Raw genomic sequence first — 115343 nt, forward strand, 5'->3', positions numbered from 1 at the left:
GTACGCACGGTGGCGCGGTATTTAACCGTAACCGTGAGCAATACGAATCTCCTGCCGTACAGCGGGAAACGAAAAATATCGAAGAAAAGAAGGCGATTGTAGAGCACGCGCTGTCTTTAATTCAGCCGGGCGATGTGATTGCACTCGATGCTAGCACGACCTGTTTGCATCTCGTTAAGCAATTGCCGAATCGGCCGTTAACTGTGCTTACTTATTCTCTAGCGATTGCCAATGAGCTTGTACCGAAGACCGAGATTGATGTTATTTTGATCGGTGGTTATTTGGATCGTGACTCGATGGCGAATACTGGCATTCATGCGGAAAAGATGGTGGAAAGTTATCATGTGGACAAATTTTTGTTCTCGTGTCATGGCTTTGATCTGTCACGCGGATTAACCGAACCGTCCGAAGCGCATGTGCAATTGAAAAAGAAAATTATCGAGATTTCTGATGAACTGATTTTGCTGACTGACAGCTCTAAATTCCGCCGTAAATCGCTAGTGCGTTTTCTCGGTATGGAAGACCTAAACCGTTTTATTACCGATGATCAATTGCCAGAAGAAGCGATTCATGAACTGGAAGAAATGGGTGTTGAGGTCATTGTTGTCGATTAATGAGTTCACGCATCACTAGCCGTCCTGGAACAACAGGGCGGCTTTTTGGTCGTGATATGTATGCCGTGCGTTATGTTTATGTTATGCTGCTGTGGTCGTGATTACAGCAGAGGGGAACGCTCTTTTTGGTCGTGATGTATACAATTTGCGGCAATAGGCTTGAAAATCGTGGCGGTTGGCGGTACGGTAGAACAATAGCATCATGCGAGCAAGCAGCGATACCCGTTCGGGTGGAAACTACGTGCTGAATCGGCGCCTAGCCAGTTGATTCCATAGCAGGATCAATGACAGCTTACGCCTCGATTTGGCAGCATACAAAGATGCTGAACCAAAACGAATAATGACGGGATGGGCGTCTGGAGTGAGGAGAAAAGCAATGAAAGCAACGGAGGACAACAATTCGCAAACAGTCAGTATGGAGGATATCGTACGCGCGCATCATGTGTTGCGTGACGTTATTGTACGTACACCACTGCAACGGGATGCTACCCTGTCGGACAAGTATGAGTGCGAGGTGTATCTAAAGCGGGAGGACATGCAGGTTGTGCGCTCGTTCAAAATTCGTGGTGCCTATAACCGGATTCGTCATTTGTCGGACGAGGAGCGGTCACGCGGTATCGTATGTGCCAGTGCAGGCAACCATGCACAAGGCTTTGCCTTTTCATGTCGACACTTGAATATTCAGGGGAAAGTATACATGCCAAGCACAACCCCAAACCAAAAAGTCAAAATGGTGAAAAAGTTTGGTGGTGCCAATGTTGAAGTGATTCTCGTAGGTGATACGTTTGATGATGCCTATGCTGAAGCGATCCAAACGTGTACAGAGCATGGCATGAGTTTTATTCATCCGTTTGATGATCCTTATATTATTGCCGGTAATGGTACGGTCGGGATGGAAATTATGGAAAGCCTGGATCGTCCGGCGGATTATGTGTTTATTACGATTGGCGGTGGCGGTCTTGCTGCCGGTGTCGGTCAATATATGCGTACAATTAGTCCTTCCACGCGCTTGATTGGCGTAGAGCCACTCGGAGCGGCATCGATGAGCGAGGCGATTAGCCGTAATGAAGTCGTGACGCTTGATGAAATCGACAAATTTATCGACGGTGCAGCCGTCAAACGTGTCGGACAGATGACGTATGCGATTTGCCGCGAAGTGCTGGATGATGTGATTCGTGTACCAGAAGGGAAAGCATGTTCCGCTATTCTGGATTTGTACAATGAAAATGCGATCGTAGCTGAACCGGCAGGAGCATTGCCGATTGCGGCGCTAGATATGTATCGTGATCAGATCAAAGGCAAAACGATCGTTTGCATTATTAGCGGCGGCAACAATGATATCGATCGCATGCAAGAGATTAAGGAGCGCTCGCTCATTTATGAAGGGCTGAAATACTATTTTACGATTAATTTCCCGCAACGTGCAGGCGCCCTGCGCGAATTTTTGCAAAAAGTGCTCGGCCCGAATGATGATATCGCCCGTTTTGAATATACGAAAAAGCATAACAAAGAGAATGGCCCGGCATTGGTCGGGATTGAGCTAAGTTCGCCGGATGATTATGGCGCACTCATTGAGCGGATGGATGATCATAATATCCAGTACGTGGAGCTAAATCGCAATCCGAACCTATTTAATCTGTTAATTTAATTGACCCGAGCGAGTCGTTCGTGATCCTGCGTGATCCATAGACGGACTAGCATATACCCGGCATTTCTTATCCGAAGAAAGCCGGGTATTGCTTTGTCTGCAAACGGAAGTAATCGATACAGCGGCATGGAAGTGTGCTTTGTTTGCTAACGATTTGGTTTTTCGCTCAAAATGGTCTATACTATTAAAGTAAGTTTATTACAGTTGATAACTACTAAGGAGGATATATAATTATGCTTATTATTCATGCTAATATGTTGATCAAACCTGAACAGGTTGATAAATTTTTGCAAGAAATCGATGCACTGGTGACCGCTTCCCAAGCGGAGGAAGGCAATATCTCCTACGTGCTAAAACGCGATGTCAAGCAACATAATCTGTTCACGATGGTCGAAGAATGGAAGGATGCGGAAGCGATGAAGCTGCACAATGCGACTCCGCATTTCCAAAAGTTTGTGCAGGATATGCAGCAATTTGCGGCTGCTCCACTGGATGCCAAAGTATTTGAAGCGACAGAACTGAAGCGCGGCTAATAACGTACATTAAACATTGATGACAAGCGATATGATCATCGTGTAGGCATGCTCCGAATCTCCCTTTGAAATATAAGGGGGATTTTTTATTTAAACTATACATAATTACGGATAGTACTCCGATATATCTCACTAAGTTAGCCTGTCGAATATTCCCGAAACAATGCGGAATTTACCTATAAATATACAGATTATACAGAGCAGCATTGCAGCAGACCGGATTTCTTTGTGGAGCAAAGACATGTCGACCATCATTTAGAACGGTGAGAAGCATAACGCTTGAACGCCGAAGTCGGAGGGAATGACTAGCATGAAAAAGACAGCAACGATATGGATCGCTTCTCTGTTTACGGTGTCCAGCCTGTTTGGCGTGGCTTCGACATATGGGTATGATCAGGCATTTGCCGCAGGTGCGGAGCAGGATGTAATCGTCGTTTACAAAAACGAGGATGGCAAAGAAGCTGTGCTTAATCAAAGTGTTGACGTTCAGCATGAATTTAAAACGGTGCCTGCGGTTTCAGCAACCGTTACACAGGCAGATTTGAGCAGTCTGGTGCAAAATCCGGATATCGCTTATATCGAGCGCAATGTTCCGTTTCAGCTGACAGACAATGATGCAGTAACACCGCTCGGCAATACAGCTCCGGTGAATGCACATGAGCAAGCGCAGTGGAACTACCAAGCAGAGCAGCCTAATTTGGAATGGGCAAAAGGTTACAACGGCTCAGGCATTAAAGTGGCTGTGATCGATTCCGGTATTGCTGCCCACCCTGAATTAACGATTGCGGGCGGCGTATCCACCGTAAGTTATACAACATCCTATACCGATGATAACGGTCATGGCACACATGTAGCAGGCATTATCGCCGCGCATAACAATGACGGCGAAGTGACCGGTATGGCGCCAGGTGTCCAGCTTTATGCGGTCAAAGCGATGGGCGCAGACGGCAAAGGCGATTTGCAAGATGTGTTGGAAGGTGTCGACTGGTCGATCCAGAACCATATGAATGTCATTAATCTATCGCTCGGTACAGAGTATGATTCACAGCTATTGCACAATATGCTGGATCAAGCGTACCAGGCTGGCATCGTTGTCGTTGCTTCTGCTGGCAATAGCGGCGCAGGCACTGATACGGTAAACTATCCTGCCAAATACAGCAGTGTGATCGCGGTAGCGGCTGTCGATAAAGATTTAAAACGTGGAAGTTTCTCGTCGACCGGTCCAAAGGTAGAACTGGCGGCGCCGGGTGTAGAGATCGTGTCCACGTATTTGAAAAATGGCTATGCAATCGCCAGTGGTACATCGCAGGCAGCACCACATGTAGCGGCGATGGCAGCGATTTTGAAACAGGAAAACCCATCCTTGTCAGCTCCCGAGCTGCGCAGCAAATTGCAAAACTATGCGCTTGATCTCGGTACAGCCGGACGGGATTCCGAATACGGCTATGGCTTTGTTACATTTAAAGATATTACCGCTCCCGGCGAAGTGAGTCAGCTGCAAACGAGCCAGATCGGTACAGATACGATCACATTAAACTGGCAAAACCCGTCTGATTCCGACTTTGCCGGTGTGCATCTGTCTAGCGACTACAGTCAAGCCGTGCAAACAGTACAAAGCAATGTGTATACTGCACAAGGATTGTTGCCAGATACAACGTATAACTTTACGCTCAAAACGTATGATCAGATGGGGAATGAATCGCTCGGCAAAAGTGTAAGCGCCAAAACGGCTGCACTACCGTCTTCAACCTCACCGAGCAATGAATCATCAAGCCCGTCCAGTGAAGTTCAGCCTGTACTTTCCATCACGCCAACACCGACGAGCACCATTGTACCGAGCGTTACGCCAACGCCTGCGGTAACGGTGCCAGTCGTGACGACACCAGCACCGACCAATGAGGTCGCGCTTATCCCGGCATTTGGTGGCGGAGGAGGCGGAGGAGGCGGCGGTGGTGGCGGTGGTGGCGGAGGCGGTGGCGGTGGCGGAGCGCCATCACGTTCTGTCGTAACGCCAACGACTCCAGCACCAGCCGTATCGCTTACGCCGACTCAACAGGCACAGCAACAATTGAGCGCTGCCAAAACATCAGGCAAAGCGTCCGATTATATGAAAGCAAGCTTTAGCGGTTTAGGATTGAACAATGCCAGCTTTAGCAAACAATTGGCTGAACTTAAACAAAATTTGGGCATTCAAGATGTGCCGATGCGTACTAGCCTGCCAAGCACTATACCTGTACGGATCAGCTTGCAAGTCGTCACCAAAAATAGCCAATACAAATACATTGATCCGGCTACCATCAATACCGACAATGTGACTGTGTTGGATGGAAACGGTAAGATCGCAGGCAATGTACAGGTCGCGGTCAAATTTAACCGTATTTTCATTACACCGACAACAGGCAGCTTTGACTCCGGTCAAACGTATACAGTCGTACTGGAAAGAGGAATCAAAGGTCAAGCCGCCGCTCGTTCCGACCAAGCGACAGAGCTGACCAACCCGCTTGTGCTGCAATTTACGACTCGATAATCATATGCGATGAATCCAATAGATTGATAGATGGAAAGGTGAACAGCGATGAATAAACGGATAGTAGTACGTTGGCTATTGGCTTTAAGCTTGCTGCTGACGACGATTGCCGCTAGCATGCCACAGCAGGCACAGGCGGCGGATGGAAAGCTCTTTTCCGATGTGTCCGCTAGTTATTGGGCACGCGATACGATTGCATGGGGAGTTCAAACTGGACTCGTAAAAGGATATGCAGATGGAAGTTTTAAACCGAATAAAACGGTCACGGAAGCCGAGTTTGTAGCGATGTTGATTCGCTCCTATGAGCCGGAAGTAAAGGCAACCGGCAAAGCAGGCTGGGCAACCCCTTATTATGTACGTGCCAAAGCGTTGAATTATCCGGTGCAAAGTTATACCGTTCTGGCTACTCGCAACCAGACGATTAACCGTGCTAGTGTGGCGCAACTGATCGCGGCGGCGGACGGTGTAAATTTTAGCGGTGACAATGCGATTCGGTATTTGCTCGCTTTTGGGTTGGCAAACGGTAGCAATGCCGGTCAGTCCACCGTCGCTTCATTCAAAGGTAAACAATCGCTAACTCGTGCCGAAGCGCTGCAATTTATTAAAAATTTCGTCGATTACGGTGCAGGTGGTCTGCTGGATCGTCCGCAAGACGCTTCGAATGCGGCTGATCTGCCGCCAGTAGCTGATCGTTAAGCCGGTAGTTGGCTAACAAAACAAGGCGAGCGATCAGCACTTCCACCCGTTCGTCTTGTATGATCGTTAATCCGGTAATTGGCAAATAAGAACACGGATGACGATGAGCGTACCGATGACCAAAGGTACAGTTACTGTGGGAAGCTGATCGTTTGATGTGTATATGTAAGTAAGGAGTAGAGCCGGGTTATCCGTTCATAGTTGTGAACAGGATGCCCGGTTTTGCTTTGTGGAGCTTTGTGTAAGGCAATACGAAGTGAACGATAAAGTGCAGGAATAGGTTAGTGTGTAGCAGTTAACGGTTAGCAGTTAGCAGTTATAGGCTCTTGCGTTATCTCCATCCGCAATCAGATTTGAACGCACTTAAACATATTTATGATCAAGCGATCATGAAATAAGCATGCCTTTGAATGAAAGTAAACGAGACGATCCCATGTAATGCAAATAGGCTGCATGCCAAAAATCCCCTTTCCGCTCTAACTTGATCATCATCGTATCGATGAGATTCCGGTCAAACAGCAGAAAAGGGATTTTTATATGGTTAACATTATTTATTATCGATAAAGTAGGATTGTCAAATGCTATAACGTGTAGCGATCAAAACAAGTCTACTTGCATAATCGCAACCTATTAGCGATAACGTCAGTACAATCCGATTCGTGCTAGCTGTTGCCTATCGGTCTTAAAACGCTACCGGTGCCGAGCCGTCTGGATCATGATCCATATGCAGCAGCTCGCCCAAATTGGTCGTCGAAATGACGGTTAGACGTTTCAATTGATACGGATCATCACCTGGGCGTACAAAGCCCTGATGGACTGTAAATGCCATGCGGAAGCCGCATTGTTTGAGCGCATAGATCATTTGCATCCGGAAATCGCCATATGGATACGCAAAGTATGGTGTGTTAATACCGGCTTCGGTACGCATAATATGGTCATCTGCGACAAAGCGATTCGGGTCCATTCCTGCCGCATACTCGTCCCCACAATGCAGTGGTTCTTTGAAATGCAAATTGTACGTATGACTGTTAAATTCAAACACATCGCTCGTCGCTTGCATTTCTTCGCGCGATACATAGCTTGTTTTGTGCGGATCAAACGCTTCTGTTTTCGGCTGGATTTTGGAGCCGATTACAAACATCGTGGCATGGAAGCCGTATTTTTTCATAATCGGGTAAGCATAGATCATATTGTTCTGGTAGCCGTCATCAAAGCTGAGTACGACTGTATTTTCCGGTAATGACGCTTGTCCATTGACGAACTTTTCCAGCTCTTGCAATGTAGCGGTATGATAATGGTTATCATGTAAGTATTTCATATCTTTTTCAAATGCTTCAAGGTCGATAATCGAGTTGTTTTTCGGTTCGGTATTGTCTTTGGCTGGTACGATATAGTGATACATAAGCACAGCGACTTTCGAGGCTGTTCCTTTTGGAGCGACATAGCTTGAGGCGAGCGCCACATTTGCATGATCCATTTCATTACGATGCTGTAAATAAAATACTTCATTTTGCGCAGCGACCCAGGAACTGCACATTTTATGGGCCAAAATGGAGGACTTCGGGAAATTCACCCCGAGAACATAGACGACGAGCAACACCGCCAGCAGGGCGAACGTATACTTTTTCCAAGACTTACGCATGCTTTTAGGGATGTCTCCTTTAACGTGAAAATAGACGGAACTGTACAGATATGCGCTAATACCGCTGTAGACAGTGCCAGACGCGTTCTGTAAATGAATAGACGGTACGATCGCATTAGCAGATGATAGCGATTCAGCAAACAACGTCAGTTAAGGCAATACTTTACTTATCTTAAACGAAAGTTGTCGACAAAAAGTTACATTTCGGCTGAAGAATAGTAACAGTCCCGTAGTTGACTTTTGCATATGAAGCCGATTGTTCATGCCATTTGATAACCGTAATCTATGCATGTTCCGTTATTAAGATTATATCGGCTAAATGTATGAAAACTGTGTGAGTACAGATTTTAAAAGTGTATATATGTGTAGTTGTCAGAAGTGTGAACACAGTGGACACAATAATAAGAAATCCGAATAAGTAGTGTATTGGTGGAGCTGCGCATACATTTGACGAGCTGATGGCTGTTCCAATCTTACATTTCGCTTGTATGATCCGAGATATGTATACGGTTGGAAGGTGAATGATTGAGCTAGCATTTTGTCGAATGATGGTTGATCTAATACATACATATAGATAACAAATGACCTGCTACTTCCCTCTCATGTATGGAAAGCAGCAGGCATTCGTTATGTTCATCCCGATCGATCAATACCGGTCAGCTGACGAGTACATTGACCCGCTTACATTCAATGTGCGGTGGATTCGATCTTATGAAAGATATACTGAATCGTAGCAGCGTAGTAGGAGAACATCGCTGCTCTGTACGATCAAACGGCTTATTTAACACGGTCTAGGCTATGCACTTGTCTTTTAGTGAGCAAGAATGGATTACAGTGCAATTTCAAACGTTTTGATCTCATATGGTTCCAGTACAAATGCAATCGTATCGCCAGCGGCATGTTCACTTTCCGACTTCTCCATCAGATTGCATTCGCGATAGCTCGTAATGCCCAGTTCACTCGTCAATGTTAGACGCTGACGGCTACCGGAGAAGTCATGCACACGTACGATAATGCAATCGCTATCTTCGGCTTTTTTGACGGCATCGATCATCGCTGTGCCGCCGGACAGTGTGAACAGCGAGCGTTCCGGTATGTCCGAGCTGCCGGTCGTTACGCGCAACGGGCTATTGAGTGCCCATGCGGCTGGAACGGTGCCGCCTTGCAGCCAGTCGCCTGCGTGTGGCAGCAGTGAATAGGTGAACTCATGATGTCCTTGATCCGCTTCAAAGTCCGGATGGATCGCGCATTTGATCAATGACAGACGCAGTACATTGTCTTTAATATCATAGCCGTATTTGCAATCATTTAGCAGGCTGACGCCATAGCCGCGATCGGACAAGTCTGCCCATTGGTGACCGACCGATTCAAAGCGTGCGCTATCCCAGCTCGTATTCCAATGTGTCGGACGCTTCACATTGCCGTACTGAATATCGTAGGTCGCTTCGGTCGAACGCACATCAACCGGGAAGGCGACTTTGAGCAATTGTTGCCGCTCATGCCAATCCGCTTCAGTAATAAAGTCGATCCGGCGCTCGTCTGCGTACAGCACCATATGCTGCTGGATCGTCGATTCGCCCACTTTCCATTCAAAATGAACGACCGTGCGCAATAGACCGGTTTCGATCACTTCGGATGCGACCAGTTCCTGCACTTCTTTCATTTTTTCCTGATAATAAATATCGATATCCCATGCATCAAAATTCAGCGGTTTGTCCTCAAACAATTGCAGCACATTGCCACGCGCACCAGCAGGCAGCACTTCGCGATCTGCCGTACGATCATACAGACGGGTCAATTGTCCTTGCTCATTCCATTCCAGTTCATAAAATGGTGTCGTCAGGCTCCGACCATTCACGCTAAACGGTGAATCCGCTGTCTGTGCAGCGGCGGATCGATCAAATGTAATCGTCGTATAACCTAGTGCTGGCACCTGTGGCACCTGCACGATCCATTGTCTATCATGCAGCTCGGCTTGCAGTGCGGTGCCATCTGCGGCTGTCCACACCCCATTTTGCAGCGCATCGTCCGCAGCGATCGTTAGCACGCCACCACTTGCCCACGGCGCGGAGTTCCAGACGGTACGGGAAAGGCTGTCCGTTTGTGCGGCAACAAGCTGACCCGCTTGTTCCCATGCCTCGGCACCGATCTGCCATGCTTCCGCATATTCCTCACGGCTGTCTTCATATACTTCACGAATCGAAGAACCGGGAATAATATCATGGAACTGGTTACGCAAAATAATTTTCCAGCCTTCATTCAGTTGTTGCTGCGGATACGCACTCCAGTTGCCGCCGAGTGCGCTCTGCCATGCATTTAGCCATTCGGCTTCACGATACAGCAGCTCTAGCTTGCGGTTCATACGTTTGTTGTACGCCTGGCTTGTATACGTACCACGATGGTATTCCAAGTACAGCTCGCCATCCCATGTATGCACATAGCTGTCGGTATTCGCTACCGTTTCTTGCAGGCGACGGAAATAATCTCCTGCCAGCCCAGTGCGCAGATGCGGCAAGCCTGGCATACGATCGATCCGGCGGCGCATTTCCAGCATCGTACGGTTTACACCACCGCCGCCATCGCCATAGCCGTACGAGACGAGCAGTTCACGATTCATTTCTTTGTCCCGATACGCTTCCCAGCTACCTTGAGCCGTTTTGGGCACAAGCTGCCCATTATACGTATAAAACCATGAACCCGGCTCGGAATCCGGTTCCGTCGTCGTAATAAAATGCGTCAGCACCTCCGTGCCGTCGATACCGCGCCAGTGGAAAGTATCATGTGGCATCCGGTTAAACTGGTTCCAACTGATCTTGGTCGTCATAAAGGTATCGATACCCGACTTTTTCAAAATTTGCGGCAACGCCCAGCTATAGCCGAATACATCGGGTAGCCATAAGTAATCCGATTCCACGCCAAACTCATCTTTGAAAAAGCGTGTGCCAATGAGCAGCTGACGTGTCAGCGATTCCCCGCTCGTCAGATTGCAGTCCGCTTCCAGCCACATCGCACCGCCAGCTTCCCAGCGTCCTTCAGCAATCCGCGCTTTGATCTGCTCATACAGCTCAGGTGCATCTTGTTTCACATATTCATATAGTTGCGGTTGTGTTTGCAAAAACACATAATCCGGGAATTTTTCCATTAATCGCATTACCGTTGAGAACGAACGAATCGCTTTTTCGCGTGTATGCTTGAGACGCCATAGCCATGCCACATCGATATGCGTATGCCCGATGGCGGTTAATTGCACGGAGGAATGCTTGCCGATCTCACCAACCAGCTCATCGAGCAGCTGTTCCGCTTGTTGTACGCTGGCATAGAAAATATCCGAGCCAGGCACCGCCCAGTCGATCAAACGGAAAGCACGGTCGATCGCACGCAACAGATCAGCACGTTCAGGTGAATGCTCGCTCAGCACTTGCACCGTTTCCAGTACGGTCACGCCAGTATAGTACAGATTGTCGGTCGGCTCATCAAGCCAGCACAGCTCTGCCGTTTGCAGCTCATGCTTTTGCAAGATGCGTTTGCCGCCGCCTTCCAAACCTGTCCACAGACGGAACGTCAATTGTTGCTGCTGTCCAGCCGCACCAGCGGGCAGAAACACTTCCATATGGTTGGAGTCTACACCTTGATACGGTTGTCCGTTCAAATAAAGCAGCGATTCAAAACCGGAGTTTGTGCCGCCGCCTGTTTTACCGAAATCGAATCTGCCCAGAATCGTTTTGCCGCTCCATGTTGCAGGCACTTCTGCGCTAACATTTAGCCACAGATAACGATCACGTCCAGTCCAAGTGTCACCCAACTTCATTTCGGTCCAAGTGTCATCCGGTTGTAACGGGTCGGAATGAATACGCTTACCATCATCTTCATGCGTTTGAAACGAAGACAGTACAATGGCGTCACGGTAACGATAGCTATCCAGTTCATCGAGTCGGGATTTTAGCTTCTGCTCTGTTAAAAACATACCTTCACTCCTTGATCGTTGGTGAGTTTCCGCAGGTCAACCGGTGAGCAAGCCTGTACGTCGGACGAGATCGACGATTACAGGCAAACGGTGTCTGGTCATGATGTTGCCATTCGGGGGACAAGCGAACTTCCACTTCCCATGTTGGCACATCCTGCACGCAAATACAATATGTTATCTCTGAATTTAAAATGATAAAACAAATACGACATATCGCAGCTGGGAAATGGTGACATGAAAAGCTGAAAATGTGAGTATACCGCTGTTAAAAGACCCAATATTAAGCAAATTATACATATTAAATTAGGTGGATCGCCATTCGCTGCCACCGTTAACAATAGTGGTATGTAGCAGATTGAACGCTGCAATCGCATCATCTCACACTTATATTTATATAATGTATTCGATACTTCGATGAGCGCTGAAACGAATCTGTTATACAATCGCTTTAACCCGGATAACGATGCCGTTCTCAGCATATAAAATGGGTAATACATACAACATATACGAATCAAAATGCACCGATGCCCAACGATAGGGGAGATAGGTTACATTTGGATGAGTCGATGTAGAGGAGCGAAATGATGAATCGAATTTCAATGTTGTTGCTGATCGGATTGACTACTTTTCTAATGGGCTCGTCGTTTGCGATCGGCAAAATGGGCTTGGCGTATGCATCGCCTTTATGGCTCGCCGGATTGCGCTTTTTGCTTGCCGGTATGATCATGGCGGTGCTCGTTCGCCTGCTGCGCCAGCCTCATCCGGTACGACTGCAAGATTGGGGCAAAATGATGCTGATTGGCGCCTTTCAGACGGCAGGGGTAATGGGCTGTGTTTTTATTAGTTTGCGTACGATTACGGCGGGTGAATCATCGATTTTAACCTTTACGAATCCGCTGCTGGTAGTCGTATTTGGCACATGGTTTGCCGGTATGCGCTACCGTTGGTATCAATGGATGGGTGTGCTGCTCGGACTGATTGGTGTGGGCATTACCGTCGGTGCGCAGCTGCAATGGAAGATCGGGCTCGTGTTCGGACTGGCTTCGGCGGTGTCATGGGCGATTGCGACGCTGCTCGTCCGGCAATGGGGAAGTGGGTTGAATACATGGGTGTTGTCGGCGTATCAGATGCTGACAGGCGGCATAGTACTGCTGCTGTGTAGCTTGTTGCTGGAGCGATCGTTTTTTGTATGGAATGGCGCTTCGATTGTGATTTTGCTCTGGTTAAGTTTGTTATCGTCGATCGTACAATTTGCGGGCTGGTACTATGTGTTGCAAAATAGCGATCCAGGCAAAACGAGCGCCTTTTTGTTCCTCGCCCCATTTTTCGGTGTGCTGACCGGCTGGTTGTTATTAGGTGAACCGCTATATCCATCGCTGATCGCGGGTGGATTGTGTATTTTGGCAGGCATCTATTTGGTGAATCGGCAGTTTCGGGCGAAGCATGTGTAACATGGGAGGGTGAAATGGAGTGGACGGATCGATATCGCGCGAATTTGGCAGTTGTGTACAAGCGAATAGAACGATATCATTTGCGACGAACGATGAACGATGAACGATGAACGATGAACGATGAACGATGAACGATGAACGATGAACGATGAACGATGAACGATGAACGATGAACGATGAACGATGAACGATGAACGATGAACGATGAACGATGAACGACGAACGACGAACGACGAACGACGAACGACGAACGACGAACGACGAAGTGAGCCCTGTGTATGCAGCGGCTCGCTTGTCGGTGTCGATATTGTTGTCCGGATGTAAGACAGATCAATAGCAAGCGCTGGCAACTCTGACCAGCGCTTATTTTATAGCAAATTGTACGCCAAAATGCTTCTGTAAGGCATGCTGCCCATCCGCTGTCACTGCGATAGCCCGCATGCCTGGCATACGCTCAATCCAAGCGCGTTCCAGACACAAATGTAGCAAACCATGACCAAGCGCACCGCCAACATGATGCTTGCGCTCGCTCCAATCGAGACAAGCATGAGCAAATGTGCGTCGTTTGCGGCGAAGCTGGGGCAGATCAAGACCGAGTGCAGTGAAAAAGTCTGCTCCTGCCACACTCATTTCAAACGCTCCATCTTGTGCCAGTAAATATCCGCTCTCCACAAGCGCTTCAGTTAACGTAACGCCGACCTGTCCAGCCAGGTGATCATAACAAGTCCGTCCATATCGCAAACGATCCATCTGCCGAGATTGTGTGAATGAGCGCACTTCTGGCAGCGGGCAAATGGCAAGAAATTGCTCTAAGCGCTGCGCCGTTTCGCTGTCAGCCAGTCGATAATACCGATACCGACCATGCTTTTCAGTGCGAATCCAACCGTGTTCGGTTAGGCGTGCCAGATGAAAGCTGGCGGTTTGTGGTGTGATAGAAGCGGCATGAGCCAGCTCGCCTGCCGTATGAAAACGTCCATCCAGCAATGCGGTCAGCATATTGGCGCGCGACGGTTCGCCTAGTAATGAGGCGACATTGGCTAGGTTGGAATGCAGAGTCATGAATATCGCTCCTTTGCGAGAAAATAGTAAGACATAGTTCGATCTGCATTTAACTATAGTATACAATGCGCTTGTCTGCATCCGATCATGGACATGGAATAAGCACATCTGAAGACGAGCATATTGTGTTGACGATGGAAACTAGTACTCTGACCGTTTTAAATATATAGTTTGATGTTGCACAGATTCCCTTTATAAATAAGGATATGCAGCGGATTGAAATCAAATATTGAAAACAGTCAAGGTAATAGTCTATACGTGCAAACTCCCGTCTATATAAGTACACTTATGTGCACGGCAACTGTTGCTGCGATAAAATCAGCAGAGGGCATATGTGAATTGAGCGAGCCGCTCTGTTATTTTATTGCCAAAGTGTAGCACGTATGCTACTGTACCTATTCATGTCCACGCTCCAAAGCAAAAAATGCTTTCTGCCAACTCGGTCATATTCATGTCCACACTTCCACTTGCACAACATGGTAAAATAAACATATAACTGCGCTGCGAAGAAATTGGGAGCGTGTATCCAGCAGCTGTATGCTGCTTGTACGTTGGCGCGAGATCATTTTTGTATTAAGGGCAGCTCGTGCACTTTAAGGTGAGCATGTTCTCCCCATAACGAGCCGGCAACGGTTTGCCAACGAAGCGCGGTGGGTATGTTGTTCATGGAGGTTTGTATCATTAGCGTTTGTATAACTAGCACGTTAATCGGCTACAATCGAAAGGGGATGGGCATGGAGCATTTTATCGCTGTACTTGTGATTTTGTTTTTTATCGGGATTTCTAATGTACTGAATCGGCTAGTTCCCTTTGTTCCGGTGCCGTTGTTTCAGATTGTGCTCGGGATCGGGGTTGCTCTGTTTGGATTAAAAGTAGAGCTTGATCCAGAGCTGTTTTTGGTGTTGTTTATCGCACCGCTGCTATATAATGATGCCCGGCAGACACCGCGTGGTGAGCTATGGAATTTGCGGGTGCCGATTATTTTGCTTGCCTTTGGGCTTGTGTTTGTAACGGTAATTGTTGCCGGGTATGCAATTAATTATTTGATCCCGAGCATTCCGCTTCCGGCTGCGTTTGCGCTGGCAGCGATTTTGTCGCCTACCGATGCGGTAGCGGTCGGCTCGCTCGCCAAACGAATTCATTTGCCCGGTTCGATTCATCGGTTGCTGGAAGGCGAATCACTATTGAACGATGCCTCCGGACTAGTGGCGTTTAAGTTCGCTGTCGCTGCGATGGTGACCGGCACATTTTCACTTTGGCAAGCTTCGTTTAATTTCTTGCTGGTGGCGCTTGGTGGACTGGCGATCGGTACGTTAGCTTCGTTTGTGCTCATTCGCTGTCAAGTGCTTGTACGCAAATGGGGCATGGAAGACATTACCGTTCATGTGCTCTGGCAAATTTTAACGCCGTTTGTCATTTATTTGCTAGCAGAGGAAGTAGGCGTGTCCGGTATCCTGGCTGTTGTGGCAGGCGGGATCGTGTATGCGATGGAAAAAGATCGCGCCGAATCGGTACAGCTCAAAATGCAGATTGTGTCAACAAGCACATGGTCGGTGATCGTGTACACGCTTAATGGTCTCGTATTTATGATGCTCGGCTTGCAAATTCCGGAGGTGATGGGCAGCATTTTCACCAATCCGGAGTTTAATAACGGGCTTGTGCTCGGCTATGTGGCGCTCATTACGCTGTTGCTGTATGTGCTGCGGTTTATTTGGATTTATTGTTACTGGAAAGTGCGCTATGTGATGAGTCGACAGATGGACGATAAGCGCCCAGATGTGCGCGGCATTTTGCTCACTTCGTTATCTGGTGTACGTGGGGCATTGACGCTGGCGGCGGCATTTTCGATTCCGTATGTGTTAAACGATGGCTCCGGTTTCCCGCAGCGAGAGCTGATTTTGTTTATTGCGGCAGGGGTCATTTTACTAACGCTTATACTGGCAAGTTTGTTGTTGCCGGTATTGTCGCCCAAACCGCAGGCGGAGGTCGCTAGTGCATCCGAAGCTGGACGGGGGGCGTTACAGCGCCAATTTGCCGAAGACCGGATTCGTATGAAAGTGTTGTCGGCGGCGGTGCAGTCGGTGGAATCGAGCACTAATGATGCGAACCGGGAAGCGGCGCAGACGCTCATTGCCGATATTACACAGTATATGTTTCGCAAAAACGGCTTGCAGCCAGCGATTTTGCATGATCCGAACCCGGATCAGCAGGAGGTCGAACTGTATTTGACCGCGATCCAGGCAGAGCGCAAAGTGGCGCGGAAGCTGCGCGATACAGGCGAGATTACGCCTGAGCTGGCGATGGAGTTTGAGTATCGGCTCGATCGGATTGAAAATGTGCTGACCGACCGCATCGACACCGGTATTGCCGAATGTGTGGACAAATGGAAAGGCATGCTGCCGATGCATATACCGGCTCCGATTAGTCATGCCGAAGCAACGCAGTCGGGCGCTGAAGAAACGGACGAATCCGAACCGGTTAGCAAGCTGGACAAACTCCGGATGCTCAAACATTTAAAACTGCAATCGTGCCCGGCAGCGATCGCAGCGATTCGCAGTCATATGACCGATCATAACGAGGAAGCTGCCGAAAAAGTCATTTCCCGTTACCGCAAAATTATGAAATCGATCCAATATTTTAACGAGCAAATCGCACCGGACATTACGCTCGATGAAAACAAGCTTAATCTGATCACTAGTGCGGTCCAAAATCAACGGGATACCGTACAGGAGCTATATGAAAGCGGCGAAATCGACCGTCAATATGCACGCAAAATGCGCAGCTTTGTGCAAGATTTGGAAAAGTGGATTTTGATGGAGACGTAAACACGGATTAGCTGTTTGGAACGATCAAAAGGGACAGGGCTACTTATCGCCTTGTCCTTTTTGATCGTTCCCTATTCCTAGCTGAGCAAATCGCCTATATTGTCGATTATCCGCTCGGCTGCCTAACTTGGCTGAAGCGTTTATTTACAGTAAAGTAACATTCCGCAGTGAAGCGCTAAGCTGAATATCCGATTTAGCTGAACCGTGTCTCCAAACTGCTCTACAGACTATTCGATCCAGTTTGTGCATTAAATTATGCTGTACGGGCGGCTCATTTCATTTGAAACATTATCTTTTCGCTTCATCAAATGACAAAGTTGACGGTTTGAAGACGCTGCCTAAACGGTATCATCCGCTCAATTTTTATTATTTAAATTTAAGCTAATGTAACTGCATTATCGTATTTGTACACGATCCGATCATTCATCCCTCATGTTGTCGAAGCGGAACTATTACCTTGTTCGATTATATGTCGCACCAAATCAAGCGGATGCTCTGTTTTGTCGAGGTTCGCATCAGGCACATACGGCGCATTTTCCGGCAACGGGATTTGTCTGCGATTAATCCAGACACAGTGCCAGCCGGCTCGTTTGGCGCCGACGACATCATTAGCGTAAGCATCGCCAAAATACCATGTGTCCGCAGGAACGATCTGCATCTGTTGTTCGACATAGCGGAAGATGGCAGTATGCGGTTTGGCGATGCCGATTTTGCCTGAAATAAAAATGTCTTCCGGCGCAATCCAACGTTCCATACCGAGCTGCTTGACTTTGGCTGCCTGGTGCTCTGCCGGGCCGTTCGTAATGATACCCATCCGCAAGCCGTGCTGTTGACCGTAATCGAGCAGTTCTTTCATAAACGGATGCACTTCAAGATACTGCTGATGAAAAGCATAACGTTCCTGAAATGCCAGCGCCTGTTCCACCGAAATCGCAATCCCAAAATCAGCAAAAGCATGTGTAATCCGGTACACATGCATCTCATCATCGCTCATCAGACCGTTTTGCACCTGATCAAACACGACATCGCTATGCAATCTGCTTTTTACAAACAGACGCTCTACCGGCACTTCATACTGTGCTTGTGCACCGAACACATCATTGTATGCATGACCAAACGGCTCCATCTGATCGTACAATGTATCATCCATATCAAAAATAAGGTTCATTTCCATCTCCTCCTACCTTGCCGGACTGCCATCCTAATCGCCGTTACAGTATGATCAATATGACAGTGTTGAAGTGAATATTTCTATAGTTCTAGCTTACTGCAAAGTCAGCTATCATTTCAAATCAAGCCTGCTCTGCGGATGATCCTAACATAAATTGTTGGCATTGTCCGATGTAAGGGATGCTGATTGCTGCTCAATTAAGGTATAATTGGAACAGTGAATTTCCGGTCATCGGACTGGTGAGTGTGATCAGTAAAGACAGGAGGCTATTATGGGACACAAAACAGAGCTTAGCCGCGTAGGCATTATGGATATCGGGTCAAACTCCATCCGGCTGGTCATTTATGAAAACGGGGGCGGCATGGGTTACAAAGTGCTCAAGGAATGCCGTGAATCGGCACGCCTGAGTGCGATCGTAACGCCGGAAGGCGAGCTGCCGCTGGAAGCGCTGCGTTTTATCGTACCGGTGCTGCGCCAGTTTGCCGATGTCAGTCGCGCGTATGAAGTGAGCGAGATTCGGGCGGTAGCGACAGCGGCGATTCGTAATGCAGTCAATGGAGAAGAAGTCATTCGCTACTTAAATGAGCAGACCGGGCTTGAAATTGAGCTGTTGCCTGGCGAGATGGAAGGTCATTACGGTTTTATCGGCGTCGTAAACCGGATCGATATTCGAGATGGCTATATTATCGATATCGGCGGCGGCAGTACCGAAATTACATTATTCCGCGAGCGGACGCGCATTTCGAGTGTGTCGTTTCCGTTTGGTGCGGTGAATATGAATGTGCGTTTTGGCAATCATGAGCATGGACGCTGGGATGAGAAGTCCGTTGCCGAGCTGGAGCAGCTTGTATTAAAAGCAGCTGAGGCGCACACATGGATTAGCAGTAATCCAGGTTTGACGCTCGTTGGACTAGGCGGTACAATTCGGGCGATTGGCAAAATGCACCAGCGCAAACGCAAATATTCGATGGAGCAAATTCATCAATATCCACTTCAGGCAGAAGACGCGGATTATTACTACCAGCAACTGCCGTCGATGACGAACGAACAGCGTAAACGCATCGCCGGGCTGAGTAAAAACCGTACCGATATTATCGTGCCAGGCATGATTATTTTGCGTACATTGTTCGCTTATATGGAGTGTGACCATTATTTGATCAGCGGCACCGGATTGCGGGACGGTCTGTTTTTTGAATGGGAGCGCGGACGTGAGCATGCCGTGCTGGACGATGTGCTGGAATATGAGCTGGAATCGGTGCTTGCGCTTGAACCATTGCCGCGCCAACGTCATCTGCGGCAAGTTGCCAAAGTAGCTGTGCAGCTGTACGAAGGTTTGGGCGAAGGCATGGACGATCGCTGGAATGTAAAGCTGCTGCGTACGGCGGCATTGCTGCATCAGATCGGAATGAAGATCGGTTACCATGAGTATGAAGAACATACCCGCTATTTGCTCACAACACGTGCATTGGCTGGGCTTGATCATCGAGAGACGGTATTGGTTGCGTTTATCGCTATTTTTGGCAGCAAAGGGAAAATTAAAAAGAGACGCATTTCGGTGGAATATGCGGATATTTTGCATCCTAAAGACGAGGAGCGCATTCGTCGCCTCGGGGCGGTGCTTGAGCTGGCTGCCGCGATGGATACAAGCGAGACACAGCCGGTGGAATCGCTGCTCGCTGTACGCAAAGGTAGAGACTTCGAGCTGACGATTCATTGTCGCACCGAAGCCTCTATGGAAGTTGAAGAAATTACGGAAGCTGTTAAAGATTTGGAGAAGGAGTGGGATGTCCGAGTGCGGCTGGTGGTACATACGGTTTCCACGAGCTAATATCCCATGCTTTGAACTGGCTGCGCAGCGGCGGTTCTCCATTTTTGAACAATTCATAATTACCGCTTGGCAACAATATTCTGGCTTTTACATTGTCCGCAAGGATGAGGTTCAGAATGTTCAGCACAGCGGTTTTTGTGTTTTTGTCAAATAACGGGCACATTAGTTCGACCCGACGCGTCAAATTGCGTGTCATCCAATCCGCGCTCGCCAGCCATACTTCCTGTTCACCGCCATTATCAAAAGCAAAAATACGGGAGTGCTCCAAATAACGGTCAACGATGCTGCGCACGCGCACATTTTCGCTCAATCCGGCTACACCTGGGCGCAAACAGCATACACCACGTACGATCAGATCGATGCTGACGCCAGCTTGCGACGCGGCATACAGTTCATCGATAATTTGCTGGTTGGAGAGCGAGTTCATTTTGGCGATAATGCGCGCTGGTTTGCCATTGCGGGCATGGTCAGCTTCGCGTCGGATGAGCGACACGAATTTGTTCATCATCGTACTCGGTGCGACCGCGACCGCTTGCCATTCATGGCTTTCGGTATACCCGGTAATATGGTTGAACACCTCGGACGCATCTTCACCGATTTGCGGATTGACGGTCAACAAGCCCACATCCGTATATAGCTTGGCAGTGGAAGCATTGTAGTTACCTGTTCCCATATGGATATAACGGCGTAGCATATTGCCTTCACGACGCACGACGAGAATGACTTTGGCATGCGTTTTCAGCCCGACGAGTCCATACACAACATGACAACCTGCTTTTTCTAACATTTTCGCCCATACGATATTTCGTTCTTCGTCAAAGCGTGCTTTCAGTTCGACGACAACGGTCACTTGTTTGCCGGATTCGGCAGCACGGGCAAGCGAGTGGATGAGCGATGATTTGCCGCTCACACGATACAGCGTCATTTTGATCGCCATCACATCGGGATCATCTGCCGCCTGTTCGATAAAGTCGCTAATCGCATCAAACGATTCATACGGATGATACAGCAACACATCACGTTCACGGATGACGCTAAAAAAGTCCGTTTCGCTACCATCTGGAAACTCCGGTGCATAGCGCTGAATTTCCGGTGTGTAGCGGAGTGAATCGCGCCCGACGACCGAATCGGAAAAGCCGAGTAAAAAACCTAGATCAAGCGGGCCCTCAATTTCGTACACCGCTTCGCTCACATCGAATTCTTCCAGCAACTGGGCGAGTGCATAAGGATGAAAATCCTTCTGAATTTCCAGTCGTACCGGGGCGCTGCGTCTACGTTTGCGCAGTTGGTTTTCGATTTCTTCCATCAAGTCTTCCGCATCTTCTTCATTAATGTCCAGATCGGCGTTACGGGTCAGGCGGAAAGCATTGACCGCGATCGGTGTATAGCCGCCAAACAGCGTCTGAATATGCTGGCAAATCAAATCTTCGATTAAAATATACTGCTGTTTTTTGCTGTTTTGACGATGTGGAAGCGCTACAGCACGCGGCAAATTCGACGGAATTTGCACGATCGCAAAATAATACGCTTCACCATCCTCTTGTTCGATCGCTTTCAGATTCGGATGTTCCAGCACGACCGACAAATAAATGCTCAGACCGTGTACGAGCGGGAACGGACGGCTCTGATCTACAGCCATCGGTGTCAGTACCGGATAGATGACGTCGTGATAATACGCATCTGCGGCTTTTTGCTGGGTAACGCTCAGGTCACCATAATGGGTAAGGGTGATCCCCTGCTTACCGAGCAAACGGGATAGCTCCCGATATGTACGGTATTGATGTGACACCATTTTTTCCACACGTTTAGTCAGGCGCTTGTATAATCCGGCAGGGGTATAGCCGGTAAAATCTTTTTTGTTGTAGCCTGCTTTGATCTGATTACGGATACCTGCAACCCGTACACTCATAAACTCGTCGAGGTTGCGGGAAACGATACCGAGAAACTTGATTCGTTCCAGCAGTGGCGTATCTGATGCTTGCGCTTCCTCTAGAACTCGGGTATTGAACTCGATCCAGCTTAAATCCCGGTTAATATACGTTGCTTGAGCTTGGTGGTGTCCATGTTTAGTTTCCATAATGCCTCCGGTTCATGGTTTTGTTCCAGATTTGGTGTGACGGATGATGCTATTTGCTAATTCCCGCCAGCAACCGTGTCGAATAATGCAAAAATGTAGCGTATATAGACAGTATAGATAACTTTTGTTAACGCCGTGTAAAAAAATGCGTTAACTTTCGTTCCATAATTGGGTTCCATCCATTTTAGCAATCGAGCGCTTTTGCGTTCTGCCAAAGTTAAAGCTGCGGGTGCGCAACTCGTATCCTTCGTCTTCCAAAGGCAGCAGCGTTTTCCATTTTTTCACGGTATAGGCTGGATATCCGGGGCGGTTCATAGCGATTAAGATCATATCATTGTGCAACATATTCAGGCATTCACCAAGTTTCATAGTTAAGCCCCCTTCCATGTAAAGGATCGCTACTTTGTGCGGCAAAATGGACAGCCCGCCACAATAACGGCTGCAAACACGACTGCTGCACGCAAGCTGAATGGAAGTAGCGTGTAACTCATCATTACCCGCCTGCTTATATTTTGAGTGAATCGCTTTAAAATTGCAAAGCAAAATCGTCGGCACTATACTGTTCGGCAAGACTAGCCGCTAAACCAAACAACGTATTGAACAGATTGCCATACAGTCATCTATACATAGCAAGCTACATTACATAGTCAATAAAGGATCGTGAATAAAGAATTGTGAATAAAGGAACCGCATGGAGTAAACGTAGTCCTACGCACAAAAGATTACAAAACGTATCGGTGCACATCATTGCTGTCGCTTGTTTGTTTAATAGAAAATATTAGATATAGATGCAGATAGAATGCGTATAAAAGTGCTGTTGGACATTGTACATCGATAGCAGCCACAAATCGCAAAAGAGGCAATATGCACAAAAACCCCTGCCGCAAACCTGTGACAGGCAGACAGCAGAGGTGATTTCACATGCGATTTATTCGATTTTGCTCCATTTTGCATGAACATTTATACGCTATCTTCCGGCAAATGCCTATGCGGATATACAACTTATTCATCCGGCAAATGTAGCAAATGCTTGATCGTCGTAGTCGAAGTAACGTTCAGGCGTGGCAAATACATCGGATCATCGCCCGGATGCACAAAGCCAGGACGTACAGTAAATGCCATCCGGTAGCCGTTGCGTTTTAGATCATACACCATCTGTGGATCGTATTCGCCATATGGATACGCAAAATAAGGGGTATTAATGCCGGTTTTACTTTTCATCAGCCCGATATCGTGTATGAATCTTGTACTGTCTTTACCAGCGGCGTAATATTCAGCGCATTGCACAAGCCGTTTGTAATGCAAATTGTACGTATGGCTATTGTACGTAAACACATCGCTTGTCGCTTTCATTTCCGGGCGTGAAATGGTCGTTTTGGCAGTCGGAATGAATTTCTGCTTCTGCTCGCTTAGCTTGGTGCCGACGATAAAAATGTTCGCTTTAAAGCCATACTTTTTCAGCACCGGATAAGCGTAGATGACATTGTTCTGGTACCCGTCGTCAAATGTGAGCACGACCGTCTTTTCCGGCAACTGAATTTCGCCTCTTACATATTGCTCCAGCTCTTTTAATGTGGCGGTATGATAGCCTTCATCGTGCAAATATTTCATGCCTGCTTCAAACGCTTCCAGATTGATGCGCGCATTGTTTGGCTCGATATTGTATTTTTGCGGTACGACATAATGATACATTAGCACAGCGATATGATTCGCTTTGCCAGCAGGAGCTGTTTTTAAATGGACAGATTTGGAAGCGGCAGCGACATTGGCAGCATCTTCCGGCACTTCGCCATTTAATGTTTTGAACAGATCATCGGTCATATTATAGGTTGCTCGGCACGTTTCGTATGAAAAGGCAGAGGCATGCGGATATTTCATGCTCAGTACATAAAAGGTAATGACAAAAGCGATCGCAACATAGAGCATGACGATAATCATATTACGGATGCGTCTGAACGACATATCTTCATAGGCTCCTTTACAAACAAGATAAGATGTAAGCTGCTGACATGTACAATAGACACGAACGAAAGCAGCTTGATTGCCAGGCAACGGTAAGCAGATTGGCGTTGTTTCATGACGGGCGAAGCGGTATGTATCGCAAACAAGCTTGGTGTGTACCCTTCGGCAGCATTGCAACACCATACGGTGAAACGATGGACTTATGTATAACATCGGACAGATTTAAATGAAATATTATGTTACTAAAGAATCATATGCGTATAGTAGAGCAGGAATATTGGCTTATGTGACATTTGGAATGGTATAAAAAGAGACGCCTGCGCAGGCGTCTCATGAGCGTGGAACAGCTATTCAAGCGAGCATAGAGCGCACATAGGTTACGATCGTTTTATAAAAAATACAATGTTCATCTATTTTCCCAATTACTTGGGCATTGCGATGATTGAGATCAAGCGATTTGACCTGATCTGTATACACATAGCCTGTTAATTCAGAATCATGATGACGTTTAATCGTTATGCCAGGTGGTACTTGGACATGAAACGGATAATGACGTCCGGTATTGCTGATCGGTACAATAATGGCAAAAAAACTGTTAGTTGGATCGATAAGACCATCGGAGAGAACGATACCGGGTCTTCTCCCGGCTTGTTCATTGCCAGATTGAGGAGAGAAATCAAGCAGTACAATGCTTCCGCGTTCAATAGCACCTTGAATAGCCATTATAAATGTTCATCTCCTACACAATCGGCAAACAGCTCTTGCATCGTTTCTGAACCCGGCTTAGTTCCGCTTCGCAATCGTAAAAATAGCGCTCGCAACGCTTCCTGATCATCGGCTTCTGGAAAAACAGGTGTGATCACAATCTGATTATCTTTATGTTCAATCCGTACTTCAGTTCCGTCTACAAATTCCAGACTTTTGGCGATATCGGTTGGAATGCGTACAGCTAGGCTATTGCCCCATTTTTTTATCGTTGATGTGACCATTATCTATACCTCCTATTCAAGCGTGCTTTGTACAGAAAACGTAGAAATTGAAGTGAGAAAATAAAATAAGATGTGTGCATAGGTAGACCTATATTGCGAATGATGGATATGCATCATAGTATACTATATTCCTTCATATTAGTATATACAAAGTATATACATTAAATTTTGTACATATAACCGATACACCTGATGAATACGAGCCGGTTAGCATGCTATAGTGATGCAGCAAAAAAACGACAACTCCCCCTATACTATAGGGAATTGTCGTTAGCGAAAGCTTGTCTGGATCGTATGAATTTGAAGTGCGATCATCGAATCTAACTACCCAAGCAGGCGTTTAAATTTGTGCAAATCGGAAGAATGTTATAGCCTCATAGCAACGATGACATAACCGATGCAGTTGTTACACAGATAGCGCCCCATCTGTCCAGGCAACGACATTAAAACATCGTATTATTGTTTGCTGGCTGTTCCGGTACCGGTTGGCTCAGTGTCCATAGCGCCGCAATTTGACCATTTTTTATTTGGAAAAGCTGAATGACCGCCTGTCCGCGCTCGGTGGCGTTGGCTTGCATATGGCTATATACGAGCACTAGATCACCTTCAGCGATCGTATGGACAGCGGTTGCTTTGCTGTCCGGATTGGCGCGGAAATCGGTCAAATAGTGGCTGACGAGCGCTTTACGTCCATTTGGAATGTCTAAGCCGTATTGCTCCACATTGTCACTGACCGCATCATTGGCAATATCGGTATTATGCTGCACGAAAAATGTAGCAAAGAAATTGTCGACAAAGCTGGCATTGGCGGCAACGGTCGCACGAGCGGTCGCTGCCAGCTCTGCTTTGGCGGATAGAGCAGGCAGTTTGTCCGGTGTTAATGCGTTTGTGGTATTTGGTTCGATTTCCCAATGCTCTACAATCTGGTTGTTGCTAATCCGATACAGCTCGACAAACATAGCGGTATTGGCTGCCGAATTGCTGCCAGAGTTGCCAGCAGTTGTCGTTGTTTCGCTGCTGCTTGTTGCTGTACTGGATGATGAGTTTGTCGCAGCCCCGTGTTCAATCCCGCCGTTACCAAACACAGCGACCAGATCGCCTTGTCCGATCATACCGAGCAGATTGACTTTGAAATCAGGATAACGTTTGAAAATGGACGTATAGAGCGAAGTGAAGTTGTCCCGTCCATTTTCCATATACGGATTATGTTCGATATAACTCTGTCCAATGTATTGATTCACCTTATCGATCTGATGACCGTTAAAAACATCCTGATACAAACCGAGCACAATCTGCTTATTGGCAATAATATGCGCTTCTTCAGCGGATGGCGTGCTTGCCGTTGTAGTCGTTTCGGTTCCACTAGGTGCAGTATTGCCAGAATTTTCGCTCGTTTCCGGCGTTGTTGTTGGTGTGGTAGTTGAAGTGGGATTGCCTGTGCAGGCAGACAGAATTGCGATCAGCATCAAACTTACTACTAAAAGACAGTATTTTTTCATCATAAGCATGCTCCTTTAAATTCGATAAGTAGTGTACGCGCGCATTTGTTATGAGCCTGTCCGTGGTAGGATGTCACCTTCTTTCGTTTATATAACTATATTGTACAAGTGTGAATGAACATCGTATAGCGAAGGTCGATCGTTGATAGCTCTGACAGGAATTGTCAAGTGATGCTCGCTGCTTTCTGTAATGAAGCGATAGCGGACATCGTTGTACATAGACGAATCGCTATTGGAATAGGGGAAGCGCTCTTATGTATAAAGACGATTAGGTGACGATAGAGGTTGCAACGTGAAAAGGATAAGATGACACGTAAATTAAGCTGGCTATCCTATTATGTGCAACGCCAACGCGCACGAATAAGTATGACAGTGTAACAGGAACAATGGTAAGCGGTATGCCAAAAACAGCCACCCCAATCTGTGCCAGGCGGCACATCTGCAAGTGGCTGTTTTAGTTTGCTTATGCAAATATAGATAGTCAAACAGAAGATGATCACTAGCGAACGCGCACATAGCTTTAGTTATGCTCAAATTGCTGCGAGCGATCCGTTTATATCACACGCTCAACGGCGCATAAAAATAAACTTTTGCCCCAACACACCGATCACACACAAACCGAGACTCAGCCAGGGCGAGATGACAACGACCGGCATAATACGGCGCAAATAAGTACCGACCACAATAATGGCGACCAAAATGATTAAATAGGTCGCGACAGAACGCATATTAATCTGCATACGCGGACGATCAAGCTCGCTTTTCTCAGCAGGTTGATTGGCGACACGCATCACCAGTTCAACTAGCACAATCGCACCAGCAGCTACGAGTATGAGCGTGGACAGACTCATTTCGCCCACAACGCCTGTGCCGCTAATATTGATTTTGAAAAAGCCTGCTAGCGCTTGCAACAAAAACACCCATGTGAGCGCTACCCAGACAATCATCACATAATACATCGGTTTGCTAAGTTGTCTGCGCTCCGGCAAGTTCTCGATCAGTTGCCCAGCGTACATATCGGAATCTTTGGCAAATAATTGTTCGGCGGATTGACCGCGCTTTTGCGCTTCCAGCAGGTGTTGGCCCATTTCAAACAATAATTCTTCCCCGGACTGGCGCTCAATGCGTGCATCGCGCACATGCACGATCACATCATCGTAATAGTTAAGATTTTCCTGGTTAAGCTGGTCACGAATACTGTTAATATCTCGTACCAGATGACGTACGGTGCTCATCGCCATATTCCCCTTTCATATTGGTATCGGTAGTATGAGTATCAATGAATGGCATGGACATCAAGCGACATGCCTGTACTCCGGTCGACACTATGTTTATATTCGCTATTACCCAGCTCTGAATGACTTCGATAACCGTCTAACTAATAACGGATTATAGGTGCTGGAAGACAAGCAGATCGTGCTGCTGCACATCGATCGGAAATCTCTATTTTGACACACTTTGAGCACATTGACAATTGATCTGGCGCAGTGATAATATAAGATCATTATAATACTTACTAATCTTATCGGAATTATTTAATTTTAAAATAGGCGTTACAAATAAAGTATACATTGCACAGAAATATCGCTTTTTAAGGAGGAGTTCACGATGGAACGCAATATTACAATTCGTCATCATGAGGTCGATCTGGCTGCCAGCATTCATTATCCGGTTGCCGACCATAAGCCGGAAGGCAAAGGGAAAGGACGAACTCCGTTGATCGTGATCTGTCACGGCTTCATCGGCAACCGGATCGGTACGGATCGTTTATTCGTCCAAAGCGCTCGCAAGCTGGCTGGCGAAGGTTATATGGTTGTTCGTTTCGATTATACAGGCTGTGGCGAAAGTACAGGCGAATACGGACAGCAAGGGCTGGAATCGATGGTGGAACAGACGCGGACTATTTTGGATTATGTGATGAACTGCAATGATATCGATCCGACACGGGTAACTTTGCTTGGGCATAGTCTGGGCGGGGCGGTAGCGATTTTGACCGCAGTTCGTGATCGCCGTGTAAATCATCTCGTGTTATGGTCGCCGGTCGGTCATCCGTTTAATGATATCGTCAAAATCGTCGGTAGAGAAACGTACGATCAGGCGGTGCTGGAAGGGGAAGCGGATTATCTTGGCTATAGCTTTGCGCCGGAATATTTTGAGTCACTCGGTCATTTTCAGCCGTTTCAGGAGGCGCGCCGTTTTCAGGGAGATGTGCTAGTGATTCACGGTACGGGCGATGATGTCATTCCGGTCGATTATGCCTTTTTGTATCAAAAGGAGTTTTGGACGCGTACGGAAGGGCGTTGCGATAAAGAAATTATTTTCCAAGCGGATCATACGTATTCCTCCGGTCCACATCGCCATGAACTGTTAGAGCATACATCCGAGTGGCTGTCGGAGCGTAAAGCAGCGCAAACGCAATGGCAGCACTGGATGATCTGATCGCTGACTCGCTGTAATCCTATCTTTATAAAAGTCGGCTTTGAATATGTGTAAACCTGTTCATGCATAAGCGATCAGCACATACACGTACCTGAATTTATGTTATTATTGCTTGCGCACAAACGTGTTTACGTACATGCAAACGTAATTTTTATTTGAGATATTTGAGACAGCTTACTAGCTTAGGGTATAATGTGCATCATCGATCGAGTATATTTTGCCAAACTGTAGTGTGCGTGGTATGGTAATGAAACAGATGTGCAATAATGTTGGATGATGCTATGTCTACATGCGTACGATTAAGCTTTAGCAGACAACGGCTATTGTATACGTTCATCAATGTATAGTTTGGATTGATGAAGTAACGATTCATAATGACCCGGCAATACGGCAAAGGCTGTATAGCGCGGTAGCAATTTCACTAGGGGAGCCTTAACGGCTGAGACGGAAGTGTATTCCGGACCCTTGGAACCTGATCTGGATCATACCAGCGGAGGGAAGTGGAAGACAACTATTCATTCAAGCTTATGTGGCAGTCGATCGTACTGTCGCAGCGATAGCGAACGGATACGACCCACTTTTCTCTTGTTTACGGGAGATCGGTGGGTTTTTTTGTTGTACTGGGCGCGTTTGCGTATGAATTGAGGGAGGGAATGGAGATGTCATTTTTGCAGCATGTACGTAGCATCAATCCGCTCGTGCACAATATTACGAATGTGGTCGTGACTAATTTTACCGCCAATGGGTTACTTGCATTGGGCGCGTCGCCTTTTATGGCGTATGCGCACGAAGAAGTGGCGGACGTGGCGGCGATGGCAGGTGCAGTCATGCTCAATATGGGCACACTTGATCCATATACGGTGCAATCGATCAAGCTGGCAGGGCAAGCCGCCAATGCGGCAGGGGTGCCGGTCGTGTTTGATCCGGTCGGTGCGGGGGCAACGGTGTATCGTACCACATCCGCGCACGAGATTATCGCAGCAGTAAACGTGGATATATTGCGCGGCAATGTAGCTGAAGTGGCGCATGTGATCGGTGAACAGTGGCAAATTAAAGGCGTCGATGCAGGTGGAGGAGCTGGCGATCGTACAGAGCTGGCAGTGCGTGCAGCCCAAAAGCTTGGCTGTATCGTCGTCATTACCGGGCAGCAAGATATCATTACCGATGGTGTGCAGGTGAATACGGTCGGTAATGGACATGCGCTGTTAACCCAAGTAACTGGAGCAGGCTGTCTGCTCAGCTCGGTCGTGGCTGCTTTTGCAGCGGTAACGCCACGGGCACAACAGCGCTTAGAAGCGGTGACCGAAGCGGTAGCTTATTATGGTCTAGCTGCCGAGCTGGCGGCGATCGATGCAGGCGGGCAAGGGACAGGTAGCTTTCAAAACGCCTTTTTGAATCGCTTATCGACGATTACGCCAGAACAGGTGGACGGCAACAGCCGCATTCAGCATCATCTGTATCCGGCTCACGAAACGAAGTAAAGAGCGGAACTGCGCGAAGATGATCTGCTCGAAGCGAAAGTTTACAACGATCCATTTATGACGCAAACGATCCATTAGCTGCACGGTCAATCCCATTCATCAGCGGATGTGTTCAAATTGTTTTACAGGCAATTCAATGCGGTTGCTTTTCATGACAGTCGGTTATACATGTCGCTCATTATACTTAAAACACGATCATTTCCGCCGATGAAAAGATGAGCATAACGAGATTGGAAAACATTACCGAGCACAGTCGGCACAACATTAGAGCAAAGGAGTGAACGATAATGAACATCTCGCAAGCGTTAACGATTGCCGGTTCGGATAGTGGAGGCGGTGCTGGCATACAAGCTGATTTGAAAACATTTCAAGAGTTGGGCGTATACGGTATGTCTGTAATTACAGCAGTCACCGCGCAAAATACGGCAGGTGTGCAAGGCGTCTATCCGGTAGAGCTAGCAGGCATTGGGCAGCAGTTGCATTCTATCGGTAACGATCTTAACCCGGTAGCCGTCAAAACGGGCATGTTATTTAGCGCCGACATTATTCGTGAAGTTGCCGCAGCGGTGCGCACGTATAAATGGCACACACTCGTCATCGATCCGGTTATGGTCGCTAAAGGTGGTTCGGTATTGCTGCAACAGCAGGCGGTGCAGGCGCTTATTGCCGAGCTGTTACCGCTGGCGGCGGTAGTTACGCCCAATGTGCCGGAAGCGGAGCTGCTAATCGGTAGCCGTATCCGTACGCTAGCTGAACGCGAGCAGGCAGCTGTTCAACTGGTCGATATGGGCGCACGGGCGGTCGTAGTCAAAGGTGGTCATGATCTGACAACGGCGCAAGCGATCGATGTGCTGTATGACGGACAACATGTTCATTATGTGGAAGGACGGCGCATCGATACACCGCATACACATGGAACAGGCTGTACATATTCGGCAGCCATTACCGCTGAGCTGGCGAAAGGCAGCGATGTGTTGACAGCGGTGCAAACGGCTAAAGCATTTGTGCATGCTGCGATTGAGGATGGGCTTGGAATCGGCTCGGTGCATGGGCCAACGAATCATTTTGCCTATCGATTGCGGGGGGCGATCAGATCATGAATAAACATAATGGAGCAGACGTGCATGACGATACGAGTTTAGCGAGTATGCCGACAGCAGGTACAGCAGCACGTCACTACTGGATGCGTCAGCAGCTAAAATTGTATTTGGTGATGGGCAGCATCAACTGTACAGCAGCACCGGAACAGGTGTTACGGCAGGCGATCGCTGGCGGAATTACGATGTTTCAATATCGGGAAAAAGGCGACGGCGCACGCACCGGTCAAGCGGCAGCGGAACTCGCCCGGCGTTTGCAAAACATTTGCCGTCAACATAGCATTCCGTTTATCGTGAATGATGATCTGGAACTGGCGTTATCGCTGCAAGCCGACGGTATCCATGTCGGGCAAAGTGATCTGCCTGCCTCACTCATTCGTGAGCAGCTTGGAACCGATAAAATTGTCGGCGTTTCCGCGCATTCTCTGACCGAAGCGAGCTGTGCGATTGCGGCGGGAGCCGATTATTTGGGCATCGGGCCGATTTATCCGACTCGCTCCAAAGCGGATGCGGAACCAGTGCGTGGCACGGCGGTTATCGAACAGCTGCGCCATGCTGGAATGACGCTGCCGCTTGTCGGCATTGGCGGAATTGATACGTCCAATGCCGCCGCTGTTGTGGAGTCAGGTGCGGATGGAGTTGCGGTCATCTCCTCCATCGCTGGACAGAGCGACCCAGCGGCGGCAGCTACAGCGCTGGCAAGGCTCGTATAATGGATGGGTACAAGGATTATTTTTAGCATATAGTGCAGCAAATGAAAGCTAGACAGGGAAAAGTTTATGTTTGAAGTGACACCGTTGAGCTGTCTATCCCTATCCCAAAGAGCGAATGTACAGTGGGAAAATGCCTCTGTACATTCGCTCTTTTGTTTACTGATTTTGTCTGGATTTCGTATATTTGAAGCGCAGTAAGCGCAACGTTTTGCCCGGTACGTAGCATTCGCCCTTATTTCATCGGCATTGGGGATACGTTGCATGCGCTGCTTGTGCACGCTGGCGGCAGTACGGATGCATATGCGATTTTACAACGTGGTGGACGCGAGCATCTGGACGAGATTACGAATGCAAGTGCTCCATTTTGGCGCGATGCCAGCCGCAAAGCTCCGCATAATTTGTATACGAACGAGATCAAGCTCCGCCAGGCTGCTGCGAAAAAAGGCTATGCTGAAACGGTGAACATCCCGACGTTTCCGTTTCTGCCAGCAACATCGAATCAAGCTCACACGCCCGATGTGTCTAGACGCACAACCGGTCAATCCGCAACAGAGAATAGTAGTACTACGGCAATAACAGGAGCTGGTACAACAACAAAGTCAGCGACCGCTATCGAATCAAACCATCCAATGGTAGCGACTAGCCAACAACCGGTTCAGCAAACGAATGAGCTGTCTACCAAACCGTCTACTCCCTCTGGCACTAATGATGTACCAATGACACCAACTACCGACACCGCCAACCAGATCGAACTGCGTTTTCTGCTGCAAAGCTACAAAGTCGGCTATGTATATAACGGGATGACAAGATTGTACACACGCCAAATTAACGGCAAAGATCATATCGATCGGAACGATAACAAGCCATTAACCGCTGCCAATGTGATCGTGCTTGCTGGCAGCTATAAAGTGCTGGATCATATCGGACGGCTGAGCTTGAATATTGATGCTGGCGGGAAAGCGCTATTGTTCCAACAGGGCAAGATCGTGCGCGACGAATGGAAACATGCGGCAGGCGATGCGATACGCTTTTACAGTGGCGGCAAAGAAATGCCGCTCGTAATCGGAACGACCTATTATACTATCGTGCCTGACACAGTATCGTTTTACAGTCATCTAACAATAGACGGAGAAAAATGGGACTAAATTGGGTATAAAAACCATTTTCTGGTGTAATAGGTAGCAGGTAGCCCTATTTTGTATGAATTTTGTGTGAGAATTGTGAATCATTTCATAAGCTATTCTTTACAAAATGGTACACGGATTGATAAGATAACAAAGGTTGTGATCAACGCCAGATTTGTGTTTAAAATGCATTTTGTCGACAAAGTTCGGCACAATTGTGAAAAGGGGTTAGAGAAATGCGTATTAAAAAGAAGGATATCTTTTTTGAGACGCTGGAGAATATGGCGGATACGATCGTACAGGCCGCAGATTACTTCGCTGAACAAATTGCGAGCCTGCAAGATATTCCACAATTCACCAAAACGATGAAAGACTATGAAAACAAGTGCGATTCGTATACCCATACGATTATTACTGAGTTGAATAAAACATTCATCACACCGCTAGATCGTGATGATATTATGGATTTGACGACAACGATGGACGATGTGATGGACGGTATGGAGGCATGTGCTTCCCGTTTTGATATGTATCATATGAGTACACCGGACAAGCACATTATTCGTTTTGCTGCTATTTTGCGCGAATGTGCATTTGAAATTCATAAAGCGATTCACCTGCTCTCCCAGAAAAAGCTGCTGGCGATTCGTGAACATACGATTCGTCTGAACGATCTGGAAAATCAAGGCGATGATTTGATGCGCGATTGCATTAGAGAACTGTTCGCTACGATCAAAGACCCGATCGAGCTAATCAAACGCAAAGAAATCTACGAACGTCTGGAGTCGACGACCGACGCCTGCGAAGACGTAGCCAATATGCTGGAATCGATCATCATGAGTAACTCCTGATGACGGACAGGAAACCGAACCGACATGTGCAAGGCAGGTTCGTTTTTCTTTTGCCGCCAGAACGTTATGAAACGAGCTATATGTACAGTATAAACAGGTGCCAATAGCGTAATTTGACGCAAACGAACCGCAGCGAACGATTTGGAAAGACGTTTGAAGACACGCCTTAGTGCGCTACACTAACTATGCGATTTTATATTGCAGTATGCAGTATATAGTATAGCTCGGTACGTCCCAATCCATCATTACAGAAGCTGATGATTTTGCGGCATGCAAAATCACACGATATTAAGGAGGTAGTGTCGTCCGGCCCCGCAGGAGTGGGGGAACAACCGGATGACGAATGATTATGGTAGAAACCTCATTACTGGTGCTCGGTATCGTTGTATTTCTAGCGCTTGCCTTTGACTTTATTAATGGTTTCCATGATACAGCCAATGCGATCGCCACTTCGGTATCCACACGAGCATTGCCACCGCGTACCGCAGTTCTGATGGCAGCCATCATGAACTTTATCGGTGCGCTCACATTTACCGGTGTTGCCAAGACGATCGGGGGAAGCGTTGCCGATCCAGCCAAGCTGGACAACGGGATCGAGATCGTAATTGCGACGCTAATTGCAGCGATTATCTGGAATTTGGCAACATGGTGGTTCGGCATTCCGTCCTCGTCTTCGCACGCATTGATCGGTGCACTTGCCGGTGCGGTATTTGTCGGCGCAGGTTCCAGTTCGGTAAATTGGAGCGGCTTTATCAAAATCGTAGAAGGTTTGCTGTTGTCGCCGCTAATTGCATTTGTAGTCGGTTTTATCGTAATGAACATTTTAAAATGGATTTTTGCCAAACGCAGCCCGCATAGCGTGAACAAAGGTTTTCGTTCATTACAGGTGTTGACAGCAGCATTGCAGTCATTTTCGCACGGAACGAACGATGCGCAAAAAGCGATGGGAATTATTACATTTGCGCTCGTCGCCGCTGGTGTGCAGGATCATTTGGAAGTACCGCTATGGGTGAAAATTTCTGCGGCGACCGCGATGGCACTCGGTACATCGGTCGGTGGTTGGAAAATCATCAAAACGATGGGCACCAAAATTTTCAAAATTGAGCCGATTAACGGTTTTGCGGCAGATGCAACGTCAGCTACCGTTATTTTCACTGCCACATTAACACATTTACCAGTCAGTACGACCCATGCTGTAACGTCCGCCATTCTCGGTGTCGGCGCCGCCAAACGTTTCCGTGAAGTTAAATGGGGACTTGCCGGTCGGATCGTGATGGCTTGGATTATTACAATTCCAATCGCAGCAGTGCTGGCAGGACTTTTATACAAATTGTTGTTCGATCTGTTTTAATGAGCAAGCGGTCAGTAGCATCGTACACATCAGTGTGATCAAACCGGATAGGATTGGAACGAATACGTAAACTTCACTTCTCCGCCGTTGCACGATAACGGCGGTTTTTTTATATGTTTTATGTTTTGGGCTACAAGTTCATACTTGCCTAGTAACCGATCGTTGTGCGGATTGTGTATCCAGTTCAAGCTCTGATTCAAGTGCAATGCGATATATAGCTCATCATCGTTGACAGAGACGTTGCGATTGAACATAGCAACTACCCTGTTGCAATTCGATCCGAGCGGTTTATTTATGATATACTCGCGACAGATTCATACGTTGGAATGATGAATTTACGGAAAAGAGGGCGAAACTGTTGATACGTATACTCGGCATTACAGCAGAACACCAAATTGTAGAAAATGTTCCAGTAGAGGATGTTCATTCCGACGACTATGTATGGTGCTGGGTCGATTTTAACGAGCCGACGACCGAAGAAGCCGAACTGTTGAGCAGCTTCTTTCATTTTCATCCGCTGGCGATTGAAGATTGTATGCATTTATTGCAGCGTCCCAAAATGGATTATTATGGAGAAACCCAGTTTCTCGTTTTGCATACCGTCCAGCGCGATACATTAAATGCGGACGAAGTCGATCTGTTTATTAGCGAGCGTTTGATCGTCTCGTTTCATAAACAATATCAACGTGAAGTGGAGATGGCATGGGAACGTGTGCTAAGCTATCGCACAACGAAACGCCCGGTTTGGATGCGCGGCCCGATTGCGGTCGCCTACCTAATTATCGACAAAATTGTCGATGAATACTTTCCATGTGTGTTTGATATTGAAGATGAGCTGGACACGCTGGAAAATATCGGGCCGAACGAAGCGGTCGATGAGCTGCTGACTCAGGTGTTCGCTTTGCGTTCCAGACTGCTTAAATTGCGGCGGACGATAATACCGATGCGCGATTTGATGTACCGGATCATTAATTCCCAGCATATTCAGCAGGTGGATGAGCATCATTCGTATTTTGGCGATATTTATGATCATCTGCTCAAGCTGTCCGATATGATCGAGTCGGATCGTGAGATGACATCGGATTTGCGGGACAGTTATATTTCGCTCAATTCCAACCGGATGAATAGCATTATGAAAACATTAACCGTCATCACGACCGTATTTATGCCGCTCACCTTAATCGTAGGCATTTACGGAATGAACTTTGAAAATATGCCGGAGCTGCACTGGAAATATGGCTATTTTGCGGTGCTGATCTTTATGGCGCTATTGAGTGCAGGCATGATGATCGCCTTTAAAAAACGCGGCTGGTTTAAGTGAAATGGTGGATGAAGATAGCTTATACATGGATAGTGAATGTAGCGGCATCACGATGAATAGGGATAGAACACCGTTTTCCCTAGCACCCAAACGATTATTTGCTTACCGCCGATTGCCTGCAAATCGCTGTAAACGAGCATACAACCAAGCAGGCTTTACCGCTAAACGATCGGCTAATTATAAATAATAGTGCAAACTTTTCACTATCATTTCCACTAGGTTATGTTGTGCCAGCATATAAGCTCTTACACAATCATGTCCATATGAGGCACAATACCATTGGTAATCGGTTGATTAACGAATTAGCCGTTAGCTCGTTAATAGCTGAATATATAGTCATATATCTATTTCCAGTCATTGTCCACGCCTCAAACACATCGCTTGAAAATGAACGATCGTCCATTTTCATTTTCAGCGCAGCTTTAACGCTGTGACACCGGATCGTCAGAACGTTGTCATTCTGCAATACTGTACATCGTTAACGCTTGAAAAAACAAATGGTAATCTATACAATGAAGGTACATTAACCGTAGTAGGGGATGATCTAATCGTGCAACTTAAAAAACTTGATGATAAAAGCGTTGACCAATTATTTGAAGCGATTCTGACACTGAAGAATCTGGAAGAATGTTATATATTTTTCGATGATCTGTGCACTGTCAATGAAATTCAATCACTGTCTCAGCGTCTGGAAGTGGCACGCATGCTTGGTAAAGGAGCGACATACAATCAGATTGAAGCGGAGACTGGTGCGAGTACGGCAACGATCTCGCGCGTCAAACGCTGCCTGAACTATGGCAATGACGGCTACAAAATGACGCTGGAGCGTCTGGGGCGATAAATGATGAGCAAACCGGGGATATTGATCATTAGTCATGGATCGCCGGAATCGGAATGGATGCATTGGATCGATGAAGCGGTCGCAGGCACATCTTTTCCGGCACAACTGCCTGTATACAGCAGCTATCTGGACAATGTACCAGGCAGATTAATACAGGACGGAATTGATGAGCTGGAACGACAAGGGGTAACCGATCTGCTGGTTATCCCCCTGTTTGTATCTTCCGGCAGTACACATATCGACGAAATATCGTATGCGTTAGGCGTCAAACCAGCGCCGGACAAAGAAACGGAACTGGCACCTTTTCGTATTACCGCAAACGTTCATTTTGGCGATCCGGTCGATGATGATGAAGATATCGCATTTATGCTGTGGGATAAAATAAAGCATTTGTCAAAACAACCAACGCGTGAAGTCGTGCTCATCGTCGGTCATGGCAGCATTCATGCTGGCTTTTTGCAGCGCTGGGTCAAAGGCATCGCTTCGTTATCAAGACGGGTCGGAGCGATTAGTGGCACCGCCTATGCAGACTATGCACTGCTGAATCCGGACAGCCTGACACTAAAGACGAGAAAGTGGACGCAGCGTGGCTATCGGGTGTTGGTGGCACCGCTCTTTTTGAGTCGTGGGTATTTCCTGAACACCGTGATTCCCCGTCGTCTGGACGGGTTAAGTCATCAATATGCCGGTGAAGCGCTATTGCCGCATCCACGGTTGTCGCATTGGATGGAACGTCAAGTCGATAGGCTGCTGGAACAGATGACCGTATCCCAATAAAACATAGCGGGGTCTGCTGTTTTATCGGCGCTTATGCCAGGCGGCTTTTGTTTATGTCCTTCAACAGGCTTATCAACTCAACAATAGGTGGCATGCAGGAATGAAAAGAGCGAGATTAATTTACAATCCGACCTCCGGCCGCGAGGAAATGCGTCGCCGGCTGGCGGATATTTTGCAGCGTTTGGATCAGGGTGGGATTGAAGCAAGCTGCCATGCAACAACAGGTGAAAATGATGCAACCGCAGCCGCACGAGATGCGATCGAGCGTGGCGGTTACGATATGATTATCGCCGCTGGTGGCGATGGTACGATCTATGAAGTTATTAACGGGATGGCGGCGTATGACAATCCACCACCGCTTGGCATTTTCCCGCTCGGTACGACGAATGATCTGTCCCGTGCGCTCGGCATTTCGCGCAATTGGGAAAATTATTGCGATCTGGTCATCCGGCAACATACCCGTCCGATTGATCTCGGGCGCGTCAATGATCGTTATTTTATAAATATCGCTGGTGGTGGCTCATTTACCGAGCTAACGTACGAAGTGCCGAGCAAACTCAAAACGATGATCGGCCAGATGGCTTATTATATGAAAGGCATCGAGAAAATAATCAATCTGGCACCGACCGAGCTAATCATTCGCCCGGAAGGGATGGACATGATCCACGACCAGTTTATGATCTTCCTCGTCGCCAACAGCAATTCGGTCGGCGGCTTTGAAAAGCTGGCACCAGATGCACGCATCGACGACGGCATGTTCGACGTGATCGCCGTCAAAAACTGCAACCTCGCCGAGTTTATTCGCCTCGTCACGATGGCACTGCGCGGCGAACATTTGGACGACCCGAAAGTACTCTACTTCCGCACAAGTCGTATGCATATCGAAGCACCACAGGCAGCAAAAGTACTGCTCAATTTGGATGGCGAGATGGGTGGCAGTTTACCAGGGTATTTTGAAGTGTTAAAGCATAAGCTGCGCATTTTTGCGGCAGAGTAATATTAAGCTTCCGTAATCCATATACTGAATTTCTGCAAAGAAAGGATAGCATACGGTTGCGGGAGCTTTTATGTTTTTGCAATGCGGAACGTAAAGGATCATACCGAATCTGCGGTTACAGGCAGCAATCGTCTGCCTAAAAGCTTACATTTGAAAGGAGCCTATTGCCAATGCATACATATTCCAATTATCCAAACTTGCTGCCAGAAGCTAAACTCAAGCAGCTGCTCGACAACTATGAAGCGCCTGAGCTGGAAAACTATTTACGCAATCATCAGCGTCCGGTCGTTAAATTAATTCGCGGTAACAAAGGGCATCAGCGTATCGGTCATTCACGCTTTGGCGGTAATCCTGATCTGCCACCGCAACTAACATGGCCACAAACGAAAAACGGCGATACGATGACATTAATCGCCCAACTCAATCTCGCCCAATTGCATGCTGAAATACAAGATGAAGCGTATCAAGGTGTACATCGTTCACTATTGCCACAACAGGGCATGTTGTACTTTTTTGCCGGTGAAGGCGAAACAGCGCAAAATATCGAGCATCAAGTGCTATACTGGCAAGGAACAGACGTTTCTGAGCTACAATATGAGCAGCAGGAAGGCTTTACGATTTGGGAGGAAGAAGACGAAATGAAGTTTGAAGCGTACGAAGTACATGCGCATGCCGACGTTGAATTTCCGAATTATGGCTATAGCACATTGCATCTGGTGGAGCAAAGTACGCTGACCGACGAATCTGAAGAAGCGTATTTGCTCATTACTGAGGAAATGGACTGGAAGCCGGAAAATAAAGTCGGGCAACTGTTCGGTTATGCCGAAGGTCAGCACGGTGACGATGAATTGATCGCCACTTGCTTTTGGTATAATGGCAAATATTCGTACAGACCGGACGACGATCGCAAACGGCTGCTCAAGCATTTTGACGGTGACGAAGCCCGTTTGCAACAGGAACTGGATGATGTGTTGATGCTGCTGGAAGTGGATAGCGACCAGAAGATCGGCTTTGTGTGGTGGGATGCGGGCTATATGCACTTTTTTATCCGCAAACAAGATTTGCTGGCAGGGCGATTTGATCGCACATTTTGTTCGATTTATTCCAGCTAATCGGTAAGTCGTTCGTATGTTGTTCGTATGTCGTTCGTATATACGGATGCCGAGTACAATCGACGAGAGCATGTAGGCAATCGGCTTCATTTTGTTGCAGTTGTGAGCCAACAAAATCCAACAATCCGCTGTTAAAGTAGCGATATGTATTGTAACGTCGTCCAGTTTTCTATACAATTTAGTAGTTGCCCATCTGGGCGAACGCAAATCAAGATGGAAAATGGAGCAATGACTATGAATAACAACCGCAAAGGCGGTCACTCACATAAAAATAGTCGCCGTAAACCGGCAGCTGCCTCCGCAGCAATCGCCAATTTGCCGGTCGCCAAAAACGACGAACTGGAACTCGATTTGATCGGTTTAACCCATGAAGGCGAAGGTGTCGGTCGCGCAGACGGCTACACCTTATTCGTCTCCGGCGCACTTCCAGGCGAACGTGTCAAAGCCCGTGTACTCAAAACGAAAAAACAATACGGCTACGCCAAGCTATTAAACGTGCTCCAACAAAGCCCGGATCGCGTAGACGCACCGTGTCCAATTTACACCCAATGCGGCGGCTGCCAGCTCCAACATATGAGCTATGCCGGACAGCTGGAATGGAAACGCCAGCATGTGATCGACAGTTTGGAGCGGATCGGGAAACTGACCGTGCAAAAGCAGCACGAGCCGATCATAGCAGCAGCTAAGACGGCAAATGAAGCTAGCCTGAACAAAGCAGTGGACGAGATGACGGTAAATAAACCAGCATCCGATCATCCAAATTCACGCCAACATAAATTCGATTCAGCAGATGTACCTGTTACAGCGACAGAACAGGCAAATTTGGGAGCTGGACAAAACACGCTACTATCCGTAGATGCACAAAACACGTTGCGATCCATAGATGAACAAAACACATTGTTATCTATAGATGCACAAAACACATTACCATCCATAGATGCACAAAACACCGTCGTAGATGAAGCAAGTGCGATACAGCCTACCGAAGCAAAACCAGCTACAGCAATGCAGATGAATGCTCAGCCGTCTCCATCTACATCCGCAGGCATCCGTGTACTGCCGACACTCGGTATGGCGGAGCCGTGGCGCTACCGCAACAAAGCGCAAGTGCCGATTGGTCAACAGGACGGACAACTAGTTGGCGGCTTTTATGCGCGTGGCAGTCACCGTATTATCGATATGCAAAGCTGTCTCATTCAAGATAGCCGTAACGATGAACTGGTCAACAAGGTCAAAGCGATCGGGCAAGAACTAGGTATCCAGCCATATAACGAACAAACAGGCGAAGGCATCCTGCGCCATGTTGTTGTTAAAGTCGGCTTTGCCACTAATGAAATGATGATCGTGCTCGTCACCAACGGCGAACGCCTGCCGCGTAAACCGGAATGGATCGAACGCATTCGTGCCGCCATGCCACAAGTCGTCAGCATTTGTCAAAATATTAACACGAAACAGACAAACGTTATTTTTGGTGACGAAACCCGCACGCTATGGGGACGCGACGTGATCCACGATTATATCGGTGATGTAAAATTTGCCATTTCTGCGCGTTCATTTTACCAAGTGAATCCGGTACAGACGGAAGTGTTGTATGAAAAAGCGGTGCAGTATGCCGGTTTAACTGGCAAGGAGACGGTCATCGATGCGTATTGTGGCATCGGTACGATTTCGCTGTTTCTGGCACAACATGCGAAACAGGTGTACGGTGTAGAGATCGTTAAGGAAGCGATCGAAGATGCGCGCAAAAACGCTGAACTGAACGGAATGACCAATGTGGAATTTGAAGTTGGGGCGTCCGAAGATGTCATTCCACGCTGGCAAGAGCAGGGCATCACCCCAGACGTAATCGTCGTCGATCCACCACGTAAAGGCTGCGATCCGAAGTTGTTGGAGACGATTGTACAGATGCAGCCGGAGAAAGTAGTGTATGTATCGTGCAATCCGTCGACACTGGCAAGGGATTTGCAGGTGTTGGAGGAAGGCGGTTATCAGACGGTGGAGGTGCAACCGGTGGATATGTTCCCGCATACGGTGCATGTGGAGGCTGTAGTGTTGCTGGTGAAAGAGTAGTTTATAATGAGATAATGGGCTAATATAGAACAAGAAGTTAGACGCGAGCTTGCTCGCGTCTTTAGGTTATATTTTAAACATAATAATTTCGAATAAGTAATAGATACAAATCTAAATTTTTTAATCTTTATATTGGAGTTATATTCCAAAAAATAAACAATCTATATGAGGAGTGACGTATTGCTTATGAATAGACAACGATATTATAATGAGATTTCTGAAAAATTAGAAACTTTATCTAACAGAATTAAAACTAACGGAAAATTGAATGTTTTAGACTTGAATATCCATGCCGAAACTTTTTACCGCGATCTATTGAATCTTACATATGGATATCAATTAGAATCTGCTAATACAGAATCAGCAACTGTAGAAGCAATTGACTTAGTTGATATTCAAAATAAATTATTGATTCAAGTATCTTCAACAGCTACTAGGCAAAAAATTGAAGATACTTTAAGCAAGGAGAAAATTTCTCAGTATGCTAATAAAGACTATGAAATTAAGTTTTTATTTATCGCTGACGAAGTAAAGAATTTACGTGATAAAGATTATTCTAACCCTTATCAAATTTCTTTTGTAGCTAAGCAAGATATATTAGACAAGAGTAGTTTATTAACAAAAATTAACCAACTAGGTATTGTACCGTATAGCCAAGTGTATGACTTATTTATAAAAGAATTTGGTATAGCACCTAATCCAGCCATGATTCCTAATAACTTAGTGAAAATAGTGAAGTTATTAGCAGAAGAAGATTTAGATGAAGGTGGGACTTCAGATATCAACCTTAATCTTTATAATATTGATGAAAAAATTATTTACAATGAATTAGAGGATATTAAAGAAACCACTATCAAAGAATATATACCATATTATTCCATATTAGATAGGCTATATAAGGAATTTGAACATGAAGGGAAAAATAAACGAGTTTCAGTGTTGAGGAAAATAACTTCATTTTATGAAAAAGAATTATGTAAGTCTGATACTAATAATCTTGAGAAGTTTCTTAATATTGTTAGTAAAGTTGAAGAATATATTTGTAGCAATAATAATCTAGACGATATTGAAGAAGATGTCATCGAAATGTGTGTAAAGATTATTGTAGTGGATGCTTTTATTAGATGTAAAATTTTTAAGAATCCTGAGGGGTATAATCATGTTGCTTCCTAATGAAATGAAACCAGAATCCAGTATTTTTTACTATGCTGCTATAATTTTAAAGGAGATTCAAAATAATGAGGATCGTCAATTAGTAACAGTTTTTCGTTTAATGAAAGCTAAATATGATATTTCATTAAGAGTATTCTCATATTGCTTAGATTGGTTGTATCTTATTGAAGCAGTAGCAGTAAATGAGGAAGGGGAGATTTTAATATGTACTTAAAAAGCTTAACAATATCTTCTCATTCAGAAGCAGAAGTAATTAGAGAGTTGAAGTTTCACTTGGGTGCAAATCTGATAGTGGATGAAACAATTGGAAAAAACGATATTGAAACAGGAAATAATATTGGGAAAACGACTGTATTGGCACTGATTGATTACTGTCTAGGTGGGAACGCAGAACAAATTTATATTGATCCAGAAACAAGGAAAGATATAGACTACGTGAAAAGTTATTTAGTTGATAATAAATTTGTCATTACATTAATATTAAAAGAGAATTTAAAAAGTGAGTCTTCAAAGGAAATAGTAATAAAACGGAATTTTCTTCAAAGAAATCAAAAAATTATGTCTATCAATGGAGTTAATCTTGTAAAAGATTCAGGAAAAGAATTTGAGAAGAAACTTGATGAGCTCTTAATTGGAGAACGAGATATCCTTAAGCCAACTTTTCGTCAGTTAGTAGCACATTACATTAGATATCAGAACAGTAAGATAGAAAATACCTTAAAGGTTTTGAACACATTTACTACAAATTTTGAATATGAGACATTACATTTGTTTATGTTTGGACTACCAGTTTTAGACAAGTCTCCCCTAAATACAAAGCTCAAAAGTGAGCAAGAATACAAGAAACGTTTAGAAAAGCAGCATTCTAAAAATGAATTGGAGTTACAATTGGATATCGTAAAAGGGAATATAAATAATCTTGAAATAAGAAAGAAAAATTTGAATATAAATGAGAATTATAGACAAGAATTAGCTGAATTAAACGATATTAAATATAGAATTAGTATTATTAGTTCAAGGATAAGCGAGTTAAGCCTACGCGAACATTTATTGATTGAAACAGAAAAAGAGCTAAGTGCGGATATGTCAGAAATTAATTTTTCAGAGTTACGAGAAATTTACGAGACAGCAAAAAAAAATGTAGATGGCATTCAAACTACATTTGAACGATTAGTAGAGTACCACAATAATATGATATTAGAAAAAATAAGATTTGTTATACAAGATATCCCTAAAATACGTTCTACCATTGAAGAATATAAAAATACTCTAGATAGCTTTCTGAAATCGGAGAAAAGATTATCTGAAAAAATATCTACAAGTGATACTTTTCAAGATTTAGAAGATATAATTGGTGAATTAACCAAAGCTTATCATCGTGTAGGTGAATTGGAAAGCGGAATTGAGCAGTTACAAACTGTAGAAAATCATATTAAAGAATTAAATAATGAACTTGAATTACTCGAAGGAGATAGATTCTCTGAAAAATTCCAAGAACAATTAAAAAACAAACTAAAAGATTTTAATGGGATTTTTGCTAAAGTTTCTAATGAACTATATGGTGAACAATACGGAATTACCTTCGATATAAGAGAAGATAAAAAAACAAAGCAGAACTACTATTATTTTGAGAGTTTTAACGCTAATACTAGTTCAGGTAAGAAACAAGGAGAAATAATTTGCTTTGACATTGCGTATATTTTATTTGCTAGAAAAGAAGGATTACCTCATTTGAATTTCATTCTAAATGATAAAAAAGAGTTAATGCATGGGAATCAATTAAAAAGAGTTAGCCAGTTTGCTAAAGATAACAAAATTCAATTAGTGTTTTCTATTCTAAAAGATAAACTACCAAGTGAGTTAAACAGCAGCGAGCATATAATTTTGCGACTTTCTGATCAAGATAAGTTGTTTAGAATCGAACAAAGTAGTTAGAATTTTTTTGAAGTAAATCGATTTGAATTTTGTGATAATTATCAAAGTATTTTAAAATATGCTTTGATAATTTTTTTGTTTTTGAACCAGTTATATATAGAATTTTTAAGATTACCGTATACTTAGTACAATAACAACAGAAAAGTCGAACATATATAATTACAGCATAAATTATTTAAATTACTACAACAAAAGCAAGAGTAGCGAATCACGGAGAATTAAAAACGTTCCGAATCTAATCTACAACAAAGGCGGTCAACCACCATGCTCATCAACCAACTCAAAGTCGGCGAAGACTTCATCGGTTTTTATCTCTTGAAAATGCTGGAAACTAAACAAACGAACACGACACCAGCCAAAGACTATTTTGATATTATATTGATGGATGCCAGCGGAGAAGTGTCCGCCAAATATTGGGATGTCACAGCCGAGGATAAAGAAACGTTTGCGGCAATGGAACTCGTAAAAGTACAAGGTGTCGTGCAAACGTACAGAGACAAACTACAAGTGAAAATTAGCAGAATTCGCAAAGCGGTAGAGGAAGATCATATTTCGCTCACAGACTTCATTAAAGCTGCCCCGATCAGCCCGACTGATCTTATCCATACTATCCAAAACACAGTCCATGAAATTCATGATCAGGACATTAGACAGATCGTAGCGTATTGCGTCGCCAAAGTGGAAGACAAGCTGATGGAATATCCAGCTGCGAAGTTTCATCATCATGCTTATTTTGCCGGGTTAGCGTATCATATTGTGCGTATGTTAGAGCTTGGGGAGTTTATTTGTAAACAACGTCCTTTTTTGAATGTGGATTTAATCAAAGCTGGCATTATTCTCCATGACATCGCCAAACCTGCGGAAATGAATGCGCAATTAGGCATTGTGACCGATTATAGTGACCACGGAAAGCTGCTCGGACATATCGTTATGGCTTCCAATTGGATCGTTGAAGCGGCGATCCACTATCGCATTCCTGTAGAGTCGAATCAAGTAGTTGCTTTGCAGCATCTAGTTCTTTCTCATCATAATTTAGGTGAATGGGGTAGCCCTGTACAGCCACAATTAGCAGAAGCGGTCGCGCTGCACTATATTGATGTACTGGATGCCAAATTGCAGATGGTAGAAGATGCACTGGCTACTACGTCTGAAACAGAGGCGTGGACACCGTTAATTAGAGGACTGGAAAATAAAGCTTTATTGCGTCTTGACCTTAAATAGATGAAGGGCATGCAATAAGTAAAACTATTTTATCGTTCTGAAAGCATGGATGACTAAATATGTAAATAGGATACGCCGCTTACGGCTGCAATAATTAAGCAACAAACGAATAACAAAATACGGATATTCCGACAAACGACGTTTGCCGTTGATCAACAATCCGGTGAGACACTTTGGCGATTATGAGTTGAAAGTGGAAGCTATGCCATGTTAATCCGTATTGATGTATTCTCCCTTTCGAATAATCAAATGATGGCTGACGCTTTGAACACACCGTCTAAGTGCCTTACTACAATAAACGCTGCCAAGTGTCCGCTTTATTTTACACAACAAACCGTGCACTCACTCCTTCACCGCAAACCACAATGTCCAGCGATCTTGCTCAATGATCGGTGCTTGATGATTTGCCAGCTTGCCTACTATATAAAATACTAACTCCTGTAATTGCTCATCCGTTAATTCATGCAAAATCGAGCGACCTGTGCGTAGCAGCAGGTCTTGCTGTAACTCGTCTAGATTGCCATACACTTTTCTCGTTTCCCATAAAGATATCGTTTGTGTTACGCGCAATCCATTCGCTTCCAGCGCTTGTTGTACGCTAGTGGAATCATAACGAGAGTTGATTTCACGATCTATCAGACGCGGAAATTGTTCGAAAAAGTAACCACGAATATGATGGCAATCACCAGGCAGTAAGCAATCTTGAGGCGTGCGATCTTGAATGATCAACATACCGTTACGTTTTAACAGGCGAGCGGCTTCACGAAAACAAGCGTCCAAATCATCCAAATGATGGATTAAAGCACGTTCTAATACGATATCCAACTTCTGTGCAGGCAAGTTCGCTTGGTAAGCAGTGCCTTTTTGAAAAGCAACATTGCTTAGATGAGCACAGTTGTGAGCGGCAGCTTGTAACATGTTATCGGAGAAATCAACGCCGGTAATATGAGCGGCGCCCATTTCGCTAAGCGCTTTTGTGTAAATACCGCCTCCGCAGCCGATGTCGGCAATTTGTTTATGTGTTATATTGGCATTTGCGGCTATGACACGAATCCAAGAATGGTCGGCGCTTCGGGTGGCGTAGGTGTGTTTGTTTTGTTCATCATGGAAGTTGATTGGCATTGAAATAGCTCATCTCCTTCAATTGTGTAAACGTAGTGGAAATTAATTTAGAATTGCATATTATTGTTTCACTAGTCGGTACGTTGTTTCATTTTTATTTTAACATATCTCTTTAGCCATTTTCAAATTATAGTGTTAGCAGCAGAAGTAGCCTAAAGGTAGGCATAGGTAGCTAGCTGAGTATAGATATACGATTGAAAGTAGTGTGCGCAAGCAGGAATGATGTAGCATCGTCAGTAGCTGAGTATGGATGCACAATTAAAAGTAGTGTACACAAGCAGGGATGATGCAGCATCGTCGGTAGCTGAGTATGGATATATAATTCACAGGCTACAGAAAGGCTATAGTCGTTTGGCGAACCTTTTTTGTTTCATTAAAGGGCGGGTGTTAGATTGATCGATGGGCGTTTATGTTTTGTCTAAAAGCAAATATATAGGAGCAAACAGCAGGGCAGGATGAACGTAGTATTATCAAATCAAATGTATGCGTGTAGATTACCGTCTGTTGTTAATTTTTTAATCGCTAATCGTATTGACAATTACGGGTGTTTGATTAAAGATGTTTAAGTGCACGATCTGTTTTGTGCTGATCGCAGTAGCGGGATGGACTATATCGTTTTAGTTTATACCTAACTTTCAAATCGCAAATGATTGAAATATGTAAAAACATCCAGTGAACAACGAGCACATTGTCTTCATTCACACTCAGGTTTGAACGTAATTAAACGTGTTGAAGATGAGGCGATGATAAGATAGGCATACAGTGGAGATAGAATGAAAGGATTTTTCAAATGACCGACAATTTTTGGCTTGAGTTACCGAAACCGTTTTTTATACTAGCGCCGATGGAAGATGTGACCGATGTGGTGTTTCGTCATGTGGTGAGTGCGGCGGCGCGGCCGGATGTGTTTTTTACCGAGTTTGCGAATACGGAAAGTTATTGTCATCCGGAGGGCAATCATAGTGTGCGCGGACGGCTTATGTTTACGGAAGATGAGCAACCGATGGTAGCGCATATTTGGGGCGACAAACCGGAATATTTTCGCCAGATGAGCATCGGTATGGCAGAGCAACGATTTAAAGGGATCGACATTAATATGGGTTGTCCGGTACCGAATGTAGCGGAACACGGTAAAGGCAGCGGGCTAATCTGTCGTCCACAGCTGGCAGGTGAGATTGTGCAGGCGGCTAAAGCTGGCGGGTTGCCGGTTAGTGTGAAGACGCGACTTGGTTTTAGCGAAGTGGATGAATGGCGCGACTGGTTGACCTATATTTTGCGACAAGATATTGCGAATTTGTCGATTCATTTGCGGACGCGTGACGAGATGAGTAAGGTGCCTGCCCATTGGGAGCTAATTCCTGAAATTAAAAAGCTACGTGATGAGATCGCACCACATACGCTGCTGACGATTAACGGCGATATTGCCGATCGTACGGCAGGGCTGGAACTGGTGGAAAAGTATGGTGTCGATGGTGTGATGATCGGACGCGGCATTTTCAGTAATCCGTTTGCATTTGAACAGGAGCCGAGGGAGCACAGCAGTGAACAATTGCTCGATTTGTTGCGGCTGCATATGGATTTACATGATCATTATGCAGCGATCGAGCCAAGATCGTTTAAACCATTACCGCGCTTTTTTAAAATTTATGTGCGCGGGTTTCGCGGGGCAAGTGAGCTGCGCAATGAGTTGATGAGTGCACGTTCGACGGACGAGGTGCGGGCGCTGTTGGATCGGTTTGCAGTGAAGACGGTTGAGGTGTAAGCAGTAGGGCAATGCGGCTTACGTAAAAGATAGACGTTGACAAACAGCGATAGATCGTATCATGATAAGGCGGGAGTCTAGGGGCTATTTTGGTCCAGGACTTCCGTTATTTATTTATTTATTTATTTATTTTAATTCCATAATCTTATTTTTATGGAAATATATACAATTTTCTTGTTTGCTGTAGAGGGAACATAGTATTACTTCTATACTGGAATAAATAGCATTTGCTTGTAAACTAACTAAATGGACACCATCTATCCTGCCCATAAAAGGAGACAACTATGCAACCAATCAAAACGGATCGTCTGATCTTACGAAATTTTAAAGCAGCCGACGCACCACATTTGCTGGAATATACTGCTAATCCACGAGTAAATTGTTTTTTGGATGAGAAATTGGATACATTGGAGCAAGCGGCTGAGCAAGTGCGGGAGCTGGAGCGTGATGATTCGCATATCGCGGTTAGTTTGAAGGAAACGGATGAGCTAATCGGTGAGCTTTTTGCAATGCAGGAGGAAGATGATGCGGATACGTTCAATATCGGCTGGAATTTTAATGCACGTTATGAAGGTAAAGGGCTAGCAGGTGAAAGTGCAGAGGCGTTTCTGGAATATTTATATATGCAAAAAAATGCACGCCGATTGTATGCGTATGTGGAGGATGATAATGTCCGCTCGCAAAAGCTGTGTGAGAAGCTGGGGATGCGGCAGGAAGGCTGTATGCTGGAATTTGTGTCGTTTACGAAGGATGAGGACGGGACGCCGAAGTATGAGAATACGTATATGTATGCGTTGTTAAAATGGGAATGGTTGAAGCGGAGAGACGTTTGAATGATCCAAATTTAAATTAATTATGGTCAGCTTTTACCGTTGAAATCATGCTTTTAGTGAATAATGCACCTGTATAGCAGGTGCATTTGTTGTTGCTACACATTCCTACATAATCATCCCTCTTGAATTGTAAGCGTATACATTTTTCTGGGAAATGAACGGTAAACACCTTTAATTTATGAATTGTGCCGACTGTAGGGGCAATTTATAATTTAAATTGGAGGTGAGGAATTATTTTCCATTTATGCACATCGTAAAATTATAAATGCGATAAAAGGAATCATTTGATACAGATTGACATGTATAGTCGCGATCGGCTGAAGCTTTTACGCAATCACACAATACCGGGGTATGGAATTGAGCGCAATTGTTGTGCAAGCTGGCTTTTGATTTTATTTATTACGATTACATCTATCTGGGAGGTATACCATGTTCAAATTTAAAAAGAAATTGCTGACTACTTTGCTTGCCGTTTCGATGACTTCCAGTCTGTTTGCAGCTACTTCCAGTGCAGCAACAGATTATTGGCAAAATTGGACGGATGGCGGGGGCACTGTAAATGCAGTGAACGGTTCCGGCGGTAACTATAGCGTAAACTGGCAAAATACAGGTAACTTTGTCGTAGGTAAAGGTTGGACAGTCGGCTCGCCAAACCGTGTTATTAACTACAATGCAGGTCAGTTTGCACCACAGGGTAATGGCTATTTGACATTGTACGGCTGGACGCAAAATTCACTGATCGAATATTATGTTGTCGATAGCTGGGGCACATACCGTCCAACAGGTACATACAAAGGGACGGTAACGAGCGATGGTGGCACATACGATATTTATACAACGATGCGTTATAATGCTCCTTCGATTGAAGGCAATAGCTCCACGTTTGTGCAATATTGGAGCGTACGTCAGACGAAGCGTCCAATCGGTACGAACTCAACGATTACATTCAGCAACCATGTTAAAGCGTGGGCAAGCCACGGTATGAATCTGGGTAGCAAATGGTCGTATCAAGTGTTGGCGACCGAAGGTTACCAAAGCAGTGGCAGCTCCAATGTAACCGTATGGTAATGTAAACCGCATCGTATGTCGCAGTCATACGATGCGCACAACACAAAAGAGTGATCCGTCTATTGCAGAGACGGATCACTCTTTTTACGTAGCTATGCTATGTCTAGTACTTTGACCGAGATGAATTGGAGTGTTGAGTCTGTTTTAAGGTCGCATGGATCAGCATTTCAGCACACAATCCAAATTAACATTGAACTTGGTCAAGGTACTAGGTGGTGTCTTCCAACTCTCCTACGTATTATTTATTGTTCACAAAGGTTAGAAATAAGACCCTGTATAGCTTAGTCTGACGCAAATTACCCGTATCGAACGATCTGTAAAGTCGTTTGAAGACACGCCCTAGATGGAAGTTTGATTTTAGTTGTATGATGGGTGGATCGATGCAGTGGTATGAATGAATTAACGGTAACGTCCAGCCTCCTCCAACATTTTGCGATTACGCTTATCGTTTTCGGTTTGGCTGATGACGATAAAGGCGTGAATAACACCAGGTAACCAGACGATGAGCGTTAAAATCAGGTTTAGGATCGCTTTGCCCGGCTTACCGCAGAGCAGAACGGCAACCGGAGGGAGAAAAATAGCTAATATATAGAGCATCGTTGTCACTCCATTCGTGTACTATCGGATATGCTCTATTTTACCAGTTTGGCGAGCATTGTAAACGGTAGTGGATGGTGGGATGTTAGTGATGCGCTGATTGGCATGTCATTTATAGTATCGGATATGACAATATTTTGACCGGGATTAGTTTGATTTTGAAGCTGATCAAGTTTTGAACTATAGTCATACTAGAGCGTGTCTTCAAACTGCTTCGTAGGCAGTTCGATGCGTTTTTTATTAGATTACGCTTGTATACGAAGCTCAACTCACCTAAAACGCGATCAACTTGAACAATAAAATGACAACGTGGAAGGTTTGAAGACACTGCCTAGCACACAATCAAAGTGAATATTTAACGTAGTTAAGGCACAGGTTGATAACGAGTAGGAAATTCAAATTTGGTTGTTGCTAAGTAAACGTTATTCTCTGAGTAATAAACGTGAATTTTATAGAGGAATAAAAACCAAATATCATCTAATTTGACTTCTTGTGGAAAATGATGTTAAGGTTTTTAATGGATTACAGGTTGTACATAGTAACGATCATAGGAGGCATGATATGAAAAAAACAGCAATACTTCTATCTAGTTTACTAAGTTTTTCTGCATTAGCTCCAACTGTATTAGTAGCTCCCGTATCTGCGAGTATCGAGTCAGAACATTCGACTGTTATTCAAATTGAAGCCAATGAGATTTTTGAGGCTCTTGATGATTTACAGCCATATATTTCTATACAGTCTAATGGTTTGTACAAACTTGATGAAAAAGCTAAAGCTGTTGTAAGTGAGAAAATTTTCAATAAATACAAAGTAGCTTTTGATAAAATTAATAATGACATTAATAAAGGCTTACTAAGTACCAAAACAGGCGATCTTACGGTTGGGCCTAAATATGAGCTAGACAAAAATAAAGGAAGTGTTATTACACCGAACGTATTTGGTAATGCTTATGCTTGGGGATATGCAATTACTTTTAACCATGCTGAAACTTTAACACAAATAAAAGCTTTAAGAACTTCAGGTGTAGCAGGCGGATTAATAGCAGCCATTACTGCGGCTATTCCTACATTACAACCAGCTGCTGTAGCGGCAAGTCTTGGTACGGCTGGTGTTAATGCTCTAGCGCAATTATTTGAAAATAACGATAAAGGTAGAGGAGTCACATTGAATTTGCATGTTGGCTACTTTAACTTTACGAGTAATTAATGGGAACATATCTGATTGTAGCTTTGCTATTTGTAGCCATCGCCGCTGTGCTCGTTATAGTGAAGCGTAAAGACCAACAAGGTAATTGGTATGATGGATTAAATATAGCTATTTTGGCTATTGCTCTGATTTTGACGGTGATCACATTAGTATGGAACAGTGGAACGTATCAATGGGGAAGCTTTTTGCTCATTTTGGCTGTATCGATTATGATCGTACGCCGGATTTGGACGGAGCGCCGGAAGGACAGACCGTCTAGTCGCTCATGAATAAGAACAATTAGAGGAGGGTACAACTTCGGTTGTGCTCTTTTTCATGTGCAGCAGCGTACAGATCATATTCCTTTTTAAATGATAGGGTCTAGCCTGCTTCCCCGACCAAAGTCCAAGTCACAAAACCGTCTCATGGCGGTTGGAGGCAGTCGTGCTATTTTGTATCATAAATACATAAGATAGATGTGCATACGAACGAGCAGGCGTATCCATTGCCGAAGCGGTATACGGAAAAATGGCAGTCCATTCGCATAAATGCATGAACATAATGGGGAGAATGGTATAAACGTAAGTTGCATATTGTATAATTCCCTCAAGCTAGGATGCCCTCAAGCTAGACAGTGCCAAAAGACTACATGTTACAGTCATCGATAATGTTTCATATTCAAAAGGATCAAAATGCACCGGTATATCGCAATCTTCACCATACAACATAAAGGAGAGATGTAAGATGAAAAAATGGCATCGTTCAAGTCGAGATAAGGTGATGACAGGGTTAATCGGCGGATTGGCGGAGAAGATGGGTTGGGATGCCAGTTTGCTGCGTATATTGTTTGTCATTAGTGTATTTTTGACTAGTGGTACGAGCTTGTTAATTTATCTGATCGCAGCGCTGTTTGTACCGAAAGAATACCCGTATTAACGATAACAAGATGGGTATAACACAAGTTCATAACAGTGAGTCGTTTGTTTGTACCAAAAGCAGATTCGTAAGCATATGCTGCGTGTTCAGTACGGTGGCTATATGTTGGCGAGGGGGCAGTCTCCAATAGAGGCATTATAGGCGTTGATCTACTCATTTGTTTCAGCTGCATTTATAGTATGTTTAGCTCATTATCGCTTGATCGTGAATACGCTGAGGTACGTGCGAATTTGATTTTTATTCGAAATAGCCTACTAGTAGCTTGTCTCAAATTTATTCAGGGATTGCGTTCATCTGAATCCTGCACGGTTCAAGCAGGGTTCAGATGAACGCAACCTTACATCTTCTTGAGACAAGTCACTAGTAGTTTGTCTTAAATACATTTACAGTTTGTCGATCTCCCCCTCACTTGATGATGAATAAGTTAAGGTACGTTCAAACACAATGTCCATTTGAGACAGCCTACTAGTACCTTGACTGTTTTCAATATTGGCTTTGAATCCACTGTATGTCCTTATTTGTAGCAGTAATCTATACCGTTTTAAACTATTTATTTAAAACGGTCAGAGTGCTAGGGTGTGTATGAAAATTCGTATGCTGCGAGTTTGCGTACATACCCTAATTTTTACGAAATAAAGGTAATATTCGATATATCTATAACAACATAATAAGCGGCAGTGCTCTGTTATATTCAACAGAATGCTGCTTTTTTTGTTGTAAAATCGTAATGTTTACGATAAGATGTAGATCGTAATTGTTACGAAATATACAGAGAGATATTCATTTCAACTAGGGGAGAGATTACACAATGAATCATACACAAAAGCTGAATTATAAACAAAAGCCCAATCGTACACAGGAACATACTCATCTGCTGAAGCCATATCGTACATATGCAAGGCAAGGTCGCTCTAATCGAGCAAACATAATGACAGCCATATTGGGCAAAATGGTGCAGTTATGGTCAGTGCGTCGTGATGCTCATCCGGCGTTAGTTGCACAGCCGATGAGTGCCAACCTGATCGTTCGCAGCAAACGCCAATGGGCATATGTAACGGCTCTCATCGCCTTGATCATGCTGTTGGGCGCTTGTTCGCCAGCTTCCAATTCGGCGGCTGATGTGCAGCAAGGCAAACATGTGCATTTTTTGTATAACTTTTCTACACGGTCGCTTGATCCGCATGTCGATTCCAGTTATGTTCCGCTGCGTGCAGGTATTACGGAAACACTTGTACGTTTAGATGAAGACAAGCTGGCAGTGAAGCCGTGGCTAGCAAAAAGCTGGGCAGGTGACGATGGAGAGCATTGGACGATTCATCTGCGCGACGGCATTACGTTTCAAAATGGCAAGCCATTAACCGGTGATGCGGTCAAAGCATCGCTAGAACGTGTCTTACATGAAAATACCGGCGTAAACAATGCGCTAAAAATTAAAACGATTACCGCAGATGGACAGACGCTGCATATTACGACGACTGAGCCGTTTCCGGAATTTGTGTCCGAGCTGGTCAATCCGAACACAGCGATTATCGATGTGAGTGAAAACGATATCGTGAACAAGCCAGTCGGCACGGGACCGTTTACACTTAGCTCGTTTACGCCGGGCAGTCGATTAGAGCTGAAGCGTTATGATGGATACTGGGATGGGGCATCTTCGCTAGATGGGGTGACGTTTTCTTTTAACGAAGATGCCAATGCGCGTTCGCTGGCGCTAAAGTCGGGACAGGTCGATATTGTGTATCGTCCAGAAGTGGAAAGTTTGCAAACGCTTGATGCACAGGCAGGCATTCGTGTCGATGCGACGTCTACCTTTCGTGTGCATCAGATTACGATGAATATGCAGCGTCCGGTATTGCAGGATGTGAATGTGCGTCATGCGGTTGATGCGCTGATTGATCGTAAGGAGATTGTGGACAGCATTTTGCTCGGCTATGGCGAACCGGCGACGGGGCCGTTTTTGCCATCATTGCCATTTGCACCGGTGTACGAGCAGCAGCCAGGCGGTGAAGCGGTTGCCGTGCAATATTTGCAAAAAGCCGGTTATACGCTCGTCAATGGTGTAATGCAAAAGGATGGACAGCCGCTAAAGCTGACATTGCTTACGTATTCAGCACGTGCTGATTTGCCGCTGATTGCACAGGTGTTCCAATCGGATGCGGGACGGATTGGCGTTGCGGTGGAGATTCGGCAGATCGATACGCCAGAGGAATATATGGCTGCCAATCGTGATTGGGATTTGGCGACGTACAGTAATTTGACGGCACCACGCGGCGATGCAGGTTATTATTTGAATGCGACGTATCATCCAAAAGGGGCGCTGAACTTTAGCGGTGTGCACGATGATGAGCTGACTGCAATGATCGACAAGCTCAACCGTACAGTGCAACCGGAGCAACGTGCGGTGCTTGCCAAACAAGTTGCCGATTATGTGCATGATCATGTGATCAATGCGTTTGTGCTGTATCCTTCAACAATCGTTGCCTATAACGAGCAAAAGGTGAAAAACTGGGTGACGACCCGTAGTGAATACTACATGATTACGAACAAGCTGGATGTGATGTAATGCTGCGGATTGTGATACGCAAGCTCGTAGAGACAGCGGGCTTTGTGCTGTTTATTACACTGATCAGTTTTTTATTTATACGTTTGGCGCCAGGTGATCCGGTGCTGACGATTTTGAATGTAGATGAATTAGCGGTGAGCCGGGAGCAAGTGGAGGCGCTGCGTGAAGAACTTGGCTTTAACAAGCCGCTGCTGCTTCAATATGCGATGTGGTTGTGGGATTTGGTGCGGCTAGACTTTGGGCGCTCCTTTGTGACCGGGCAGTCGGTAGCGGGGATGATTATGGCAGGATTGCCCGCTACGTTGGAGTTGGCTGGTGGCGGCTTGCTCGTTATGTTGATGATTGCGTTGCCACTTGGATCATTGTCTGCGCTGTATCGGGATCGCTGGATCGATCATGTAAGCCGGATGCTGGCGATTGTCGGTGCAGCAGTGCCGAGCTTCTGGCTTGGACTGCTGCTGATTGACTGGCTCGGCGTACGCTGGGCGCTACTGCCAACGATGGGACGTGACGGTTGGAGTACGCTTATCTTGCCATCGCTCACGCTCGGTCTGGCGATTGCGGGTGTGTATGTGCGGTTGCTGCGTTCGAGCTTGCTTGATTCGTTAAGTCAGGAATTTGTACGGGCAGCGCGGGCGAGAGGGTATAGTGAATGGCGCATTTTCCGGGTGCATGTATTTCGGCACAGTTTGCCGCCGGTCATTACGGTGTTTGGGGTGAGCTTAGGCAGTCTGATTGGCGGGGTAATCGTAATCGAAGTGTTGTTTGCGTATCCGGGTATCGGCAAACTGATTGTTGATTCGATCCGGCAGCGTGACTATCCTGTCATTCAAGGCTATATTTTGCTAATGGCGGTAATCGTATTTGTAGTTAATACGGCGGTTGATCTGTCCTACCGCTTTCTGAATCCGGAACTGCGGTTCAAGGAAAAGAAGGCAGGTGTATAAGGGGATGGAGCGAATCAGAACATGGACGTGGAAAAGGCTATCGCTGCGGCGCTTGCAACCGCTCGTCTTGCTGGCGGTGCTTGTGCTGGCAGTATGCGCATGTGCGTATGCTTTTTTATATTTAAAGCATGATCCGCTATTGACTGATTTGGGGCAGCGGCTGCAAGGTACAAGCTGGCAGCATCCGCTCGGTACGGATCATTTGGGCAGAGATATGTTGACCCGGTTGTTGCTTGGCGGGCAGCAAACACTCGGTTACAGTTTGTTGGCGCTTGGTGTGGCGCTGCTATTCGGCATTCCGCTCGGTTTGCTGGCAGGTTATCGTCGTGGCTGGGTAGATCGTGTATTTGTACGGGTATCGAATGGGTTTCTTGCTTTTCCGGATACGATTGTGGCGATTGTGCTGAGCGGGTTGCTAGGAGCGAGGATCGGTAATTTGGTGCTGGCAATCGTTATAGTGAAATGGGTCAATTATGCGCGGCTTGTGCGCAGTGTCGTGCTCGGGGAAGCGGAGAAAGATTATATCCGTATCGCGCGTACGAACGGGCTGCCCAGCGGCACGATTATGCGGCGCCATCTGCTGCCACATGTGATCGGGCATGTGCTAGTGATGGCTAGTCTTGATCTGGGCAAAATTATTTTGCTCATTTCGTCCTTTTCGTATATTGGGTTAGGTACGCAGCCGCCGTTGCCGGAGTGGGGGGCGATGCTGAACGATGCACGTCCTTATTTCCAATCCCGTCCGGAGCTAATGCTTGCGCCAGGGATTGCGATTGTGCTGACGGTGCTCATTGCCAATATGTTAGGCGATATGCTGCGCGATCGATTTGATGTGAAAAAAGACGACTGGAGCAGGGAGGTGTAGTCCTGATGCTAGAGCTGGATCAATTGACAATTCGTAGCCGTGAACGTGTGCTAGTCGATGAGGTATCATTAGCGGTTGGTGCCGGACAATGGCTTGCTCTAGTCGGTGAAAGCGGCAGTGGCAAAAGTTTGTTATCACAGTCGATCGGAGGACTGTTGCCGTCCGGTGTGCAGGCAAGCGGCAGCATCAAGTGGAATGAACGGCAATTGCTCAGTTTGTCGGCACGTCAATGGCGCGGGCTGCGCGGCAAAGAGATCGCGTATATTTTTCAAGATTATCAAGGGGCATTTACGCCGTTTCGCACGATTGCACAACATATGAATGAGTATCAGCAAGTGCATGGTGAGCGGAATCGGCAGCAGCGTCGGCAGCGCAGTGAACAGGCGCTGGAATCGGTCGGGCTATCGGCAAAGCTGCTCGATCGCTATCCGTTTCAATTAAGCGGCGGTCAGCTCCAACGTGCGGCGATCGCGCTCTCATTGCTGCTGTCGCCGCGTCTGCTCATTGCAGATGAAGCGACGACGGCGCTAGATAGTGTGTCGGGTCATCGTATTTTGGAGTTATTGCGTCGTAAGCAGCAGGAAACGGGCTGTGGCATTTTGTTTATTACACATGATTGGCGTCATGTACGTCGTTATGCGGATCGGATCGCTGTGATGAAAGAAGGGCAGCTTGTGGAGAGCGGTAACCGACATCGTGTGCTGGATCATCCGCGTCATCCTTATACCCAACAATTAATCGCAGCCGCACCGATGTTGGAACGTCCGGAGCCTGTGCTGCGTTCCGGTTTGGAGCCGGTTGGTGAAATGGAGGTGCAGAAGCGGTGACATTGCTGCAAGTAGAGCAATTATGTAAAACATACGATTCCCGTCATGGCGCTAAGGCACAGATGAGAAAGGCAGACAAACAAGCAGATCATTTCGGTTTGTTGCGTAAATGGTTTAAGCGCGATCCGCAATCATCCGCTGTACGTGCGCTGGATGATGTGTCATTCGAGCTACGGCAAGGGGAATGTCTCGGTCTGGTTGGGGAAAGCGGTAGTGGTAAAAGTACATTGGCACGCTGTCTGCTCGGCATCGAGCAGGCAAGTAGCGGACGGATCGTGCTGGCAGGAGAGGAGTTTCACCCGCAGCATCGGGGACGGCTTCATTTACAGCGCCGTCATATTCAGATTGTATTTCAAAATCCGACGGCTGCGCTAAACCCTAAGCTGACGATTCGACAGTCATTGCTTGATCCGTATCGTCAGTATCGGCAGACGCTGGCACTGCATTATTTTCGTGCGGAACATGAAGATAGTTTTGTGCGTCAGCTGTTGGAAGCGGTGGAATTGCCGGCAACGTTACTGGATCGCTATCCGCATCAGTTGAGCGGCGGGCAGCGCCAACGGGTAACGATTGCGCGCGCGATCAGTATTGAGCCTAAGCTCGTTGTGCTCGATGAGCCGACCGCAAGCCTTGATATGATCTCACAAGCGGCGATTTTGCAGCTGCTGGAGCAATTGAAACAGCAGTTGGGGCTGGCGTATTTGTTGATTTCTCATGATCTGGCGGCGGTTTGTGAGCTGAGTGACCGGATTATGGTAATGAAAGATGGACGGATTGTAGATCGCTGTTTGCGGCATGAATTGTTTGCACAGGAGCGGCATCCGTATACGCAGGAGCTGGTGGCGATTTTTTGAAGCGATGGTTAGTAGCTTGTTTTCATTTAATTCATAGTATAGGTATTCGCTAATCGTTTGCTTATGAACACAATTAAGCATGTTCAACTCGATTTTTAATGGAGACAGACGATTAGGGCGTGTATGCAAACTCGTATGTTGCGAGCAACACTTCTTCTCCCTATTCATAGATTCCTGTACGAGACGGAAGTCTGTTCACTTACTCCGTACCGCAGTGGTGACTGCAACAACATGCGAAGTCTGCGTACACGCCGCAGTAAGTTGAGCGCACGAAATGCGAAGTATATTTTAGTAATAATTAGTTGTTAAACGAAATATATTCAGTGTGTTATTGCTGGATAAAAGGTTGCCGTTTGTATGAACTTCGAGATGAGTTAATGAGCGAGATGAGTTATGTTGAGTTATAGATGTTAGGAATGGACGATATGCTCTGACTTTATTGATCAGCGCGCCTAGCACATTGTGAGTGAATGTGCTAGGCGCGCTGATTTTTGATTGGACAAACATTCAAGTTGCAAAGCATTATACACAGTAAGCTTAAGGAAGCCGAAGCTGCTAAACGGTTGCTTTTACGCTTCATCTCTATCCCAATTCAACTCGCTACACATTCACATCTGTACTGTCCTCTGGATAATACATCATCATAAAATAGCTCGCTTTTTCGGACGATGGATTGAAATAACCATGCGGAATATTGCCTGAAAAATGCAGTGCATCACCGTCGGACACATGATAAGGCTTGCCGTTTAACTCAACGATTAATGAGCCTTCTTTGACAAATAAATATTCTTCGCCTGGATGCGTCTTTGGCTGGTGTTCACAGCCGGGTAACAGATCGACCACATACAGTTCAAAGCGATTTTCTGGATGATAGGGGAAAAAGCTATACACTTTATACAGATCATCGCTATCGACGACCGGATCAAGTTCACGAATGTTAACTTGCTGGATCGGCTGTTCTTCTTCTTTTAAAAACATGCTGAACGATACTTGAAAGCCCTTGGCGATTTTCCATAGTGTGGTGACGGTTGGATTGGATTTTTCATTTTCGATTTGCGCCAACATCGCTTTGCTAACACCGGTTAGCTCGGATGTTTGTTCCAGCGTTAGATTGCGGCTTTTGCGCAGTTTGAGCAGATTACGGGCAATGATTTGCTGAATAGGTTCCATAGGACAAAACTCCTTTATACAAAATTTAATATAGCAGCCTATTGTATGTTATATAGAATATTTGTATACTATATTAAAATTATATTCATTGTAGCATATCCATCCCTGTTGTGTAGACGTCGATGTAGTTATTTTCGTCAAGTTCAGCATATGGTGCGTACAGTGCTTTCCGTCCCGCTCGCTACCTGGATCGATATTAAACAGATAGAGGACGCAGGGACGGTAAAATAAAGGAGGAAATCCAATGTTGACTCACCAGATGGAATGCGCCAAAGAAGTACGATCCGTACATGTACCTACATTTGCGGAAGGGGTAAAAGATTGCATACCGACATTGCTCGGTTACATTGGTATCGGTTTGGCATCCGGTGTAGTGGGCGCAGCTTCAGGCATGAGCGTGCTGGAAATGGCGTTAATGTCAACGTTGGTATATGCGGGAGCAGCGCAGTTTATCATTTGCGCATTGCTGGCTGTGCATACGCCGATCTCGGCAATTATTTTGACGACATTTATTGTGAATTTGCGTAATTTCCTGCTTAGTGCAACATTGGCACCGCATTTTGGCAAATATTCGCTGCTGAACAATATCGGCATTGGATTGCTCGTAACCGACGAATCGTTCGGCGTGGCGGCAACGCGTCTTGCGTCCGGCAAAACGCTTAGCAATCGCTGGATGCACGGTTTGAATGTGACCGCTTATATCGTCTGGATCATCTCCTGCACATTAGGTACATTGTTCGGTAACTGGATCGCTGATCCACAGATGTTCGGGCTGGACTATGCGCTTACAGCTATGTTTATTGCACTGCTGGTGCTGCAACTTGGCAATATAGTGCCGAATAAGCTGAAGCATTATGTGAAGCTGATGGCGTATATGGTCATCGCGATGGTTGTGCTGTCGTTGTTCGTATCGACACAGTTGGCGATTATTGTGGCAACGGTCATTGTAGCTACGATTGGGGTGGTGACGGAGCGATGACAGTGAATGGGACGATATTGCTCATTATTGTTGGCTGTGCACTCGTGACGATGATTCCACGTGTCATTCCGTTTTTTGTCGTACGTAACATGGTGCTGCCGCAGCCGGTAATGAAATGGTTGTCGTATATTCCGGTTTGTATTTTTACGGCGCTCGTGGTGGAAAGTATGCTGGATAAGCAGGGGAGTACGCTGCATATTGAATGGCCAGCGGTAATTGTGTTGGTGCCGACGCTGTTGGTGGCGCTGAAGACGCGGAGTTTGTCGCTTACGGTTGTGGTTGGGGTAGTTTGTATGGCGGTGGTGAGGTTTTGGTGGTGAGATGTCGGTGGGGTGTAGTTGGATGGAGTTTTGATTGTGCTAATAGTAGTAGAGAGGGAATGAGTGGGTAGGGATAGATTGGAATGAAAAAAGGCTTCTTGAGAAAGAAGCCTTTTTGGGTGTGTGTCTGTTTATTTTAGTCTATGCTCTTGCATGGGGAGTGACGCGGGTTACCTTAAAGGAAGTAAACAGGTAAGTGATTTCAATCTACGTCCTCGCACGGAGAGCGACGATTTATATAATCTAATACTAAAATTGTCTAGTATTTCAATCCACGCCCTCGCACGGAGAGCGACCTACATCGCCCTCAAAGAGGCTGGTTTGACGGATTACATTTCAATCCACGCCCTCGCACGGAGAGCGACAAGGTGCTGGATGAGGATGTCGTCTGGACGCTAGAAATTTCAATCCACGCCCTCGCACGGAGAGCGACGACTACTTTTGCTTTGCCCTCATCTACGCCGAGTATATTTCAATCCACGCCCTCGCACGGAGAGCGACTCATAGCGCCAGGGTATCGCGGCGATCCAGAAGGTATTTCAATCCACGCCCTCGCACGGAGAGCGACGCAATCAACCAAATCAAAGATGTTGCAAACTGGCAATTTCAATCCACGCCCTCGCACGGAGAGCGACATCGATAAATTCTTCCAGTTGCTCCTGATCCTCATCCATTTCAATCCACGCCCTCGCACGGAGAGCGACTCAATCGTTTCGCCCAGATCAGCCGGTGACACGTGCTATTTCAATCCACGCCCTCGCACGGAGAGCGACGAAATGCTGGCGTATCCGAAAAACTTGACGGTAACCATTTCAATCCACGCCCTCGCACGGAGAGCGACCCCCAGGCGAGGGCAAATATAATAAAAATCATCAATTTCAATCCACGCCCTCGCACGGAGAGCGACTTATCGGGGAGCGGTTACTGTCTGAGCCGCGCAAAGCATTTCAATCCACGCCCTCGCACGGAGAGCGACCGTTACGAGTTGGATCGCTTAGAGTAGTATGCATCAATTTCAATCCACGCCCTCGCACGGAGAGCGACCGCAGGCTCTTTCAGCCCTTGCCTAGCAAGGCATCCAACGCCCAAAAGCGCGAACCCCCTTTTTAGAATAGCTGAAAAGGGTACAAAAAACAACAAAAACGCCGAAATCCCTTACAGGGCAAGGAGCGCGAACCTCCTAGGGATTTTATGTGAGCTTGGGGTTCGCGCTCGTTTATGCTGTAACATCCATTTTCATGTTAAAACAGCGTGTATACCTACACAGCTTTAACAGACACGAACAGATAGCATCATAAGCTATATAAGCCCAAATTGTAACTACACTTACTGCAAACAAACAGCCTGTCCCTCATCCCCTGCAACTATTTAGCGGGAGCGACGGACAGGCTGTTTGTTGTTAATGTTCAGAGCGCTGACTACGACTCATTCCGCTCCCCGTTTGTCCGCTGGAAACGTAAGTACCATCAAACTAATATCATTGGCAAAATCCCAATCGAGAAAGGCTTGCTCAAGCGTTTTGCCGAGGATGGCGCGTACAGGCAAGTCGTGTATAAAGCGATCCAGTTCCAGTTCGCGCTTGGATACACGTAATGCGTTGTTAAAGCCTTTTTTAATAATACGTTTTTCCAGACTGATTAATAAACCTTTGCGAATGACGACTAGTGTAGTGGAATCGATCCAGTAAGATTCGATCTCGGCAGGCGATTTTTGGACATCCTCGGTAATCTGACTTACCCGTATGTGTAGTTCGGCTTTGCCGGTGTATAAATCTTCTTTTTTGCGATCCGGCGCAAGTTCAAACATAATCGCAATGCAGGCGCAATTCACTTCTTCTTTCCAATCGATAAAATGGTGGATGATCTTCTGACCGGCAGCCGATTCGATTTTTCTACGAATCGCCGGAAATACAAATTGGTCGAGCAAAATGTATACATGCGTATATCGCTCATCAGGATCATCAGGCAGTCGCTCATCGTCCGGATCAATCAATTCATTCAGAAAAATGACCACACTATGCTCATTAGCGCGAATAGTGACCGATTCCGGGGATTTGCCGAACTGACTTTGACCTAGTAGACCGATTTGTTGAATGACAGCTTCCAGATTGGCAGTATGAGACACGGCAAATTCTCCTTTGCAGCAGTAAATAATAAAAGTATGATTAATATTAACCACAAGCTGACCTTATGTAATCGCTGTTAAGTGATTCAATAAGCAAATTGTTTGAATTTCAACTCCATTGCAAACAAATCGTTGTACATACATATAAATATATCGAAAGACCCTCGCAGCTGTAAAGCGGGCGAGGGTTTTCGAGTCATAATGATAGCGCTAGCGCTACATGATTAGTATTGCGTGAGCAACCAGTTTGTTTTGCTCCAGCCCAGCTTGCCTGCACCAGCGCCGTCCGATGCTTGTAAACGGCTAACGAGCGTAGTCGGATCATCTGTTTGATAACTGTAGGGCAGGCTGCTAAAGCCGTTCCAAGAGAATGCTAATGCGGTTGCCGGATAAGGTGCCAATGGGCTGTTTGCCGCATCACTATCGCCACGGAAAGTGTTGCCGTTAGCGGTGTAGATCGTATCGACCGCACGGATTTTGCCGGTATATTTACTATTGCTCGGATCGGTCTGATTGTTGCGGATCGGTGAGGCGACGCCGATAATATACGATTTTTCGACCAGTAAAGCTCCGCCTTCGGTGGAAATTGCACCATTGCTCGTTACGGTGAAATGATAGCCTTTGGAGCTGATCGCCGTATCCATCGCTGGTGTTAGTTTTGCTTTGGCAGCAACAAGCCCGGAAGCGTCCATCACAATATTGTAAACATGTGCATTGCCGCCGCGCAGACGAGGCATCCGGTCTTGCGAGTTGTAATAGTAATTATGATGCAGCGTTACTTCCAGGTTGGCATTGTCGCTAGCAAATTGGGTGGCACCGACAAGATGGGTTTTCTTTTGTCCACCAGCGATAGCAATAATGTCCTGTTCGCTTAGACCGACCGCACTGCTGCGCAAATAATTGTACATCGGGTACGATGATTTGTCGGCTTCCATCGCTTGCACTTGCTGGCTGACCCAGCTGTTGGAGCTACCGTCATCGCTGCGGAAGGAAGACCATGAGATCGTGACGCCACTGCTGCCTTTTTTAACATCAACCACGCCATCATATGCTTTGTTAAATGTGCAGTGGTCGATCCACACTTTGTTGCTCTGCTCCAGCGTCAAATAATCCCAATCGTTTTTGTCGTAATCGCCTTTGGTCGCTTCATCCCATTCCCACAGTTCGTCAAATGCGAGATTGCGGATGACCAGATTAGAGCTGCGTTTGACAGTAATGCCGACATGTTTAATAGTGGAGCCATTGTTGGAAAAGATCGTCAGACCGTTAAAGCTGTCGATCGTCAGCTTACTCACACCGGTTTGTTTGAGTACAGGATGTGTCAATGGCTTGTTATGCTCCGCAAAAGGCGAAGTTTGTGCCGCAGTAGGCAATTCATTCCAGCCCAGATTCAGATCGTTCATCACTTCAATGACTTTAACGCCAGAGCCTTTTTTTAGTGCCTGTGCCAGATCGGTGGCGGTGTATACTTTTTTGTAGCGGGCATCGGTTTCATCGATATTGCCACCTCCAGTATTGCCGGTAGAAAAGCCGGTCAAATCGTAGGCGCTGTATGTACTCGTTGACTGAGCGGAAACAAGCTGTTCATTGTCGGCAGTAGAAGCGAGGGAGCTGTTGCTGCTGGCTATGTTATTCGTATTCATCGCCGTTTTCGTATTGGCAGCAAGCCAAGAAGCAAAAATGTTAACGTTTGCAAAATGTGAAAGAGAAGGCTGAGCTGACGCTGTTGACGATGTTGCTATAGCTGACCATCCGCCCCATATTATCGCTCCGCTAAGCAGTAAAACCGTTGCTTGTTTGAGTCCCTTTTTCTTCATGCTTGATCTCCCCTTTGATTGTTGATGGATGATAACAAGTTGAATAAGTGGTAAAGGTATTGTTTGTTACATGTACAAGCTAACACGATAAATAAAACGCTTACATAGGTCTTTGTACCCGATATTACTGCAAAGTATAGAAGATTACAGAAGTGTATAGGAGAATATGGATTTTTTAATTTTATTTTGCTAAATCAGAAGCTGTTTAAACGCCGGATCGTTTGCTATAAAGCATAGTCGTACGCAAACTTTGACTCACATGAAGCTGCAAAAATAAGCGCCGATATTGGAGGTGATTATTTCGCTATTATTATAGATGGACATAATTACGAGGCGCTAACAATGAGGCTTGGCGGCTGTACAAAACGAAGTCAATTATACACAAATCATATAGCAAATGAGCATAGCTTCCACAAGCTGTACAATTTCAAAATTGTTAGCTTATGCACAACAAAAAGCAGCCCTACCGCATGAGAACGTGTACGCGAACTCGTATGTTGCGAGCATCACGTACCGGAGTAGTTGATGCCTCAACAGATCAAGTTTGCGTACACATGCTAGCACAGTGGGCTACTTTGTCAATCGAAGATGTAGTTTGCACAATCAATATTCGTTGCTAGATGACTGGTGTCCATTATGAAAATATCGCAGTAGCACGAGCGGAATTACGATCGCTGGCGACCGTACATTATAAATAGATTTATGAAGATATCGGACAGTCATCCGCTATTGACCATTTGCGGTTGATATTACATCGCCGTTGGCTTTTTCGTAAATGTTGGCTCAGACGAGCTACTTTTCAGCTTGTTCACTTCGCCGGTCAGTTCAGTTTTGGCATCGGTTAGCATACCTTTCCATTCCTGTACGACGCCAATCGCTTCTTTGACAACTGGGGTGATTTCTTTGGCAAGCTCGACCAATTGTTCGGTGCTTGTTTTCAGCTCGCGCCCTTTGGACTTCAGCGTGTCGGTCAGATTGCTCGCTGAACTGTTCGCTCCGGATTTTAACGTATAACGCATATCTTCGCCGGACTTTGGTGCAAATAATAGCGCTGCGCCTGCACCAACCAATGCACCGGCAATAATTCCACAGATTAGATTTTTCTGTTCCATTACTATCATCTCCGTTCAATATAAGATTAGGATCGTGATCGATGTCTAACATGTTATCTATATGGTATTACCCACGATTGGTCGCTGCGCCTACGCATTCATATATGTATGCACAAATTGTACAATGATGGACGTTTACACGTATTGTGAATGAGCATATACATATCGGCTACAGTACAGCTGCCAGCCATAGCATAGCCGGTAGCTGTACTGTTTTGATGCTACAGCAATCGTGGACAATAAGCGATATACGTAGCATACCTAACATAGGCAGGCAGACGCAACTGCTATGCCACAACAATTAAGTAGAGCGCAACAGAACGTAAATGATAAACAGGAGGCATTTTAAATGAACATCCAGCTGGAACATGCTACCCTAGACGACTATAGCTAGCTTGTGCAATATGATGTACATATGCCGTAACAGCATCTGAAGTCACTGCTGGCGGGATCGTGTCATATCGTATACAGGTCAAACATTGCAGCAAAAAGCTCCCTGTCACCGATGTGTGATAGGGAGCTTTTTAGTTGGAGCGATCCTGCTGTACTATTTATCGCTATTAAGTAGCTAGCGTAGCAAGGTCATATTAAAGCTGACAACAAACTTTATCATTTTGTCACTGTATTTGTCACTGTATAACGGCGCAGCATCGCCCCTCCAATCATGCCTTCGTCTAAGCGGTTATGGAAATCATCCTGCCGTAACCGGAGCCGGACTGGAGCTAAGCAGCTTTTCGGCGGCGATGCCGAGGAAAATGCGTCCGGTGTTCAGCAATGCGCGCTCATCGATATCAAAGCGTGGATGATGATGTGCGAATGCGGTAGCTTCATCTTTTTGCGAACCGACATAGAAGAAGTTGCCTGGGCGTGCTTCCAAATAATAAGCAAAGTCTTCTGCACCCATCGCTGGCTCGATTTCAAACAGCGCATCTTCACCGAGCACATCGGAAACGATCGTACGCACTTGTTCTGCTTGTTCCGGTGGATTCACAACAGCCGGATAGCCGTTCGTATATTCCAGCGAGAAAGTAGCGCGTGAAGCGGCGGTAATGCCTTCCAGTGTCGTACGAATATCGGCTTCGATCTGTTTGCGCACTTCAGGATCGAATGTGCGTACCGTGCCTTCGATTTTCGCTGTGTCTGCGATAATGTTAAACGCGGAACCTGCTTGGAAAACACCGACTGTTACGACTGCCGATTTGAGCGGGTTTACACGGCGTGCTACGATATTTTGCAATGCGCCAACGACTTGGCTGCCGACCACAATCGAATCGATCGTCTGATCTGGACGCGCACCATGCCCGCCTTTACCTTGAATAACGATTGAAAACCCATCCGCTGCTGCCATCGCTGGACCAGCAACGACCGCAATCATGCCGTACGGCAAATAGCTCGCCAAATGCGCACCGTACACTTCGTCCACACCGTCAAGTGCACCGTCTTCGATCATCGCTTTGGCGCCGCCCGGAATTTTCTCCTCGGCATGTTGGAACAGAAAGCGTACATTACCGTGCAATTGATCGGCATGACGACTGAGCACATGGGCTACACCGAGTAAGGAGGCGGTATGTCCGTCATGTCCGCAGGCGTGCATCACGCCATCATTTTGCGAACGATACGGAACATCATTTTCTTCAAGGATCGGCAATGCATCAAAATCGGCACGAAAAGCGATCGTTGGACCGGGTTGCGCCCCTTTTAAATCCGCGATTACGCCGCCTTCACCGACACCAGTGCGCACTTCGTAGCCGAATCCGGTTAATGTATCCGCGATAAATTGCGCGGTTTTAACTTCCTGAAATGAAAGTTCAGGGTACTGGTGCATATGTCTGCGCCATCCGACAATATCCTGTTCAATTCCGTTTAATTCGTCTATCCACTGATTTCTCATATGCAGCCTCCTATTATTCGTGTTATATACGTTTCATAAGATTATCATAAAATAAATTCCATAATTTACAAAGGAAATTCACTCTAAAACTATCACGCTCTATTTTATATGTCAAATTTTACATTTATGAATGAGAGATCATATTGCAACTTTCTTAATAAATATACATTTTCAAGAAATAATAAGTTAAAATAAATGAGCAGTCGCTATATTGAGGCAGACTTAGGAGGAGGAAAATAAGTGTATGGATGATCCGTCCTGATGTAATGCTGATGTTTTGCCCATCTGGTACCATGCCTGTACGCTGTATTTTATCGTTATCGATCCATCCCCTTAGTAAAGGGGTAGCAAACTGCACGCATGCCCTCAACATAGATGTCTACGATTGACAGAAATTAGCATAAATATGCTAGAAAAAGTATCAATTAAAATTACCTGTTCTCTGCTCGCTTCAAATAAAATACACCCCTTCGCATGTTAGCGGATAAACTAGAAGTTTATGCCAACATTTATGGCTAAGAGGTGCATTTTGGATACAAGCATTAAACAGGTTATTTGGAAAAGAAGATGGAACAGGCAGAAACGACTGTGCAGTAAAGTCACTTCAAATGTTTATGCAATACGATAGGCTCAAGCTGCTCTATGATCAGGCGCAGGCGTGGTTGGTGTTCCGCCATGTTTGGGTTGGCGTTTGAATACAGTCGCTTTTAGATATGGTAGCACCCAGTGATCGAGACCGATCCGACCCGCATTAGCGCCGGCAACGACGATAAACAGTTCGAGCAATAGCAAGTACGGGTTTGTGCTGATCGTACCCGAGAACAGAAACGCAAAGTTCATGACCATGCCCATCAAGGCGGCGATCGTCGTAAACGTACCGAGGATCAAGCCGAGACCGACGAGAAACTCACCGACCGGAACGAGGATGTTAAACAAGCCAACATTCGGGAGGGCAACATGTTCCAGAAAGCTTGCCCATGCCGCTTTGACGACAGGTTTGTCACCGCTGCTCAGCGAGATGGCGTTGGTAAGGAAGCCGGTCGCATCGAAGCCGCCAGTCAGTTTACCCCAGCCGCCATGAATCCATTGCAAGCCAACGTAGAAACGAAGTACGGTTAACAGCCACATCGCCATTTTGTTTTGTCTAAGCCAAGTGTTCATTATGGATACACTCCTTAAATAATGTATTGGTTTATCGCTTTGTTCGTTGTAAACATGTGGACAGTAGCAGCGATCACGGTCGGTTTCCGGCAGATTGTGTACGGAACACGCTATTGATCGTATACCGTTTGGTCTAGGCTGCTTCTATCTATTTAGTTCGGAATGATCATCTCGTCCATGACCTTATATTAAAATAAAACTAAAATTTTATATGTGACAAAAATCACAATCTGCATTAAAAATATAACTAAATTTGCAGATGGTTGAAAATGAAACATTAGTGCAACGATATGATGTTAACGATCTTGCTGCTTCCGCTGTTCATACCACGCTTCCAACCGTTCCAAAATGCGATATACCCAGACGGCAACAGCGATATAACAAGCAAGATTAACGAGATAGCGCACAATATTGCCTGTGCTAAGTAAGCCTGCTGTCAGATCATATTGCAAAAAGGCAATCTGTTTAAAGCTCCAATGACCGATCACATTGGACAGCAAAAATGCCAAAATGAATTTGCGCAGTACTTTCATGATACTCGCCTCCTTACGGTATGAAAATGAACTGCATACGTAGCCGCAAACCGACACAGACAATCTGTTGTGCGTTTGTGTGTATGTCCTAATATAGCATCGTGCTGTTTGTTTACCCGTTGCGGCTGTGCTATGAATAGAACAGTTGGACAGTAAACTCAACATAGGATGCAGAAGCAGCGTATAAGCGTATGATGGAAGCCGTCCGATTAGAACGCGTGCAAAACCGTGCGCAAACAGAGCAATACAGCATATCGATCGATATTAAGCAAGTTTAGACCAGCTTGAAAAGGAGGCTATCTATGCGCAGCCAGCAGCAGATGATGGAGTTAATTATGGATGTCGCTCACCGTAATCCACATATTCGGGCGGTAGCGATGAACGGGTCGCGGGTGAATCCACACGTACGGGCAGACCTATTTCAAGACTATGATGTAGTGTATTTGGTGGACACATTGGAGCCATTTGTACAGGAGCATCGTTGGGTGGACGTGTTTGGAGAACGGATTATGATGCAAATGCCGGATGAGAGCAATCGGCTTGCAGGCGAGTCGCTCGTTCGGTTTATGTATTTGATGCAGTTTGCAGACGGCAATCGGATCGATTTACGGTTACAGCGAATCGATCATTGGCGCGAATATATTGATGAGGATCGTCTAACTGTTATTTTGCTGGACAAAGACGGTGTATTGCCTGAGCTTGCTTTGCCAGACGATACCGATTATCGGGTTAAACGACCGACAGCTGCTGCATTTACCGGCTGCTGTAATGAATTTTGGTGGGTATCAATGTATATTGCCAAAGGATTATGGCGACAGGAGTTATTGTATGCGCTTGATATGATGAACCGGTATGCGCGTCCAATGTTAGAGCAACTGTTATGCTGGGAGGCGGGATACGAGCATGCATTCCAGATTAGTACAGGCAAAAGCGGCAAATATTTGCCGCTTTATCTGGATGAATCCATATGTGCACAGTTGTTCGCTACGTATCCGGCAGCGCATGCCGAAGCGATCTGGCAGTCGCTATTTGTGATGAGCGATCTGTTTGCTGAACGCGCACGCTGGCTAGCTGAGCGTCTCGGTTATGTGTACGATGAAGGAGAAGCACAGCGCGTTCGTGCTCATTTGACCCATGTGTATCATCTGCCTGCCGATGCCAGCCATCTTTATGAATAAATTAAGATAAAATCTAGTTACATGCAGTTTTCGGGATTATACATTACTGCTCGGCGCGTGGGCGGACGCGAAGCTTGTAATCATTAACGATCTGCCCAAGTCGATTGTTGTGTAAAATGCTGTCTGCAATCGATTGTTCCAGATTGGCGGTTGCCCGAATGTGTTCAGTAATGTTATGCAAAATTGTCTCTCGCTGCATACGTGGCTCCAAGCTGTGCAAATAAGCGGTTCGAATCAATGTCCAGCTCCGCAATGTTTCATGAAAAGCGCCAATAATGTGCTCGATAAACGGATCGCTGTGTACACACTTTTGCTGAAGCAGATGCACAAACTGCATTCTCGCTTGCATAATGTACAGCAGTTCCAAATGGAGCGGATTCATATCTGACCCGCTATGCAGTTGCTGCTCGCACGATAGACGATCCAGCTCGGTGAAGTTATTTGCCATTTGGCGCATCGAATCAAAGATCGAAAAAGCGCCTTCGCCCCGCCCGAGATTGTTCGTCGCACGGCGGGTGAGCAATTCGTACAGATCAGGCGGCTGTACATGCCGGTTATACTGGTCATGGTTGTGGTACAGCGTTAATAGATCACCGGCAAAGCCCAGACTGAAGTCGCTGACCGACTGAGCGCGATGATACGTCATATAAGCGACATCTGTACAAAATAGCTCGTTCGTCAAATCATCATACCCTGTGATTAAATAAAAATGAGGCTGATGCAGTCGACCGTAATTCGCCGGAAACCACGGACAGTAATATGTATCGCCTTTGACGAGTACCGGGCGCTCCTGAGCCAGCTCCATGCGAATCATCGCCAGCGCTTCTTCGGCAGGCAAGTAACGCTCCATCTGATAACCTAGCCCGCTCCATTTTAAAATTCGTTCATACGATGTATTGTACAGTACCGCTTCCTGTCCAAGCGACGGCACTGCTTGGCTTTTATGAGCTGTAAAATAGGAAAACGTCCAGGCATCGGCAAAGGCATACATATAATCACTGCTAAAATACGCAGCAGCACTTGCCACATTGCCGGTCAGACTTGACCAATCGAAGCCTTGCAATGGTTTGAGCGGAATTCTGTGCGATTGAGGCATGACCTTTCACTCCTTCTGTATACCGAGCCAGCAATGTGCCGGTGTGCGGCTGAATGGTTGTGCATTTGACCATTAAGAACAGTATATAGTAGTTGAGTAAGTGAGAAAAGAATAAGGTTTTTGTAAAAAATATACAAATAATCTAATTTTATATGTTGTGTGCGGTACGATACAAAGCCGTTCAGACGTTGACATGGAAAATGGGAATATGATATATAAAAGATAGGTTTAGCACTCGAACGTTTAGAGTGCTAATATAATAGAGATTTAAATTGCTGTACCGTGTGCATGATCGCTAGCACGATCGATTGTTTGCATGTGCAGACATGTAATTAATCATTAATGGAGAGGGGAACAATACGACCATGACCAAAAAGCAATTTCAGGCTGAATCAAAGCGCCTGCTGGAAATGATGATTAACTCCATTTACACCCATCGCGAGATTTTTTTGCGTGAGCTGATTTCCAATGCGAGCGACGCAATCGACAAAATTTATTACAAAGCGCTCACCGATGAGGCGCTAACATTCCACAAAGAAGACTACTATATCAAAATTACCCCGGATCAAGCGGCACGTACGCTGACCATTTCCGATACTGGGATCGGTATGACGTCCGAGGAGCTGGAAAATAACCTCGGCGTTATCGCCAAAAGCGGCTCGCTCGCCTTTAAGAAGGAAAATGAAGCACAGGACGGGCACAATATTATCGGACAATTCGGTGTCGGTTTCTACGCTGCTTTTATGGTAGCCGATGAAGTGACAGTCATTACGCGTGCGCTCGGCAGCGAGCAAGCGTACAAATGGCATTCCGTAGGCGTCGACGGATATACGATCGAACCGGCGGACAAAGACACGGTCGGCACGGACATTATTTTGAAAATTAAACAAAATACCGAGGACGATCAATACGATGAGTATTTGGAAACGTATCGTTTGCGTGCGATCGTCAAAAAATATTCCGACTTTATCCGTTACCCGATCAAAATGGACATTACGAACAGTCGTCCAGTCGACAAAGAAGGCGACGATGCCGAAGACAAACAGCCGGAATATGTCGAATATACCGAAGAACAGACGATCAACAGCATGATCCCGATCTGGCGCAAAAACAAAAGCGAGCTGACCGACGAAGATTACAACAATTTTTATCAGGAAAAACGGTATGGCTTCGACAAACCGCTTAAGCATGTGCATATTAGCGCTGACGGTGCGGTTGTATATAATGCGATCTTGTTTATTCCGGAAAATACACCGTTCGACTATTACACCAAAGAATACGAAAAAGGATTGGAACTGTATTCTAACGGCGTGCTAATTATGGACAAATGCGGCGATCTGCTGCCGGACTATTTTAGCTTTGTTAAAGGGATGGTCGATTCCGAAGACCTGTCGCTCAACATTTCGCGTGAGCTGTTACAACATGATCGTCAGCTTAAACTGATCGCCAAAAACATCAAAAACAAAATCAAATCCCAGCTGCAAAGCATGATCAAAGACGAGCGCGAGGGCTACGAGAAGTTTTATCAATCGTTCGGACGTCAATTAAAGTTCGGTGTGTACAATGACTATGGTATGCACAAAGACGATTTGCAAGACCTGCTTATGTTCCACTCCTCCAAAGAGAAAAAGCTGGTCACACTGGATGAATACGTATCCCGTATGCCGGAAGATCAAAAGTATATTTACTATGCAGCCGGCGATTCGATCGAGCGGATCGAAAAGCTGCCACAAACGGAAATGGTAGCGGACAAAGGGTACGAGATTTTGTATTTGACCGATGATATCGACGAGTTTGCGATCAAAATTATTAGCACGTATAAAGACAAACAATTTAAATCCGTATCCAGCGGCGATCTCGGCATTGAGCCGGACGAGAAAGACGAAGCGGCACAGGCAGAGGAAGATGAAAGCAAAGAGCTGTTTGCAGCGATGAAAGATGTACTTGGCGGCAAAGTCAAAGACGTGCGTGCATCGAAACGCCTTAAATCCCATCCGGTCTGCCTCACATCGGAGGGCGAGCTATCGATCGAGATGGAAAAAATATTGCAAATGATGCCAAACAGCCAAGATGTAAAAGCCGAGAAAGTACTGGAAATTAACATTACCCATGATGTGTTCCAGTCGCTGAAAAAGGCGTATGAAGCCGACCAGGAAAAGCTCGGTCTGTACACAAATCTGCTGTACAATCAAGCACTGCTGATCGAAGGCTTGCCAATTCAAGACCCGGTTGAGTTTACGAATGATATTTGTAAAGTGATGGTGTAACGAGATAACTTATTCATAACATAAAAAGCCAGATATCATGAGTTGATATCTGGCTTTTGGTTTGAATGTCATTTCTCTTTATGATCTATTAAAATCAATCCCAACAGAAGAACATATACAAACATTACTCTATTCTTTTAAAACTTTACATTCTCAAGACAGTGCTGGAGCAGATGATGTAGACTGGTTTTAATCAAATCGAAAATTACGAGTCTGAGAACGGATACTGTATGATGATAAAACAATTAAAAGATATAGTTTAATTATTGACTAACTCGTTAGCATTGCTGACGAGTTTTTTTATTGTTAATTTCGATAAAAAAATATTAAAAATGAATATATTAATATTTTTTTACCAAAATCCATATGAGCTTTAATTCTATTTTGACATTTCCTCCGTAATATTGGACATGCAGGTCGTGACAAGCTATATACATTCCAATCCACACATTGTGCAACGTATGTATTTTGCCTAATGTGACTGCATATTGACGACCGGATTGTTCACGAAAAGAAAATTATTATTATTCCAGGAGGAATGTATGGACACAACATTTAAACGGAAATCTTTACTTCGCAAAGCTAAAGCGAGCGGCTTACTATCGATGTTGCTCATCCCGGCGCTTCTACTGTCGGCATGTGGCAACAGCGCAGACAGTTCGGTAGCTAACGGGCAATCTGCTTCGACACAGGCGCAGACAAGCACTAATGATTCGGTTGACGCATTGTATGCACAGGCAAAACAAGAAGGCAAAGTTGTCGTCTACTCCACTTCTGGTCGGGCGAATGATGCGGCAGAGACGTTTATGAAGCAATATCCCGGTGTACAGGTGGAAGTCAGCAAAATCAAATCCGACGAAATGATGGACAAAGTGACCAATGAGCAAGATGCCGGACAGTTTAACCCCGATGTGATCATTACGAAAGAAGTGAGCGGAGCGGTCGGCAAAGAGATGGTTGAGCAGGGGCGCTATATTAAATATTTGCCGGACGATATCGCGCCAACGGTCGATGAACCGTATCGTACACAAGCGCCGGGTTATGCCAATTATGTGGAGTTCCGCACGATCTTTTATAATACCGATCATTATAAACAAGTACCGGTTACCAACTGGTGGGATTTGACGACACCAGCGTTCCAAAATAAAGTGTATGTCGCTGATCCGCTCAGCTCACCAGCGTTTATGGACTTGTTCACCACGATGGTGATCCATAGTGACGATATGGCAGCTGCGTATAAGCAAAAGTTTGGTAAAGATATCGATCTGCAAGGCGAGCCTAACGCGGGTTATGCGTTTATTCATCAACTGTTTGTCAACGGCTTGACCGTGCTGAAAGGCAGTGATGATGTGTTGGATGCGATCGGTAAAACGTCCAGCGCTGCCGTAGGTATCGCCGTATCTGGCGATGTGTCCAAAGTCGAAGAAAAAGGTTGGCACGTACAGCCCATTTACGATATCAAGCCGAAAACATCCGTACCGGATGCAGGCTATCTGTATCTTGCCAAACAAGCCCCACACGAAGCCGCAGGCAAGCTGTTTATCCGCTGGATGATGGGCGAAAAAGACGGTAAAGGCGCTGGCATACAGCCATTTAACGAAGTCGGGTCATGGGTTCCGCGCTCCGATGTCGCCACCCCAAATCCGGTAGGCTTCGAAAAGCTGAATCTGTGGAATTTTGATGCGGACGCACTGTATACGACTTCGCCTAAAGTACGTGATTTCTGGATTAAGCAGAAGTAGTACTCTGACCGTTTTAAATATATATGTTGAAACGGTGTGTATTACTGCTGTAAATCAGGACATAAAGTGGATTCAAAGCAAATATTGAAAGCAAATATTGAAAGCAGTCAAGGTAGTAGGCTAGCGTATGTTTTTCAACCTGCTTGCTAGCAATGAAAGGAGGAACGCTGAATGTCCGGTAAGCCGATAATTACAATTTCGTTAAAACAGACCCGTATTAGGCTGTGGAACCGGCTGTATGGCTGGCTGCGTCAACCGGTTAATCGAATTGGACTGGTTGGGTTGTTATTTCTAGCGTATACGGTCATATGGCCGATTGTGCATATTTTGCTAACGACATTTGTATGGAAAACGCAAGATATGCGCCTTACCGCAGCAGCGAATCCGGGTCATTTCACGCTGTATCATTGGCAGCGTGTGCTCGCTAGTGAGATGAGCGGCTCGCTCTTTTATAAACCGGTACTGCATGCAGGTGCGGTGGCGCTCGTCGTATCGATATTATCGATGCTGCTCGGCTGCGGTCTCGCCTGGCTTGTGACCCGTACTGATCTGCCGTTTAAAAAGGCAATCGCTTTTCTGGCAGTAATCCCGTATTTGTTGCCATCATGGGTGATCGCGCAGGCATGGTTAACGTTTTTCAAAAATGACAAAATCGGCGGTACGCCGGGCATTTGGCAATCGCTTACCGGTGTGCACACACCGGATACCCTTGCCTACGGCTTTGTGCCGATCGTGCTGTCGCTGTCCATTCATGACAGTGTATACTTTTTCTTGCTCGTTGGCGCGGCGCTTCGTTCGATGAATACACAGCTGGAAGAAGCGGCGAGTATAAATGGAGCAGGCAGATGGACGATTTTGCGCCAGATCGTATTTCCGCTTATGTTGCCTGCGATTTTGTCCGGTTTTATTTTGACATTTACGCGTGCGATTAGCGCTTACGGGGTACCGGCGATTTTGGGCACACCGGTCGATTTTTATATGATTGCGACGATGTTATATTCCAGTATGCGGGCAAGGCTGACGACCGAGGCACATGTGCTCAGTTTGCTGCTTATGCTGATCTCTATGTTGATGATTTACTGGAACAGTCGGGTCGTCGGACGGCAGCGCAGCTTTGTGACGATTACTGGCAAAGACAATCCGCGCACATTGCAAGCGCTAGGACGCTGGCGCCGACCTGTCGCGCTGCTGACGATCGGCAGCATGACGCTTGTATCGGTCGTGCCGCTCCTTATTTTGCTCCTGCAAACATTTATGTTGCGTGAAGGCGTCTATCGCTTTGATAATTTAACATTGCATTACTGGATTGGTGGCTCGATTAGCGATATCAATTCTGGAGAAAAAGGGGTGCTGCACAACCCGATTTTTTTGCTTGCGCTGCGTAATTCACTGTTGATTGCCGCATGTTCAGCAATTATTGCCGCCGTGTTCGGCTTGCTGCTTGGTTATGCGGTCGCTCGCGGGCGGCAGACGTGGATTGAACGCGCTGTCGATCAGATATCATTTCTACCGTATTTGATGCCAGGCATTTCGCTGTCAGCGATCTATATTACGATGTTTGCACGTCCGCATTGGATCATTCCGGCATTGTATGGTACGGTATGGCTTATTATTTTGATTACGGTCGTTAAGGAATTGCCGTTTACAGTCAAAGCGGGCAGTGCCGCTGTTATGCAGGTAGGCGGCGAATTGGAAGAAGCGGCGCAGATGAATGGGGCGTCATGGTGGACGCGGTTTAAACGCATTTTGCTGCCGCTCAATCGCAGGAGTTTGTTGTCCGCCTTTCTGATCGTATTTATCGGCGCGATGAAAGAGACGGAATTGATCATTATGCTCGTTACCCCACGCACCGAGACGCTGACGACGTTAACTTTTGCATATGTGGAAAAAGGGTATACTCAGCTTACGAATGTGGTGCTGATAATGATGATCGGTATCGTCATGCTCGTCTATGCGCTCGCCACACGGTATGGCAAAGCCGATCTGACTACGGGAATTGGAGGACAATAAGATGAGCACGATTGAACTGCGCAATGTTACCGTTCGGATCGGCAGCAAGCAGGTGCTGCGCGGCATCGATCTGGATGTGCAAAAAGGCGAATTTATGACCTTTCTCGGCCCTTCCGGTTGCGGCAAAACGACGCTGCTGCGCACGATTGCCGGGTTACAGCAGGCAAGTGGCGGCACGATTGTATTAAGCGGCACAGAGGTTGCAAACGGCGAGACCGGCTATCATCTTGATCCGTCTCGGCGCGGGCTAAATCTCGTCTTTCAAAGCTATGCGTTATGGCCGCATATGACGGTGTTTGACAATGTTGCCTTTGGCTTGCGTATTCGTCGTCAACACAAAAGCGAGCTGCACCACAAAGTGATGGCAGCGCTGGACAAAGTGCGGATCGGTGAGTTAGCGGAGCGTTACCCTGGTGAGCTGTCCGGCGGTCAGCAGCAACGGGTGGCGATTGCGCGGGCGATTGTGACTGAGCCGGAGCTGTTGCTGCTGGATGAGCCACTGTCCAATTTGGATGCCCGCTTGCGGGTGGAAATGCGAGCAGAACTGAAACGGCTACACCGCGAGCTGGGCGCAACGATTATTTATGTAACCCATGATCAGCAGGAAGCGTTAACCTTATCATCGCGGATCGCTGTCTTTTTTGAAGGCAAGATCGTACAGGTCGATCAGCCGCAGACGTTATATCGTCGTCCGGCAACACTGCGGATTGCCGATTTTTTTGGCAATGGCGGTATGGACATGAACGATGTGGAAGGACGCGTGTTGATGGCAGGGGATGGCAGTCTGTATTGGTCGTCATCGGTATGCTCGTTTGCGCTGGAAGGGCAATTGTCTGTGCTGCCGGATGAAGGTATGGCGGTAACGCTGACGATCAAGCCGGAGCATATGCGACTACAGCGTCATGCTATGCCTGGAGCAATCGCTTGTCAGATCGATACGGTATTTCCGGCAGGCTCGGAAACGACCGTGACCGTGCTTGTAGGTGGTCGTTTGCTTACGGTACGTTTGCTTGGCAATGCCGATTATGAGCCTGGCGATGCTGTCTATATGCTGCTAAGTGCTGAACAGCTGAATTTGTATCACGGTGAAACCGGCGAGCTGCTGGATGGACTGAGACCGGTCTGCCCAACATTAACGGCTCAAACGGGTGCGATTTCTCATCCCCATCATCACTTACCATTATTTGCGGAGGTACATACACAATGAAAATCGATTTTCATATTCATGCCAAATTATCCAAAAAAACCGACTTTTCACTTCAGCATTTTACGACTATTTTGGACGAGGCGCTTATGCATGGGCTGGACGCGATCATTTTGACAGAGCATTTTAATACGCATCGTTTTGATGACGTATATGGCACACTGGATCAGCATTTTCCGTGTAATGGACATTATTATGAATACGGCAACTTTCGCATTTTTACCGGGATGGAAGTGGATGTAGCGGAAGGCGGACATATTCTCATTAGCGGGGCAAAAGATGCGCTGCTTGAGGTGCGGCGGGCGCTGACTGGTCATACGGCGCCAGCTGATTTTATTTCGCTAGCTGCTTTGTTTGATCTATGCGAGCCGGCGGATTTGATGGTCATTGGCGGTCATCCGTTCCGCGCCTCCAATCATCTTTATCATGTAGCGCCTGAATTGCTGCGTCGGTTTGATGCGTTTGATCTGAACGGTAAAGATTTGCATGAGATCGGCATTCAGGAAAATATCGCCAACGTGCTCACATTGGGCAAACAGCATCATGTGCCTGTCGTGGCGGGCAGCGATGCGCATCAAATGTTCCAAGTTGGCTGTGTGTGGAATGAGCTGCCAGGCAACTATGAGACTGTTGCCGATATTCGAAGCGCGATTCGTAACGGTCAGTGCACACGTCATATTGCACCTGCACTGCATTTGCAAGTTCGCGCCGCCAATGCGGTGAAAAAGCTGCTTAAACAGAAAGTCGAAGTTGTCGCTTCACTGCATGGACAGGTGTAATGACAGTTTAGCGATGCGTCTATACTTGGTTACACGTAGTCTGTATGATGAAGAAAGGCAGCAAGGATTAGCAGCAGTATGATGCGGAAGGCATGATCGGCTGCGATTGCGATTCATGACAGATGATTGGGCATGCAGCAGTAGGGAGGATCACGTATGGGTTTGACGTTTGATCATGTAAAGCTGTCCCGTAGTCATCAGCGGGTAGCGGATTATATTTTGAAAAATATACAGGGCATTCCGTTTATGGTGGAAGAAGATATCGCCTCTGCATGTGAGGTGAGCGTATCGACCGTATCCCGCTTCTGGGCGGAGATTGATTGCCGCAATTTAAAAGAATTTAAGCATCGGGTGAAAAAGGAAGGGCTAGTCTCGCCTTCGCTCAAGTTACAGACGGCATTTGAACGGCTGGAAGAACAGGGCAGCGCGGCGGTACAACTACTCGATACGCTGCATTATGTGCAGCAAACTGCCGAACGACTAGATCAGCATGAATTTGATAAAGCGGTACGAGCGCTTGTGGAAGCGGGCACGATCCATGTGTATGGGCCAGGCTCAGCGCGTGCGCTAGCGACATTGCTGGAATTCCGGCTGACTCGATTTGGCAATCGAGTGCGGATGATGGAGTATGGTGGTCATGAGTTGCTGGAATCGCTCATCCATATGCGCACTGGTGATACGGTCGTGTTGTTCGGCTTTGTGGCGGAATCGCCGGAACTTTCGACATTGCTTGATTATGCTGCCGAGTGCGGTTGTCGTACATTGCTTATTACCGATCTGGCGGTAAGCGATATGCGGCAAAAGGCGGATATCGCATTATACAGTGCACGCGGCGAAGTGTGGGAATTTCATTCGATGGCAGCGCCGCTAGTGCTGCTGGAATCGCTGATCGTCGCAGTTGGCAAATCGCAGGAGCAACGCGCGCTTAGGCATAGCGAGCAATTGCATCGCTTGCGCCGCCAATATAATAAATGGCTACCTAAACGCTTATAAATACACGTACTGTGCGCGCTATATGCATATGCCTCAACAATTGTAGATGGATCGAGTATCCAACTTGCGCTAGCTGGCTAAAGCGGAAATCGATTCACCTGCATCAACAGAAAAACTTCAGTCGAATAATAATGACATCCCAGTATTTATAGTGATGAAAAGTCCGTACATTCGCTTGTAACATCATGTATTGGACGCTGGATGCGTTGACGATGAGGGGAATGATAACGATTGAAAGCGACTAGCCATTAACGGTTAAATAAGGGTAACACTGGCATGGATGACATGTGAGGTGTTACCCTTATTGTGTTAGTTTGTGCAAACAGCGAGTAGAGGGATAGATAAAGGGGGAGCAGATCATGAACGAAACGATCACATTGCAGCAGGCACTTGCATCTATTATGGAAGCGGCAAATGCGTTGCCAGAACAAACGTCCGGTGCCAATGATGTTGAATCTGCACCTGTAAAAATTACAGTATCGGAGGACACTGCTGCTACGGGAGCAGACATGTCTGCCGCAGCAAAGCTAACGTTGGCGGATGTGGTGAAACGTCTGCCTGTACGCGATATGCGTAGCGAGCAAGGACGCTTACAAGCATTGACTGAGCTTGCCTGGCTGCTCTATGCTCAGGGAGAGGATGCGGTAGCCCGCCAGATTGTGGAGCCATTGTCCAAAGTACCATTTGACGAAAATTACAATCGTTGGACATGGATTGAACATGCGATCGTGCTGTCCGCATTTGTGGCACCTGAACAGCAGACGGAACAAGCGCGCCAGCAGGCAATTACAGCGATCCAGCAGGCGGTAAAAACCGGCAAAAAAGATATCGTGCAAGTGAAAAAGCAAGTGCATAAGCGTTTTCTGAATGGAGACACATTGGACACAACTGCGATTCAGCGTGATATGGAAGCAGGTGAGCGTACCGATGAAGCGGCACAGCGGTTAATATTGCTCATGCGTTTGCGTAAGCTGGAACTGTTAGGCGGTTCGAAAGCTTATCCAGCTGAACGTGCTGCACAGGAAGCTGCCGTTCAAATCGAGACGATTCGTAAGATTGCTGCGGAAGTCGGTTTGTTCAAACTGTCTCCTTTTGCTTGATGGATCAGATGCTCTAATTCAACCTATTTACGATTAAATGATACCGTTTCACAATGTAGGCATACACAGATCAACGGCATACTTGTAAAAGGTGGAATACAAATCGCTTGTGCCGCATATGCTGGACCTACGGATCAACAGCATAGATGTAAAAGCAACATGGGCTCTGTTCATACAGACCTAATGCCAAGTCAAACGCTGAGTCCCAACGCCCAATCCAAACTAATAAAGACCGATGCCTGTTTAAAGAGCATCGGTCTTTGTTCATCGCCTACCTATTCGTTAGATCATCCTGGTAGCTTGTTTTGAGTACATTTACAGTCTGTCGATCTAACCATCGCTTGATGATAAATCGGTTAAGGTACGTTCACACACGATTTTTACTTGAGACAGCCACTAGGGCGTGTCTTCAAACGGCTTCATAGGCAGTTCAATGCGTTTTTTTATTAGATTACGCTTGTATACGCAGCTCAACTCACCTAAAACGCGACCCACTTGAATAATAACATGACAACGCGGAAGGGTTGAAGACACTGCCTAGTATCCTCATTGCCTGCCTATTCGTCCAATGGCTATTCAGCGGAACTATCGATCAAGTCGAAGCATACTGCACAATGGTCGCTTCGCGTGTCTGTTCATCATAAGACACCCATAGTTCATCGCCTGGCTTGACGCCATATAGCGGTTCGATCGATTGTTCGATCCGGTATTGTTGCCCGTCACGTTCAGCGATAATGCTTGCTAGCGGGCGTTCACCGATCGTGCCGTTATAGCTGACCCGTTGTACGACCATGCTGCCTTGTTTACCTTTTAACAGACGAAGTTCCCGTGCAAATTCATGCCGATTCACGCTCACTGGGATACGCATACCGTTGCGCATACTATTCAGCGTTTCATCCGGTACGAACAGGCTGTTCACCCGTGGAACATTGCGATCACCGGCATGAATCGATACGTTCATTAGCACTAATGCGCGATCTGCGGCATGCACATTCATACGCTCGTAATTGACCAGACTTGCATCAAGCGTAATTTGATCTTGATCGTTGGTACTGCTTACACTGCTGCCGTACCGATACAACCGCACGATACTACCGACCCGAATGAGCGTAAGCGGGCTATACGGCTCATACGTAAAATGGGGAGCTTGCACGACCGGAATCCGGTGTAATTGTCCGTCTGCCTCTACATGCAAAATCAGCACATCGGCACGTCCGATCGTTGCGTGTCGCTCGATCCGTTGTAATGTCGCCTGCTGGATGATTTCCGGCTCGGCGCCACCATTAGCTGTATGATTGGCTGGAATATCATCTTGCTCTGTCAGGAAAACCGCTTTATGGCGCTTTGGATCATAGCTGATCATCACCGTATCACCGACGGATGGTGCGTTTAAATAGGAGACGACTTTGGTCACATCGACTTCACGTTGTTGCCCTTCATGCTGAAATTGCAACGTAAAGCGTACGAGTGGCTGTTCATTAATACGTGTCCCAGTCTCTTTCATCCGTAAAATAATAGCATCATATACGATGCCACGCTTCAGTGCGCGCTTATGCGCTCTGGAAGCGATTGTGAAAATAATAAATGGAGTTGCCAGCGTCAGAAACGGGATAAACAACCATAGTACCCAGTTGATGACGAGTGGCCCACCTTGACGAATATACTCCCAGAAACCACGCAACGTCGGCGTCTGACTATTGGTAGCACCGGTATGACCGTTAAGCTGCCAGCTTTTGGCATCGGCAGTCGTGAGCTGTTTGGATTGTCCGGTCTCCGTATTTAGCCAGCCAGCCGAATGATTAAGATCGGAATAATAGACAGCCGCACTGCCTGACTCTTTATAAAATTTCAAATTTGGATTTTGCAGATCGTCCATAGTCAAATTACGCACAAGTGCGGATACGTCTGTAGACTGACCGCTAACTTCGTTGTATACATACGCAATCGCTTTGCCTTGTGCCGGGTCTTTGGCGGTAGAGCCAGCGACCAGTATTTCGTCATCATTCAGCAGGAACAAGTGGGCTGCATATAATGGCTTCGGTAAAGGCAACACTTTTTGCGTTTGACCGTTTGCGGACTGTACATATGCTTGTTTTGGATAGTTGCTATCGACGGCGATCGTTGCACGTCCGCTACGACCGAATTGTTTTTGAAAATACAATTGTGCTGCGTCTTCAACATCAAAGCTCGTTTGGTCGCTGTTCGGCTTATAATAGACGGCTGGCGTGCCGTTAGCTTGTAAAATGGCACTAATATAGCCGGTCGTATCATCCGCCAATGTCGCTTCATACATCGGCACGGTAGCGCCGGTCGTATCAAATGTGGACGATGCCTGCCGCAGTTGTTTGATTCGTTTTCCTTCTAGCCCTGCCAGCCGCTCCAGTGAAACATAGTGGAATTTGGCATCGTGAATCGTCGCTATAAATGGCGGCGAGCTGCTGTCCGCAGAGTCGGTGTCATCAGAGGCGATCAGAATACGCCCGCGCCAATTCACCGTACTGCTGCTTAAAAAGCCGCTGCTCAATACAGGCTTGTTCACAATATTAGAGTATGTAGCATCCGAGTCCGGATTAAATTGATACGCCAAAATATGATCTTGCATATCTTTTACCGTTATTATCGTTTTACCTTGCTGATAGGCGACAACCGTGTTGCGAAACGTATCGGAATCCAAATTGGCATCGCCATAATAGCGCGTGCCATCACCGTTATAAATCGCTACCGTCATACCGTCATTAGAAGAACCGTCAAGCACGGTCAGCACTTTCGTTCCATCATCGGCATACCATACTTGCGTGACATCGGATATTCCATTGCCGACCGCACTCGGATCATATATTTTGCTAAATTCAGACCAAATCGCAAAGCTAAGTACAATGGCAGGGATAAAAAAGACTAATGAAAATAATAGTGGTAATTTTTTCACAGCGTACCTCCTGTTACTTGATTGAGCACAGAAAACTTCATATGTAAGTGATATAAACGCCACACATGTATATCGTAACATAGTTTGAGGAGGTGACTCCAGTGATGGTAGTGGGTAGTGCTTATTGGCGTATACATTCTACCAATTTTACCGCCTTAAATTATGAAATATAAATATTAAGTTTGTCTCGTTCTCGTTACGTCATAAATTGCCAATCGGCGGCTTTTTGTATCTGGTTTCAATGAACCTTCCATGCCAAAAGCTGCTCCTGTTTAAGTATATAGTTTTATATTATACAGCTTCCCTATGTAAATAAAGGAAGCTAATAGATTTAAAGCAAGTATTGAAAGTAGTTAAAGTAGGAGCTTCTTCATATTTGTAGGTATAGTGAATGTCCAGCCGCTTAGCTAGCACACAAGTTTCGTGTAAAGAAAAGGTTTTATATAACGAGGCAATCGTGTGCATATTCAGATTATTCATGACGAGTCGGATGTACTGCACATCTGGATAAATGTTCAATAATGCTTGAATTTGCAGGACCTAATCATTTTTCGTTTGACAAAATGTTATACAAATGACGCCAACCGACCAAAGGTCCGATAAATATATAAATATTGCAGTTTTTTTTCGCGTGTTTATTCAAAGTCTTCGCAGTAGACGTTTCCTTGTATCATCGGCAAGGAGGACAGGAGTTGATACGGTTATTAGTCCATACATAGGAGAGGAAGCTGAGGATCGTAAGGTAGTGCATATGTTTCCAAAATATCTTCCATTCGAGCTATAGATTTGCCTTTGCAAAGCGCTGGAATGCACCACTGCTTTTTTAAATGTGGCTTGAGGTGTGTTTTTTAAAGTGGTTCGTATGGTTTTTTCACCGACTTGAGCAGAATCTCAAGCTCCATGATTCACTGGGTCAGCAAACGCACGCTCCATTTGGCAAAGCCAGCAGGGAGTTCCCCGCAAGCCATCCTTCGACTTCTCCTGTAACGAGAGAGGAGTTACGACTATACGTTAACGTACTGTTCGATCCAAATTTATAGTGATTCTTTGGCGTTCGATGGACATGTCCTTCAGTAAACTGACACCGTTCTGCAATTTCAGCTTGCGTCGGAATATTTGCTTGACTTTCATCTGCAAGCATAAGAATCATCGCGCGTTTACGTACTCTTGCTGAATGTAGGAATAATCTATTTCGTTTAATCAAACTTCGTATTTTATTTATGAACCATATCTCCATTTTGATTATGGCGCAGAAATAGATGGAAATTATTGTTGATGTGGTCAAGTTACTTAAGTAACAAACCTTTTTTTGAATAGTTATATATTCACATGTTTGATATAATAGTGCTATCTGAAAATTGATTGAGAAAGGGCTAAATATAAAATGACGCAATACTACAGTAACAGTTGCAAATCACTTTTTTTGCTATTCTTGAAAAGCAACCTCGATGGGATGGAGGTGCTCTATAATGACTGAAAATACTTTTAATGATCGTCCACATAAAAATGAAAAAGTCGATTCTATAAATTATGTTAAAACTATGATTGAAAAAGCACGAGATGAAGCACGTGAGGATGATATTCCAAAACTTGAAAAACTGCTTCAAATGCTTAATACCAAAAAATATGGTCTGGTTTGGGAAGAACATGCTGAAAAAGTTGAAGAAGAAATGAGAACCAAGATTCCTGTTTTTGTGGAAGAAAAAAGTAAGAAAATAAGTGATAATCTTGCTTCAGATGACTATAATTTTCTTTTGGAGGGCGATAATTTACATAGTCTGTATCTGCTAGAGAAAACGCATTTTGGCAAGATTGATGTAATTTATATTGATCCACCCTACAATACAGGGGCTAAAGACTGGAAATATAATAATTCATTTGTTGATGATACGGATAACTTTAGACATTCTAAGTGGATTAGCTTTATGCAAAGAAGATTAAGAATTGCAAAAAGATTATTATCTGCAAGAGGAATAATTATTGTAGCAATCGACCATTATGAATTAGCAAATCTTATTGAATTGATGGATGAAGAATTTGGAGAAAAAAATCGTATTGGAATTGTTTCGGTTGTTCATAAGCCTGAAGGTAGAAATCAAGAGAAATTTTTTGGAACAAGCAATGAATTTGCTTTGTTTTATGCAAAAGAAAAGAACAAAGCATCGTTTAGACAGGTTTTAATAAATAACAATCCGGAGGATTATGATAAGAGTGATAATATTGGAGCATATAAGCTGAAGAATTTTATTAGAATGAGCGATGGCAAATATGCTACTAGAGATGCAAAGCCGAACTTTTGGTACCCAATATACATTTCTAAAGACTTAAGCGAATATTCATTCACTGAAAAAAAAGATTTTTTTTCAGTGTATCCAATAACTAGTTCTGGAATAGAAAGAACTTGGAAGACTTTACCGAGATCATTTTCGAAATATTGGGATGAAGGAAATATTGAAGTTGTAGAAAATGATGGGAGAATATCAATTTTTGAAAAACAAAGACCGAATGAAGTCATAAAAACTCATTGGATAAAAACTGAATATCATGCATATCATCATGGTACAAAGGTTCTTACAGAGCTTTTAGGAGAGAAAAGGTTTGATTTCCCTAAATCAGTAACTTTAATAAAAGATATTCTTAAGCTTACAAGTTATAAAGAATCAATAATTTTAGATTTTTTCGCTGGTTCTGGTACAACAGGACAAGCAGTTGTAGAGCTCAATAAAGAAGATGACGGTAATCGCAAATTTATTCTAGCTACTAACAATGAAAATAATATTGCTGAAGAAGTAACCTACGAGCGCATGAAACATGTTTCTACTGGAACCAATAAGTATGAAGCACATCCTTTAAATCTCAAATACTTTAAGACTAAGTTTATTGTCAAAAAAGAATTTCCAGATGTTTCACTGGAATATGAACTATTAAAATATGTAACACCACTTGTGGAATTAGAATTTTCAGTCGATATTACCAATCCTAAAGTTCAAATTGTTTTAAACGAAGAACAACTTGAATTGTTGATTGATAGTAAACAACTTATTAGTAATTCAACAATTTTCATGCATCCAGATGTTTTCCGAGATGCAAAGCAAAATAGGATTTTGGAGGATTTAAAAATTAGGGTGCAAGAAATCCCTAATTATTTCTTTGGAACGGAGTTATGGGCTAAATGATACAATTAAAAAGTTTCCAACAAGATGTGGTCGATAGACTTCTGGCTTTTACAGCACCTGAATATAACGTTAATAATTTGACTATTAAAGCGCCAACAGGAGCAGGAAAAACTATTATGCTTTTATCATGGATTGATGAATATATCTGCTCTACTGGAGATAATGTTGCTTTTGTTTGGTTTACGCCAGGTGCAGGAGAACTAGAGGAACAATCGCAAGACAAAGCAAAAAAATTTTCGAGTATTAAGGTACAATCTGTAGATGAAGCTTTACTTAATGGTTTTGAACGAGGTTCCGCAACTTTCATCAATTATGAACGTGTGGTTGGTAAAAAATCAAAAGCAATGCTTACAGATAACGAACGTGATAATCTAATTGATAAAATTGATAAGGCTTTTCAGAATGATTGTCATTTTATTATAATTATTGATGAAGCACATCGCAATGATACGAATAAAGCACGTGATATTATTTCACGATTCAAGGCAGCTAAAACGGTTCGTGTGTCTGCAACAGTTGACGATCCGAAAAAACCAGACTTAGTTGAATTCTATGAGGTATTAGAGGAATCAGTCATTGAATCTGGTTTGATTACAAAAGCAGTAGTTGTCAATGAAGAAATCGATATAAATCTGAAAGAAACAGATGAGTTTTCGATTTTATTTGATGCAGCTGAAAAAAAACGTCAACAAATTGTTGCTAGCTATATTGAGAATGGAGTGACTGGTATTAATCCACTTGTACTGGTGCAACTTCCTGACGAATCAACTCCTCTTTTATCTTTACGTATTGAAAAGTATCTTCAAGAAGCGATGAATAAAACATATGAAGATGGTAAGCTCGGTATCTGGCTTTCGGAACAAAAACGTAACGTTATTAATGTGAACAAGCTTGATAATAAAGTAGAATATATTATTATTAAACAAGCCATTGCGACAGGATGGGATGCGCCCCGAGCTAAAATTTTAATCAAAATCCGCGAAAATATGGGAGAGCAGTTCACAATTCAAACATTGGGACGAATTCGCCGTATGCCACAACCTTGGATAGGACACTATAACATTGATTTGTTGGATAATGCTTACTTGTATACTTTTGATACGGATTTTTTAAATGGAGTATTTGCACAAGGTGCAGCAGTTGCACCAACACCAACATTGAATCTTAAAGATAAAGCTAAAGATTTGAAGTTAATTTCTGAACGTGTGATTAATTATGACGAAGTTATGAACGAAAAAATGATTCTTAATAATATATATGAGGGTATGAAGAAACGTTTTAATTTTACAAAGGATTTAGAGGAGAATAAGCGTATTCTAGAATCTAATGGTTATTTTTTAGGTAGTAAAATATTAACAACATTCAAGCAGGGACGTTTTGATACGCTAAAAAATGCAGAAAAACTTGTTGATCGAGAACGTTCTATAGATGCTGACTATCAAGACAATCGAATAGATTTGCTACATGCTTTCCACGAACTTGATCGTGTACTTCATTTACCAGTGTCTAAAGTGGAAGCAATGCTTAAACGTTTCTTCTTATGGAGAGGTTATTCCCTTGCAACTTCCATTTTAAAGTTAGATGCTAATGAATGGACAGCATTCATTTTGAATAATTGGCGTTCTTTGCGCGAAGAATTCAGAAAAATAGATATAGAACAAGCAGTTCAAGGAAGTCTTGATTTAGATAATATCCAAAAGAATGATTTTAAGATTCCTTTGAAGGAAAGATATACGTACAATCCAAAATTGAAAGATACAAAAATAGTGCAAACAAATGCTTATCAAGGTTACACTACAGCATCCATTGCAGTTAGATCAAGTATTGTTGAACGTCTTATGGAACGTTGGTTTGAAGAACACGATGATTTTGTTGATTTTGTTTATAAAAATGGGGATAAGGGTTCTCAATATTTTTCGCTTGTTTATACTACTAACGGAGGAGTTTCACATTTTTATCCTGATTTTGTTATTCAGATGGTGAATGGAGATATTTACATTGTTGAAACTAAGGGTGGTGAAGATGTAAAGGGGCGGGATAAAAATATCGACCCTTATGCACCAGCTAAATATGAGGCATTAAAGAAATATGCGGCAAAGTATAATATCCAGTGGGCTTTTGTACGTGATATGAATGAGGAACTTTACTATCTCAACAGTGGTGAGTGGATAGATGAAATGGTAGCTGATAACTGGCAACCTATTAATAATCTTTTCGGATTTACAGAAGCCGAAAAATAGAATGTTAGGTCGTTTAAAGCATAGTATCAAATATTAACTTCGAAAAGTAATGGTACCTGGTGCTTTGACCGAGACTAATTTAAGTTTTGAAACTGGCTTAAGCTCTTATTGATACTGATTCAAGTATACAATCAAAGTTGAAATTTAACTTGGTCAAGGTACTGGTAGCTTGTCTTAAATATATTTACAGTTTGTCTATCCAACAATCGCTTGGTGCTGAATCGATTTAGGGACGTTTAAACAAAATTTTCATTTGAGACAGCCTACTAGCGTGTTCCTCTCAGCAAAACTTGCAAAATATTAGGCGTGTGCAACGGATTGTGGTAGTATAAGGGCAGAAGTACACGAGCCTGTAACGGCTACAGAGAGGAACTGAACACATTGAGTAATGAAATACCAAACGAGCACGAACAACAACATCTGCACACTGCCCCCGCTGATGACGACACAGAGGAAGTTGCTGTACCGGTCACAGACGGTTACGAATTGCCAGACAATTACAGCCAGTTGAAAAAGGATGCGCATCGCCAGGCAGACTGGAAGCGTCGTCTGGAAGCAGCGCGCGCGCTAGGACAATATGCACAGCCACCGATTATCGACCTGCTTCAACATCTGCTGCACAATGATCCGGTGACCGCTGTGCGTGAGGAAGCGCACAAGCAGTTGCGTGAACTTGGCGTAGCTGCCGAACTGCCGGAGCGTTCGAACAGTGAGCTGTTCAACCATATGACCAAAACGCTAATCCGTATCAAAAAAAGCCTGCCTGCCGATCATACGTATGATGATTTCAAAGGCAAATTTAGCCGGATGCGTGCGGATATTTATGATGCCTATGAAGGCGAAAAAGGTGACGGATTTGATGAATGGCTGCGCGGCCGCTGGGAAGCGCTCGATCTGACGATCAACCCGAAGCGTGACCGCCCGAAACCGAATTCAGGCGGCAATTCCGCTTCAGCAAAACGTCAAGCACGCAAGTAAATTCCAACCCAAAAAGGAGACTCATTATGGCTATTCACATTCAAGTTCAACCTACTCCGAATCCGAACGCGGTCAAAATCAATGCAGACCGTACGATTTTTGAAGGTACAGCTAGCACCTCGGTCAAAGCAGGCGATACGACAGACCATGCCATCGCTCAAGCACTCGTGCAAATCGATGGCGTAGACAATATTTTTGGCATGCGCGATTTTGTAACCGTAAGCAAACTGCCGGATGCAAACTGGGATGATATTATGCCGCAAGTTGAGCGTATTTTTGAAGAAGCGTAAGCGGTAAGTAGAGATGAATGCGTTATCCACTGCGAAGGGGTGCGCAAACATAATGGACTGTGTAGTCTACCGCTGCAAAATGACAGCCTGATCGGATGCAATATCTGAGCAGGCTGTTTTTGTATGTCCATATGTCTGTATGTTCGATTGATTCATATTAGGTATAGCAATGCTAAAGCAACTTTGTATGCTATTTTTAGTACAATCAGTGTGGAATGGAGCACATAAATCTAGGCAAGCATTGGCGCTAAAGTTTGCGGTCTTCAAACATACAATGCAATATCAATAAACTTTCAGCGGCAAATTAATGATAAAAATATCAGATTTGCCTTATTGCTCATTCTTCATTTTCGCTGTATATCTAAATTAGATATGCAATCCCATCGCGATGGATAAAATTGCTACGGATAAAATGTACGCAGCCTAAGCTACTCGCCCACAAAACAGACAACAATGCAATCTATACGGTATATGATCATCGTATAATGTCATTCAAACTATAAGGAGGAACTATGCAATATATCGCTGCTTTTATCCTATCGTTTGTGTTTGTACTGCTAGCGATTCCGCTCGTACGCCAATGGGCGATTCGGCTTGATTTTGTCGATAAGCCGCGTCCGGATAGTGAGCGTAAGTTGCACAAAGAGGCTGTGCCGTTGATGGCGGGCATTGCTTTGTTTGGCGGGTTTGCAGTTTCATACATATCATTTATGAATGCCGGATGGTGGAAAATGGCAGCCGTATTGACCGGAGCGCTGCTTGTACTTGGAATCGGTCTTGTGGATGATTGGTATAAAGTGAGTCGGCGTGAGTTTCCTGCCCTACCCAAAATGATCGTCCAACTGATCGCTGCACTTGTTGTATATATGGCAGGCATTCGCTTTTCCGGCTTTGCCAATCCATTTAACGATCAATATATTTTGCTGCCGGAATGGTTACAGTTGGTGTTAACGCTGCTATGGATTTTTGGCGTCACCACGGTCATTAATTTTACCGATGGGATGGACGGTCTGGCAGGCAGTCTGGCTACGATTTCGGCAGGAACGTTGTTTGTAGTCGCGCTCACGCAAGGGCAATCGGATTCAGCGATCATGGCGATTAGTCTCGTTGGGATCGGCATCGGTTATTTGCGATACAATAAGCCGCCAGCGCGCGTATATATGGGCGATTGTGGGGCGACGTTTCTCGGTTTTATTTTGGCGATCATTGCGCTGGACGGTGCATTTAAACAGGCGACATTGCTGTCATTGTTTGTACCGATTTTGGCGCTAGGGGTGCCGATTTTTGATAATATTTTTGTGGTCATTCGCCGTATGTTGCGAGGGCAACCGATTTATGAAGCCGATGCGACGCAGATTCATTATCGCCTGTTGTCGAGCGGATTGAATCAGCAGCAGGTGTTGCTCGTGCTCTGTTTGATTAGTTTGTGTTTAAGCCTGTCATCGATTATTTTGCTGCTGCTGCCGGTGTAGTTATAGTGTGATTCATGTAAAATAAAGCGGTAACGTATTCGAATTGCAATACGTCCGTCTAGACAGTCTGCTCGTTCCGATGCTGCATTGGGCAAGCGGACTGTTTGTAGTGGCAGAGGTGGGGATAGGAAATGGATGAAATACCTGTTACACTACAATGGACCAATCACAATGGAATTATGCCAACTACTACATAATAAAGGAGCTGTATCGTATGGGTTTTTTTGATAAATTCCGTCGTAAAAAGCAGTCTGCCGATGAACGAGCACTACCACATGAAGCATCAAACAACGAGCATACAGTTGATGACCGTGCGGCAAATACAGGCAATCCGAGCGCATACGGTTATGCGGCAGCCGATGCACCACAGCCGTCTGTAGCGGCAGAGCAACTTAATTTGCCGGAGCCTGCCAGCTTGTTGCTCGGTTTTGTGTTACTGAATCAAGCTACATTTGATCCAGAGCAGATTATTACCAATATGCGAGTAGAATGGGGCATTCAGATCGATGGGCTGGAGCCGAGCGAAAATATGGTGTTCCAGATTGCAGATATGCAGGTGGCGCTTGCTTATATGCCGGGACCGATTCCCGATCGTGAAGTAGAGGAAACGTGCAAATACAATCTGTTGTGGCCTGAGGCAGAGCAAGTTGTAGCTACACAGCAAGCGCATGTGATTGTAACCGTAATGGGCGTTACAGACCCGTTACTTGGACATGCACTGTTCACACAGCTTGTTGCCAGCGTATTAAAACTGGAGCAGGCGATCGCTTATTATGCGCCGCCAATGGTCATGTCAGCGCAATCGTATCTCGAAAGCGCACAGATGTTGCAAGACCGCGAACTTCCGGTACAGCTATGGGTATTCCTCGGTATGTATACGAGTGAAGACAAAAAAGGCAATTGTGCCTACACCGTCGGTTTGAACCATTTTGGCAAGGATGAGATGGAGATCATTAACTCCAGCCAAGATTTAGGCGATGTGTTTGAGTTAATGCTCAATATTACGACCTATGTAGTAGGCAGCAATGTCGTATTACATGATGGCGAAACGCTCGGTTATTCCGCTGAACACAAGCTGTCACTCGTCCGCTCGCCTGGAGTGGCGACGCAAGGGGATAGTATTAAGATCGGGTATTAATAAGTTGAACGAAAACAATAATAGATGCCAAAAGAGCAATGTCCGACGATTCAGTCGGCGCATTGCTCTTTTTGTATAATCTATCATCAACATTCGCACGTATACACGAAACAAGCACTTTGCGACAACGAGCATATTCATTTCCCGCCCGCCCCACTCTCCGTCATCTGCCCTTGCGGTTCATCCACACCTTGCTTAGCGATATGCCGCGAGTGTAGCATGCGCCAGCCGGTCAGCAGAGCTGCCACGAGGCAGATGCTTGCCGAGACAACAAACACAACGTGCATCCCGGTTAGAAAAATGTCCGAACGACCCGGTATTAATCCGGTGACACGATAGCCTGCTTCGCTGCTCATCACGCCGAATAATGTACTTGTAGCAACCGTAATACCGACGACCATGCCGACATTACGAACGAGCGAGTTGACACTGCCAGCAATGCCAAGCTGTGTTTTGGCGATGCGCGACATAATGAGCGAATTGTTCGGTGATTGGAACATCCCGGTGCCAATCCCAAGCATAGCGACCCAGATGCCGACAATCGGAATCGGGCTACCTTCATGCAGTCGTGCCAGTCCAAACTGGGCAATGACCATCACCATCAACCCGGCAAAGGTTAAAATTTCCGAGCCGATCCGGTCAGATAGTGCACCGCTAAGCGGAGCGATAATGACCATCATCATCGGAAACAGCATCAGCAAAAAGCCAGCATGAAATGGGGACAATCCCAAAATACTTTGCGTATAAAATGGCGCCATAATATTAAAACAAAAATTCGATACAAACACGAGAAATCCACATAAAATACCGAGCGAAAATAGCCGATTGCGAAACAGTTTCAGCTGTAGTAGCGGTTCCTGCTTACGCGCTTCCACCCATAAAAATACACCGAGCAACACCGCTGCAACTACGAGCGAACCGATAATACGTCCGTCCGTATAACCAAGCTGCTGTCCGAGCAGCAACCCGGCAAACAAAAACAAAATAAAGCCGGTAAATAGCCCTGTGCCTGCTTGATCAATCCGTGCACCGGTTTTGACGATATCAGTCGGTAGCATTTTCCAACCGAAAGCGATCGCGATTAACCCGATCGGCACATTGACCCAAAAAATCGCTTGCCAGCCCAGCGTCGATAAAATGACTCCACCCAGGCTTGGCCCGGCGATACTGCCTAGCGATACAAATGTACCGACTAACCCTAGCGCTTTGCCACGTTCGGTCGGCGGGAAAATATCGGTCACAATGCCCTGACTGTTCGCCATCGTCATCGACGCGCCAATCGCCTGCACGACCCTGGACAGTAGCAAAAACGTCAGGTTATTGCTAAAGCCGCACAGCAGCGAGCCAATCAGAAAAATGACCATCCCTAGCTTGAATATGCGGATTTTGCCGATACTGTCACCCAGTTTGCCAAAAAATAAAATCGCTGCACAAATCGCCATCAAATAGCTCGTCGTTACCCATTCGGTCTGGGCAACCGGTAGTTTAAGCGATTCGGAAATGGTCGGTAACGCAATATTAACGATACTGCCGTCCAGTGTTGCCATAAAAGTAAACAAATTCATCACAATCAAAATGATCCAGCGTCTGCGTTGAATGTTCGGATCATCCTGATACGTACGTCGTTGTGCAAGTTCCGCCATCGATTCATCACCTCATTTGTAAAATAGTTGCGTTCGCAACCATATCGATGATTTGAGTATAGTACGAAATTGTTGCGTCTGCAACTAATCAAAATTATATTTTTTTGGTACAATATGACGTATGACTAGCTGTGCTACATTACGTATGATTAGTAGCATGGTTTAAGTACATTTACAGTCTGTCGATTTAACCATTGCTTGATGATGAATCGGTTAAGGTACGCTCACACACGATGTTTACTTGAGACAGCCTACTAGTCGTGCTAAAGTCAAACGAGGCTAGCTGCCTATAATGAATTTTTGTACCCTAAATAGAGGTGAATAATGGAACGCCTACACTTCATATATCCATAGTTACTACGGTCAAGCATCCATTATGGAATCGAATGGATACATTTGTGCCTTGATCGTAAGTGGTTATATTTCAATGCATAGCAAGCGTATTATGGCAGTAGTCGCATATTATACTGGCAATATTGCCCCGTAGAGAAGGTGTATACAAATGCAAAAGGATTCGATTGGCAAGCTGATCTCCTACATTAATCGGCTCAATCAGAAGCAGCTTGCCCGTAGTTTTAAGCCGTATGGTATTGGCAGCGGTGGGCATCATAGTTATTTGAAAGCGATTTTGCAGCGTCCGGGTGTGAATCAGGATCAGCTGACCAATGACCTCAAATTTGATAAAGCGACAACCGCGCGTTCAGTGCGCCAATTGGAGGAAGAAGGGTATATCGAACGGCATGTCGATCCGAATGATCGCCGTGCATATTTGCTGTATCCGACAGAACGAGCGCAGGCGTTTGAACCGATATTGTATCAGACGTTGCAAGAGGCAAATGAGCGGCTGACAAGCAGTTTGAGCGTTGAGGAAAAAGAACAGCTATGGCAGCTTTTGAACAAGATTTATCATAGCAATAATGAGTAAATGAAAGATTTATACACAGGAGCTTTTTCGACATGCATAGGAGTGCGAGTCTGAATATGGCAATATACAGCACTGTATGACGCTTATGTTTGTTGTTTGCTGAAGCATGTTCATAAGCTGTCAGCCTTGTGACATCCAACCTTAAAGTAAGAACGACGCACAAAAATCGATTGACATCGTGCAGAGGCATCATATAAGATGGCTGTATAACTAAACAACGATCGATTACAAGCGAAGCACGCTTAATGTCTTAGGACATTTTGCGTGCTTTTTTTGTTGTTTTGTTTGTAGAAAGGAGTAACAGGATGGAAAGGATGCGTAATGAAGCTACACGATTGAGCTTTGCACATAAGCGCTACAGATCGGCAACTGAATTTAGCAATTGTAAAGGAGGATGAGCAATGTGTCGATTATTCGTTTTCAGATGAAAAACAAAATTTACGCCGGTGTGATCGGTGGGCTGATCGTAGCGATTTTAGCGTCGCTCGGATACATATTTCTAATTCAATATCAGTCAAAGCAGCTTAAAGCGATTAAAGCTCAATACGAAGTGGAGCTAACTTTAGCACAGCAGGCGTTACAGGAACAACAAGCGGTTTCCAGCAAAATTGTAGTCACAATCGGTGATTTGAAAGCAGGTGAGGTGATCGGCAGCAAGCAATTGACGACAGCATTTGTGTCCAAACAGGGCGCGCCGACCAATGCGATCGTCGATCCGAAGCAACTGATCGGCAAAATGATCAAAATCGATGCCGGCAAAGGCACAGCGCTAACACCGGCTATGGTTTACACCGATGGGGTTACACCACATGATTTGCGCAGCCGTGAATACGATGTGATGCAATTGCCACGCAAGCTGAAAAAAGGCGATTTTGTAGATGTGCGGATCGGTTTTCCGAATGGGAGTGACTATATCGTACTGTCCAAAAAGAAAGTCGAGGACTTGTCCGGTGAAACGGTATGGTACAACATTAACGAATCCGAACTGCTCGTCATGAGCAGTGCGATCGTCGATGCGTATTTGCAAGGAGCGCGGTTATATGCGATTGCTTACGCTGATCCATATGTGCAAAATAAGGCGATTCCGAACTACCCAGCCAATATCGATGTGATTCATCTGATTCAATCCGATCCGAATGTGCTGACAAAGGCAACTTTACAGCTAAGTCAACAGGCGCGCCAAACATTGGATAACGATCTAAGCCAAATGAGCGAGGCGGATAAAGCGAAGGTAAGTGGAGCGAGTGCCTCCTCATCTGTTGACGCTTCAGCAGCGGCAGCACATCATACCGATACAGCCGATTCGGCTGTTACAACAGCCCGGCAAGATTCGGGAATTGCTGAAAACAAGGAATTAACGTCTTCTTCATCCGTTTCAGTAACGAGCCCGCGAGCTGATTCTGACGGACAAGTATCGGATACCGTTAAACAAGCGACACCTATAGTGACTTCAATTGACGATACAGCCGCTCCGTCTGCATCTGATGCAGGTTCCGGTGCCAATGACTCTAATCAAGTTTCTAGTACTGAAAAGGCGCAAGACGTATTCCAGCAACCGCTAGTTGAATAAATACGACGTATACGATGACAGCGCAATAAGTTAACACGAAGTCGAAGGAGGATGACGATGAACTATTCATTATTTCTTGGTGTCGCTGATATTAGCGATTTGTTGATCTATTTGAGCAAATTTTTGCAAACAGCAGGTCGCCGCGTGTTACTAGTTGATGCTAGTAGCGAAGGATTTATTCGTTATAATACGCCGATCGCTACCAATGCGGAAGGGGTGTCGGAATACGATGAATTTGATATCGGTTATGCGTTTACCAACTTTGCCCATATGCGGCGGCAACTTGATGATGAACAGCATTATGACCATGTGCTCGTATTATGCTCACAGCCCGATTTTATTCATATCGACGATCTAAACATCTTTAAACAACGTTTTGTAGCCGTTTCATCTGAACGTCGTTCACTAGAAATGGCAATTGGGCTTATGCGCTTACTGATCGCTGGACGTGATCCGAAACTGCCGCGGATTCCGTTTTGCCGTCTGTTTGTGCAGCAGATCGATAGCGGGCTGGCGGAAGATTATATGGAGCAAATGCTCTCATGCTTGCCGGTTGTGTTTGAGGAAAGTTCATTTATGATCCCGTTTGATGAAATGGATTATATGCAGAAAATAGTTAATCAAAATAGCAATCGAGTGAGCATCAAACGGATTTCGCGCCCACTGCGTACCGCGATCCAACAGATGGCAGGCAATGTGAGCGAATTGGATCATCAGCAGTTAAAAAGTTATACGAAAAAATTGTCACGGAGGAATGAAGCGGTATGGGGAATGTAATTGCATTCTGGGGAGCACGTCCAGGACAAACGGGCAATTCATCGAATCTAGTCGCGGCAGCAGCGATGCTTGCGCTTGATTATGTGAGCATCGTACTTGCTGGTCATACCCAGTATGGTGGCTCACTGGTAGAAAGCGCATTTCGCAGACAGCAGCGCACACTGGATGCTATGTCAATTGCGTATTGTTCCAGTGGCATCGATTCGCTGGAACGAATGGCACGTGCTGGTCAATTGACCGCAAGTACGCTGAAAGATTATACGCTGCCAGTGTTTAGCAGTTCACTTGATCTGTTGCCTGGTACGCACAAACCGGATGCCGATCTGTTTGTACGTATGCATGAAGTGGCTGCACCGATCTGTCAGGCGGCACGTAGCGCGTATGATCTTACTTTAATCGATGCCGGTAGTGGTCACGGTCATGCGCTTAATGAGGCGGTGCTTCATCATGCTGATCTGATCGTCGTATCACTGAGCCAAAATATGAGCTTGTTACGTGAATTTTTTGAGCACATGCCAGCGCAGATCGAGCAGAAGCGCTATGTGCTCGTCATCGGACAATACGATTCAGGTTCACGGCTGACACTAGCTAATATTCGGCGCTTGTTCAAGCCGCAAGCGCCTATGTTTGTACTGCCGCATTGCAGTTCGTATATGGATGCGTGCAATGAGCAGAAAGTAGTAGAGTTTTTCCTGAAGCGTAAGCATATACAGCGTGAGCAGCCTGATTATGCATTGATCCAGCATATTCGCAGTTTGAATAAAGGCTTGTTTACAGCGCTTGGCGTCGATCCAAATATGTTTGCAAAGGAGGCATGATGGCAGGTGAGCAGTATCGATATTAGCTTGTTGATCAATCGTGCCTGTATCGGTCTGATCGTGCTGATTATGTTTGTGCTTGTTTATTTCAAGCTCGCTTATAAGGGTGATGAGCGTGAACGCAAACAGAAGCACAATACGAAATACACATTGCCTGAAATTATCGCGTACGTCAAACTGGCGCTAAATGAGCTGACTTCGGCTTCCCTGGATGATTTGGGGCTGTCTGAGGAAGAATACAATCGTCGGCTAAACCAGCGTGCCACATTAATCAAATCGCTCAAAGATTGCACGCACGGTGATCTCAATGCCAAAACATTTGTTAAAAGCACGATCTTTGATCTGTTGCTTAAAACGTACGATTTTACTGAGGACAATCTGCATCAGGTCATTCCATTCCATCATCCACTGGCGCTAAGCAGCCAGGAAAAGTTTGATATTATGCTGTATCAATACAAAGCGATGTACGGGTTAAACGGGTTATCCAAACTGCTGGAAGAACATCGTCTGGCAGAGCTAAAGCAGCAATCGGATCATAGCGGCTCTGGTGCGTATGTGATTACGGCGGATGAGATCGATGAGGCATATGATCGGTTTCGCCATGTGCTGCATATTGAAGATAAGCTGCATATTATCGTGCAGCGTGTGTATCAAACGTTCAAAGGTTTTAGTGTCATCGACGAAATTCGCGATATGAAAATTGATGGCGTAAGTGGCGGTGTATCCGGTGTACCGGTAAGTCAGGTGGAATATGATGATGATTTTTATGATTTTACGACGGCGATTAATGAGCACTCGGTGCCGCTTAGCCATGATAGTGTGTGGATTTTTTATCGCGGTAAATCGGTGCATCTAGCGTTTCTGTCTTTTGGTACTGAAGCAGAGCTAAAACGGGTATGCCAGAACATTTATCGCTATAACAATCCTGGGCAATTGTCTGAAGCGAATGGGTTTAAAGTGAATGAGATGAAAGACGGCAGTCGCGTTGTCGTCGTGCGTCCTAACTTTGCGGAATCATGGGCATTTTTTGTCCGTAAATTCGATCCGGCTGCGGCGACGCTTGATCAACTGATTACCGATCGCATAGCGAATTATGAGCTGGTCAGGTCATTGCTTATTTATTTGATGAAAGGTGGGCGGATCGTAGCGGTCACCGGAGCGCAAGGTTCGGGGAAAACGACATTGCTGATGGCGCTAGTCGCTTACATTCATCCTACGTTTACGCTACGTATTCAGGAGATGTCATTTGAGCTTCATTTGCGCAAAATTTATCATCAACGTAATATTTTAACGTTTCGTGAGACAGAGACGGTCACCGGTCAGGCAGGGCTTGATGTGCAAAAGAAAACGGACGGTACAGTTAACATATTGGGCGAGGTGGCAACCGATGAAGTCGCTGCCTGGATGATCCAGATGGCACAGGTGGCGAGCTTGTTTACGATTTTTACACATCATGCCAAAACATTTAAAGACCTTGTGTACTCGCTGCGTAATTCGCTGTTGAAACAAGGCATTTTCAGCAATGAAAAGACGGCGGAGGAACAGGTCGTACGGGTGTTGAATTTTGATGTGCATTTGCGCAGAGATGCGGATGGTGCTCGTTATGTTGAGCGTATTACCGAATGTGTCGTGCTGGATGAAGAAGATTATCCGACCGGATTCCGTCATGCTAAGCGCTCGGATGAGCGGTTTACAGCAATGATGGAAAGCATGACCGCCTATTTTCAACGTTCGACAGGGCGTAAAGTTGGCGAAGGGCGCAACATTATCGAGTACCGGGATGGTAAATATGTGGCGGTTCATCCGATTTCAGCGCTGAATCGACAGCAAATGTTGGGCATGATGGAACCAGCCGATCAGCTTCGTTTTCAGCAATTTATGGCGGAGAATTGGGGTGGCATGATCGTTGGCGCTTCTTAATGTACTGATCTATATTTTGATCGGTTCGGCATTCGGTTTTGTCGTACTGCTAGCTGTTTTCCAGTATGTGCAGCGCAACAATCGGCATAACGGTCAAGCCGAAATGTATAAAACGTATCTCGATTATGTCGGCTCAGGGCGTTCTAAGCGAATTCGCCAATACAATCAATTTTTGCAGCAATCGTATTATGCGTATATGTCTGTACCGTTGTTGCGGACGTACATTATGCGCGTGCGCAAGCGGCTGCAATCGATCCATTCCTATGATGAGTTTTCGATGCGCCGAGAGACGATGAAAGTCGTATTTGTCACACTAGCGATTGTGTCGGCATTTATATTAGCGTTGCTGTTTATGAACAAAGACCTGACGTTTATGTTTATGATCGCATTGACTGCACTGGTGATGAACGGAATGTTAATCGATGCGTTTGTAAATCGGGTCGAAAATCGATTGCTTGTGCAGCTTAAGTCTGTCATGGACGATGTGCGGCATAGTTATCAGCAGCATGGCATGATTGAAGAAGCGCTGCATGATGCGGCGGAAGCGTCCACACATGAGGCTGCTTTGCATGCGAAAAAGGTATATGAAATTTTGGTATCGTCAGAGCCGGAAAAACAATTGCAAAGTTATTATCAAGCGGCGCCTAACCGTTTTTTGAAAGCATTTGCCGGCATTTCATATTTGGTGAAGGAATTTGGGGACAAAACGGTAGCGGATGGTTCGTTATATTTAAGCAATATGGGCAAGTTAACCGGTGAAATTAATTTGGAGCTGCTCAAACGGACGAAGCTTAGTTATTTGCTGAAAGGGTTGACGATGATCTCGATTGCGCCCATTTTGTTTACGAAGCCGATTGAATTATGGGCGAAAAGTAATTTTCCGATTATGGAGCAATTTTATAATAGCAAGTTTGGCTTCTTTTCCAAAATCGTTATTTTTGCGGTCATTTTATTGTCGTATCTTTTGCTAAAAAAACTGCAAGATCAGCAGGAAGGCGTATATCAAGCAAAAGTACGCAAATGGTTATGGGAGCAAAAGCTGCTGGAATTACGCCTGCTCGAATGGCTTGTGATCCGTTTAATGCCTGCCAAGCGTACGACCGCCCATTTGCGCATTCGTACATTGCTTAAAGATGCCAATGCAGGCACACCGCTGGAATGGCATTATTTGCATCGAATCGTGCTGGCGACCATATTGTTAATCGTGATGTTATCTTCGTTGCATACGATGCACAAAATTACGATTCACAACATTTGGACGTCACCAACGCAAACTCAAACGATGTTTGGGCAGTTATCCGCGGATGAACTGGCAAAGGCGCAAGCAATGACGGCGTTTGATACCCGGATGATACAGCGGCTGGCAGGAGTTGATCCGGCACAATGGTCTGAGCGGATTGTGGAGGAGCTGTACGCGGACAATCCGCATCTGGATCGCTTACAGCTTACGGCAACAGTCGATCGGATCGAACATAAATTGCAGGCGCTGCACACGGAATATTTTAAATGGTATGAACTGCTGCTTGCATTTGGGATGGGTTATATCGGCTATCGGATTCCATACTGGATGTTGCTATTTCAGAAAAAAATTCGCTATATCGATATGCAAAATGAAGTGGAACAGTTTCATACGATTATTGCGATGTTGTGCCAGATTGAGCGGATGTCAGTCGATATTATGCTGGAGTGGATGGAGCGATTTTCTACTATTTTCCGAGAACCGCTGCATCGGGCAGTGCTTGATTTTGAAAGCGGTGCAGAGCAAGCGTTGGAAGCGCTCAAGCAAAATGCGCCATTTGTGCCGTTAGCACGCACGATCGATAAGCTCATTTTGTCGGTAGAGCGAATTCCGATTCGTGAGGCGTTTGACGATCTGGAACATGAGCGTAATTACAATTTTGACAAACGCAAACAGGATTATGAGCGCATGATTGAGACCAAATCGGAATGGGGCAGAATGATCGGGTTTGCGCCGATGGCGGCGTTGACGTTTATTTATCTCGTTTTACCGTTTATTTATATGAGTTTTGAGCAGATGGGCGCTTATTATGAGCAGCTTAATCAGCTGTAATACGTGTTCGTTATAGCACTAATATGATTTCCATTCATCATTACAAAGGAGCCTAAACGATGAACAATGCATCAGCAGCTTTAAAAGTAGCCGCAGGACTATTTCTAACGATCGCTTTAATTACGATTGTCGTCGTGCTGTTTATTAGCGCACAGGAAGCGACTAAAACCGCACAAAACAATTTTTCCGGCATTCAAAAAGAGCTTGACCAGACACAGTACGCTGTCTATGACAATACGAATATTTCGGGCAGTCAAGTCGTATCTTCATTGCGCAAATTTAAAGATCAAGCTGGATTTGGTATCAAGGTGATGACTGGTAAAAATCCGACTGGTATTTGGTATTTTAATGAGGTGAATACCGCTTCTTCTGTAGACAGCGTAGAGTATGGAACGGTCAGTTCCAGCAAGCCATCCGGCAGTTTGGCTGATGCGATGGAGCAAATGTCCGGCAATTACATCAATCCGACCGGTACATTCAAAAGCGAAATCGTTCGCGATCGCAGCAATGTAGTGCGCGCGTTGATTTTTAAGCAAAATTAATAGTTCGACTTTAATAGCTCAAACGAAGGCGTATACGCAAACATGGCGTGCTGGGACAGCAACTACTGTGGTACAGAATTAGCTGTATTTAATGTTTTACACAGAAAAATGGAAACAAACGGGCATTAGCCTATCGCTAGTGCCCGTAAATCACCGTACGAAACAGGCGCAAAGTGTGATGAAACGGACTGTCGCTAGTGCCTGTAAATACTCTTTAAAGGAAATGATGGCATGATCGGAATTGGGGAACATGCGCGGTCGGCATTATGGCTTGGAGTGGGAGCGTTGTTATTTATCATTTGTTTGTCGGCAGGCTCCACACTGTTTCAGACGACGGCTACTATTAATGCCAAAATATATACGTTAATCGGCACGACGGACAACAATCAACAAGCGACATTTATGATCGAACAAGAGTACATATGTACCGGAGCCGAAGTTATGCAGACGATCTACAACATTGACGAGCTAGATGCCGCTGTTGAGGTGAATGGGCAACGGTTTGATAACCGTATCGATCCAGATGAGTTAGATGTATCGTCTGTCGATGTCCAACGTATGTATCGCCCAACCTATGTGCGCAATACAAATGGGCAATTGGTGTTGCTGAAATATGATGTAAAGTGAGCAAGGAGGACAATCGGGATGAGCAATGCGATCATGAAAATTTTTGCTGCTTTGTTGGCATTGTTGCTTATGGGCATTTGGCCGCTGTATACGGCGTATAGCTCGCAGGATCACAGTTCTCAGATCGTGGTGTTAAATGCAGTGACCCGATTTGTAGATCGTGTGCGCGATAAAGGATATATTAGTCCGCCTATGATGCAGGCGTTCAAAGATCAATTATTTTTAACTGGCAATACGTATCATATTGAAATGGAGCATCAACATAAGCGATATGATCCGGTTTACGATGATGAAGCGCAATTTCAACATACATATCAAGTGCATTATGAAGGCTATTACAATAATCAGATTGAAGCGCGCTTGTTTCCGGTTGGTAATGATAATGCAAATGATCCAGCGCGCCTATACAAGCTTAATCAAGGTGACTTTTTTAGTGTAACGGTTAAAAATACGAATCGTACGATGGCGACGTTAATGGGCGATCTGCTATTTGGCGGCAGCAATGCACCGAATGAAAAGATCGTCGTGCCGTACGGGGGCATGGTATTGAATGAAGATTATTAATTGGGCGGTCATTTTTGTACTAATTTTGCTGTTTGTGTTTGTAATAAATAGTCTTGATCAGCAAAATAATAGGGTGAATTTGCAATTGCAGATTCGGTATAACAAAGCGGTCGATACGGCAACACAAGATGCGGCAAATGCGCTTATGAACAATACAAGTCAGCCGCAGGAAAGTCAGTACGAATCGACCAAGCAGACTCGTATCAATAAGGAAGCCGCCGCAGATACGTTTTTGCGCACGATGTATTTGAATTTTAATGTCGCTCATGATCATATCGGTCAGCAGGTGCTGAACGGCTATATTCCGGCGCTAATCGTCATTGGCTATGATGGCTATTATATATATCAGTTTGAGTCATATCGCAACGAAGCGGGCGAAACGGAATTTCGCCATGTATGGAGTCCGAAAAAAACGTATACGTACACAGATCAGCAACATAACATCTATGCGTTCACACTGGACGACTATGTAACGATCCGTCTTGCCGCAGACGGCAAATGGTTACACGGCTTTCGCAGTGAATTGCAAGAGCAAGCTCAAATGAAGCTGCTTGATGATGAGCATACTTTTGATGCCATCCGCCGCACGACGATTGTAAATGCGCTCCAAAACGATCTCGCGCACACGATCAATCGCTACAATGCCGATGCCAAGCGCTATGGTGTATCGTATACGTTTACCGTTCCATATATTCCACAACAGGACTGGAACAATACGATTAATGATGCCGGTGTGCTTGCGTTTGTGCAAGGTATTCCGCTCGGCACTCAATATTACAACAACTATGCACTCGGCGGCGCCAAAATCGTAAAGACCGATACGTTCACAGGGATCGTTGCTGAAGGACGCAAATACTATTTTTCGACTCGCTCTTGTCAGTCGCCATATGCAGCCGCAGAAATGTTCACTTCAGCAAAAGAAGCAGCGGAGAAAGGATATTTCCCGCTCGCTTGTACGCGTCGTTATTAAGGCGGCAGACAGATTAAAATATACTTGCCGCATACAATAAGCTTCAATAAGCTCATATTTGTTAACCACCATGAAATTTCACATGTAGCGAGGTCAAAGTACCAGCTTTGACCTTCCATCCAGTGTGTGCTACATAAGCAATTGCAGTGGCTTGTTAACTCTAAGGAATCACGATTAAGTGACACGGTAAATATAAAACATAGGCAATCGTCTGCATTGCAGCCATGTCGATTCATGTATTGTTTTACTTTCCAAGCCAATACGCCAGTATATACAAGCAATAAAGATGAGCCGGATAAAACACATAAAACAGATACTTCATATTTCTGCCTTTAGTGCCGTTATACAGCAGAATCGGAATGGTAGCGAATACCATCATCCATTGGTAATGGTGCAAAAGATCAAAATCGTTTACCCAAGCGATTACAGCGGATACAGCGATCAATGCGAGCAACTGCCATAGCCGTTGCTGGCGTAGTAAATGGAAAAGTACACCGAGTAGAACAAATACGAATCCGCCTTCTACGAGCAATGGGATCGGAATGAACAAACTCATGTTCAGCAACATCAGTAAAAGCGCTGAATTGCCAAACGCTGGATTCCCGAGCAGCAGCATAGTTAAAACGTTAAGTGCTACAGGCAGTAGCAGCGCGCCGATGGCAGCTGTCATTTGAGCATACTGGCGTGTTTTGATCGTTCGTATAAGCCAATCGATCAGTAGCATATACAGTACCGACAAAAATAATGTCCCCAAAATATTGTTAATCAGCACATGCTCGGACGGTAATTGAGACTGAAGTAATCTGCTCATGATCCCCATTAGCACATAACCTACGTACAGATGCAGCAAATATTTCCGTTTGCTGCGTGTGTATCGATATCCTTCTGCACTGGCAAACAGAAAGATGGGAGCAACGATGCGTCCAATCCAGTTGAACCAGATCGGCACATCTGCAGGGAAAAACTGATGAATATGATCAAACACCATCAGCAGTATGCCGATAAGCTTAAGCTGAAAGCTAGTCAGGCGAAAAGGCGCATTGGACAAAGTGAACAATGTGGACATAACAAAACCTCCGAATTCGATAATGGATGTTACCCGTAGAGCGGTAAGATCGACTTTAATTTGAACTGTCGACTACCTGGTCATAGAGAAACATATTTGCTGATTTGCTAAGTTCAGCATATCGAATTCGAAGATTGCTTCCTATCGAAGCAGCTTAAAAACACCTTACAGTTCAGTAAGCTTGCGTTCGGTATGGGTAGAGCGCGTGTCGGCGTATACAGTAGGCTGTTTTTAGTGAAAATCAAGTGTACCTACGTATTTGTAAGCGAGCGCTGATTAGATAGCATATTATAAATTTAGACGATATAAGCTTACTGGACGATCTTCATTTAAACGTAATCGATTTGTGCATCACATCCCATGCGTTTTGACCGATAATGCCGAGGCGCCATATGGCGACGCCTTTAAGTTGGTAGCGTTTGGCAAGACCGATTTTGGTATTGACGCTGCTGGCGTTTTCGCTGCTTAGTGATATGCCGAGAATTAGCTTGCTCGGCTCGGTTTGCTGTAATGCCATCAAAATCGCGTCGTTTACTTTATCGAGTGGTTCCGGGCTTTTTTTGTCAGTGTAGTCATATGCCATAATGATTAGATCGTCTGCCAGTAGACCTAGTTGGTGATAATCGTAACCGGTGTACGAACTGTTAAGTGGATGCAGAGCAAGTGTAAGTTTTAAGCCGGATGCGTGTGCCTGCGCTGCCAGTTTACTAATAAATGCATTGTAGTCACTGCGTGCTTTGGCTTTGTCGCCGCTCCAGCCCAGCCCTTCAAAATCGAGCAAAATGCCTTTGAAACCTTTGGTGGTGGCGGTATCGATCATCGCCTGAATCGTACGATTTTGCAGCTCTTGGTTTTCCAGATTACGCGTCAACTCGCCGTGCCCGTCGACTGCGTACACCATCAAATACGGAGCGGTACCGGTTGCGGCGGTATTTTGAATAATCGTTTCCGGTGTATCGGTTCCAGCCGCTTGCGGCCATTTGTATTCCGTGTTTGTGGTAGAAAACTCGCCGTCGGTTGTAATGCGGCTCCAACCGTAGGCTACCGTATTAAAGTCCGGCACGAGTGTGCGTTCATCGTAAGATGAAATCGCATAGAAACCAAGTGTATATAAGTTTTTGAGCGGTGAGGTGATATTGACTGTGCGTGTCGAAGCGTTCCAATTCACACTTGCTCCAAATTGCTGACTGAAAAAGCTAAGTGGGATCATCGTCGTATCGTTAATCGTTTGTGGAGCGACAGCAAGCGCTACATTATGTCCATTAACGGTTGCGGTTTTGCTATTTAGTTTGAGCACGATGTTGGAGGTGGCTTTGGCAGTAGTCGCTTTGGCGGTAATCGTTTGTGCCGTTTGATTCCAACTTACGTTCACACCGAGCGCTTCGGAAATGGCGCGAAATGGCACTAATGTCGTTCCATTTTTAATTACTGGTTGGACAGGAAAAGGCAGTGCATAGCCGTCCAGCATAATATTGGTGTCTGGCACTGCCGCTGCTGCTATGGGCGCAAAGCTGGCAGGTAGCGTGCTTACCGTGCCTGCGCCAACGAAGAAAGCAAGCGATGCAGTGAGTAACCATTTGTTCATAATAAACCTCCTATGCGATATTGGAATAGTCGAACTACATACAGCTTTTTCCATGCTGACGTTTTTATTTTACCAGAACAACAAACAAAGCGTGATTATACAAATGCTAATATTTATGTCATAATTACTGTTTTCATAAAGAATCACGGATAAAAATAGTTGCAGTTTCGCCTACCTGTTATCCTCTATTTTTTGTCAGTCAAACCAGATTTCTTTTTTGCATACAAATGTAGCTCAAATCAGGTACACTAATAAGGTGTTAAAAGCATATAAAGTGAGATTGAATGAGCGACAATGATGAATCCAATAGTCGGCATTTAAATTTATACACAGATCGGTTATATTAGGATTAGGGTACACAAGTGTTCGGGCATGATTGTTGTAGATGATAACATTCGTTATCAAGACGATTCGTTAGTAAAGATAGCTGTGGTCCCTATCTTTGAACAAGCAGATCGTAATGACAATAGGAATGAAAAGAATGACCCGAAGTATGATAGGAATGAAACCCGCAACCCGTGCTATCTTTCGAAAGGGTATAACCGTACTTCTGGAAAAAGAGCCGTGACGCTGGGCAGCATATAAACAATTGAACACAGTTAATGCGATAATCGTATGGCTAAAGCTACATGTGGAGATACCGCATCCGCAAGCGGTTGACTGCAATTCATTTTAATTTTGAAGCGTATTCCATTTCTTCATTGTAAGCCTGGAACGGCGAAACAGGCATAATCTCCGCAACTAAACATAAAATATAACGTGGTCAATGAACATAGCACGCTGTCTCAATTGAATGTACGATATGCCTAACTTATGATCGTTTGACTATGAGCAGGTACACGCATGTTCAAACTCGACTTTTACTTGAGACAGCTTAATCGTACTTAGATCAAATTAAATTTTATTTTTGGTTACACGACGGTATGGCTATCCTTCAAGACTGAATCGATCTTCAAAATTAAAATTAATCTCGCTCAACGATAGCCTTGTATTTTGTCTGAACCATTACGATGATAGAACAGCTTTGTTTTGAATCACTGCTGCTACTGGAATGAAGTATTTGGTACAATATGGCGGCATGTTGGTGAGTAATGAATGGATTGAGTAAGTTAGGTGGCTATGTTGTTAGCCATCATTATGATAAAAGCATAATGTATTCGGTAATAATTCAGACATCGCGTATGCGCTGAGATTAGGCCGAAGCTTGGGCAATAGTAGCCCGGCTTCGGTCTATTTTTTTTATAAAGGAGGTCGACGATATGGAATCCAAATCCATGTTGTACATTGGTCAGGACCCGATCAATCTCCAACTGGTTCGTTTTCTGCTTAGCAAAAAGTTTCCCCATGTCAAGCTTGTCCAGGCAAGCAGCGGCAATGAAGCCATGTCGATGCTGGCAGCTGATTCGCCTGCACTGGTGCTAGTTGATATTCAGCTTCCGATTAGTGGGGAATACGACATTCCAGAACAGCTCAAGCAGCAAATCGAGCACGAATCAACGCCAATCTGGGCAGTGAGCGGCTGTGTCATGGATCGAGATATTATTTATGCGTATCAATCCGGTTTTGATCGGTATTTTACGAAGCCGCTTCATCTGCTTAGTTTTACTCACCATCTGCGTCGGGAACTGGGCGGATGAACAGTACAATCGGCACAATCGGTGCCCATTGCAGTAATGCGCTACCTGTACCGCTCAATCCCCAACGATCAATTAAGAAGTCCAACTCTTTGACATATGGAGTGTATAAATCATTGAATGCAAAAAGTATAATTACACAAGCAACCAGCTATACTACTAAATTATTACGAAATCGCTTTGGTAAAGGGCCGGAGTCGGTATCGATTCATTTGTGCAAAAATTGCGTAGTCTTTCATTTGAAAAACTTTATTAGTCCTGTAGAAAAGTTTTTGATCAGTCAGGAGGAGGAGCAGGCTTTTCGGTACACACGAGACCTGATGATGAAATCATTACTGCCGGAATTGCGAAGCTTTTTGCAACATCAACTGCATATGGATGTGATTGACTGGTATTATGACTGGGGGCTGTATCATGCATCCGGTGTTATTGTAGCGCTTCTCGGCCCGGAAACGATGGCAGCTGCTGATTACAAACATAAGCAGGCGATCCAGCAGCAGATTATACAGACGACCCGTGCGCTGCAAAAGCCGCCTGAATATATTGATTCCTGGTGGATTAATGCGCGGATGTTGTTTGTTTTCCGGCGTGGTACGACGATTTTGCTGGAAAAGGAATTTATTACGCTCGGCTATGAGCCGATGCTGCGCTTGACGAAAGATAAGTTGGAAAAAAGATTGCTGCAAAAACATACCGGTATCGAACAAATCGTAGGCAAGAAAATTGCTGACTTGTATGTGGATTGGAATTTTGAGAAAGATCATAGTATGATCATTTATTTGTTTGAAGATCATGTGGCAACAGAGACGATAAGACAAGAGGGATAACGGTCATAACTGCAATTACCTATGCACAGGTAGATTGATGATCGCCATATAGGGCAGGCAAGTCGTCAGTGCATGAATCGAGATCAATTTAAGTTTTGAAATAGGTTTTAGTTTTTAACTACAACGATATTGGCGTGTAATTAAAGCTATAATTTAATTTTGGCTATGTAGTAATATATTGAACGCTTTCCATATTCATTTTTTGCCTTCTCATTTAGGTGTATATAAATCAGTGCTTGAAGTAACTGGGCAATATACAGTTTTTACGATCGACGTACTGGTAGCTTGCCTCATTTTCATGATGATTTAGCATCTTTATGAGTTTTAATAAATCAATCCAAACAAGCTATCGATTCCCATCATTGGATGAGGACAAGTTAGTAAATTGACCGAGATGAATTTGATTTTTGAAGCTGGATCAAGCTCTTATTTATAAATGTTTACGTACACAATCAAAATTGAAATTTAACTTGGTCGTCATAGTGTCTTGACCAGCTTCAATATAATGTACGTTTGACGCTATCTTATCGAAAATACATCTGTATTATGCGGTATAATCCTTTTTACTGTATGACATTCAACTGCACATTTAGCTTGGTCAGTGTATTAGGCGGTGTTTTCAAACCCTTATTGTTATCAGTTTAGCGTTCGAATTGGTCGCATTTCAAGTGAGTTGAGCTGCATATACAATCGTAATCTAATGAAAAAGTAGTCTAATGAAAAAAACGTATCGAACTGCCTATAAAACAGCTGGAAGATAGCTGCTAGTAGTTTGTCTCAGATACATTCAAGGTATATCGATCTCATCATGACTTGACCACAAACGCATTTAAGTACATGTAAACCTGATTTTCATTTGAGACAGCCTACTAGCATGTTGGTTAGTAATGAATGGATTGAGTAGCTTGTCTCAAGTACATGTACAGTTTGTCGAGCTAACCATCGCTTGGTGCTGAATCGATTAAGGTACGTTCAAACATCATTTTTAATTAAGGCAGCCTACCAGTTAACCTTAATATCGTCAATTGTATGTTAGTAGGGTATAGTAACTATGAACAGCAAGATGCTACACATAATCCTTTATTTCAGCATGAGACACACAAGATGATAATTTATTACAGATGGTGGTGTACTCGTTTTGAAACATAGCGAAATGATCAGCCTTTCGACTTCGTATGTAACCAAATTGCTTCGCAGTCGCTTTGGAAAAGGGCCACAATCGGTCAAAATTGTAATATCAGCACGTTGTATTGTGTTTCAGCTCCGACATTTTATTAGCCCGGTTGAGGACTTCTTGCTCGTACATGATGAGGAGGAAACATTTCGATATACACGTGAACTGATTATGAATGCAGTGTTACAAGACTTGCAACAATTTTTACAGCAACAAATTGGATTGCAGGTTGTGAATATGTACTATGATTGGGGTGTACATAATGCTTCCGGCGTAATTGTAGGAATGCTGGAGATGGATGCGGATGATCAGGTGCCTGATTATGAAGGCAAGCAGACTTTTGAGCGGAAATTGTCGGATGTATTAGAGGAGATGCAGAAACGTCCG

General features: G+C 45.2%; 90 protein-coding genes, 1 CRISPR repeat array and 1 riboswitch (2 of these 92 cut by a window edge). Of the genes, 65 read left to right on the forward strand and 25 right to left on the reverse strand.

The window, feature by feature from the left end; genetic code table 11:
- From U1I11_RS13460 to U1I11_RS13480, 5 genes are all read left to right on the forward strand, one after another.
- Window positions 1-614: the 3' portion of a DeoR/GlpR family DNA-binding transcription regulator gene (locus tag U1I11_RS13460; RefSeq protein ID WP_322906649.1), read on the forward strand. It extends 184 nt beyond the left edge of the window; only the last 614 of its 798 coding nucleotides appear in the window; its start codon lies off the left edge, out of view; the stop codon is at window positions 612-614.
- 376 nt (window positions 615-990) lie between these two features.
- Complete coding sequence (gene ilvA, locus U1I11_RS13465) at window positions 991-2262, forward strand: threonine ammonia-lyase IlvA (RefSeq protein WP_322906650.1); 1272 nt, start codon at window positions 991-993, stop codon at window positions 2260-2262.
- A gap of 233 nt (window positions 2263-2495) precedes the next feature.
- The gene (locus U1I11_RS13470) at window positions 2496-2795 is read left to right on the forward strand and encodes a putative quinol monooxygenase (RefSeq protein ID WP_322906651.1); all 300 of its coding nucleotides are present in this window, start codon (window positions 2496-2498) and stop codon (window positions 2793-2795) included.
- 310 nt (window positions 2796-3105) lie between these two features.
- Window positions 3106-5322, forward strand: a complete 2217-nt coding sequence (locus tag U1I11_RS13475; protein WP_322906652.1) for a S8 family serine peptidase — start codon at window positions 3106-3108, stop codon at window positions 5320-5322.
- A 48-nt stretch (window positions 5323-5370) separates the two neighbouring features.
- Window positions 5371-6018, forward strand: a complete 648-nt coding sequence (locus U1I11_RS13480; RefSeq protein WP_322906653.1) for an S-layer homology domain-containing protein — start codon at window positions 5371-5373, stop codon at window positions 6016-6018.
- Between the two features lie 682 nt (window positions 6019-6700).
- Here the strand turns inward: U1I11_RS13480 and U1I11_RS13485 are convergent.
- Both U1I11_RS13485 and U1I11_RS13490 read right to left on the reverse strand, forming a co-directional pair.
- Complete coding sequence (locus U1I11_RS13485) at window positions 6701-7660, reverse strand: polysaccharide deacetylase family protein (RefSeq protein ID WP_322906654.1); 960 nt, start codon at window positions 7658-7660, stop codon at window positions 6701-6703.
- An 829-nt stretch (window positions 7661-8489) separates the two neighbouring features.
- Window positions 8490-11624, reverse strand: a complete 3135-nt coding sequence (locus U1I11_RS13490; protein WP_322906655.1) for an alpha-mannosidase — start codon at window positions 11622-11624, stop codon at window positions 8490-8492.
- Window positions 11625-12208: 584 nt separating this feature from the next.
- Here U1I11_RS13490 and U1I11_RS13495 point away from each other — a divergent pair.
- Window positions 12209-13075, forward strand: a complete 867-nt coding sequence (locus U1I11_RS13495; RefSeq protein WP_322906888.1) for a DMT family transporter — start codon at window positions 12209-12211, stop codon at window positions 13073-13075.
- A 363-nt stretch (window positions 13076-13438) separates the two neighbouring features.
- Here U1I11_RS13495 and U1I11_RS13500 read toward each other — a convergent pair whose 3' ends face one another.
- Window positions 13439-14128 (reverse strand): ArsR/SmtB family transcription factor, encoded by a 690-nt coding sequence (locus U1I11_RS13500; protein WP_322906889.1) that lies wholly within the window; start codon window positions 14126-14128, stop codon window positions 13439-13441.
- A gap of 740 nt (window positions 14129-14868) precedes the next feature.
- Between U1I11_RS13500 and U1I11_RS13505 the strand changes: the two genes are divergently transcribed.
- A complete protein-coding gene (locus U1I11_RS13505; RefSeq protein WP_322906656.1) occupies window positions 14869-16959 on the forward strand; it encodes a Na+/H+ antiporter in 2091 nt (696 codons plus the stop codon).
- 430 nt (window positions 16960-17389) lie between these two features.
- On the opposite strand, the gene U1I11_RS13510 is transcribed toward U1I11_RS13505, so the two are convergent.
- Complete coding sequence (locus U1I11_RS13510; RefSeq protein ID WP_322906657.1) at window positions 17390-18127, reverse strand: HAD family hydrolase; 738 nt, start codon at window positions 18125-18127, stop codon at window positions 17390-17392.
- 274 nt (window positions 18128-18401) lie between these two features.
- Here U1I11_RS13510 and U1I11_RS13515 point away from each other — a divergent pair, with 274 nt between their 5' ends.
- Window positions 18402-19958, forward strand: a complete 1557-nt coding sequence (locus U1I11_RS13515; protein WP_322906658.1) for a Ppx/GppA phosphatase family protein — start codon at window positions 18402-18404, stop codon at window positions 19956-19958.
- On the opposite strand, the gene ppk1 is transcribed toward U1I11_RS13515, so the two are convergent.
- The 7 genes from ppk1 to U1I11_RS13550 all read right to left on the reverse strand — a co-directional run bounded on the left by ppk1 (window position 19891) and on the right by U1I11_RS13550 (window position 27720).
- Window positions 19891-22035: a polyphosphate kinase 1 gene (gene ppk1 / locus U1I11_RS13520; RefSeq protein ID WP_322906659.1), complete on the reverse strand. Its 2145-nt coding sequence runs from the start codon at window positions 22033-22035 to the stop codon at window positions 19891-19893. The two genes, U1I11_RS13515 and ppk1, sit on opposite strands and share 68 nt — an antisense overlap.
- A 150-nt stretch (window positions 22036-22185) precedes the next feature.
- The gene (locus U1I11_RS13525) at window positions 22186-22404 is read right to left on the reverse strand and encodes a hypothetical protein (RefSeq protein WP_322906660.1); all 219 of its coding nucleotides are present in this window, start codon (window positions 22402-22404) and stop codon (window positions 22186-22188) included.
- A 633-nt stretch (window positions 22405-23037) separates the two neighbouring features.
- Window positions 23038-23997 (reverse strand): polysaccharide deacetylase family protein, encoded by a 960-nt coding sequence (locus U1I11_RS13530; protein WP_322906661.1) that lies wholly within the window; start codon window positions 23995-23997, stop codon window positions 23038-23040.
- Between the two features lie 351 nt (window positions 23998-24348).
- Complete coding sequence (locus U1I11_RS13535) at window positions 24349-24720, reverse strand: type II toxin-antitoxin system PemK/MazF family toxin (RefSeq protein WP_322906662.1); 372 nt, start codon at window positions 24718-24720, stop codon at window positions 24349-24351.
- On the reverse strand, window positions 24720-24986 hold the full coding sequence (locus U1I11_RS13540) for an AbrB/MazE/SpoVT family DNA-binding domain-containing protein (protein WP_322906663.1): 267 nt from the start codon (window positions 24984-24986) through the stop codon (window positions 24720-24722). The genes U1I11_RS13535 and U1I11_RS13540 overlap by 1 nt, the downstream gene beginning before the upstream one ends.
- A gap of 443 nt (window positions 24987-25429) precedes the next feature.
- On the reverse strand, window positions 25430-26488 hold the full coding sequence (locus tag U1I11_RS13545) for a nuclear transport factor 2 family protein (protein ID WP_322906664.1): 1059 nt from the start codon (window positions 26486-26488) through the stop codon (window positions 25430-25432).
- 563 nt (window positions 26489-27051) lie between these two features.
- Entirely contained in the window at window positions 27052-27720 is a 669-nt protein-coding gene (locus U1I11_RS13550; protein ID WP_322906665.1) for a DUF1129 family protein, read from the reverse strand.
- A 373-nt stretch (window positions 27721-28093) separates the two neighbouring features.
- Between U1I11_RS13550 and U1I11_RS13555 the strand changes: the two genes are divergently transcribed.
- The 17 genes from U1I11_RS13555 to U1I11_RS13640 all read left to right on the forward strand — a co-directional run bounded on the left by U1I11_RS13555 (window position 28094) and on the right by U1I11_RS13640 (window position 46988).
- Window positions 28094-28924: an alpha/beta hydrolase gene (locus tag U1I11_RS13555; protein WP_322906666.1), complete on the forward strand. Its 831-nt coding sequence runs from the start codon at window positions 28094-28096 to the stop codon at window positions 28922-28924.
- Window positions 28925-29337: 413 nt separating this feature from the next.
- Window positions 29338-29440, forward strand: a riboswitch (TPP riboswitch).
- 143 nt (window positions 29441-29583) lie between these two features.
- On the forward strand, window positions 29584-30405 hold the full coding sequence (thiM, locus tag U1I11_RS13560) for a hydroxyethylthiazole kinase (RefSeq protein ID WP_416235514.1): 822 nt from the start codon (window positions 29584-29586) through the stop codon (window positions 30403-30405).
- A gap of 287 nt (window positions 30406-30692) precedes the next feature.
- A complete protein-coding gene (gene thiD / locus U1I11_RS13565; protein ID WP_322906668.1) occupies window positions 30693-31505 on the forward strand; it encodes a bifunctional hydroxymethylpyrimidine kinase/phosphomethylpyrimidine kinase in 813 nt (270 codons plus the stop codon).
- A gap of 47 nt (window positions 31506-31552) precedes the next feature.
- Window positions 31553-32215, forward strand: a complete 663-nt coding sequence (thiE, locus tag U1I11_RS13570) for a thiamine phosphate synthase (protein WP_416235517.1) — start codon at window positions 31553-31555, stop codon at window positions 32213-32215.
- Window positions 32216-32472: 257 nt separating this feature from the next.
- On the forward strand, window positions 32473-33360 hold the full coding sequence (locus U1I11_RS21670; protein WP_416235515.1) for a DUF3048 domain-containing protein: 888 nt from the start codon (window positions 32473-32475) through the stop codon (window positions 33358-33360).
- 215 nt (window positions 33361-33575) lie between these two features.
- The gene (locus tag U1I11_RS13585; protein WP_322906670.1) at window positions 33576-34190 is read left to right on the forward strand and encodes a DUF47 domain-containing protein; all 615 of its coding nucleotides are present in this window, start codon (window positions 33576-33578) and stop codon (window positions 34188-34190) included.
- Window positions 34191-34539: 349 nt separating this feature from the next.
- Window positions 34540-35541 (forward strand): inorganic phosphate transporter, encoded by a 1002-nt coding sequence (locus tag U1I11_RS13590; protein ID WP_322906891.1) that lies wholly within the window; start codon window positions 34540-34542, stop codon window positions 35539-35541.
- A 358-nt stretch (window positions 35542-35899) separates the two neighbouring features.
- Window positions 35900-36862, forward strand: coding sequence for a magnesium/cobalt transporter CorA (corA, locus tag U1I11_RS13595; protein ID WP_322906671.1), 963 nt, complete (start codon window positions 35900-35902; stop codon window positions 36860-36862).
- A gap of 550 nt (window positions 36863-37412) precedes the next feature.
- Complete coding sequence (locus U1I11_RS13600) at window positions 37413-37703, forward strand: YerC/YecD family TrpR-related protein (RefSeq protein WP_188778663.1); 291 nt, start codon at window positions 37413-37415, stop codon at window positions 37701-37703.
- Window positions 37704-37706: 3 nt separating this feature from the next.
- Window positions 37707-38480: a sirohydrochlorin chelatase gene (locus U1I11_RS13605; RefSeq protein ID WP_322906892.1), complete on the forward strand. Its 774-nt coding sequence runs from the start codon at window positions 37707-37709 to the stop codon at window positions 38478-38480.
- Window positions 38481-38580: 100 nt separating this feature from the next.
- Window positions 38581-39477, forward strand: coding sequence for a diacylglycerol kinase (locus U1I11_RS13610; RefSeq protein WP_322906672.1), 897 nt, complete (start codon window positions 38581-38583; stop codon window positions 39475-39477).
- A 170-nt stretch (window positions 39478-39647) separates the two neighbouring features.
- Window positions 39648-40589, forward strand: a complete 942-nt coding sequence (locus U1I11_RS13615; RefSeq protein WP_322906673.1) for a YwqG family protein — start codon at window positions 39648-39650, stop codon at window positions 40587-40589.
- 234 nt (window positions 40590-40823) lie between these two features.
- Window positions 40824-42659, forward strand: coding sequence for a 23S rRNA (uracil(1939)-C(5))-methyltransferase RlmD (gene rlmD, locus U1I11_RS13620; protein ID WP_322906674.1), 1836 nt, complete (start codon window positions 40824-40826; stop codon window positions 42657-42659).
- Window positions 42660-42845: 186 nt separating this feature from the next.
- A complete protein-coding gene (locus U1I11_RS13625; protein WP_322906675.1) occupies window positions 42846-43832 on the forward strand; it encodes an ABC-three component system protein in 987 nt (328 codons plus the stop codon).
- Complete coding sequence (locus U1I11_RS13630) at window positions 43819-44046, forward strand: ABC-three component system middle component 6 (protein WP_322906676.1); 228 nt, start codon at window positions 43819-43821, stop codon at window positions 44044-44046. The genes U1I11_RS13625 and U1I11_RS13630 overlap by 14 nt, the downstream gene beginning before the upstream one ends.
- Complete coding sequence (locus U1I11_RS13635) at window positions 44037-45767, forward strand: DUF2326 domain-containing protein (protein ID WP_322906677.1); 1731 nt, start codon at window positions 44037-44039, stop codon at window positions 45765-45767. The genes U1I11_RS13630 and U1I11_RS13635 overlap by 10 nt, the downstream gene beginning before the upstream one ends.
- A gap of 264 nt (window positions 45768-46031) precedes the next feature.
- Window positions 46032-46988 carry a 3'-5' exoribonuclease YhaM family protein gene (locus U1I11_RS13640; RefSeq protein ID WP_322906678.1) on the forward strand — a complete coding sequence of 319 codons (957 nt, stop codon included), beginning with the start codon at window positions 46032-46034 and terminating at the stop codon, window positions 46986-46988.
- 342 nt (window positions 46989-47330) lie between these two features.
- Here U1I11_RS13640 and U1I11_RS13645 read toward each other — a convergent pair whose 3' ends face one another.
- Complete coding sequence (locus U1I11_RS13645; RefSeq protein ID WP_322906679.1) at window positions 47331-48110, reverse strand: class I SAM-dependent methyltransferase; 780 nt, start codon at window positions 48108-48110, stop codon at window positions 47331-47333.
- Window positions 48111-48900: 790 nt separating this feature from the next.
- Here U1I11_RS13645 and U1I11_RS13650 point away from each other — a divergent pair.
- The 3 genes from U1I11_RS13650 to U1I11_RS13660 all read left to right on the forward strand — a co-directional run bounded on the left by U1I11_RS13650 (window position 48901) and on the right by U1I11_RS13660 (window position 51773).
- Window positions 48901-49872, forward strand: coding sequence for a tRNA dihydrouridine synthase (locus tag U1I11_RS13650; RefSeq protein ID WP_322906680.1), 972 nt, complete (start codon window positions 48901-48903; stop codon window positions 49870-49872).
- A 284-nt stretch (window positions 49873-50156) separates the two neighbouring features.
- The gene (locus tag U1I11_RS13655; protein ID WP_322906681.1) at window positions 50157-50705 is read left to right on the forward strand and encodes a GNAT family N-acetyltransferase; all 549 of its coding nucleotides are present in this window, start codon (window positions 50157-50159) and stop codon (window positions 50703-50705) included.
- 429 nt (window positions 50706-51134) lie between these two features.
- Window positions 51135-51773 carry a glycoside hydrolase family 11 protein gene (locus tag U1I11_RS13660; RefSeq protein ID WP_322906682.1) on the forward strand — a complete coding sequence of 213 codons (639 nt, stop codon included), beginning with the start codon at window positions 51135-51137 and terminating at the stop codon, window positions 51771-51773.
- Window positions 51774-52172: 399 nt separating this feature from the next.
- Here U1I11_RS13660 and U1I11_RS13665 read toward each other — a convergent pair whose 3' ends face one another.
- A complete protein-coding gene (locus U1I11_RS13665; protein ID WP_322906683.1) occupies window positions 52173-52370 on the reverse strand; it encodes a YqaE/Pmp3 family membrane protein in 198 nt (65 codons plus the stop codon).
- A 561-nt stretch (window positions 52371-52931) separates the two neighbouring features.
- On the opposite strand from U1I11_RS13665, the gene U1I11_RS13670 reads away from it, so the two are divergent.
- The 8 genes from U1I11_RS13670 (at window position 52932) to U1I11_RS13705 (ending at window position 60547) form a co-directional block, all read left to right on the forward strand.
- Window positions 52932-53576 carry a hypothetical protein gene (locus U1I11_RS13670; protein WP_322906684.1) on the forward strand — a complete coding sequence of 215 codons (645 nt, stop codon included), beginning with the start codon at window positions 52932-52934 and terminating at the stop codon, window positions 53574-53576.
- Window positions 53576-53845: a hypothetical protein gene (locus U1I11_RS13675; RefSeq protein ID WP_322906685.1), complete on the forward strand. Its 270-nt coding sequence runs from the start codon at window positions 53576-53578 to the stop codon at window positions 53843-53845. The genes U1I11_RS13670 and U1I11_RS13675 overlap by 1 nt, the downstream gene beginning before the upstream one ends.
- A gap of 454 nt (window positions 53846-54299) precedes the next feature.
- Complete coding sequence (locus U1I11_RS13680; RefSeq protein ID WP_322906686.1) at window positions 54300-54491, forward strand: PspC domain-containing protein; 192 nt, start codon at window positions 54300-54302, stop codon at window positions 54489-54491.
- A 1075-nt stretch (window positions 54492-55566) separates the two neighbouring features.
- On the forward strand, window positions 55567-57054 hold the full coding sequence (gene nikA, locus U1I11_RS13685; RefSeq protein WP_322906893.1) for a nickel ABC transporter substrate-binding protein: 1488 nt from the start codon (window positions 55567-55569) through the stop codon (window positions 57052-57054).
- A complete protein-coding gene (gene nikB / locus U1I11_RS13690) occupies window positions 57054-58001 on the forward strand; it encodes a nickel ABC transporter permease (protein ID WP_322906687.1) in 948 nt (315 codons plus the stop codon). The genes nikA and nikB overlap by 1 nt, the downstream gene beginning before the upstream one ends.
- Window positions 58002-58005: 4 nt before the next feature.
- Entirely contained in the window at window positions 58006-58866 is an 861-nt protein-coding gene (gene nikC / locus U1I11_RS13695; protein WP_322906688.1) for a nickel transporter permease, read from the forward strand.
- Window positions 58867-58868: 2 nt separating this feature from the next.
- Window positions 58869-59693, forward strand: coding sequence for an ATP-binding cassette domain-containing protein (locus U1I11_RS13700; protein ID WP_416235624.1), 825 nt, complete (start codon window positions 58869-58871; stop codon window positions 59691-59693).
- On the forward strand, window positions 59690-60547 hold the full coding sequence (locus U1I11_RS13705; RefSeq protein ID WP_322906690.1) for an ABC transporter ATP-binding protein: 858 nt from the start codon (window positions 59690-59692) through the stop codon (window positions 60545-60547). The genes U1I11_RS13700 and U1I11_RS13705 overlap by 4 nt, the downstream gene beginning before the upstream one ends.
- Window positions 60548-61147: 600 nt before the next feature.
- On the opposite strand, the gene U1I11_RS13710 is transcribed toward U1I11_RS13705, so the two are convergent.
- Window positions 61148-61717, reverse strand: coding sequence for a helix-turn-helix domain-containing protein (locus U1I11_RS13710; RefSeq protein WP_322906691.1), 570 nt, complete (start codon window positions 61715-61717; stop codon window positions 61148-61150).
- Window positions 61718-61961: 244 nt separating this feature from the next.
- Between U1I11_RS13710 and U1I11_RS13715 the strand changes: the two genes are divergently transcribed.
- Window positions 61962-62696 carry an AzlC family ABC transporter permease gene (locus U1I11_RS13715; protein WP_322906692.1) on the forward strand — a complete coding sequence of 245 codons (735 nt, stop codon included), beginning with the start codon at window positions 61962-61964 and terminating at the stop codon, window positions 62694-62696.
- Entirely contained in the window at window positions 62693-63016 is a 324-nt protein-coding gene (locus U1I11_RS13720; RefSeq protein ID WP_322906693.1) for an AzlD domain-containing protein, read from the forward strand. Before U1I11_RS13715 ends, U1I11_RS13720 begins: the two co-directional genes overlap by 4 nt.
- Before the next feature lie 199 nt (window positions 63017-63215).
- A CRISPR array of direct repeats spans window positions 63216-64060; the repeat unit is 32 nt; unit sequence ATTTCAATCCACGCCCTCGCACGGAGAGCGAC.
- A gap of 381 nt (window positions 64061-64441) precedes the next feature.
- Here U1I11_RS13720 and U1I11_RS13725 read toward each other — a convergent pair.
- The 6 genes from U1I11_RS13725 to U1I11_RS13750 form a co-directional block, all read right to left on the reverse strand.
- The gene (locus U1I11_RS13725; RefSeq protein ID WP_322906694.1) at window positions 64442-65140 is read right to left on the reverse strand and encodes a Na-translocating system protein MpsC family protein; all 699 of its coding nucleotides are present in this window, start codon (window positions 65138-65140) and stop codon (window positions 64442-64444) included.
- 224 nt (window positions 65141-65364) lie between these two features.
- Entirely contained in the window at window positions 65365-66957 is a 1593-nt protein-coding gene (locus U1I11_RS13730; protein WP_322906695.1) for a pectate lyase family protein, read from the reverse strand.
- Between the two features lie 749 nt (window positions 66958-67706).
- Complete coding sequence (locus U1I11_RS13735) at window positions 67707-68069, reverse strand: YtxH domain-containing protein (protein WP_322906696.1); 363 nt, start codon at window positions 68067-68069, stop codon at window positions 67707-67709.
- Window positions 68070-68760: 691 nt separating this feature from the next.
- Window positions 68761-69960, reverse strand: coding sequence for a M20 metallopeptidase family protein (locus U1I11_RS13740; RefSeq protein WP_322906697.1), 1200 nt, complete (start codon window positions 69958-69960; stop codon window positions 68761-68763).
- A 630-nt stretch (window positions 69961-70590) separates the two neighbouring features.
- Complete coding sequence (locus U1I11_RS13745) at window positions 70591-71124, reverse strand: DoxX family protein (RefSeq protein ID WP_322906894.1); 534 nt, start codon at window positions 71122-71124, stop codon at window positions 70591-70593.
- A 293-nt stretch (window positions 71125-71417) separates the two neighbouring features.
- A complete protein-coding gene (locus U1I11_RS13750) occupies window positions 71418-71654 on the reverse strand; it encodes a hypothetical protein (protein WP_322906698.1) in 237 nt (78 codons plus the stop codon).
- Window positions 71655-71956: 302 nt separating this feature from the next.
- Here U1I11_RS13750 and U1I11_RS13755 point away from each other — a divergent pair, with 302 nt between their 5' ends.
- Window positions 71957-72832 (forward strand): aminoglycoside 6-adenylyltransferase, encoded by an 876-nt coding sequence (locus U1I11_RS13755; RefSeq protein ID WP_322906699.1) that lies wholly within the window; start codon window positions 71957-71959, stop codon window positions 72830-72832.
- Window positions 72833-72875: 43 nt separating this feature from the next.
- Here the strand turns inward: U1I11_RS13755 and U1I11_RS13760 are convergent, their stop codons facing one another.
- Window positions 72876-73928 carry a BtrH N-terminal domain-containing protein gene (locus U1I11_RS13760; RefSeq protein WP_322906700.1) on the reverse strand — a complete coding sequence of 351 codons (1053 nt, stop codon included), beginning with the start codon at window positions 73926-73928 and terminating at the stop codon, window positions 72876-72878.
- Window positions 73929-74293: 365 nt separating this feature from the next.
- Between U1I11_RS13760 and htpG the strand changes: the two genes are divergently transcribed.
- The 7 genes from htpG (at window position 74294) to U1I11_RS13795 (ending at window position 84023) form a co-directional block, all read left to right on the forward strand.
- On the forward strand, window positions 74294-76195 hold the full coding sequence (htpG, locus tag U1I11_RS13765) for a molecular chaperone HtpG (RefSeq protein ID WP_322906701.1): 1902 nt from the start codon (window positions 74294-74296) through the stop codon (window positions 76193-76195).
- Between the two features lie 542 nt (window positions 76196-76737).
- Window positions 76738-77937 (forward strand): ABC transporter substrate-binding protein, encoded by a 1200-nt coding sequence (locus U1I11_RS13770; protein WP_322906702.1) that lies wholly within the window; start codon window positions 76738-76740, stop codon window positions 77935-77937.
- 171 nt (window positions 77938-78108) lie between these two features.
- On the forward strand, window positions 78109-79947 hold the full coding sequence (locus U1I11_RS13775; protein WP_322906703.1) for an ABC transporter permease: 1839 nt from the start codon (window positions 78109-78111) through the stop codon (window positions 79945-79947).
- Between the two features lies 1 nt (window position 79948).
- Window positions 79949-81154, forward strand: a complete 1206-nt coding sequence (locus U1I11_RS13780) for an ABC transporter ATP-binding protein (RefSeq protein WP_322906704.1) — start codon at window positions 79949-79951, stop codon at window positions 81152-81154.
- Window positions 81151-81930, forward strand: a complete 780-nt coding sequence (locus tag U1I11_RS13785) for a PHP-associated domain-containing protein (protein WP_322906705.1) — start codon at window positions 81151-81153, stop codon at window positions 81928-81930. The genes U1I11_RS13780 and U1I11_RS13785 overlap by 4 nt, the downstream gene beginning before the upstream one ends.
- A 156-nt stretch (window positions 81931-82086) precedes the next feature.
- On the forward strand, window positions 82087-82923 hold the full coding sequence (locus U1I11_RS13790; RefSeq protein ID WP_322906706.1) for a MurR/RpiR family transcriptional regulator: 837 nt from the start codon (window positions 82087-82089) through the stop codon (window positions 82921-82923).
- A 359-nt stretch (window positions 82924-83282) separates the two neighbouring features.
- Window positions 83283-84023: a DUF6707 family protein gene (locus tag U1I11_RS13795; RefSeq protein ID WP_322906707.1), complete on the forward strand. Its 741-nt coding sequence runs from the start codon at window positions 83283-83285 to the stop codon at window positions 84021-84023.
- Between the two features lie 592 nt (window positions 84024-84615).
- Here U1I11_RS13795 and U1I11_RS13800 read toward each other — a convergent pair.
- Window positions 84616-86949: a hypothetical protein gene (locus U1I11_RS13800; RefSeq protein WP_322906708.1), complete on the reverse strand. Its 2334-nt coding sequence runs from the start codon at window positions 86947-86949 to the stop codon at window positions 84616-84618.
- A 1469-nt stretch (window positions 86950-88418) separates the two neighbouring features.
- Here U1I11_RS13800 and U1I11_RS13805 point away from each other — a divergent pair.
- From U1I11_RS13805 to U1I11_RS13830, 6 genes are all read left to right on the forward strand, one after another.
- The gene (locus U1I11_RS13805) at window positions 88419-90125 is read left to right on the forward strand and encodes a site-specific DNA-methyltransferase (protein ID WP_322906709.1); all 1707 of its coding nucleotides are present in this window, start codon (window positions 88419-88421) and stop codon (window positions 90123-90125) included.
- Entirely contained in the window at window positions 90122-92365 is a 2244-nt protein-coding gene (locus U1I11_RS13810) for a DEAD/DEAH box helicase (protein WP_322906710.1), read from the forward strand. Before U1I11_RS13805 ends, U1I11_RS13810 begins: the two co-directional genes overlap by 4 nt.
- 381 nt (window positions 92366-92746) lie before the next feature.
- Window positions 92747-93343, forward strand: a complete 597-nt coding sequence (locus U1I11_RS13815) for a HEAT repeat domain-containing protein (protein ID WP_322906711.1) — start codon at window positions 92747-92749, stop codon at window positions 93341-93343.
- Between the two features lie 26 nt (window positions 93344-93369).
- Window positions 93370-93633, forward strand: a complete 264-nt coding sequence (locus U1I11_RS13820) for a NifU N-terminal domain-containing protein (protein WP_322906712.1) — start codon at window positions 93370-93372, stop codon at window positions 93631-93633.
- Between the two features lie 512 nt (window positions 93634-94145).
- Complete coding sequence (locus U1I11_RS13825) at window positions 94146-95105, forward strand: glycosyltransferase family 4 protein (RefSeq protein WP_322906713.1); 960 nt, start codon at window positions 94146-94148, stop codon at window positions 95103-95105.
- Between the two features lie 214 nt (window positions 95106-95319).
- A complete protein-coding gene (locus U1I11_RS13830) occupies window positions 95320-96243 on the forward strand; it encodes a DUF4261 domain-containing protein (protein WP_322906714.1) in 924 nt (307 codons plus the stop codon).
- A 137-nt stretch (window positions 96244-96380) separates the two neighbouring features.
- Here U1I11_RS13830 and U1I11_RS13835 read toward each other — a convergent pair whose 3' ends face one another.
- Window positions 96381-97886, reverse strand: a complete 1506-nt coding sequence (locus U1I11_RS13835) for an MFS transporter (RefSeq protein WP_322906715.1) — start codon at window positions 97884-97886, stop codon at window positions 96381-96383.
- 502 nt (window positions 97887-98388) lie between these two features.
- Here U1I11_RS13835 and U1I11_RS13840 point away from each other — a divergent pair.
- The 10 genes from U1I11_RS13840 (at window position 98389) to U1I11_RS13885 (ending at window position 108670) form a co-directional block, all read left to right on the forward strand.
- A complete protein-coding gene (locus U1I11_RS13840; protein WP_322906716.1) occupies window positions 98389-98811 on the forward strand; it encodes a MarR family winged helix-turn-helix transcriptional regulator in 423 nt (140 codons plus the stop codon).
- Between the two features lie 403 nt (window positions 98812-99214).
- Complete coding sequence (locus U1I11_RS13845) at window positions 99215-100381, forward strand: SAF domain-containing protein (RefSeq protein WP_322906717.1); 1167 nt, start codon at window positions 99215-99217, stop codon at window positions 100379-100381.
- Window positions 100382-100438: 57 nt separating this feature from the next.
- Entirely contained in the window at window positions 100439-101158 is a 720-nt protein-coding gene (locus U1I11_RS13850) for a hypothetical protein (RefSeq protein WP_322906718.1), read from the forward strand.
- Window positions 101146-101976 (forward strand): CpaE/TadZ family protein, encoded by an 831-nt coding sequence (locus U1I11_RS13855; protein WP_322906719.1) that lies wholly within the window; start codon window positions 101146-101148, stop codon window positions 101974-101976. The genes U1I11_RS13850 and U1I11_RS13855 overlap by 13 nt, the downstream gene beginning before the upstream one ends.
- A gap of 69 nt (window positions 101977-102045) precedes the next feature.
- Entirely contained in the window at window positions 102046-103896 is a 1851-nt protein-coding gene (locus tag U1I11_RS13860) for an ATPase, T2SS/T4P/T4SS family (RefSeq protein WP_416235625.1), read from the forward strand.
- A complete protein-coding gene (locus U1I11_RS13865) occupies window positions 103883-105967 on the forward strand; it encodes a hypothetical protein (RefSeq protein ID WP_322906721.1) in 2085 nt (694 codons plus the stop codon). Before U1I11_RS13860 ends, U1I11_RS13865 begins: the two co-directional genes overlap by 14 nt.
- 59 nt (window positions 105968-106026) lie before the next feature.
- Window positions 106027-106509, forward strand: coding sequence for an ABC transporter permease (locus U1I11_RS13870; protein ID WP_322906722.1), 483 nt, complete (start codon window positions 106027-106029; stop codon window positions 106507-106509).
- A gap of 231 nt (window positions 106510-106740) precedes the next feature.
- Window positions 106741-107136, forward strand: a complete 396-nt coding sequence (locus tag U1I11_RS13875) for a hypothetical protein (RefSeq protein ID WP_322906723.1) — start codon at window positions 106741-106743, stop codon at window positions 107134-107136.
- A gap of 18 nt (window positions 107137-107154) precedes the next feature.
- Window positions 107155-107700, forward strand: a complete 546-nt coding sequence (locus U1I11_RS13880; protein WP_322906724.1) for a hypothetical protein — start codon at window positions 107155-107157, stop codon at window positions 107698-107700.
- A complete protein-coding gene (locus tag U1I11_RS13885) occupies window positions 107687-108670 on the forward strand; it encodes a hypothetical protein (RefSeq protein WP_322906725.1) in 984 nt (327 codons plus the stop codon). Before U1I11_RS13880 ends, U1I11_RS13885 begins: the two co-directional genes overlap by 14 nt.
- Before the next feature lie 244 nt (window positions 108671-108914).
- On the opposite strand, the gene U1I11_RS13890 is transcribed toward U1I11_RS13885, so the two are convergent.
- Complete coding sequence (locus tag U1I11_RS13890) at window positions 108915-109736, reverse strand: TraX family protein (RefSeq protein WP_322906726.1); 822 nt, start codon at window positions 109734-109736, stop codon at window positions 108915-108917.
- A gap of 325 nt (window positions 109737-110061) precedes the next feature.
- Window positions 110062-111321: a stalk domain-containing protein gene (locus tag U1I11_RS13895; protein WP_322906727.1), complete on the reverse strand. Its 1260-nt coding sequence runs from the start codon at window positions 111319-111321 to the stop codon at window positions 110062-110064.
- Window positions 111322-112580: 1259 nt separating this feature from the next.
- Here U1I11_RS13895 and U1I11_RS13900 point away from each other — a divergent pair.
- The 3 genes from U1I11_RS13900 to U1I11_RS13910 all read left to right on the forward strand — a co-directional run.
- A complete protein-coding gene (locus tag U1I11_RS13900) occupies window positions 112581-112958 on the forward strand; it encodes a response regulator (protein ID WP_322906728.1) in 378 nt (125 codons plus the stop codon).
- Complete coding sequence (locus tag U1I11_RS13905) at window positions 112955-113782, forward strand: Na-translocating system protein MpsC family protein (RefSeq protein ID WP_322906729.1); 828 nt, start codon at window positions 112955-112957, stop codon at window positions 113780-113782. The genes U1I11_RS13900 and U1I11_RS13905 overlap by 4 nt, the downstream gene beginning before the upstream one ends.
- A 1138-nt stretch (window positions 113783-114920) precedes the next feature.
- A protein-coding gene (locus U1I11_RS13910) for a Na-translocating system protein MpsC family protein (protein WP_322906730.1) crosses the window boundary here: on the forward strand, window positions 114921-115343 show its 5' portion. Its footprint extends 255 nt past the window's final position; only the first 423 of its 678 coding nucleotides appear in the window; the start codon lies at window positions 114921-114923; the stop codon falls past the right edge of the window.

The sequence above is a fragment of the Paenibacillus campi genome, from assembly GCF_034659835.1.
GTDB lineage: Bacteria > Bacillota > Bacilli > Paenibacillales > Paenibacillaceae > Saccharibacillus > Saccharibacillus campi.

What these genes read in the sequence shown, in the direction of transcription:
- U1I11_RS13665 (WP_322906683.1), bottom strand. Translation starts at nt 52,370, where the DNA reads ATGCTCTATATATTAGCTATTTTTCTCCCTCCGGTTGCCGTTCTGCTC.
- U1I11_RS13735 (WP_322906696.1), bottom strand. Translation starts at nt 68,069, where the DNA reads ATGGAACAGAAAAATCTAATCTGTGGAATTATTGCCGGTGCATTGGTT.
- U1I11_RS13605 (WP_322906892.1), top strand. Translation starts at nt 37,707, where the DNA reads ATGAGCAAACCGGGGATATTGATCATTAGTCATGGATCGCCGGAATCG.
- U1I11_RS13905 (WP_322906729.1), top strand. Translation starts at nt 112,955, where the DNA reads ATGAACAGTACAATCGGCACAATCGGTGCCCATTGCAGTAATGCGCTA.
- U1I11_RS13530 (WP_322906661.1), bottom strand. Translation starts at nt 23,997, where the DNA reads ATGTCGTTCAGACGCATCCGTAATATGATTATCGTCATGCTCTATGTT.
- U1I11_RS13860 (WP_416235625.1), top strand. Translation starts at nt 102,046, where the DNA reads ATGTTTGTGCTTGTTTATTTCAAGCTCGCTTATAAGGGTGATGAGCGT.
- U1I11_RS13610 (WP_322906672.1), top strand. Translation starts at nt 38,581, where the DNA reads ATGAAAAGAGCGAGATTAATTTACAATCCGACCTCCGGCCGCGAGGAA.
- nikB (WP_322906687.1), top strand. Translation starts at nt 57,054, where the DNA reads ATGCTGCGGATTGTGATACGCAAGCTCGTAGAGACAGCGGGCTTTGTG.
- U1I11_RS13770 (WP_322906702.1), top strand. Translation starts at nt 76,738, where the DNA reads ATGGACACAACATTTAAACGGAAATCTTTACTTCGCAAAGCTAAAGCG.
- U1I11_RS13545 (WP_322906664.1), bottom strand. Translation starts at nt 26,488, where the DNA reads ATGATGAAAAAATACTGTCTTTTAGTAGTAAGTTTGATGCTGATCGCA.
- U1I11_RS13680 (WP_322906686.1), top strand. Translation starts at nt 54,300, where the DNA reads ATGAAAAAATGGCATCGTTCAAGTCGAGATAAGGTGATGACAGGGTTA.
- U1I11_RS13625 (WP_322906675.1), top strand. Translation starts at nt 42,846, where the DNA reads ATGAATAGACAACGATATTATAATGAGATTTCTGAAAAATTAGAAACT.
- U1I11_RS13510 (WP_322906657.1), bottom strand. Translation starts at nt 18,127, where the DNA reads ATGAACCTTATTTTTGATATGGATGATACATTGTACGATCAGATGGAG.
- U1I11_RS13550 (WP_322906665.1), bottom strand. Translation starts at nt 27,720, where the DNA reads ATGAGCACCGTACGTCATCTGGTACGAGATATTAACAGTATTCGTGAC.
- U1I11_RS13495 (WP_322906888.1), top strand. Translation starts at nt 12,209, where the DNA reads ATGAATCGAATTTCAATGTTGTTGCTGATCGGATTGACTACTTTTCTA.
- U1I11_RS13630 (WP_322906676.1), top strand. Translation starts at nt 43,819, where the DNA reads ATGTTGCTTCCTAATGAAATGAAACCAGAATCCAGTATTTTTTACTAT.
- U1I11_RS13490 (WP_322906655.1), bottom strand. Translation starts at nt 11,624, where the DNA reads ATGTTTTTAACAGAGCAGAAGCTAAAATCCCGACTCGATGAACTGGAT.
- ilvA (WP_322906650.1), top strand. Translation starts at nt 991, where the DNA reads ATGAAAGCAACGGAGGACAACAATTCGCAAACAGTCAGTATGGAGGAT.
- htpG (WP_322906701.1), top strand. Translation starts at nt 74,294, where the DNA reads ATGACCAAAAAGCAATTTCAGGCTGAATCAAAGCGCCTGCTGGAAATG.
- U1I11_RS13850 (WP_322906718.1), top strand. Translation starts at nt 100,439, where the DNA reads ATGAACTATTCATTATTTCTTGGTGTCGCTGATATTAGCGATTTGTTG.
- thiD (WP_322906668.1), top strand. Translation starts at nt 30,693, where the DNA reads ATGAACATCTCGCAAGCGTTAACGATTGCCGGTTCGGATAGTGGAGGC.
- U1I11_RS13840 (WP_322906716.1), top strand. Translation starts at nt 98,389, where the DNA reads ATGCAAAAGGATTCGATTGGCAAGCTGATCTCCTACATTAATCGGCTC.
- U1I11_RS13525 (WP_322906660.1), bottom strand. Translation starts at nt 22,404, where the DNA reads ATGAAACTTGGTGAATGCCTGAATATGTTGCACAATGATATGATCTTA.
- U1I11_RS13855 (WP_322906719.1), top strand. Translation starts at nt 101,146, where the DNA reads ATGGGGAATGTAATTGCATTCTGGGGAGCACGTCCAGGACAAACGGGC.
- U1I11_RS13750 (WP_322906698.1), bottom strand. Translation starts at nt 71,654, where the DNA reads ATGAAAGTACTGCGCAAATTCATTTTGGCATTTTTGCTGTCCAATGTG.
- U1I11_RS13890 (WP_322906726.1), bottom strand. Translation starts at nt 109,736, where the DNA reads ATGTCCACATTGTTCACTTTGTCCAATGCGCCTTTTCGCCTGACTAGC.
- U1I11_RS13740 (WP_322906697.1), bottom strand. Translation starts at nt 69,960, where the DNA reads ATGAGAAATCAGTGGATAGACGAATTAAACGGAATTGAACAGGATATT.
- U1I11_RS13780 (WP_322906704.1), top strand. Translation starts at nt 79,949, where the DNA reads ATGAGCACGATTGAACTGCGCAATGTTACCGTTCGGATCGGCAGCAAG.
- U1I11_RS13795 (WP_322906707.1), top strand. Translation starts at nt 83,283, where the DNA reads ATGAACGAAACGATCACATTGCAGCAGGCACTTGCATCTATTATGGAA.
- U1I11_RS13470 (WP_322906651.1), top strand. Translation starts at nt 2,496, where the DNA reads ATGCTTATTATTCATGCTAATATGTTGATCAAACCTGAACAGGTTGAT.
- U1I11_RS13590 (WP_322906891.1), top strand. Translation starts at nt 34,540, where the DNA reads ATGGTAGAAACCTCATTACTGGTGCTCGGTATCGTTGTATTTCTAGCG.
- U1I11_RS13720 (WP_322906693.1), top strand. Translation starts at nt 62,693, where the DNA reads ATGACAGTGAATGGGACGATATTGCTCATTATTGTTGGCTGTGCACTC.
- U1I11_RS13870 (WP_322906722.1), top strand. Translation starts at nt 106,027, where the DNA reads ATGAACAATGCATCAGCAGCTTTAAAAGTAGCCGCAGGACTATTTCTA.
- U1I11_RS13540 (WP_322906663.1), bottom strand. Translation starts at nt 24,986, where the DNA reads ATGGTCACATCAACGATAAAAAAATGGGGCAATAGCCTAGCTGTACGC.
- U1I11_RS13810 (WP_322906710.1), top strand. Translation starts at nt 90,122, where the DNA reads ATGATACAATTAAAAAGTTTCCAACAAGATGTGGTCGATAGACTTCTG.
- U1I11_RS13790 (WP_322906706.1), top strand. Translation starts at nt 82,087, where the DNA reads ATGGGTTTGACGTTTGATCATGTAAAGCTGTCCCGTAGTCATCAGCGG.
- U1I11_RS13875 (WP_322906723.1), top strand. Translation starts at nt 106,741, where the DNA reads ATGATCGGAATTGGGGAACATGCGCGGTCGGCATTATGGCTTGGAGTG.
- U1I11_RS13825 (WP_322906713.1), top strand. Translation starts at nt 94,146, where the DNA reads ATGCAATATATCGCTGCTTTTATCCTATCGTTTGTGTTTGTACTGCTA.
- U1I11_RS13515 (WP_322906658.1), top strand. Translation starts at nt 18,402, where the DNA reads ATGGGACACAAAACAGAGCTTAGCCGCGTAGGCATTATGGATATCGGG.
- U1I11_RS13805 (WP_322906709.1), top strand. Translation starts at nt 88,419, where the DNA reads ATGACTGAAAATACTTTTAATGATCGTCCACATAAAAATGAAAAAGTC.
- U1I11_RS13785 (WP_322906705.1), top strand. Translation starts at nt 81,151, where the DNA reads ATGAAAATCGATTTTCATATTCATGCCAAATTATCCAAAAAAACCGAC.
- nikA (WP_322906893.1), top strand. Translation starts at nt 55,567, where the DNA reads ATGCTGTTGGGCGCTTGTTCGCCAGCTTCCAATTCGGCGGCTGATGTG.
- U1I11_RS13555 (WP_322906666.1), top strand. Translation starts at nt 28,094, where the DNA reads ATGGAACGCAATATTACAATTCGTCATCATGAGGTCGATCTGGCTGCC.
- U1I11_RS13755 (WP_322906699.1), top strand. Translation starts at nt 71,957, where the DNA reads ATGCGCAGCCAGCAGCAGATGATGGAGTTAATTATGGATGTCGCTCAC.
- rlmD (WP_322906674.1), top strand. Translation starts at nt 40,824, where the DNA reads ATGAATAACAACCGCAAAGGCGGTCACTCACATAAAAATAGTCGCCGT.
- U1I11_RS13480 (WP_322906653.1), top strand. Translation starts at nt 5,371, where the DNA reads ATGAATAAACGGATAGTAGTACGTTGGCTATTGGCTTTAAGCTTGCTG.
- U1I11_RS13900 (WP_322906728.1), top strand. Translation starts at nt 112,581, where the DNA reads ATGGAATCCAAATCCATGTTGTACATTGGTCAGGACCCGATCAATCTC.
- U1I11_RS13645 (WP_322906679.1), bottom strand. Translation starts at nt 48,110, where the DNA reads ATGCCAATCAACTTCCATGATGAACAAAACAAACACACCTACGCCACC.
- U1I11_RS13485 (WP_322906654.1), bottom strand. Translation starts at nt 7,660, where the DNA reads ATGCGTAAGTCTTGGAAAAAGTATACGTTCGCCCTGCTGGCGGTGTTG.
- U1I11_RS13835 (WP_322906715.1), bottom strand. Translation starts at nt 97,886, where the DNA reads ATGGCGGAACTTGCACAACGACGTACGTATCAGGATGATCCGAACATT.
- U1I11_RS13895 (WP_322906727.1), bottom strand. Translation starts at nt 111,321, where the DNA reads ATGAACAAATGGTTACTCACTGCATCGCTTGCTTTCTTCGTTGGCGCA.
- U1I11_RS13655 (WP_322906681.1), top strand. Translation starts at nt 50,157, where the DNA reads ATGCAACCAATCAAAACGGATCGTCTGATCTTACGAAATTTTAAAGCA.
- thiE (WP_416235517.1), top strand. Translation starts at nt 31,553, where the DNA reads ATGCCGACAGCAGGTACAGCAGCACGTCACTACTGGATGCGTCAGCAG.
- U1I11_RS13675 (WP_322906685.1), top strand. Translation starts at nt 53,576, where the DNA reads ATGGGAACATATCTGATTGTAGCTTTGCTATTTGTAGCCATCGCCGCT.
- U1I11_RS13615 (WP_322906673.1), top strand. Translation starts at nt 39,648, where the DNA reads ATGCATACATATTCCAATTATCCAAACTTGCTGCCAGAAGCTAAACTC.
- U1I11_RS13885 (WP_322906725.1), top strand. Translation starts at nt 107,687, where the DNA reads ATGAAGATTATTAATTGGGCGGTCATTTTTGTACTAATTTTGCTGTTT.
- ppk1 (WP_322906659.1), bottom strand. Translation starts at nt 22,035, where the DNA reads ATGGAAACTAAACATGGACACCACCAAGCTCAAGCAACGTATATTAAC.
- U1I11_RS13660 (WP_322906682.1), top strand. Translation starts at nt 51,135, where the DNA reads ATGTTCAAATTTAAAAAGAAATTGCTGACTACTTTGCTTGCCGTTTCG.
- nikC (WP_322906688.1), top strand. Translation starts at nt 58,006, where the DNA reads ATGGAGCGAATCAGAACATGGACGTGGAAAAGGCTATCGCTGCGGCGC.
- U1I11_RS13820 (WP_322906712.1), top strand. Translation starts at nt 93,370, where the DNA reads ATGGCTATTCACATTCAAGTTCAACCTACTCCGAATCCGAACGCGGTC.
- U1I11_RS13710 (WP_322906691.1), bottom strand. Translation starts at nt 61,717, where the DNA reads ATGGAACCTATTCAGCAAATCATTGCCCGTAATCTGCTCAAACTGCGC.
- U1I11_RS13475 (WP_322906652.1), top strand. Translation starts at nt 3,106, where the DNA reads ATGAAAAAGACAGCAACGATATGGATCGCTTCTCTGTTTACGGTGTCC.
- U1I11_RS13535 (WP_322906662.1), bottom strand. Translation starts at nt 24,720, where the DNA reads ATGGCTATTCAAGGTGCTATTGAACGCGGAAGCATTGTACTGCTTGAT.
- thiM (WP_416235514.1), top strand. Translation starts at nt 29,584, where the DNA reads ATGTCATTTTTGCAGCATGTACGTAGCATCAATCCGCTCGTGCACAAT.
- U1I11_RS13775 (WP_322906703.1), top strand. Translation starts at nt 78,109, where the DNA reads ATGTCCGGTAAGCCGATAATTACAATTTCGTTAAAACAGACCCGTATT.
- U1I11_RS13670 (WP_322906684.1), top strand. Translation starts at nt 52,932, where the DNA reads ATGAAAAAAACAGCAATACTTCTATCTAGTTTACTAAGTTTTTCTGCA.
- U1I11_RS13760 (WP_322906700.1), bottom strand. Translation starts at nt 73,928, where the DNA reads ATGCCTCAATCGCACAGAATTCCGCTCAAACCATTGCAAGGCTTCGAT.
- U1I11_RS13830 (WP_322906714.1), top strand. Translation starts at nt 95,320, where the DNA reads ATGGGTTTTTTTGATAAATTCCGTCGTAAAAAGCAGTCTGCCGATGAA.
- U1I11_RS13635 (WP_322906677.1), top strand. Translation starts at nt 44,037, where the DNA reads ATGTACTTAAAAAGCTTAACAATATCTTCTCATTCAGAAGCAGAAGTA.
- U1I11_RS13505 (WP_322906656.1), top strand. Translation starts at nt 14,869, where the DNA reads ATGGAGCATTTTATCGCTGTACTTGTGATTTTGTTTTTTATCGGGATT.
- U1I11_RS13640 (WP_322906678.1), top strand. Translation starts at nt 46,032, where the DNA reads ATGCTCATCAACCAACTCAAAGTCGGCGAAGACTTCATCGGTTTTTAT.
- U1I11_RS13715 (WP_322906692.1), top strand. Translation starts at nt 61,962, where the DNA reads ATGTTGACTCACCAGATGGAATGCGCCAAAGAAGTACGATCCGTACAT.
- U1I11_RS13650 (WP_322906680.1), top strand. Translation starts at nt 48,901, where the DNA reads ATGACCGACAATTTTTGGCTTGAGTTACCGAAACCGTTTTTTATACTA.
- U1I11_RS13730 (WP_322906695.1), bottom strand. Translation starts at nt 66,957, where the DNA reads ATGAAGAAAAAGGGACTCAAACAAGCAACGGTTTTACTGCTTAGCGGA.
- U1I11_RS13585 (WP_322906670.1), top strand. Translation starts at nt 33,576, where the DNA reads ATGCGTATTAAAAAGAAGGATATCTTTTTTGAGACGCTGGAGAATATG.
- U1I11_RS13880 (WP_322906724.1), top strand. Translation starts at nt 107,155, where the DNA reads ATGAGCAATGCGATCATGAAAATTTTTGCTGCTTTGTTGGCATTGTTG.